The 92323-nt window shown below is 64.4% G+C and carries 94 protein-coding genes, 4 tRNA genes and 2 pseudogenes; 41 read left to right on the top strand and 59 right to left on the bottom strand.

What is annotated here, in order from left to right; translation table 11 throughout:
• The 5 genes from P9A17_RS31755 to P9A17_RS31735 all read left to right on the top strand — a co-directional run.
• Positions 1 to 957: terminase TerL endonuclease subunit (locus P9A17_RS31755; protein ID WP_278042779.1), on the top strand; the 957-nt coding region annotated here is incomplete at its 5' end.
• Positions 958 to 965: 8 nt separating this feature from the next.
• Positions 966 to 2351, top strand: a complete 1386-nt coding sequence (locus P9A17_RS31750; protein ID WP_278042778.1) for a phage portal protein — start codon at positions 966 to 968, stop codon at positions 2349 to 2351.
• 21 nt (positions 2352 to 2372) lie between these two features.
• Positions 2373 to 2843 (top strand): hypothetical protein, encoded by a 471-nt coding sequence (locus tag P9A17_RS31745; RefSeq protein ID WP_278042777.1) that lies wholly within the window; start codon positions 2373 to 2375, stop codon positions 2841 to 2843.
• A 115-nt stretch (positions 2844 to 2958) separates the two neighbouring features.
• Positions 2959 to 3822 (top strand): phage major capsid protein, encoded by an 864-nt coding sequence (locus tag P9A17_RS31740; protein ID WP_278042776.1) that lies wholly within the window; start codon positions 2959 to 2961, stop codon positions 3820 to 3822.
• Positions 3823 to 4184: 362 nt separating this feature from the next.
• Positions 4185 to 4523 (top strand): hypothetical protein, encoded by a 339-nt coding sequence (locus tag P9A17_RS31735; protein ID WP_278042775.1) that lies wholly within the window; start codon positions 4185 to 4187, stop codon positions 4521 to 4523.
• Positions 4524 to 4765: 242 nt separating this feature from the next.
• Here P9A17_RS31735 and P9A17_RS31730 read toward each other — a convergent pair whose 3' ends face one another.
• The 6 genes from P9A17_RS31730 to P9A17_RS31705 all read right to left on the bottom strand — a co-directional run bounded on the left by P9A17_RS31730 (position 4766) and on the right by P9A17_RS31705 (position 6637).
• The gene (locus P9A17_RS31730; RefSeq protein WP_278042774.1) at positions 4766 to 5296 is read right to left on the bottom strand and encodes a hypothetical protein; all 531 of its coding nucleotides are present in this window, start codon (positions 5294 to 5296) and stop codon (positions 4766 to 4768) included.
• A gap of 8 nt (positions 5297 to 5304) precedes the next feature.
• Positions 5305 to 5706, bottom strand: coding sequence for a hypothetical protein (locus P9A17_RS31725; RefSeq protein WP_278042773.1), 402 nt, complete (start codon positions 5704 to 5706; stop codon positions 5305 to 5307).
• Between the two features lie 162 nt (positions 5707 to 5868).
• A tRNA-Val gene (locus tag P9A17_RS31720) sits at positions 5869 to 5943 on the bottom strand.
• Between the two features lie 11 nt (positions 5944 to 5954).
• Positions 5955 to 6028, bottom strand: a tRNA-Cys gene (locus P9A17_RS31715).
• Between the two features lie 27 nt (positions 6029 to 6055).
• A tRNA-Gly gene (locus P9A17_RS31710) sits at positions 6056 to 6128 on the bottom strand.
• A 95-nt stretch (positions 6129 to 6223) separates the two neighbouring features.
• Positions 6224 to 6637, bottom strand: a complete 414-nt coding sequence (locus P9A17_RS31705) for a DUF6636 domain-containing protein (protein WP_278042772.1) — start codon at positions 6635 to 6637, stop codon at positions 6224 to 6226.
• A gap of 128 nt (positions 6638 to 6765) precedes the next feature.
• Between P9A17_RS31705 and P9A17_RS31700 the strand changes: the two genes are divergently transcribed.
• A tRNA-Val gene (locus P9A17_RS31700) sits at positions 6766 to 6840 on the top strand.
• Between the two features lie 117 nt (positions 6841 to 6957).
• On the opposite strand, the gene P9A17_RS31695 is transcribed toward P9A17_RS31700, so the two are convergent.
• From P9A17_RS31695 to P9A17_RS31675, 5 genes and pseudogenes are all read right to left on the bottom strand, one after another.
• Positions 6958 to 7311 carry a VOC family protein gene (locus P9A17_RS31695; protein ID WP_278042771.1) on the bottom strand — a complete coding sequence of 118 codons (354 nt, stop codon included), beginning with the start codon at positions 7309 to 7311 and terminating at the stop codon, positions 6958 to 6960.
• Between the two features lie 165 nt (positions 7312 to 7476).
• Positions 7477 to 7710, bottom strand: coding sequence for a F0F1 ATP synthase subunit C (locus tag P9A17_RS31690; RefSeq protein WP_278042784.1), 234 nt, complete (start codon positions 7708 to 7710; stop codon positions 7477 to 7479).
• A gap of 25 nt (positions 7711 to 7735) precedes the next feature.
• Positions 7736 to 8980: a glycosyltransferase gene (locus P9A17_RS31685; RefSeq protein ID WP_278042770.1), complete on the bottom strand. Its 1245-nt coding sequence runs from the start codon at positions 8978 to 8980 to the stop codon at positions 7736 to 7738.
• Positions 8977 to 9582 (bottom strand): TetR/AcrR family transcriptional regulator, encoded by a 606-nt coding sequence (locus P9A17_RS31680; protein ID WP_278042769.1) that lies wholly within the window; start codon positions 9580 to 9582, stop codon positions 8977 to 8979. Before P9A17_RS31680 ends, P9A17_RS31685 begins: the two co-directional genes overlap by 4 nt.
• Before the next feature lie 396 nt (positions 9583 to 9978).
• Positions 9979 to 10996, bottom strand: a pseudogene (locus P9A17_RS31675) (site-specific integrase).
• A gap of 440 nt (positions 10997 to 11436) precedes the next feature.
• On the opposite strand from P9A17_RS31675, the gene P9A17_RS31670 reads away from it, so the two are divergent.
• Entirely contained in the window at positions 11437 to 12066 is a 630-nt protein-coding gene (locus P9A17_RS31670; protein WP_278042768.1) for a TetR/AcrR family transcriptional regulator, read from the top strand.
• Positions 12067 to 12161: 95 nt separating this feature from the next.
• Here the strand turns inward: P9A17_RS31670 and P9A17_RS31665 are convergent, their stop codons facing one another.
• From P9A17_RS31665 to P9A17_RS31635, 7 genes are all read right to left on the bottom strand, one after another.
• Positions 12162 to 13247: a CoA transferase gene (locus tag P9A17_RS31665; protein WP_278042783.1), complete on the bottom strand. Its 1086-nt coding sequence runs from the start codon at positions 13245 to 13247 to the stop codon at positions 12162 to 12164.
• On the bottom strand, positions 13247 to 14104 hold the full coding sequence (locus P9A17_RS31660; RefSeq protein WP_278042767.1) for a mycofactocin-coupled SDR family oxidoreductase: 858 nt from the start codon (positions 14102 to 14104) through the stop codon (positions 13247 to 13249). The genes P9A17_RS31665 and P9A17_RS31660 overlap by 1 nt, the downstream gene beginning before the upstream one ends.
• A 94-nt stretch (positions 14105 to 14198) precedes the next feature.
• Positions 14199 to 15479 (bottom strand): DUF427 domain-containing protein, encoded by a 1281-nt coding sequence (locus P9A17_RS31655; protein ID WP_278042766.1) that lies wholly within the window; start codon positions 15477 to 15479, stop codon positions 14199 to 14201.
• A gap of 66 nt (positions 15480 to 15545) precedes the next feature.
• Positions 15546 to 17354, bottom strand: a complete 1809-nt coding sequence (locus tag P9A17_RS31650) for a fatty acid--CoA ligase family protein (RefSeq protein ID WP_278042765.1) — start codon at positions 17352 to 17354, stop codon at positions 15546 to 15548.
• Positions 17351 to 18106 carry an SDR family oxidoreductase gene (locus tag P9A17_RS31645; protein WP_278042764.1) on the bottom strand — a complete coding sequence of 252 codons (756 nt, stop codon included), beginning with the start codon at positions 18104 to 18106 and terminating at the stop codon, positions 17351 to 17353. Before P9A17_RS31645 ends, P9A17_RS31650 begins: the two co-directional genes overlap by 4 nt.
• Positions 18103 to 19572, bottom strand: coding sequence for an aldehyde dehydrogenase (locus P9A17_RS31640; protein ID WP_278042763.1), 1470 nt, complete (start codon positions 19570 to 19572; stop codon positions 18103 to 18105). Before P9A17_RS31640 ends, P9A17_RS31645 begins: the two co-directional genes overlap by 4 nt.
• 59 nt (positions 19573 to 19631) lie before the next feature.
• Complete coding sequence (locus tag P9A17_RS31635) at positions 19632 to 20243, bottom strand: TetR/AcrR family transcriptional regulator (protein ID WP_278042762.1); 612 nt, start codon at positions 20241 to 20243, stop codon at positions 19632 to 19634.
• 162 nt (positions 20244 to 20405) lie between these two features.
• Between P9A17_RS31635 and P9A17_RS31630 the strand changes: the two genes are divergently transcribed.
• Positions 20406 to 21215 carry an SDR family oxidoreductase gene (locus P9A17_RS31630; protein WP_278042761.1) on the top strand — a complete coding sequence of 270 codons (810 nt, stop codon included), beginning with the start codon at positions 20406 to 20408 and terminating at the stop codon, positions 21213 to 21215.
• A 3-nt stretch (positions 21216 to 21218) separates the two neighbouring features.
• Here P9A17_RS31630 and P9A17_RS31625 read toward each other — a convergent pair whose 3' ends face one another.
• From P9A17_RS31625 to P9A17_RS31595, 7 genes are all read right to left on the bottom strand, one after another.
• The gene (locus P9A17_RS31625) at positions 21219 to 22346 is read right to left on the bottom strand and encodes an acyl-CoA dehydrogenase family protein (RefSeq protein WP_278042760.1); all 1128 of its coding nucleotides are present in this window, start codon (positions 22344 to 22346) and stop codon (positions 21219 to 21221) included.
• Positions 22343 to 23023 (bottom strand): nuclear transport factor 2 family protein, encoded by a 681-nt coding sequence (locus tag P9A17_RS31620; protein WP_278042759.1) that lies wholly within the window; start codon positions 23021 to 23023, stop codon positions 22343 to 22345. Before P9A17_RS31620 ends, P9A17_RS31625 begins: the two co-directional genes overlap by 4 nt.
• Complete coding sequence (locus tag P9A17_RS31615) at positions 23020 to 24663, bottom strand: class I adenylate-forming enzyme family protein (protein ID WP_278042758.1); 1644 nt, start codon at positions 24661 to 24663, stop codon at positions 23020 to 23022. Before P9A17_RS31615 ends, P9A17_RS31620 begins: the two co-directional genes overlap by 4 nt.
• A complete protein-coding gene (locus P9A17_RS31610; protein ID WP_278042757.1) occupies positions 24660 to 25427 on the bottom strand; it encodes an enoyl-CoA hydratase-related protein in 768 nt (255 codons plus the stop codon). The genes P9A17_RS31615 and P9A17_RS31610 overlap by 4 nt, the downstream gene beginning before the upstream one ends.
• 70 nt (positions 25428 to 25497) lie before the next feature.
• Positions 25498 to 26244, bottom strand: coding sequence for an SDR family oxidoreductase (locus P9A17_RS31605; RefSeq protein ID WP_278042756.1), 747 nt, complete (start codon positions 26242 to 26244; stop codon positions 25498 to 25500).
• On the bottom strand, positions 26234 to 26866 hold the full coding sequence (locus P9A17_RS31600; protein ID WP_278042755.1) for a TetR/AcrR family transcriptional regulator: 633 nt from the start codon (positions 26864 to 26866) through the stop codon (positions 26234 to 26236). Before P9A17_RS31600 ends, P9A17_RS31605 begins: the two co-directional genes overlap by 11 nt.
• A complete protein-coding gene (locus P9A17_RS31595) occupies positions 26863 to 27687 on the bottom strand; it encodes a MaoC/PaaZ C-terminal domain-containing protein (RefSeq protein WP_278042754.1) in 825 nt (274 codons plus the stop codon). Before P9A17_RS31595 ends, P9A17_RS31600 begins: the two co-directional genes overlap by 4 nt.
• Positions 27688 to 27785: 98 nt before the next feature.
• Here P9A17_RS31595 and P9A17_RS31590 point away from each other — a divergent pair, with 98 nt between their 5' ends.
• Genes P9A17_RS31590 through P9A17_RS31535 form a run of 12 tightly spaced genes read left to right on the top strand, consistent with a single transcriptional unit; the run spans position 27786 to position 39280 of the window.
• Positions 27786 to 28859: an LLM class flavin-dependent oxidoreductase gene (locus P9A17_RS31590; RefSeq protein WP_278042782.1), complete on the top strand. Its 1074-nt coding sequence runs from the start codon at positions 27786 to 27788 to the stop codon at positions 28857 to 28859.
• The gene (locus P9A17_RS31585) at positions 28856 to 30352 is read left to right on the top strand and encodes a long-chain fatty acid--CoA ligase (RefSeq protein ID WP_278042753.1); all 1497 of its coding nucleotides are present in this window, start codon (positions 28856 to 28858) and stop codon (positions 30350 to 30352) included. The genes P9A17_RS31590 and P9A17_RS31585 overlap by 4 nt, the downstream gene beginning before the upstream one ends.
• Positions 30349 to 31518 (top strand): acetyl-CoA acetyltransferase, encoded by a 1170-nt coding sequence (locus P9A17_RS31580; protein WP_278042752.1) that lies wholly within the window; start codon positions 30349 to 30351, stop codon positions 31516 to 31518. Before P9A17_RS31585 ends, P9A17_RS31580 begins: the two co-directional genes overlap by 4 nt.
• Positions 31515 to 31919, top strand: a complete 405-nt coding sequence (locus tag P9A17_RS31575) for an OB-fold domain-containing protein (protein ID WP_278042751.1) — start codon at positions 31515 to 31517, stop codon at positions 31917 to 31919. The genes P9A17_RS31580 and P9A17_RS31575 overlap by 4 nt, the downstream gene beginning before the upstream one ends.
• Complete coding sequence (locus P9A17_RS31570; RefSeq protein ID WP_278042750.1) at positions 31916 to 32320, top strand: nuclear transport factor 2 family protein; 405 nt, start codon at positions 31916 to 31918, stop codon at positions 32318 to 32320. Before P9A17_RS31575 ends, P9A17_RS31570 begins: the two co-directional genes overlap by 4 nt.
• Before the next feature lie 51 nt (positions 32321 to 32371).
• Positions 32372 to 34393 (top strand): dehydrogenase E1 component subunit alpha/beta, encoded by a 2022-nt coding sequence (locus P9A17_RS31565; protein WP_278042749.1) that lies wholly within the window; start codon positions 32372 to 32374, stop codon positions 34391 to 34393.
• Entirely contained in the window at positions 34390 to 34617 is a 228-nt protein-coding gene (locus P9A17_RS31560) for a lipoyl domain-containing protein (protein WP_278042748.1), read from the top strand. The genes P9A17_RS31565 and P9A17_RS31560 overlap by 4 nt, the downstream gene beginning before the upstream one ends.
• Complete coding sequence (locus P9A17_RS31555) at positions 34614 to 35453, top strand: enoyl-CoA hydratase/isomerase family protein (RefSeq protein ID WP_278042747.1); 840 nt, start codon at positions 34614 to 34616, stop codon at positions 35451 to 35453. The genes P9A17_RS31560 and P9A17_RS31555 overlap by 4 nt, the downstream gene beginning before the upstream one ends.
• Positions 35454 to 35468: 15 nt before the next feature.
• Positions 35469 to 36476: a nitronate monooxygenase family protein gene (locus tag P9A17_RS31550; protein WP_278042746.1), complete on the top strand. Its 1008-nt coding sequence runs from the start codon at positions 35469 to 35471 to the stop codon at positions 36474 to 36476.
• Between the two features lie 3 nt (positions 36477 to 36479).
• Positions 36480 to 37685 carry a cytochrome P450 gene (locus P9A17_RS31545; RefSeq protein ID WP_278042745.1) on the top strand — a complete coding sequence of 402 codons (1206 nt, stop codon included), beginning with the start codon at positions 36480 to 36482 and terminating at the stop codon, positions 37683 to 37685.
• Positions 37686 to 37724: 39 nt separating this feature from the next.
• A complete protein-coding gene (locus P9A17_RS31540) occupies positions 37725 to 38522 on the top strand; it encodes an enoyl-CoA hydratase/isomerase family protein (protein WP_278042744.1) in 798 nt (265 codons plus the stop codon).
• Positions 38522 to 39280 carry an enoyl-CoA hydratase/isomerase family protein gene (locus P9A17_RS31535; RefSeq protein ID WP_278042743.1) on the top strand — a complete coding sequence of 253 codons (759 nt, stop codon included), beginning with the start codon at positions 38522 to 38524 and terminating at the stop codon, positions 39278 to 39280. Before P9A17_RS31540 ends, P9A17_RS31535 begins: the two co-directional genes overlap by 1 nt.
• Here P9A17_RS31535 and P9A17_RS31530 read toward each other — a convergent pair.
• Positions 39277 to 40479 (bottom strand): acyl-CoA dehydrogenase family protein, encoded by a 1203-nt coding sequence (locus P9A17_RS31530; RefSeq protein WP_278042742.1) that lies wholly within the window; start codon positions 40477 to 40479, stop codon positions 39277 to 39279. The two genes, P9A17_RS31535 and P9A17_RS31530, sit on opposite strands and share 4 nt — an antisense overlap.
• A 2-nt stretch (positions 40480 to 40481) precedes the next feature.
• Positions 40482 to 41294, bottom strand: coding sequence for an enoyl-CoA hydratase-related protein (locus tag P9A17_RS31525; RefSeq protein ID WP_278042741.1), 813 nt, complete (start codon positions 41292 to 41294; stop codon positions 40482 to 40484).
• A 96-nt stretch (positions 41295 to 41390) separates the two neighbouring features.
• On the opposite strand from P9A17_RS31525, the gene P9A17_RS31520 reads away from it, so the two are divergent.
• The 3 genes from P9A17_RS31520 to P9A17_RS31510 are packed head-to-tail and all read left to right on the top strand — an operon-like array spanning position 41391 to position 44707.
• The gene (locus tag P9A17_RS31520) at positions 41391 to 42587 is read left to right on the top strand and encodes a cytochrome P450 (RefSeq protein ID WP_278042740.1); all 1197 of its coding nucleotides are present in this window, start codon (positions 41391 to 41393) and stop codon (positions 42585 to 42587) included.
• Positions 42584 to 43384, top strand: coding sequence for an enoyl-CoA hydratase-related protein (locus tag P9A17_RS31515; protein WP_278042739.1), 801 nt, complete (start codon positions 42584 to 42586; stop codon positions 43382 to 43384). The genes P9A17_RS31520 and P9A17_RS31515 overlap by 4 nt, the downstream gene beginning before the upstream one ends.
• A gap of 24 nt (positions 43385 to 43408) precedes the next feature.
• Positions 43409 to 44707, top strand: a complete 1299-nt coding sequence (locus tag P9A17_RS31510) for a cytochrome P450 (protein WP_278042738.1) — start codon at positions 43409 to 43411, stop codon at positions 44705 to 44707.
• Between the two features lie 241 nt (positions 44708 to 44948).
• Here P9A17_RS31510 and P9A17_RS31505 read toward each other — a convergent pair whose 3' ends face one another.
• A complete protein-coding gene (locus P9A17_RS31505) occupies positions 44949 to 46328 on the bottom strand; it encodes a phosphotransferase (RefSeq protein WP_278042737.1) in 1380 nt (459 codons plus the stop codon).
• Between the two features lie 85 nt (positions 46329 to 46413).
• On the opposite strand from P9A17_RS31505, the gene P9A17_RS31500 reads away from it, so the two are divergent.
• From P9A17_RS31500 to P9A17_RS31485, 4 genes are read left to right on the top strand one after another with little or no spacing between them, the layout of a single operon-like run.
• The gene (locus P9A17_RS31500; RefSeq protein WP_278042736.1) at positions 46414 to 47235 is read left to right on the top strand and encodes an SDR family oxidoreductase; all 822 of its coding nucleotides are present in this window, start codon (positions 46414 to 46416) and stop codon (positions 47233 to 47235) included.
• 5 nt (positions 47236 to 47240) lie between these two features.
• Positions 47241 to 48017, top strand: coding sequence for an SDR family oxidoreductase (locus P9A17_RS31495; RefSeq protein WP_278042735.1), 777 nt, complete (start codon positions 47241 to 47243; stop codon positions 48015 to 48017).
• The gene (locus tag P9A17_RS31490) at positions 48018 to 48548 is read left to right on the top strand and encodes a nuclear transport factor 2 family protein (protein WP_278042734.1); all 531 of its coding nucleotides are present in this window, start codon (positions 48018 to 48020) and stop codon (positions 48546 to 48548) included. It begins immediately after the preceding gene.
• Between the two features lie 14 nt (positions 48549 to 48562).
• Positions 48563 to 49486: an SMP-30/gluconolactonase/LRE family protein gene (locus P9A17_RS31485; RefSeq protein WP_278042733.1), complete on the top strand. Its 924-nt coding sequence runs from the start codon at positions 48563 to 48565 to the stop codon at positions 49484 to 49486.
• Positions 49487 to 49502: 16 nt separating this feature from the next.
• On the opposite strand, the gene P9A17_RS31480 is transcribed toward P9A17_RS31485, so the two are convergent.
• Positions 49503 to 49709, bottom strand: a complete 207-nt coding sequence (locus tag P9A17_RS31480; protein WP_278042732.1) for a hypothetical protein — start codon at positions 49707 to 49709, stop codon at positions 49503 to 49505.
• A 20-nt stretch (positions 49710 to 49729) separates the two neighbouring features.
• Positions 49730 to 51034 carry an amidohydrolase family protein gene (locus P9A17_RS31475; protein WP_278042731.1) on the bottom strand — a complete coding sequence of 435 codons (1305 nt, stop codon included), beginning with the start codon at positions 51032 to 51034 and terminating at the stop codon, positions 49730 to 49732.
• A 102-nt stretch (positions 51035 to 51136) separates the two neighbouring features.
• Here P9A17_RS31475 and P9A17_RS31470 point away from each other — a divergent pair, with 102 nt between their 5' ends.
• Positions 51137 to 51331 carry a hypothetical protein gene (locus P9A17_RS31470; RefSeq protein WP_278042730.1) on the top strand — a complete coding sequence of 65 codons (195 nt, stop codon included), beginning with the start codon at positions 51137 to 51139 and terminating at the stop codon, positions 51329 to 51331.
• A gap of 4 nt (positions 51332 to 51335) precedes the next feature.
• Here the strand turns inward: P9A17_RS31470 and P9A17_RS31465 are convergent, their stop codons facing one another.
• Genes P9A17_RS31465 through P9A17_RS31455 form a run of 3 tightly spaced genes read right to left on the bottom strand, consistent with a single transcriptional unit; the run spans position 51336 to position 53738 of the window.
• On the bottom strand, positions 51336 to 52475 hold the full coding sequence (locus P9A17_RS31465) for an acyl-CoA dehydrogenase family protein (RefSeq protein ID WP_278042729.1): 1140 nt from the start codon (positions 52473 to 52475) through the stop codon (positions 51336 to 51338).
• 7 nt (positions 52476 to 52482) lie between these two features.
• On the bottom strand, positions 52483 to 53529 hold the full coding sequence (locus tag P9A17_RS31460) for an acyl-CoA dehydrogenase family protein (protein WP_278042728.1): 1047 nt from the start codon (positions 53527 to 53529) through the stop codon (positions 52483 to 52485).
• A gap of 11 nt (positions 53530 to 53540) precedes the next feature.
• A complete protein-coding gene (locus P9A17_RS31455; protein WP_278042727.1) occupies positions 53541 to 53738 on the bottom strand; it encodes a ferredoxin in 198 nt (65 codons plus the stop codon).
• 83 nt (positions 53739 to 53821) lie between these two features.
• Here P9A17_RS31455 and P9A17_RS31450 point away from each other — a divergent pair, with 83 nt between their 5' ends.
• A complete protein-coding gene (locus P9A17_RS31450) occupies positions 53822 to 54634 on the top strand; it encodes an SDR family NAD(P)-dependent oxidoreductase (protein ID WP_278042726.1) in 813 nt (270 codons plus the stop codon).
• Here the strand turns inward: P9A17_RS31450 and P9A17_RS31445 are convergent.
• Genes P9A17_RS31445 through P9A17_RS31425 form a run of 5 tightly spaced genes read right to left on the bottom strand, consistent with a single transcriptional unit; the run spans position 54621 to position 59345 of the window.
• Positions 54621 to 55040 (bottom strand): MaoC/PaaZ C-terminal domain-containing protein, encoded by a 420-nt coding sequence (locus P9A17_RS31445; RefSeq protein WP_278042725.1) that lies wholly within the window; start codon positions 55038 to 55040, stop codon positions 54621 to 54623. The two genes, P9A17_RS31450 and P9A17_RS31445, sit on opposite strands and share 14 nt — an antisense overlap.
• Complete coding sequence (locus P9A17_RS31440; RefSeq protein WP_278042724.1) at positions 55037 to 56464, bottom strand: NAD-dependent succinate-semialdehyde dehydrogenase; 1428 nt, start codon at positions 56462 to 56464, stop codon at positions 55037 to 55039. Before P9A17_RS31440 ends, P9A17_RS31445 begins: the two co-directional genes overlap by 4 nt.
• An 18-nt stretch (positions 56465 to 56482) precedes the next feature.
• A complete protein-coding gene (locus P9A17_RS31435; protein WP_278042723.1) occupies positions 56483 to 56974 on the bottom strand; it encodes a MaoC family dehydratase N-terminal domain-containing protein in 492 nt (163 codons plus the stop codon).
• The gene (locus tag P9A17_RS31430; protein ID WP_278042722.1) at positions 56971 to 58203 is read right to left on the bottom strand and encodes an acyl-CoA dehydrogenase family protein; all 1233 of its coding nucleotides are present in this window, start codon (positions 58201 to 58203) and stop codon (positions 56971 to 56973) included. Before P9A17_RS31430 ends, P9A17_RS31435 begins: the two co-directional genes overlap by 4 nt.
• Positions 58200 to 59345, bottom strand: coding sequence for an acyl-CoA dehydrogenase family protein (locus P9A17_RS31425; RefSeq protein ID WP_278042721.1), 1146 nt, complete (start codon positions 59343 to 59345; stop codon positions 58200 to 58202). The genes P9A17_RS31430 and P9A17_RS31425 overlap by 4 nt, the downstream gene beginning before the upstream one ends.
• A 103-nt stretch (positions 59346 to 59448) precedes the next feature.
• On the opposite strand from P9A17_RS31425, the gene P9A17_RS31420 reads away from it, so the two are divergent.
• Both P9A17_RS31420 and P9A17_RS31415 read left to right on the top strand, forming a co-directional pair.
• Positions 59449 to 60342, top strand: a complete 894-nt coding sequence (locus tag P9A17_RS31420; protein WP_278042720.1) for a VOC family protein — start codon at positions 59449 to 59451, stop codon at positions 60340 to 60342.
• Positions 60335 to 60754, top strand: a complete 420-nt coding sequence (locus P9A17_RS31415) for a DUF3237 domain-containing protein (RefSeq protein ID WP_278042719.1) — start codon at positions 60335 to 60337, stop codon at positions 60752 to 60754. Before P9A17_RS31420 ends, P9A17_RS31415 begins: the two co-directional genes overlap by 8 nt.
• 29 nt (positions 60755 to 60783) lie before the next feature.
• Here P9A17_RS31415 and P9A17_RS31410 read toward each other — a convergent pair whose 3' ends face one another.
• From P9A17_RS31410 to P9A17_RS31395, 4 genes are read right to left on the bottom strand one after another with little or no spacing between them, the layout of a single operon-like run.
• Positions 60784 to 61980 carry a cytochrome P450 gene (locus P9A17_RS31410; protein ID WP_278042718.1) on the bottom strand — a complete coding sequence of 399 codons (1197 nt, stop codon included), beginning with the start codon at positions 61978 to 61980 and terminating at the stop codon, positions 60784 to 60786.
• Positions 61981 to 61983: 3 nt separating this feature from the next.
• Entirely contained in the window at positions 61984 to 62439 is a 456-nt protein-coding gene (locus tag P9A17_RS31405; RefSeq protein ID WP_278042717.1) for a VOC family protein, read from the bottom strand.
• On the bottom strand, positions 62436 to 63647 hold the full coding sequence (locus P9A17_RS31400; protein ID WP_278042781.1) for a CoA transferase: 1212 nt from the start codon (positions 63645 to 63647) through the stop codon (positions 62436 to 62438). The genes P9A17_RS31405 and P9A17_RS31400 overlap by 4 nt, the downstream gene beginning before the upstream one ends.
• Before the next feature lie 5 nt (positions 63648 to 63652).
• Entirely contained in the window at positions 63653 to 64876 is a 1224-nt protein-coding gene (locus P9A17_RS31395) for a CoA transferase (RefSeq protein ID WP_278042716.1), read from the bottom strand.
• 115 nt (positions 64877 to 64991) lie between these two features.
• Between P9A17_RS31395 and P9A17_RS31390 the strand changes: the two genes are divergently transcribed.
• Complete coding sequence (locus P9A17_RS31390; RefSeq protein ID WP_278042714.1) at positions 64992 to 66212, top strand: CoA transferase; 1221 nt, start codon at positions 64992 to 64994, stop codon at positions 66210 to 66212.
• Here P9A17_RS31390 and P9A17_RS31385 read toward each other — a convergent pair whose 3' ends face one another.
• From P9A17_RS31385 to P9A17_RS31375, 3 genes are read right to left on the bottom strand one after another with little or no spacing between them, the layout of a single operon-like run.
• Positions 66213 to 67331 (bottom strand): thiolase family protein, encoded by a 1119-nt coding sequence (locus P9A17_RS31385; RefSeq protein ID WP_278042713.1) that lies wholly within the window; start codon positions 67329 to 67331, stop codon positions 66213 to 66215. It abuts the gene before it with no gap.
• Entirely contained in the window at positions 67328 to 67567 is a 240-nt protein-coding gene (locus tag P9A17_RS31380) for a hypothetical protein (RefSeq protein WP_278042712.1), read from the bottom strand. Before P9A17_RS31380 ends, P9A17_RS31385 begins: the two co-directional genes overlap by 4 nt.
• A complete protein-coding gene (locus tag P9A17_RS31375; protein ID WP_278042711.1) occupies positions 67545 to 69635 on the bottom strand; it encodes a CoA transferase in 2091 nt (696 codons plus the stop codon). The genes P9A17_RS31380 and P9A17_RS31375 overlap by 23 nt, the downstream gene beginning before the upstream one ends.
• A gap of 130 nt (positions 69636 to 69765) precedes the next feature.
• Between P9A17_RS31375 and P9A17_RS31370 the strand changes: the two genes are divergently transcribed.
• From P9A17_RS31370 to P9A17_RS31360, 3 genes are read left to right on the top strand one after another with little or no spacing between them, the layout of a single operon-like run.
• Positions 69766 to 70980 (top strand): cytochrome P450, encoded by a 1215-nt coding sequence (locus P9A17_RS31370; RefSeq protein WP_278042710.1) that lies wholly within the window; start codon positions 69766 to 69768, stop codon positions 70978 to 70980.
• 43 nt (positions 70981 to 71023) lie between these two features.
• Positions 71024 to 72244, top strand: a complete 1221-nt coding sequence (locus P9A17_RS31365; RefSeq protein WP_278042709.1) for a cytochrome P450 — start codon at positions 71024 to 71026, stop codon at positions 72242 to 72244.
• Positions 72241 to 72690, top strand: coding sequence for a nuclear transport factor 2 family protein (locus P9A17_RS31360; RefSeq protein ID WP_278042708.1), 450 nt, complete (start codon positions 72241 to 72243; stop codon positions 72688 to 72690). The genes P9A17_RS31365 and P9A17_RS31360 overlap by 4 nt, the downstream gene beginning before the upstream one ends.
• 9 nt (positions 72691 to 72699) lie before the next feature.
• Here the strand turns inward: P9A17_RS31360 and P9A17_RS31355 are convergent, their stop codons facing one another.
• The 3 genes from P9A17_RS31355 to P9A17_RS31345 are packed head-to-tail and all read right to left on the bottom strand — an operon-like array spanning position 72700 to position 75369.
• Positions 72700 to 73755 (bottom strand): acyl-CoA dehydrogenase family protein, encoded by a 1056-nt coding sequence (locus P9A17_RS31355; protein WP_278042707.1) that lies wholly within the window; start codon positions 73753 to 73755, stop codon positions 72700 to 72702.
• The gene (locus P9A17_RS31350) at positions 73745 to 74938 is read right to left on the bottom strand and encodes an acyl-CoA dehydrogenase family protein (protein ID WP_278042706.1); all 1194 of its coding nucleotides are present in this window, start codon (positions 74936 to 74938) and stop codon (positions 73745 to 73747) included. The genes P9A17_RS31355 and P9A17_RS31350 overlap by 11 nt, the downstream gene beginning before the upstream one ends.
• A complete protein-coding gene (locus tag P9A17_RS31345) occupies positions 74935 to 75369 on the bottom strand; it encodes an SRPBCC family protein (protein ID WP_278042705.1) in 435 nt (144 codons plus the stop codon). The genes P9A17_RS31350 and P9A17_RS31345 overlap by 4 nt, the downstream gene beginning before the upstream one ends.
• 84 nt (positions 75370 to 75453) lie before the next feature.
• Between P9A17_RS31345 and P9A17_RS31340 the strand changes: the two genes are divergently transcribed.
• The 5 genes from P9A17_RS31340 to P9A17_RS31320 all read left to right on the top strand — a co-directional run bounded on the left by P9A17_RS31340 (position 75454) and on the right by P9A17_RS31320 (position 80369).
• A complete protein-coding gene (locus P9A17_RS31340; protein ID WP_278042704.1) occupies positions 75454 to 76350 on the top strand; it encodes an enoyl-CoA hydratase/isomerase family protein in 897 nt (298 codons plus the stop codon).
• A 69-nt stretch (positions 76351 to 76419) separates the two neighbouring features.
• Entirely contained in the window at positions 76420 to 77325 is a 906-nt protein-coding gene (locus tag P9A17_RS31335; RefSeq protein WP_278042703.1) for an SDR family NAD(P)-dependent oxidoreductase, read from the top strand.
• 20 nt (positions 77326 to 77345) lie between these two features.
• Complete coding sequence (locus P9A17_RS31330) at positions 77346 to 78773, top strand: aromatic ring-hydroxylating dioxygenase subunit alpha (protein ID WP_278042702.1); 1428 nt, start codon at positions 77346 to 77348, stop codon at positions 78771 to 78773.
• On the top strand, positions 78766 to 79191 hold the full coding sequence (locus P9A17_RS31325) for an OB-fold domain-containing protein (RefSeq protein WP_278042701.1): 426 nt from the start codon (positions 78766 to 78768) through the stop codon (positions 79189 to 79191). Before P9A17_RS31330 ends, P9A17_RS31325 begins: the two co-directional genes overlap by 8 nt.
• A complete protein-coding gene (locus P9A17_RS31320) occupies positions 79191 to 80369 on the top strand; it encodes a thiolase family protein (protein ID WP_278042700.1) in 1179 nt (392 codons plus the stop codon). Before P9A17_RS31325 ends, P9A17_RS31320 begins: the two co-directional genes overlap by 1 nt.
• A gap of 7 nt (positions 80370 to 80376) precedes the next feature.
• On the opposite strand, the gene P9A17_RS31315 is transcribed toward P9A17_RS31320, so the two are convergent.
• The 4 genes from P9A17_RS31315 to P9A17_RS31300 all read right to left on the bottom strand — a co-directional run bounded on the left by P9A17_RS31315 (position 80377) and on the right by P9A17_RS31300 (position 84023).
• Positions 80377 to 81870 carry an aldehyde dehydrogenase family protein gene (locus P9A17_RS31315; protein WP_278042699.1) on the bottom strand — a complete coding sequence of 498 codons (1494 nt, stop codon included), beginning with the start codon at positions 81868 to 81870 and terminating at the stop codon, positions 80377 to 80379.
• A 73-nt stretch (positions 81871 to 81943) separates the two neighbouring features.
• Positions 81944 to 83140 carry an amidohydrolase family protein gene (locus P9A17_RS31310; RefSeq protein ID WP_278042698.1) on the bottom strand — a complete coding sequence of 399 codons (1197 nt, stop codon included), beginning with the start codon at positions 83138 to 83140 and terminating at the stop codon, positions 81944 to 81946.
• A 91-nt stretch (positions 83141 to 83231) separates the two neighbouring features.
• Positions 83232 to 83612, bottom strand: a complete 381-nt coding sequence (locus P9A17_RS31305) for an acyl-CoA synthetase (protein ID WP_278042697.1) — start codon at positions 83610 to 83612, stop codon at positions 83232 to 83234.
• Positions 83613 to 83636: 24 nt separating this feature from the next.
• Positions 83637 to 84023: a hypothetical protein gene (locus P9A17_RS31300; protein ID WP_278042696.1), complete on the bottom strand. Its 387-nt coding sequence runs from the start codon at positions 84021 to 84023 to the stop codon at positions 83637 to 83639.
• 197 nt (positions 84024 to 84220) lie between these two features.
• On the opposite strand from P9A17_RS31300, the gene P9A17_RS31295 reads away from it, so the two are divergent.
• Positions 84221 to 84649 (top strand): hypothetical protein, encoded by a 429-nt coding sequence (locus P9A17_RS31295; RefSeq protein ID WP_278042695.1) that lies wholly within the window; start codon positions 84221 to 84223, stop codon positions 84647 to 84649.
• Positions 84650 to 84657: 8 nt separating this feature from the next.
• Here P9A17_RS31295 and P9A17_RS31290 read toward each other — a convergent pair whose 3' ends face one another.
• From P9A17_RS31290 to P9A17_RS31260, 7 genes and pseudogenes are all read right to left on the bottom strand, one after another.
• Positions 84658 to 86220: an MlaD family protein gene (locus tag P9A17_RS31290; RefSeq protein WP_278042694.1), complete on the bottom strand. Its 1563-nt coding sequence runs from the start codon at positions 86218 to 86220 to the stop codon at positions 84658 to 84660.
• A complete protein-coding gene (locus tag P9A17_RS31285) occupies positions 86220 to 87497 on the bottom strand; it encodes an MCE family protein (protein ID WP_278042693.1) in 1278 nt (425 codons plus the stop codon). The genes P9A17_RS31290 and P9A17_RS31285 overlap by 1 nt, the downstream gene beginning before the upstream one ends.
• On the bottom strand, positions 87494 to 88894 hold the full coding sequence (locus P9A17_RS31280) for an MCE family protein (RefSeq protein WP_278042692.1): 1401 nt from the start codon (positions 88892 to 88894) through the stop codon (positions 87494 to 87496). The genes P9A17_RS31285 and P9A17_RS31280 overlap by 4 nt, the downstream gene beginning before the upstream one ends.
• Positions 88878 to 89981 (bottom strand): MCE family protein, encoded by a 1104-nt coding sequence (locus tag P9A17_RS31275; protein WP_278042780.1) that lies wholly within the window; start codon positions 89979 to 89981, stop codon positions 88878 to 88880. Before P9A17_RS31275 ends, P9A17_RS31280 begins: the two co-directional genes overlap by 17 nt.
• Positions 89981 to 91000 (bottom strand): MCE family protein, encoded by a 1020-nt coding sequence (locus P9A17_RS31270; protein WP_278042691.1) that lies wholly within the window; start codon positions 90998 to 91000, stop codon positions 89981 to 89983. Before P9A17_RS31270 ends, P9A17_RS31275 begins: the two co-directional genes overlap by 1 nt.
• A 3-nt stretch (positions 91001 to 91003) precedes the next feature.
• A complete protein-coding gene (locus P9A17_RS31265; protein WP_278042690.1) occupies positions 91004 to 92197 on the bottom strand; it encodes an MCE family protein in 1194 nt (397 codons plus the stop codon).
• Positions 92198 to 92206: 9 nt separating this feature from the next.
• Positions 92207 to 92323: pseudogene (locus P9A17_RS31260) on the bottom strand (ABC transporter permease); the annotation flags it as partial.

The raw sequence follows: 92323 nt of genomic DNA, 5'->3' as shown, positions 1-92323 counted from the left end.
GTGTATGAGGTCGTCGCGTTGGCGAGCGGTAAGCGTCCTGAGAGCTTGGTGTTGCTGATCGGCACTCCGGGACCGAACCCTGACAACGTGTTGGCGCAGTTCCGGCAGCATGCCAGCGAACATCCTGAGGACACATCGCAGGTGTATCGGGAGTTCTCCGCTTCGGGGTTTGAGGATCACGGCACAGATTGTGAGCATTGCTGGACGTTGGCAAATCCCGCGTTGGACGATTTCTTGCACAGGGATGCGTTGACAGCCTTGCAGCCGCCGAAGATGAGCGAAAGTCACTTCCGCAGAACACGTTTGGTGCAATGGGTAACCGGTAACGCAGACCCGATCCTGCCTGGTGGCTTATGGGCTGACCTATCGACGGGTCAGGGCGTGCCTGATGGTGCCGAGGTTGTTCTGTCTTTCGACGGGAGTTATTCGGGCACTGATGCGACGGTGCTGACAGTCGCGACGGTTTCGACTCAGCCGCATCTTGATGTAGTGCAGGTGTGGGCGCGTCCCAACTACTCGGATACGGAGTGGAAAGTTCCGATTCTGGAAGTGGAGCAGGCGATTAGGGATGCGTGCCGCCGTTGGATCGTGAAAGAGATTGCCGCTGATGATTACCGCTGGCAGCGTTCCCTAGCCGTTCTGGAGTCCGAAGGGTTGCCGGTGGTGAAGTTCCCTCAGACGGTGTCACGGATGAGCGCTGCGACTGCTGAGTTTCTGACGGCGTGCCGTAATGGTCAGGTGTCTCATTCGGGTCATCCGGTGATGGCTGAGCATCTGGGGAACGCGGTGCTGACTGAGGATTCTCGCGGCGGTCGGTTGGTTAAGCAGTCCCGTAGTCGTCATGCGGGTCGTATTGATGCCGCGATCACTGCCGTTATGGGTTACAGCCGTGCGTATTGGTTGGCGACTCACCGTAAGAAGCGTTTCCGCGCTGCTTCGTTCCGATATCAAAGATGAGATGAAATATGACCGATGACCTAATTGAGCTTCTTCAGTTGTTGGACAGCCGCCAGTACCGATACGGCTTGTTGGAGCGCTACTACCAGGGTGCCAGCCCGCTGAGCTTCCTGAGCCCGTCTGCGAAGTTGGCTCTACGTAACTTCGATCAGCTGTCTTCGAACCTGTGCCGTACTGCTGTGGTGTCGCTAGCGGAGAGATTGCGTCCTTCCGGTGTGGACGGCAGTGATGCGTGGGGGCTGTTTGAGTATTCGAACTTGGATCAGCTTGCCGCGCAGGTGCATAAGGATGCTCTGCTGTACGGGGTTGGCTTTGTGCTGTGTTGGACGGACTCGCGGGGTAAGCCTCGCGCCACTGTGGAAAGCCCGCGTGAAGTGTGTGTGTTCCGTGATCCGGTCACCAGGGATGTTACGAAGGCTGTGAAGCGTGTCCGCACCGCGAAGACCACCGAAGCTTGGGTGTATTACCCGGATCGTGTGGAGCATTGGAGCGCGAAGACTCCATCTGCCGGGAATGCGGGCTATGAGCTGGTGGAGACGGTTCCCCACGATTTGGGTCGCGTCCCTGTTCACGCCATCGGGCATGAGGATGAAGCGTCGGTTATTGACGATCTGCTGACCATTCAGGATGCGATCAATAAGTTGCTGTTGGACATGATGGTTGCTTCTGAGTACGCGGGTCGTCCGCGTCGTTTCGCCACGGGGATCGAGTTGGTTCAAACGCCGGTCGTTGATGATCAGGGTGCTGCTGTAACGGATCCGGTGACGGGTGAGCCGGTGACTGTGGCTACGAATCCGTTCCCTGATGAGAACGAGATGATGACAAGCGAGAATCCTGAAAGTCGTTTCGGTGCAATACCTTCAGCGGATTTGAAGCAGTTTGAGTCGGGTATCCGGGTGTTGATTTCGCAGGCAATGATGGTTTCCGGGCTTCCGGCGCATTACGTGGGTTTGCTTCAAGATTCAGTCACGAGCGCAGACGCTCTTAGAGCCGCTGAAGCTGCATTGGTTGCTCGTGCTGAAGCTAGGCAACGCCAGTACGGGGTTGGGTGGGAATCGGTAGCCCAAAGTCTGGTGAGTATCCGTGACGGTGTTGACGCTGATGGGGTGACGGCAAGGATTAAGTGGAGTCCCGCCGATACCCGTTCAGAAGCGCAGTCCGCAGACGCCACGGTTAAGCTGCACGCTGCTGGAATTGTCTCTAGGACAACGGCTTTGAAGCGTTTAGGGTTCGCGGATGATGAGATTGAGCGAGAGCTTGAACTACTGCTGGACGACGAGTTCATATCAGTGAAAGCTCACGACGCTCAGCGCGCGGCTGCGTTGGGGTTCGCCAGTGACAACGGTGTGCGCGTGAAGGATCAGAAACTAAACCCCGCGTTGATCCCTAGCTGATTGCTGTTTTCGTGGCTGTGCGTGGCGTACAGCCTTGCTTTTGACCTATTGGAAGAAATGATGACTGTTGAAGATGCGACTGATGAAGTGACGACCGATGAGCGGGACGCCACGGACGACGACGTAGATGTGACCGAAGATGATGCCGACGACGCAGAAACCTTCCCGGCGCATGTCGTGAAAGAACTTCGTGAGAAGAACGGGAAGTACCGCACCCGCGCCCGTGACGCAGAAGCACGCGTGGATGAACTGAGCCGCGCCCTGTTCACAGCCAGAGTGACCGCTACCGGCAAGCTGGCATCCGCTGATGAGCTGGAATACAACGCTGAGCTGTTGGACGACGACGACGCGCTGAATGCTGCTATTGATGATTTGTTGGTGAAGCGTCCGCATTACGCAGCTCGTAAAGTGACGGGTGATGTGGGGCAGGGTCTTAAAGGTAAGCGCGAAGAGAAGTTTTCGCTTCTAGGGCGTCTGCAACAGTCCGTTTGAGAGTATAATTAATTGTAGAGAGCTTGCCTTTCGTATTCCATTTTGTGGGCTTGTCCCGTTCCCGTAGCCGTGCGCTTTCGGTGTCTCTGTTTCTTTTATCGAAAGTTGTTTTGTTATGGCTATTCAGACTGCGGCTACACAGCCCACATTGACCGCCGCCGAGGTCGCGAACCTGTTGGTTCAGCCCCTTGAGCAGGAATCCACCTTCCTGAGCGCTGGTCCTCAGATTATTGATACTGCTGGCCCGCTTCGTGTGCCGCGTATCGCTTCGGGTGCTTCTGCCGGGTTCGTCGCGGCTGGCGCTCAGATCAGCGACTCTAATGTCAGCTTTGACGAAATTCAGTTGCTACCAAGCTCTTTGAAGGGAATCAAGTCTCTTACCAAGCTCAGCGCTGAGTTGATCCGTCAGGCTACCCACACCGTTGGAGCGTTGGACCAGGTAGTTAGCACCCGTCTGGTGACTGATGTGAGCAACGTGTTGGACGCCGCGCTGTGGGACGGCACTGGAGCTTCGGACACCATTAAAGGCATTCTGCGCGCCACCGGGATTCAGACTGGTGTTCTAGATTTGGCTGAGCCGGATTCTTTGATTGATGGTTTAGCGGTTGCGCAGGGTAATAAGGTTCGTCCTACGCATTGGGTGATGACTCCTGCTGCTTTTGCTGCCATTCGTAAGGTGAAGGTTGGCACTGGTGACCGCAGGTATGTTATTGAGCCGTCAACCATTCAGAACGGTGTGAGTTTTGTTTTGTTCGGTCTGCCGGTGATTATTACCGATAATATTCCGAACGTTTCCGGTAAGGCTCGTGTGGCATTGGTGGACTTCAGCAAGGTTGTCGTTGCGAGGGATGAGAACCCTTCGGTGACGATTCTTGATCAGACGTTCGGTGACTACGACACCGTAGGTATCCGTGTGACGGCTCGTTTTGACGTTGGTTTGTTGCAGCCTAAGGCTGTAACTCTGTTGACGGCGGCGTGATTCGTGGCGGCTCCAACGGTGGCAGAGCTGTCGAATCTGCTTAATCGTCCTGTGCCTGAAGCGCATGGGTTAGCCGCCCTGCACAACGTCACTCTGATGGCACGCTCCTACACTAGGGGCAGAGGATTTGTGAACGGCATCCCGTGTGAAGAGATTTCTGGCGTCATCGTGTCGGCGGCGTGCAGGTTGGTAGCGAACCCTCGCGGTATTGATATGGCGGAGTCTCGCGGTCCTGAATCGGTATCTTTTCGGGGGTCGTTCTCCGGCTGGTCAATCCCAGAACTGTTTGTTCTCAATAACTTTCGTGAGCGTGCGAAGTGATCGTTAACGTCCATAGGGCTACCGAAAAAGGTTTCTACGGCATGAAAGCCGATAGCCGCATCCTCTTGGGGCAGCTTGAAGGTGTCGTGCTCGGCGGCGAATCAGCGCAGCCAATGGGAACAAATTTCCCCGGCGTTGTGTCCACGGAGGGTCAGTTCGGTATCCCACGCCGCCAAGCGTCCAACATCATCGTTCAGCAGGACGACCGTTTAGAGGTTGTGTATGGGTCGGTGATGCCGTCTCAGTTGCCGGTGTCCCTGTCCCAGGTGGACGGCTCGTGGTGGAAAGTGACATCGCTGAGGCAGTGGGACTTCCCGAACACCCTGACTGGAACACTGCCCGAGTATTACTGGGTTGACGTGATCGCTACGTCAGCCTGAAAGAATTTGCGACCGCTGGTTTGTTGCCTTTTCCAGCGCGTTCGAAGTGCGGTCCATTCCTTTCCGCGCGCAGTCCCCCTCGTCCTCTTGCCCACATATCGGAGAGTCCTAAAACCAGCTCTTCGGGCAACGACGGGGGGATTTCTGTTTTCTACAGGTTTCCAGGTGCCGGTTATCCGCCTGGTTGCACCCGACAGAGACGGTGCACAGCCCTCGTGAGTTTCATACGGCTTGCGGGGGCTTCACCATGTCACGGGCGGCGGCGGAATCCTGAAACCGTTCGCGGCCAACCATGTATCCCAGTCGTCAACGGCCTGGGTCGCAACCGTAAGTGCATCGTATTCGATCCCGTCAGCTTCAAGAGTCCACGCGACGGTGCTATACCCCGGCACAGTGCGCTGAGTTCCCCAGGTTTGAGCCATCTTCTTTCGGATTCGCTGCTCTTTTATGTCGGCCCATCCGGACTTCTCCGCCGTGACTGCGCTTGTCTGCGTGTTTCCGTGATGCTTCGCGCCGTTGGCAATGTCCGCACAGATAGCAATCGCGACAGACCAGTCCGCACTCTGGCGATTCTTGAAGACCAACCCGCGAGGGTCAGCGGTACCGGTCGATTTTTGAACCCAGTACATGAGGCTGAGCACTTCAGCACAGAAGTCGGTGAGAACGTCGCGGGGATCAATGTGTGGCGTGCTCGTCTCGTCGGCAGCCTGCTTTAGAAGGTCGAACGCGCGCTGCATCCGCTTGTACTGGTCTTTCCAGTTTGTGTCCAGCACAGGTCCCTCTATGGCTTGTAGCGATCCGGCACACTCTGCTTCAACTGCTCGTTAATCTGGCTGACTAGGGATAGCTCGTGCTCGGTCTTGGCCTGAGCGTGCTGGGCTGCCTTATGCGCTTGCTGGGCTGCGTCCGCTAGTTCGCGGTCCCACCTCTGAATGTTTGACGCCACCGCGTCGATGCTGGAGGTCTTCAATGCCCAGCCGCGTGCATACGGAACGTCCAGCAGCACTTGGTAGCCGTACCTACCCAACAGGACAATTTCAAAGTCGTTTACCGACCGCGAGAATCCCACCCGGATGGGGTACGTGTCGCTCGGCTGCCCTCCGCCGTTGAACCAACGGTTGGAGTAGACGCATTCCGATGGCAGCTCGACGGCGGCGACGTAGAGCGGAGCAGGCTGGCTCATCAGGTACCCCTGTTTCAGTGGCGGAGACTGCCAATATTACAGGGATGTAATTCAAGCCGCTATGAGTTTTCGGTTCACACGATCACTCGACACGCTGTTGCATGTTAGTTGCATGTCATCTGCTTAGGCGGTCTAGATATAAGCTCTGAACTGCGTGAATCTTGGTGCGCGATACTGGGATTGAACCAGTGACCTCTTCCGTGTCAGGGAAGCGCTCTCCCGCTGAGCTAATCGCGCGGGTACATCCTTGGAGGTGGAGACGGGAATCGAACCCGTGTGCACGGCTTTGCAGGCCGTTGCCTCACCACTCGGCCACTCCACCGCTGGGGTTGATGCCACTGCATCCTCGAGCGGATGACGGGATTCGAACCCGCGACCCTCACCTTGGCAAGGTGATGCGCTACCAACTGCGCTACATCCGCGCGCCACGTGCGAGTTCGTCGCCCGTCGCGATGCACGACGATAGTCCACGCAGCTAGGCAGACACAAATCCCTTGCTCGCGCGGCGCGCCGCGGGTCAAAACAGCTGGTAGGCCTCCCTCGAAATGGCGAAGCCGTGGCCCTCGGAGTTCGAGCAGCTGATGCCGGAAGGCTCGCTGTTGCAGCTCATGCCGCCGCCGGCTTGGAACTGCCCGAACTCCAATGCCGGACCGCTGCCGAGGGTGGTGTCTCCGGCGCACACGAACGACGCAGGGCCGGTCGGGCTCAGGGTGATGCCCTGCCCGTAGTCGGTGAAGTCAGGGCAGTCGGCGGGTCGTGGGGGAGGTGTCCAGGCGCGCTCAGCGATGTCACACCGAACCAAGTCGTCGGCCAGGATGCAGCCGATGTTGCCGCTCGGCGACGTGAACCCGACGAGGTCGGCTGATGCGGTCGGGGCGAGTGGCGCCGCGACGGATGCCGCTGCCGCGGCGGCGAATACCCAGCGCCTCATGCGTGCGACGATACTTTGCGGAGTGCACGAAGCGCGGGTCGAATCGGGAGTCTGAGCGACCGCCCGGATTCCTGGGTCAGCACCGGCGCGTGTTAGTCTTCTGCCTCGTTCGATTCGTCGAATGCCCCGGTCTCGTAGCTCAGTGGGAGAGCGTCCGCCTCACACGCGGAAGGTCGCTGGTTCGAACCCAGCCGGGACCACCACAAAAAATCGCAGGTCAGAGACCAATTCCTCGCTCCGGTAGGGCATTTTAGAAGCCGTCGTTGCCCCGCGATGGGGCCAGAATGGGGCCAAAGCTGACGATGGGGCCAGGCGGCCGCTCAGTGGTACCGAACGATGCAGAACTCGTTGCCCTCAGGGTCACCGAGCACGACGACGATGCCTTCCGGGTACTCGTGCCGCTCACCGGTCTCCCGTCCACCGAGTTCAAGCACGCGCTCGATCGCCGCGCTGATGTCGTCAACGGTGACATCGAGATGGATGCGGACCTTTGCGCTCCGCGGTTCTGGAACGGGCTGGAAGTTGATTCGTGGTTCGTAGTCATGCCGCGAAGCCAGATGCTTCCACCCCGGCAGACCGGGCTCGACGTCGCGACTAAGCATCGCTCCCCAGAACGCTGCAAGCCTGGCCGGGTCGACGCAGTCGATGGTGAGCCCGCTCCATCGAGTTCGCATCCTTGGATTCGACCTGATCTGTGTGGCCTCGTCGATCAGTTTCGGGAATGTCAGGCACCGGCCTCCACACTGTTTGTCGCCCAGCAACCAAATAGCCTCGTAATGGGCCGAACGGCAGGCAGAGCGCGCTGTTGAGCTTCCGTGTCAGTCGGGGCCGACGATGCGCTACGTGCCGGGTGTGGCGAAGACGAAAAGAGCCATGAAGGCGATGTTGATGAAGTAGATGGCTTCGACGAGGCCGACCGTGATGAGAAATGGTGTGAAGAGCCGTGATTGGGCTTCGGGTTGGCGGGCCACGCCGGCGATGAACTGAGATCCGGCCATGCCGTCTCCGATGCCTGCGCCGATGGCGCCGCCAGCCAGAATGATGGCTCCCGCCAAGAGTGCATCGCCCACGATGGGATCAGCGGCCACGATGAACCTCCTATGTCGATTGGTGTAGCAGGGACTCGACTGCGGCCACGGCGTGGGCCACGCCGTCTTCAGCGCTGATGTCTGCCCTGAGCCGACGAGCGTTGTCGCGCAGTCGTTGGTCTGTGACCGCGGCGCTCATGGCGGCGGCGAGGCGATCCGCGGTGAGACGGCGCTGGTTGATGGTGGCTGCGGCGACGCCGAGTGCGGTGATGCGGGCAGCCCAGAACGGGCCATCGCCGTAGGCGGGTAGGGCGATGGTCGGAACGCCGGCGCGCAGTCCTGCCGCGGTGGTTCCTGCGCCGCAGTGATGGGCGACGGCCGACACTCGGGGGAACAGCCAGTCATGTGGGGTGTCACCGATGGTCATCACGGTGTCGTCGTCGGAGTGCAGCTTGGTCCAGCCAGCCTGAATGAGGGTGCGAACACCTGCCTTCTTGGCTGCTTGCGCGATGATGCCGGAGAGTTGTTCGGCGCGGGCTGGGGTGGTCATCATGCTGCCGAAGCCCACGAACACCGGGGCCGGGCCTTCGGAGAGAAAGCGGGTCAGTTCGGCGGGCGGGGTCCAGCCGGCCGAGGCTGCGGGCCACCAGTATCCGGTGACGTCCAGGCCGGGGCGCCAGTCTGGCGGCCGGGGAGCGACCAGAGGCGAGTAGCCATGCAGGATGGGCCAATTCGCTGCGGTCCGCTGGCGGCGTAGGGCGCGGGTCGATGTGCGAGGCAGGCCGAGTTCGCGGCGGAAGTCACTCACAACGCGTCCGTACGTACGATCGACCAGCCATGAAACCACCTGTGCTGCAGCACGGTTGGCGACGGCCCCTGCTGACCCTGCGCCGATGATGGCGGGCGGATGCAGTGCCGTGGCTGACAAAGGCTGGAGTCGAACACCGAGGGAGGGAATGGCTTTCGATTCTGCCCACGGATGGCCGGCCATTTCGGCGAACGGAGACAACAGCACGATGTCGGCGGGTTCGTCTGCGACCGCGGCGAGAATGTCCTGCCCGAGCGCCCGCATTCCGGCGGGGGAGGCGAACGCTGCCAACCCCTTCATGGGCTGGACCTCGGCGCCGTCGGCGGCAAGCTGCAACTCGGCTGGTAATTCGCGAAAAGCCAAGCCGCAGCCGGTGATCATGTCGGCGAATGGGGTGTAGGCAGCGAGGCTCACGGTGTGGCCGGCCTGTTGCAACGCGACACCGACACCGGTCAGCGGAGCCACGTCGCCGCGACTGCCGACGGCGATGATGACGACCCGGCTCATCGTTGTACCGCCACGGCGCGGTTGATGATGGTGACGAGGTCTTCGCTGTAGGCGGGGGCATCGAAGTCCGGCTCGCGCAGGATCTTATCCACGACGGCGTTGACGGCACCCCTTAGCGCGACCGACATCGACTCCACGGGAAAGTCTCCGAATTCCTTGTCACGTTGTCCTGCAAGAAGAATCGACGTTGGATCCAAGTCGGCGAGTTGGTCTCTAAGATCGTCGGTCATCCCCAGTTGATCAAAGCGGCGACCGTCGCTGGGTTGAAAGCCCGCGCTCAGTTGCGCCAGTGCCGCCAACTGTGTCCGGTGCTCGTCGAAATAGGCGATGTTAGCTCTGATGTAGGCGGTCAGCTTTCCCGCCGACGTGTCCTCGGCGCGCAATGCCGGCGCGACCGCTGCGAGTGCCGAACGATACATCTGCTCGATGACTGCGTCGACCAGGTTGTCCTTCGTCCCGAAGTGGTAGAGCACGGCGCTCATCGCCACCCCGACCCGGTCTGCGATCTTGCGAATCGAGGTTTGGGCCCAGCCGATTTCTGCGATCACCTCAATCGCCGTCGTCACAATCTGCGCACGTCGCGCCGACTGCGTGAAGGTCACCTTCTTCGGATCAGATCGCACGAACTGATATTAGATCAATTGATCAATAAGCGGTAGGCCCGAGCAGATGCTTGCCAACCACGGGGTTGGAATTCGTCTTTCACGCCGAGCTCAGGCGAAGTACGCGCCCCGGTCGCTGTTCAAAGCGCGGGCTTATCTGTCGGTGGAATCAGACGGGCTCAGCGATCGTCTTCTGGTGTGTCGCGCCGACGCTGTACTTTTTCCGGGAAGAGCAACTCGGACGTGCCATCGGGCCGAACCGCAATCATTCGGGCCTACTCGTCGAGTCCGACCGTGGTAATTCCCCGCGGCCGGAGAATCTCGCCGTAGTTGGTGCGAGCGAGGCTCTCAGCGATAGCTTCGGGTAGATCGTCCTCGCGGGCGTCAGCCATTGGTCTACAGCTGCTTATCCGCAGGCCGGTCGTCGAGAGCATCCAAAGCTGAAGCGACAACGTCGAGTTCGTCGTCATAGAGATCGGCGTAAATGTGGGCCGTCACAGTGATCGACGCGTGACCCATCGTCTTCTGCAACATCCGAAGATCAGCACCGGCACGACGAGCGAGCGAGGCATACGTATGGCGCAGATCGTGCACGCGCATCGCAGGCTTCCCGATGTCGTGGATAACAGAACGCCATTTCGTCGACCGCTTCCAATTCTCCAGACCCAGCAACGACCCGTTTCGCGACATGACGGCAGGCGCGCCGGGGCTGCGGCCGGCGACGCGCTCACGAAGGATCGGAAGAAGCAGCTGAGGTATCGGAATTGATCTGCGACCGGCGGCACTCTTCGGATTGCCCTCGACGAGTTTGCCGCCGACTTGGGTGATCGAAGGACGCACGCGGATCCTGCGCGCTCGGAGGTCGACATCCTCGACTCTCAGACCGACAAGCTCTCCGAAGCGAAGCCCGGTGTAGGCAAGGAGCATGACGACTTCGCCTTGAGAGCCGCACGCCTCGGCAAGAGCGGCGACTTCAGATGTCGTGAGGTAGGTGTGCGTGGTCTGTCGCAGTGGCGGGACTTGGTGCGAGAGGCAGGATTCCGTGACAGCAGTTGACCGCCGTCGATGGCGTAGTCGAGGGTCATCTTCAAGACGGAGTGAATCATCTGACAGTCCGGGGGCTCAGACCGGATGTGCTCATCTCGTCGACCCACGATTGGATCGAGTGATGATCGATGCGGGCGACATACCAGCTGCCGAATTGTGGCTCAGTGCGCGACCGCCAGTTGTCCTGGTAGCCGCGTCGGACTTTGGGGCTCAGATCGACGCGGGCGGCGAGCCAGGATTTGTAGACGTTGGCCACCGATTCCTTGCCGAGATACTTCATAGCGTGAATGTCACCGACGCCGACCACATCGGACCAGGCGATCTGAAACCAGCCGGTCGGTCTCATCGAAAGGGGCGGCTTTGCCATGAACGAAAGCGTAGAGCGATCAATGAAATTTGCATAGTGACCTCAATGAAACTCGAACGGTTGCCGCGCCGGTTCGCACTCCGTGCAGGCATCGAGTCCTGCGCCGCCTCACTCAACGACACAGTGAATAGCGAGGAATGCGTCGGGGTTCGAATCCCCCTTAGCTCCACCCATTTCGAACTGGCAGTTTGCGTTCGACGTGACCCGAACGCTGAGACACGAGTCGACGCGATGGGTGGTCAATGCGACTGTCCCTCAGGACATCTGGTCATAAGCTGGTCAGGTGTGCATGCGAGGGGTCGGCTTTAGTGCCGTGACAACCAACGGGACGGTCCACTGCGATCTTGAGAGGGCCGTCCTCGCGCGGCGTCGAAGTCCCCGCTGGAGCGACCCCCTCGGCCAGACTCTTATCAACGTCGACCGCGAACGGCTGGTGTGGGGTGCGTAGTCGCGGGTGGGCGGGTGCAACCCCCGAATCCGACGAGGCGGCGATCGACCGGATTTTAGACGCAGTAGACGATGTGATTGTCACGCACGGACCGGTACTGCGCCTGGCCGACGTCGCGCGCAGGCTCGGTGTCACCCGCCAGACCGTGTATCACTACTTCCCAAACGCCGACGCTCTGCTCGTGGCCAGCACGATGCGGGCGGTCAACGGCCTCATCGATCAGGTCGTTCATCGCGTTGTCGGTCAGACCGATCCCGTAACTGCTCTCGTCGAGAGCGTGGCCTTTGCGGTAGAAAATCTCATCGGCGATCCGCAGCTGGAAGCGCTCTTATGTGCCCGAAAAGGAGCGAGGGCGGTCATATCGCTCACCTCCGACACGGCGATTACCTTCTGTCTCGCGCTTTTCGATCGCATGGATGTCGACTGGGCGCTTCACGGGTTCGACCCCGCCGAGTTGGCAGAACTCAGTGAGATGGTACTGCGTACAGTGCACTCTTTCCTGGCCGATCCGGGTCAAACACCGCGTCAGGGCCCGGCACTGCGACGATTCATCGCTCACTGGCTGGGTCCGGCGATTCTGCACCCGCAAACCAAGTCGATCATGTCTCTCGGCGGCCAGTGAGGCGGCGATGCGTACCCGGCATTCGCCATCGCGACGTCGAAGACCGCGGCGGATTCTCGGAGCCACGCTGGGCAGCTCAGGGTCAGCCGGACCGCCTATGCGACCGTCCCGGCTCCGAGTAGTGCACTGATCTCGTCATCCGCGACGCCGATGCTGCGCAGCACGTCGGCGGTGTGGTCGCCTAGTGCCGGCGCGGCCACCGCGACGGGGTACGCGCCGTCGATCGCCAGCGGCAGGCCGGGTGCAAGGTATTCGCCAATGCGTGGTTGAACGAGTTGCGCGAACAGCGGGTTTTCAGTCACCTTGGGATCGGTGACAACCTCCGCGAAACTGCGGTAGCGCTCCCACAGGATTGACGTTCTAGCTAGCGCGGTCGCGACCTCGTCTGCGCTGTGGATGGAAAACCAAGTGGTGAAGAGATTGGTGAGCGCGGCCATCATGAACACCGCGCCGTCGGAACTGGCGAACTGCTGGCCGTACTGGCCGAAGATCGCGTTGCCGATCCGCTCACGCGGGGTGCCATTGATCATTACCTCTGTCAGGAAGCTCAGATTGACCGCCGTGGCGAGGGCGACATTCTCCAGCGGGATGTTCAACCGTTGGCCCGCGCCGGTGTGGTCGCGGTGCCGCAGAGCCGCGGTCACGGCGAGTGCTGCGTAGATCCCGCACGAGATATCCCACACGGGCAGTACGTGATTGACGGGTACGTCGAGGTCCGCAGGGCCGGTGATCAAGGGGAAGCCAATTGCCGCGTTGACGGTGTAGTCGACGCCGGTACCGCCGTCCGCGCGGACGGACACTTCGACGTGAATCAGATCAGCGCGCAATGCCGACAAGGTTTCGTACGAATGCCACTCCCGCCGTGACACATTCGTGATCAGCACACCTGCGTCGACGATGAGCCGCTGTATTAGCTGCTGGCCTGCTGCGGAACGCATATCCACGGCAGCTGAGCGCTTTCCGTTGTTGAGCCCAGCCCAGTAGATGGACTCGCCGGCTTCGGTGACCGGCCAGCGGTGATAATCGGCGGCGCCGCCAATAGGATCGACGCGGATCACCTCGGCGCCCAGCTGTGCCAGCGTCATGCCCGCCAGCGGTACCGCCACAAAGCTTGAGATCTCGATGACCCGCACGCCAGCCAACGGACGATGCGAACCGAGTGGCCGGGCACTCGCTTCGATCACATCCCCAGCTTCAAGCCGGCGCCGGCATCGACGAACAGTTGTTGTCCTGTGACGAACCGAGACTCATCGGATGCCAGGTACACCACCGCGTGAGAGATGTCCTCCGGCTCGACCCAGGGTGTCGGCATGGCCTGCAGGATCGGAAACACCAACTCGGCGTCCTCCCTGGTCGGCTCCGGCAGATCCGGCCGAAACACCTTGTACATCGGCTCATTGTGCAGCATGTCGGTGTTGACATTGGTCGGATGTACTGCGTTCACGCGGATGCTGTGCGGCGCCATCGTCAGCGCAAGGGCCTTGGTGTAGTCACGAATCATCTTCTTCGCCATGCCGTAGCCGGCCCCGCCGGGCCCCTGCGGGCCACCGCCGGTTGCGAGATCCTTCTGGTCGATCAGACCGGCGATGGAGCCGGTGGCGATGATCGAGCCGCCGGCGTTCAGATGGTCGAGGCTCACGTGGATGGTATTGACCACCCCCACAAAGTCCACGTCGAAGGCGTCGACGAAACCGCGGAAGGGAATGTGGTTGCCCTGGGGGCAGATTCCGGCATTGGCGACAACCACATGAAGACCACCGAGGTGTGCGACCGCCTCGTCCAGGGTCGCCCTCAGCGAAAATCGGTCGCGAACGTCCACCGCGGCGGAGAACGCACGTTGTCCCGACTTCTCGATGAGGTTGACCGTCTCATCGAGATCCTCGCGCGTGGCCAACGGGTACTCGTTCGACTCGATATCGGCGCAGATGTCGATCGCGATCACATCGGCACCTTCATCGGCCAGGTGCACCGCGTGGCTGCGACCCTGCCCGCGGGCTGCGCCGGTGACGAGCGCGACCTTGCCCTTGAGACGGTTCATCCATACTCCATTCGCAGAAGCGGCCGTGAGGACCGCTGAATAATAGAACAGAAAGTGTTACGTTGTCACACACCACGACTGGTTCGGACGATCTCTACATTGCTGTACTGCTGTCGTGGCCCATCGCCTCCGGTTCCCGGTCGAATTCGCGGATCATGGCCTGCACCGTATAGGACGCCGCGAGACGTCCATCCCGTGTAAAGACTCGGCCTTCACCTTGAGCGAGGCCGCGGCCGGCCCAAAAGGCGCGATTCGCATACAGCAGCCAGTCGGTGACGTCGGCATCATCGTGAAAAGCGATGGTGGACTGCATGATGCCGGTCGACAGCGTGCGGTGCGCACGTGCCTCGCCGAAGCCGCGGTGTGGCAACATCCCCGCTGCAATAGTCCAGTGCGTCGTCGACTGCGCCAGCAGCGCTTGGTGTAGATGGCTCGCCCCGGGGTCGTAACGGAAACGCGTCCAGACGTTGATGACGGGTGGCCCGACGCGGTTCGGGTCTGGGTCGTAGGCACCGTCGACTATGCGCAGTTCGCGGCCGGGCATGGAGAATCCGGCGAACGGCACCGCCGCCTCGGGCCCCGGTACGTCCGGCATCGCTTCGACGTCGCGGATCACATCCGGCGAGCCCGAGTCTGCGAGTAAGAGGGCTACACAGCGCAGGTTGTCGTGCTGGCTGATACGCACCTCGGCCGTCGAGAACGTGCGACCCCTTCGGAGCACCTCGACGGCCAGGTCAACCGGTGCGGTGAACGATGCCGCTTTACTGAAGATCGTCGATACTGACGTAACTCGTTGCCCTGAAAGAGCTTTTGTTGCAGCGACGATCGCCTGCGCGGCGAACTGCCCACCCTCGACGACGTCCCGTCGCGTCGGGCCGTGAGCCGGCCCGACAAAGCCTGTCGCGCTTGACGGTTTGACGTCGATCAAGCGCAACAGTTCTGCCGCGTCTCCCCACAGCGGGAAGCCCGACGGTACTTTCGACCCGTCCTCCCACTGTTCAACGAGAACCACTCGGACCGCGCCGTGGTAGAACGACACGTAGCCGGCAATGCCCGCGACCTCCTTGAGCGGTTCACGGTACGACCAGGCCACGTTATGACCGTTGGATTCGGCTCCCGTCAGGTTCCAATAGGTCGCCACCCCCTTGAACGGGCACACCGCGATGTGGTCGCTCTCTGCGAGATGCTCCCATTTGACTGCAGTTTCGGGGAAGTAAAGGCGATCGACGTGATCGGTTTCGGTCAGGATGATGCACGCATCGCTCTCGGCGAGGAGGACCTCGCCCGCCCACACCTGCCCGGTCAGCGCGCACGGCACCATCTCGATGCGGTAGTCGGGAAACCTCGGCCATGCCGACTCCACATGTTGCGTCATCTCACATGCCCTCTCGTCGACGTCCGTTTCGCTGAGTCAAGGTGACTTGCTTTGGACCAGTGGTTACTAGTCGCTCGCGGGCAGCGGCTTGGCTTCCTTGAGTGTCAACGGGGTCGAGCCCACGCTGATCGTGCCCTTGCCGGCCTTCGTCACCAGAACCTCGGCACCGCCGTCGTCGACGTAGCGCTTGCCCATTAGGCTGCCGCCGGACAGCGTGTCGTCAAGGGTCAGCTCGGGATCGGGAGTGGCGTCGAGGGATATGGCGGGCGCGCCGCCAATCTGCAGGTCGTCAAGCGCGTCGGAGGATCGCACGACGATCACCTGGGTGTCGCAGACCTGGCTCTGCAGTCGGGTGCCGTTCTTGATCATGCGGACTCCTTTGACGACATTCAATTCGGTAACGAGTTCGCGGCGCAGCACCTTGCCGGTCGCGTTGGTCGGCAGTTCGTCGCGGAACATGATCTGGTCGGGGGTACGAGAACCGCGCAACCTAGATCGAACGAACCCTCGCAGTTCCTCGATGTCGGGGTCGGTACCGGGTCGGGGGACGACGACGGCGACGATCTTCTGGCCCCATTCGGGGTCATCGGCGCCGACGACGGCGCAGTCGTGTACGTGGGGATGCTCGACGAGGACGCCCTCGATCTCGGCGGGTGCGATGTTCTCCCCGCCACGGATGATCGTGTCGTCGGAACGGCCGCCGATGAACAGGTAGCCCTCCTCGTCGAGGTGAGCGACGTCCTTGGTGGGGAACCACCCGTTTTCATCGAGCACGGAGCCGATGTCGGTGTACTTCCCGGACACCTGCTCTCCGCGGACGAACAATTCACCGGTCTCGCCGGGGCCCACCACGGTGCCGTCCTCGGCGCGGATCTCGACCTCGATGCCGGGGACCGGCTGGCCGACCGAGCCGAGCCGCCGGATAGCCGACTCGTCGGTGGCGGCCAACGCGGCACGGTGGTCCTCGGGCCCCAACACGGCGATCGTCGAGCTGGTCTCGGTCAGCCCGTACGCGTTGACGAACCCCACCCCGGGCAGTTGTTCGAGTGCTTTACGCACCAGGGGGAGAGGCACTTTGGAACCGCCGTAGGCCAGGGTCCGCAACGTGGGCAGCGTGGTGTCGATGTTCTCCAGGGCGGTGACGATACGGTCGAGCATGGTAGGCACCACGGTGGCAGAGGTGACCGCCTCGGCGTCGATGAGGCGGACCCACTCGGCGGCGGAGAAGGCGGTGAGGTAGACCAACCTGCGGCCGGCGTAGAGATTCGACAGGGCCGCCGACACACCGGCGATGTGATACGGCGGCACGCAAACGAGGGCGGTGTCGCCTGTTGCGGCAGAGTCGAATTCAACGGTGCCCATGATGTAACTGGTCAAGTTGCTGTGAGTGATCTCAACGGCTTTCGGTGCCGAAGTTGTGCCAGAGGTGAACAGCACGACTGCGACCGTGTCCGGGTCGGCCAACTCAGTGACGGGATCGGCCGTCGCAGCGGCGTCGAGAAATTCAGCGGAACCAATCCTGGCGAAGCCGGCCTGACCGACCGCATCGCGGTAGTCCTCGTCGACGATCACCAGCGGGTCGGGAAGCCGACCGATCAGCGTCTGTAACCCGTCGGCGGCCAGGCGGTAGTTCAGCGGCGCGACCGGAATTGCGGCCCGGGCTGAGGCGAACAGCAGCAATGACAGCATCACGCCACCCGTGCCGACGTAGACGACGTGCCGAGCGCCGGAGGCGGCTATGACGCCGGCGCCACCGTCGGAAAGGACGTTCAGCTCATCGAGCTTCCAGCGTGTTTCACCCGAGACCAACGCGGCTTCACCGCTGATCGCCAGCGTCGAACCCTGCGCCATCTCCAACAGCAGCGAGATGCTCATAGCGTCATGGGAGCGGCCGGGGACTTCAGGGTCACGTGGTCAAGGCCCACGTTGGGGTTGTCGAGCGCGCCGGCGAAGATGCCGGCCATGGTGTCGGCCACGGTCTCGGGCGTCATGTGTGTCGCCGGAACCAGACCACGAGAAATCCATTCCCCGGCAACAACACCGAGAAGATCGGGATCAAAATCCGAGATGAAATCCGTAGGCACCGTCGCCCCTACTTCGATGCAACTGAACCGGTATCCCGGGTGCTCCAGCCGCCACGACACCAGGCTGCGCTCCATCGCAGCTTTGCTGGCTGAATAGGCGCCGAGCGCGCGGTGCGGATGGCGCACGGAGTCGGAAGACAGTACAGCCACGATGGCCGAGGGTGCGAGGACCGGAAGATGCGCCTGGATGACCTGATGGACGCCGATGACATTGGTCTCCAGCACTTTCAGCCAGTCGTCGGCGTCCACGTCCGAAAGGGGCTTCAACGGCGCGTAGCCGGCGCTGATCACCAGCAGGTCGACCTCACCGAGCGCGCCGGCGGCCGTTTCACCGATGCGGATGCAGTCGGCCGGCATGCGGATGTCGGCAGAGATCGATGCTGCCGCCGCCGCGCCGGCAAGCACCTCGGGTGGCAACTCCCGGCGTGCCACGACGACCATGTGTGCACCCTCGGCGATAGCCCTGACGGCGAATGCCCTTCCGATGCCGGCCGAGCCGCCAACGACCACCACACGCTTGTCCTTGAGGGACCGGTCGGTCACCGCGCCCCCTCGGCGATCGACTTCATCTCTAAATACTCCTCGAATCCGGCGACACCCATCTCCCGCCCGATACCGCTCTGCTTATAGCCGCCGAACGGCACGTCGACGCCATAAAACACGCCGCCGTTGACGTTGACGGTACCGGTGCGCATGCGGTTTGCGACGGCACGCGCTCGCTCGTCCGATGCGCTCACCACACCGCCCGACAACCCGTATCGCGAATTGTTGGCGATCTCGACGGCGTGGTCGTCGCCGTCGTGCGGTATCGCCACCAGAACGGGTCCAAAGATCTCGTCCTGGGCCACAGTGGAATCCGGATCCACATCCGCCAGAACAGTCGGCTCCACGAAGTAGCCGGTCGGTAGGTGCGCCGGAATGCCGCCGCCCACCGCAATTGTGGCGCCCTCGTCGACACCTTCTCGGATGTAACCGAGAACGCGCTGACGCTGCTCTTCGCGGATGAGCGGACCCATGAGTACCGACGAGTCGGTCGGATCGCCATACGGCCAGCTTCTCAGCGTGTCCGCCAGCGCCTCGACGCCTTCGCGATACTTCGCGCGGGGCAAGAGGAGTCGCGTGGTGTTGGCACATCCCTGGCCTGCGTGTGTCGTGGCGGCGAACGCCGCAGAGGTGACCACAGATCCGATGTCGGCGTCATCGAGAGCGACGAGTGCGGACTTGCCGCCGAGTTCCAGGAAAACCTTCTTGACGGTGGGTGCAGCAGCGATCATGATGCGTGTGCCGGTGGCGGTCGATCCGGTGAACGAGACCATGTCGACGCGCGGATCTTCGCAGAGTTGCTGTCCCACAGAGTGTCCGGCGGATGTCACGATGTTCATAACGCCGGCCGGGATGTCGGTGTGCTCCGCGATCAGCTGGCCCAGCAGCGTCGCGCTATACGGTGTGTCGGGCGCGGGTTTGAGCACCACGGTATTGCCGGCCGCCAATGCAGGCACCATCTTGGCGAGGTTGATCTGGACGGGGTAGTTCCAGGGTGTAATCGCTGCGACGACTCCTACCGGCTCGCGGCGCACCGTGCGAAGCGTCTTCATGCCGAACGGCTCGGCAAGTCCGAGGCTGGTTTCCCACTGATATGTTTCGGCGAGGTCGGCCACCCAGGGCACGCCGGCCACGGGTGCGTCGAATTGGGGTCCGAGGGTGAGGGCCACCGGACACCCGACTTCGGCGACCGTTGTCGCCCGAAAATCGTCCGCGTGCTTGGTGAGGGCCTCGTGCAACTGCCGAATGCAGCGCACACGGAACTTCGGGGACTGCGCCCAATCGGTGTGGTCGAACGCCCGCCGGGCCGCCGCGATGGCGGCGTCCGTGTCTGCAGCCGTTGCGTTCGCGGCCACCCCGATGACGCGCTCAGTCGCGGGATTGACGTTGTCGTACGTCTCGCCACTGGACGACGCGACCAGTCGTCCGTCGATCAACATGCGCTCTTCGCGCCAGACCTCGGTCATAACGAAGAACAGTAGTACAGAAGTTGTTCAGTTGAACAGAAAGAAGTCGGGGTGCCGAGTCAGCGCAGGCCGTTGACCGCGAACTTTTCGACGTACTTGCGGACGGTTTCAGGTTTGGACATGTTGAATGTTTGAGCCTCGTTGACCGTCGAGAACGAGTAGATGATGCGGGCAAGCCACTCGCTGGCGGCCTTCACGTCAATTCCGGAGCCGACCTCGCCGCGCTTCTGCGCCTCGCGCACATACGGCACCAAGAACTCGGTGGAGCGCCGAACCGCGGAGTCGCCATCGGAGATCATGTGGCGCATGAGTTCGGCGTCATCAGCCATCAGGCGGTTACGTGTCCGATGATCAATCAGGATCGTCGCATGTGTCTCAGCCATCGCGCCGAGCTTTTCGGCCAGCGTCGGCCTGTCGGCCATGGCCTCCGCGACCATGCGGTAGAACTTCTGTGCTCCGAACTCGATCGCCGCGTCGATGAGAACGGTGCGATCCTCGAAGTAGCGGTAGACCGTGCCACGCGACACGCTTGCCATACGTGCGACATCCTGCACGCTCGTACGCTGGATGCCCAGTTGTGTGAAGCACTGATTCGCGGCCTCGAGGATCTGATCCCGCCGGTCCAGTTCGTCCTGCTCGTCGACCTCTGCCGCAACACGTGAGGTTGCCATGACGCTCCTTGCCTGTTGGGAGGCCGATGGGAAGTGTTCCCAGGGGCGCCCGCCAAGTTCATCATGCTACGCGACATGACCTGCCCGGGCGTGTCGCGGACACGAATGACCTGAACAGTTATACATATTGCGGCCAGTTGTTTTATATGACAGCTTGGGGCCGTGGAATTAGGAGTCGGCGATCGGAATTTCGTTTTGGTCGGTGGCACCACCGGGATGGGATTCGGCGCAGCTCATCAACTGGCTGCCGATGGAGCGAACGTCGCACTGCTGGCGCGCGACGAGCAGCGAGCCGTCGAGCGGGCGAAGCTACTGAGTGATACCTATGGGGTACGCGCGGCGGGTATCGGTGTGGACGCAGCGGCGCCCGGTGACGGAGTCGATCGGGCGATCGACCGAGCGGCCGAGGAACTGGGACCGCTTCGCGGTCTGGCGGTGACAGCGGGTCCGATGAAACAGCAGGGGTTGTTCGTCGAACATGGCGACGAATCGTGGGACTGGTACTACCAGATCATCCTGATGGCCACGGTCCGGTCGTGCCGAGCGATCATTCCGCATCTGCAGCGCAATGGCGGAGGGACGATCGTCAATACCGCCGCGTACTCGGTGCGCGCCCCGAAGGTACTGATTCCCCCCTACAATGCGCTGAAGGCCGCGGTCCTGACGCTGTCGAAGATCCTGGCCAAGACTCATGGCCCCGACGGGATCCGGGTGAACGTTATGTGCCCGGGGCTCTTCGACACCGAGACCAACGATCACATCCGCGAGAAGCGGGCAGAACAGTACGGCGTGCCCCTGGAGGATGCGATCTACAAACACCTGTCGAGCAACCCGGATTGGAACATGCGGGTTGCGCTCGGACGTGGCGGATTCCCCCATGAGGCAGGCGAATTGGTGGCATTCCTGCTCAGTGACCGCGCGGCCTACATGACCGGCGCGGTCATCAACATCGACGGTGGAACCGACTTCTGAAACTTAAATGCCGACCCGGTCGGCGAGCAGTCGACGGTGGTGATCGGCGTCGCCAAGGAGCAACCCCGAAGACTTGGCTCGCTTGAAGTACATGTGTGCGGGATGCTCCCATGTGAAGCCGATGCCCCCGTGCAGCTGGATATTGGCCGCCGCCGCGCGGGCGTAAACGTCCGAACACCGCGCCTTGGCCAGCGCTGCGGCCGCCGGGAACTCCGCCGGAAACGTGTCGGCGGCGTAGGCGGCGTACTGCGCTGCGCCGCGGGCGCATTCGATGTCGAGCATCAGGTCCGCGCACCTGTGTCGGATCGCCTGGAACGATCCGATCGGCTTGCCGAACTGATGACGTACTTTGGCATAGCCGACGGCCTGGTCGAGGCAGCGCTGGGCGCCGCCCACCTGCTCGTTGGCCAACGCGGCGGCAGCCCGTGAGAGAGCGTGCTCCAATCCGGCCGCGGTGATATCCAAGCGCGATGCGGGAGTCGAGGAGAGTTCGATGACGGCCTGACGACGGGTGGGGTCCAATGACTTCTGCGGCCGACGTTCGAGTTCCGTCACATCGTCAACTATGAATACGCCGACATCGGAGTCCGTGCGCGCGACGACGAGGAGCAGATCGGCGACAACACCGTCGAGCACAAAGTGTTTGGTACCGCTAAGGGTCCAACCGCCCGCGCCGCCGTGCGCTCGCGTCGCGATGGCATCTGGTGCGTCGACAATCCACGTGCCATTGCGTTCGGTGATGGCCAGCGTGGCAATCGTGTCAGCGCTGGCGATTCCCGGTAGGTGCTGCCGCTTGGCGGGTTCGTCGTCGGAAGCCGCCAAGACGCCGGCGGCCAGCACTGCTGAGGCAAAGAACGGCCCCGGCAGAAGGGCCGCCCCCATCTCCTCGAGTACAAGTGCCAGCTCGCGGTAGCTGAAGCCCTCCCCGCCGTACTCCTCGGGAATGGCGAGTCCCTGCAGATTGAGTTGGTCAGCCATCGCTCGCCACACGGCGGGGTCGTATCCGTCGGGCGATTCCATGACCCGTCGGACCTCGTCCTCAGGACAGTGGTGCGCGAAGAAGGCGCGGACTGCGGAACGGAACTCCCGCTGCTCGTCGCTGTCGGTGAACGCATCGGATTGAAAGGTCATCTCGAAAGGTTCCTCGGGTCGTCGTCGGCGCGCCCGGTGGAGTTGCCCCTCAGCGGAGCACCGCCGCGGCGGAGGGTGCGAATCCAGTCACCGATGTCAGCGGGTGGGGGGACGGGAGCATCGAGTCGGCCGGGGTCGGCGCTCTGGAACGCATCCCAGCTGGGAAAGGCGTCGTGAAAGCCGCCATCGTGCGACGTCGTGCCAGGCCATCGCATCTTTTGAGGACCGACGGGTGGATCGCAGATATCGCTTTCGTACCAGAACAACGGCCTGCGCTGGACGAAGAACCACCGGCCATCGCGGCGCTCGTAGGAATCGAGGTAGGCGAGCATCTCGATGACCCACACCGACTCGGTCTCCAGTTCGTTGCGGGAGTATACAAGTCCCGTTGCGTGACCGGTGTCCTGAACGTCGATGACATGGCCGAGCACTCCGTGTGCACTCCCGAGCAGGTCGTGGCGCAGTTCGACGTCGTACCAGCGGCGCAGAGCTGCGCGCCCGCTCAGCCGACCCGGAACCCGTACGTCGTCGACGAAGAGGTTCACCAGCGAATCGAGATCGCGCATGTCGAGGGCGACTGCGTATTTCGCTGCTAACTGGCGGATCTCGTCGAGCGCCTCGAGTCGATCGAGACGCGCCGCGAGCGCGGTCAAGTCGCCGGAGTCGGAGAGGGTCACCCCAGCGCGCCCTCAGCCATGAGGACCGCCAACCTGCGCTTGTCGATCTTGTCGGTGGTGGTGTAAGGCAGCCGTTCCGCATGGGTGAGGATGGCCCACCTCTTCGGTACCTTGTAGGCGGCGAGCCGGGTACGGCACGCGGCCACGAGCGAGTCTGTGGTGGCGTGGTGGCCGTCATTGAGCACCACCGCGGCACTGACGATGGCACCGCGCTCGGTGTCGGGGACGCCGACGACGTACGCGACCCGAACCTCGGGCAGATGCCGTAGCGCGGCTTCCACCTCCATCGGGGCGACGTTCGTGCCCGACGTCTTGATCATCTCGTCGGTACGGCCCGCGAAGTACAGGTGGCCGTCGTCGTCTCGGTAACCGGCGTCCTTGGTGTGAAGCCACCCGTCCCGGTCGACGATCTCGTGCCATTGCTTGCCGATCATGCCGCGCAGCAACGCTGTTCCGCGGACACAGATCTCGCCCGTCACGCCGTTGGGTACCTCGACGCCTTCGTCGTCCACGACCTTGTGCTCGTAGCCGGGCGCGGATACGCCGAGCGACCCGCGCTTGGCTTCGGGCACCTCTTCGTGGGGTGGCCACCAGGTGTGGCTGCTGCAGGTCTCCGTCATCCCGAGTTGGGCGACGCGCAACGACGGATCTGGCGTGCGTCGTTCCGGGCTGAGCAGCACCTGCTGATAGCCCTCACGGAGGCGAGACAGATCCGTCGTCGCGAAGTCCGGATGGTTGAGAAGCGCGGGTCCCACATGCGGAAAACCTGTTGTGTAAGTCGCCTTCTCACGCTCAAGCAAACGAAGGGTATGGCCGGCGTCGAACTTGTGCTCGGTCAAAACCGTTGCGCCGTGTTGCAGGGGGCCGAGGAAGCCGAACACCAGGCCCGCCACCCAGAAGAACACCATGGGTACGTAGATTCTGTCGTCGGCGTTCCAGCCGTGTTCTCCGGCGATGAAGCGGGAGTGGGTGATGGCGGTGCCGTGGGTGTGCACGATGCCCTTGGGGTGCGACGTGCTGCCCGAGGTGTAGATGACGAGCAGGTCGTCGGTGGGGCGCACGGTCTGCTCGCATGCGGCGAGAAATTCTGGGGTGGCCGGTTCGGGCCACTCGACGGGCCATGGCGCCGTGACGGATCCGAGTGGCAGTACGTTGCGCAGCTGGGGGAGCGCAGCGGACCGCAGTGGCGTGTTCAGGCTGTCGGCGGCGGCCGTGATACGGGTCAGCATGTTCTTGCCGAGGATCGACTGCACTGACAGGATTGTGTGCACATCGGCGTCGCGGAGCACCCACGCCAGTTCAGCGGGTTGCAGAAAGGTGTTGAGCGGCAACGCGACTGCGCCGATTCTGGTGACGGCGAGGAACGCGACGACGAATTCGGGACTGTTCGGAGCGAGGATGCCGACCCTGACCCCCTTCGTGACGCCGGCGTTGATCAAGCGCGCCGCCATTGCCGCGGAGTCGGCATCGGCCTGGGCGTAGCTGATCCGCTCGACGGTGCCGTCGTCGAGACATGTGACGACGAGATCCGAAGTACCGTGCTCGGCAACCACCTCCGCGAGCACGGCGGGCATTGTCGGCTCGTAGGGGAGCGGCTCGTAGTCGAACGTCCGTGCAGCGGAGCCCACCGACGACGTCATTCGACGACCCACTGCGGTTCGCGCTTTTCGGCGAACGCGAGCATTCCCTCCCGGTAGTCGGGTTGAGTCATCTGGTGCTGCAGCACGTAGCGATAGGCGACATCATTGGCTGCGCGAAGGCCGACGTCCAGGCTCGTCCACATGGCCTTGATCGATGCCTGCGCCGTCGCCGGCGACAGCGTCGCGATCGTGAGCGCGATCTCCCGGGCGCGGGCCTGCAGCCGATCGCCCGGCACGACCTCGTTGATGAGCCCGATCTCGTATCCGCGTTGGGCACTGATCCTGCCCTCCTTGGTCATCAGCGCCAACTGCATCACCATCGAAATCGGCATGCGGCGCAGCAGGACCGCCGGCTCCAAGGCAAAGACGTTGCCCACCTTGAGGTGTGTGTCGATCAACTCCGCGTGCTCGGCCGCGATGATCAGGTCGGAATCGGCAACCTGGTGCAGGCCGCCGCCGACCACCATGCCGTTGAGTGCGCAGATGACGGGCTTCCAGACGTTGTGATGTAGTCGCGAGCCCGGCACCTTGTTGCGGATTCCGCTCGCCGCGGTGGCCCGGATATCCTGTCCGGCGCTGAACGCGCGGTCCCCGGCCCCGGTGATGATCGCCACGCGAATCTCGGGGTCGTCGCGGACACGACCCCATGCCCAGCCCAGCTCGCTTCGGGTGAGGTCGTCGGTGGCGTTGAGTCGCTCGGGCCGGTTGATGGTGATCGTCGCGACATGGTCGCTGACGTCGAACAGAATCCGTTCTAGTTTCACTCCGAACCCCTTCCGCCACCGTGCATTGAACACATTATCAGGAAGTGTCTCATCGTACCGTGGGGTACGGTCATGGCATCCATTGCCCGCCCGATACCGAGATCAGCTGCCCGGTGACGTGTTTGGCGGCACTCGAGCACAGGAACGCGACGGTCTTGGCGATGTCCTCGGGATCGCCTATCGTCCCGGTGAGTGTGGACTCGCGCATGGTGTCGAGTTCGGCGTCGGACTTTTTCGATAGCAGCCACGGTGTCGCGGTAGTCCCGACCACGACGGTGTTCACCCGCACGCCGAGTGGTCCGAGCTGAACGGCCATCAAGCGGCTGAGGCCTTCGAGACCCGCTTTCGCCGCGGCGTATGCGGGCGGCCCGGTCCGCACCCCGTGTGCGGACACCGAGCTGATGTTCACGATCGCACCACTGCCAGCCTCAACCATCTGGCGCGCCGCGACCTGGGCCATGATGAACGTGCCTGTCAGGTTGACCGCTACGATGCGGTCCCAATCGTCATCCTTCTGGTCGAGAAACGTTGCGGGAAGAGTCATTCCGGCGTTGTTGACCAGTGCGCTGATCGGTCCGAAGTCGCTGGACAGTCGCGCGAGCTCGGTCTCCACCGCGGCGCGGTCGGTGATCGACAACTCAACCGGCACTATAAGGCCTGCACGCGCGAAGTCGGTGTCGTGCGTGCGCGCGATGGCCTTGGCGTTCACGTCGACGACCGCGACGCGGTAGTTCGCCGCGACAAGTTCGGCGACGATGGCTTCACCGATGCCCCGCGCGCCGCCGGTCACGACGGCGAGTTTCCGTTCATCCGACACGGCGGTCCCTTTCGGCGCGAATGAGACGCTCGATCCTGGTGATCGACGGGCGGAGGAGGTCGATCGCCTGCGCCATCGACGCGACAAGATCACCGCTCCCGTTGGTTGCCACCCAGGTGTCGATCGCGGCGCGGTTGGCGCCGTTGACGACGCTGACCGCGAGTCGCGGCCGAAGGTCGGTATCCGGGTCGGCCCCGAGCCGGAGGGCCACCTCGTTCGTCATCTGGTCGATCCAGTCGTCGTTGATGCGAAGGCGGGTGGCGCGCAGCGCGGAATGGCGGGAGTACAACTGTGCCCGCACCAGGAACATCTCGGGCTGTGCGCTGATAGCTTCCGCGACCGCGGCTGAGGCATCAGCCAACGCACGCCAGAGGGAGTTCGATGTCGAAGCGCGAAATCGGCGAGTGGCCTCGTCGAGGCGGTCGGCGTATCCGTCGAAAAGTAGGTCTTCCTTCGCCGCGAAGTGATGGAAGAACGTCCGCGGCGCGACCCCGGCGAGCGCGGAGATCTGCTCCACGGTGGTGGACTCGTAACCGTTACTGTCGAACAGCTCGATAGCCGCGGCTATCAGGGCCTGCCGGTTTCGTTGGCCTCGTGCTCTGCGCTGGTCCACGATAGTCATCCTCGCAGCGTCGCGGTACCCGCTGACAGGGCGACGACGGAGCCCTGGGTGGTACGGAAACGCACTCGGTCACCGTCTCGCCACATCTGGGTGCGCAGTGGTTGCGCCAGCATGACGGGTTTGGCGAAGCGGCAGCTGATCGAGCCCAGCACGTCGGGATCGCCGCCACCGAAGCCGTTCACCAGCGCGCGGGCGGCGAAGCCGAACGTGCACAGGCCGTGGAGGAATACGTCGTCGAAGCCGGCCTTCCGCGCCGCGGCCGGGTCGATGTGCAGTGGGTTGCGATCACCGCTGATGCGGTAGATCGCCGCCTGCTCGGGTCGCACCTCGTCGTCGATGACGACGTCCGCGGGCCCGTCGGGGTCCTCGGGCGTCGCGGGTCCGCGGCCCCCGCCGAAGCCGCCTCCGCCCAGCACCATTGTCTGCCCGACGGCGACGAACACCTCACCGTCGTCGTCGGAACCCCGCGTCGTCACCTCGATCGAGGCGTGCTTGCCTTTATCCCACACCGCGGTCACCTCCCCGGTGACCGCGACCTCGCCGCGCGGCCGAAGCGGGCGGGACACGGTGACCGACTGCCCCCCGTGCACGATCGGATACGACCCGAGGCTCAGCAGCGCACGCAGGTCCTTCACCGCCCACCAGTTCGCGAGAAGTGCGAACGTGGGAAGTACCCCTGGGCCGCGCGTCTCATCGAGCAGTCCGAGTTCAGCAGGCGGCCGGGCACCCACACCGAGGGCGTAGAGGATGACGTCGGTCTCCGTCCACGCGAACGTCGTCGGATCGAGCGTGGTACCCACGGCCTCCGCGGTCAGAGTCAACAGAACCTCCAATTTCCGATACTGAACGGATTGACGATATATGTTCGATCGTGCAATATAGTCGCAGTAACTGCAACTAGTTTCCAGGAGTGACAGACATGAAGTTCGGCGTGTTCATCCTCGGCGACAAGCCCAACCACCTGAGCGACCAGGAGGTGTTCGCCAACGTGCTCGAGGAGGCGCGCTGGGCTGAGGAGTTGGGCTACGACGAGGTGTGGCTCGCCGAGCACCACTTCTCGCCGTACGGCATGCTCGCGGACCTGCCGCTGGTGGCCGCCGCGATTGCGGCGCAGACCGAGCGCATCCGGATCGGGACCGCGTGCATGGTCACCCCCTTCCACAACCCGATCCAGCTCGCCGAGCGCATCGCGATGGTCGACGTACTGTCCGGCGGCCGCTTCGACGCGGGCTTCGGCCGCGGCTACCAGGCGCACGAATTCAAGGGTTTCGGCATCCCGATGGACGAGGCCACCGCCCGCTACACGGAGTGCATGGAGATTGTGAACCTCCTACTCACCAGCGAGAACGTGAGCTACCAGGGCAAGTACCACACGCTCGAGGACGTGACGATCTACCCGCGACCCGTCCAACAGCCCATCCCCACGTGGGGCACCGTGATGAAGACCCCGTCAAGCTTCGAGTGGTTGGCGGACAAGGGATTCGGTGCCATCATCGGCAACCCGTACACAGTCGATCCCGACCTGCAGGGCGCCCTCGACATCTACCTGGAGACCCAGGCCAAGAAGGGTCTCGACGCCGCGACCGAGAACGTGTGGGCCCTGCTGAACGCGTTCTGCCACACCGACGACGCGTTCGCCCGCAGCTATCCCAGGGACAGTGTCGAACTGTCCATCGAGCGGCATCGCGCCTACTCGAACCCGTTCGAGCGCGGGGGTGAGATCCCGGCCGACTACAAGGCGTACGCCGACTGGTTCGACAAGCACGACAAGCAGAGCTACGAGCAGGTACTCAACTCGCATCTGACGCTCATGGGCGATCCCGACCGCATCGTCGAGAAGATGCGCACGGTCGTCGACATGGGCTGGCGCAACATCATGCTGCGCATGTCCCGCGGCGGCGCGATGGACCGAGCCGAGGTGTACAGCTCGATGAAGCTGTTCGCCGAAGAGGTGATTCCGGCGACGGCCGGTCTCGTGGCAGCACCGGCTTGAGCCACCATCTGGCCACGCGGCTGCGGACAGTGCTGTCGCTAGAGCCGGCCGCACCCGCAATTGAATCCGGCGGCGTGTGGACCGACTGGGCTGCGCTGGGTGCGATCGCGACCGGCGTCGAGCAACAGCTCGCCGAGGCGGGCCTTGGCGCCGGTGCGCCGGTCGGACTGGTGTTGCGCAACCAACCGGCGATGGTCGGCGCGCTCATCGGGGTTCTGCTCACAGGCGGTACCGTGGTGACGGTGAACGCCGCGCACGGCGACACCGGGCTGGCCGCCGACATTGCCGAGCTGAAGCTCGCCGCGGTCATCGCCCTCGAAGTGGACTGGGCTCGACCGGGATTCACCGACGCCGCGGCGGGCGCACTGGGTCTCACCGTGGGGCACGCACCGCCCGCGGTAACGGCTCGTGCCGGCTTGAAGGCGCCTGGCCCGGGGCCCTTCCGCGTCGAACCCGACGGTATTGCGGTGGAGATGTTGACCAGCGGCACCACGGGACCGCCTAAACGGATTCCGCTGTCCTACCGTGCTTTCGGCGCCACTGTCGCGGCAGCCGGCGCGCACTACTCGGCCGCAGGCGACAATACGCCCCGGCTGCGGTCCGGTGTGGCCATAGTGAGCGCTCCGCTCGTGCACATGTCCGGGTTGTTCCGAACGCTGCTGAACATCTGCGAGGGTCGCAAGATTGCCCTGCTCGAGCGATTCCGAGTGGCCGACTTCGTCGACCTGGTCCAGCGACACGAGCCGCGCGCGGTGAGCCTCGTTCCCTCCGCGCTTGCGATGGTCCTCGACGCGGACGTCGATCCGGGCGTTTTCGCGTGCGTCCAGGTGGTGACGTCGGGTACCGCGCATCTGCCGGTGGCCGTCCAGGAGGCGTTCGAGGAGCGCTTCGGCGTCGCGGTGCTTCCGTCATACGGCGCCACCGAGTTCGCGGGTGGCGTCGCCGGCTGGAACCTGGAACTCCATCGGCAGTGGGCGACATCGAAGCGTGGCAGCGTCGGCAGGCCTCAGCGCGGACGTGAAGTCCGCATCGCGTCACTCGATGACGACCGCGTACTCGGCGCCGACGAGCAGGGCCGCATCGAGGTCCGCACCGGCGGCGGCGAGTGGGTGCGCACCACTGACCTTGGTCGTATCGACGCCGACGGATTCCTTTACGTCGAGGGACGCACTGACGACGTCATCATCCGCGGTGGATTCAAGGTGACGCCCGCAGACATCGTCGACGCCCTGCGCAGCCATCCCGCGGTACGCGACGCCGGCGTCACAGGTGTGCCCGATGACCGCCTGGGTGCCATCCCGGTGGCGGCCGTGGAACTCAGTACGGGTGCCACGGCCGGCGCCGAGGAGCTGCTGGAGTTCCTGCGCGAGAGGGTGACTCGGTACCAGGTGCCCACGCGGTTGATCGTCGTCGACGAGCTACCGCGAACGGCGTCGCTGAAAGTCAGCCAACCGGCGCTGCGCGAGTTGTTCGACAAGGAGGTCAGTGCGTGACGGGCGTAAGAGGGGCCGCGGCGGTCGTTGGCGTAGCCGACGAGGTGTCACCCGACGGAATTATCGACGTGCCGCTGCGCGAGCTGGAGGCACGTGTCATCCGGGCGGCGCTCGCCGATGCCGGGCTGACGCTGCGCGACGTCGACGGACTGTGCACCTGCACCGGCGGCACACTCATGCACTCGGTCGAGCTGGCCGAGTACCTCGGAATCACAACGCGTTTCACCGACGCCACCCAGACGGGAGGTGCGAGCTACGGCCTCTATGTCGAACACGCCGCCGCGGCGATCGCGGCCGGGCAGGCCGAGACGGTGGTGATCGTGTACGCGTCCACGCCGCGCGCTGCGCGCAAGCGGGGTGAGAAGGGGCTGGGCGTGTTCGCCACCCCGGAACGCCTCGAGTGGGAAACGCCGTTCGGAGTGATGCTGCCGATCAGCGCCTACGCGCTGGCGGCCAACCGTCACATGGCCGAATTCGGCACCACCGCAGAACAACTCGCGCAGATCGCCGTCGATACCAGAATGTGGGCCAGCCGCAATCCGCGCGCCCACCTGCGCGACGCGATCACTGTCGAGGATGTCCTGAGCTCCGGCTTTCTGGCCGAGCCGATGCACAAACTCGAATGCTGTCTCGTCACCGACGGGGCCGGGGCGATCGTCGTGACCAGCGCTGAGAAAGCGAAATCGCTGGCGAAACCGCCCGTTTACGTGCTCGGGGCCGCCTCGGCCGCATCGCACGCGATGATCTCCCAGATGCCGGACCTGACGGTCACACCGGGCGCGGTCTCAGGTCCCGCGGCGTTCGCCACCGCCGGCGTGACGCCCGACGACGTCGACGTGGTGCAGCTCTACGACTCGTTCACCATCACAGTGTTGTTGGCCTTGGAAGACCTCGGGTTCTGCAAGAAGGGTGAGGGTGGTCCCTTCGCCGGAAGCGGCGCACTCGCGCCGGGTGGTGCGCTGCCCGGCCAGACGACCGGTGGTGGCCTCGCGTACACCCACCCCGGCGCATTCGGTGCCTTTTTGCTGGTGGAGGCTACCCGGCAGTTGCGCGGCGAAGGGGAGGACCGCCAAGTGGCGGACGCGGACGTGGCGCTTGCCCATGGCACGGGCGGCGTACTGTCGGCGACCTCGACCGTGATCCTCGGAACGGAGGCGACCCTGTGACCGCGACCGACTCCGGCGTCCCGGTACCCGAGCCTTCTGCGGTGTCCGCACCCTTCTGGGCGGCAACGCGCGAACGTGAACTGCACATGCAGCGCTGCGCCGAGTGCGCGCGCCTGGTGTGGTATCCGCGGTTCGCGTGCCCCCACTGCGGGCACGACGAGTTGCGTTGGGAGCGGTTGTCGGGGCGGGGTGTGTTGTATGCGGTCAGCGTGCATCACCGGCCGGCGCTGCCCGCGCTCGCCGACAAGGTGCCCTACTCCGTGGTCCTCGTGGACCTCGACGAAGGAGCCAGGATCATGTCTAACGTCTTCGGGCCGCCGCCTGCCGTCGGCGCCGCCGTCCGCCTGGCGTGGACCCCGCTGCCGGATGGCCGCAATCTACCGGCGTTTGAGTCCGCGTGAGCGCGACGGCGCACCTGCACCGTCGTCGCGAGGCGCTGGTGCTTCGGCATGTCGCCGGTGAAAACGATCGCGACCTCGATGCGATCATGGCCACGTTCGCCCATCCGCGGTACGAGATCGTGCCCACCGCTGCGGTTTTCGACGGCGACGCGGCGGTGCGACAGATGATCCTGACGCAGTGGGAGGAGCTGCCGAGGATGCACTACACCGCCGAAGAGATCTTTCACTCGGTCGACGGGTTGATCGTCGAGACCAGAACCACCTGTCCCGGCACACCCGTCAACATGTTGAGCATCAATCTGTTCGGGTTCAACGGTGACGGTCTGATTCTGGAGCGGTGCTACTTCGATCGCATGTTGTTCGCGGCGGAGTTGGCGAAAGTCGGCAAGCAGCACGACTGAACAGAATTCGTTCTATTGTAGACTGATGCGCCTGACCGTCGAGGAGTGTTGATGTCAACCCAGTTGGACACCGAACCGTCATCGCCGACGGCGGAACGCGCACTGGCGCTGTACCGATTGATGAGCAAGGTCCACCACGGCGATAAACGCGTCCGCAAGGCGCTGTCCTCGGGCGAGGCGGCCATGAGTTACTGGCCGGTCGACGGTCAGGAGGCGATGTCGGCGGGCGCCATGCTCGCGCTGGCGGACGGCGATCAACTCGTCACGACCTACCGCGGACTGGGCGATGTCATCGCCAAGGGCATCGACCTGCGCGGGTACTTCGCCGAGATCCTCGGCCGCGAGGCCGGATTGTCGCGAGGCAAGGCCGGCGCGATGGGAATCTACGATCCCGGACACGGGGTCTCGTGGACAACCGGCATCGTGGGTGCGGGCCCCTTGATCGCCAACGGCATCGCTTTGGCTGCAACGCGGCGACACACCGGTCAGGTGGTCCTGGTGAGCTTTGGTGACGGTGCCACCAGCATCGGGTACGTCCACGAGGCCATGAACATGGCAGCGGTCTGGGGGCTCCCCGTAATCTTTCTCTGTCAGAACAACTCCTGGGCCGAGGGAACGGCCTATGGCCGCTACACCCGCTCCGAACGGCTATCGGATCGTGCCGCCGGTTATGGCATGCCGGGTGTCACGGTCGACGGCACCGACCCGCACGCGGTGTACGAGGCTGTGACGGTGGCCGCCGAGCGTGCCAGGGCCGGCGACGGACCGACGTTCGTCGAGGCTGTCGCGTACCGGCTGCAGGGTCACTACTTCGGTGACGCGATGGGTTACGCAGATCAGGACGAACTGGCGGCCAAGCGGGCGGACCCGCCGTTCGACCGCTACCGGCGTCGGCTGATCGACCAGGGTGTGGTCAGCGCTGCCGATCTTGATGCCGTCGACGCAGAGGTGTCCGCTGAATTGGATGAGGCGTTCACCGCCGCGGTGGCGTCGGCGCCACCGGGTGTCGATGAACTCATGCGGGACGTGTTCTCCGACAACGGGTCCGAGGTCTCGTCAGGCGGTGATTCGCGGGCCGAGATGCCCGGCGGCGAGACGGAGGAACTCGGTCTGGTGCAGGCGGTGAACCGCACGCTGGACCGGGCGATGGCGGCGGACGACACGATCGTGCTGCTGGGCGAGGATATCGGCGACCCCTCCGGTGGCGGCATGTTCAAGGTCACCGCCGGGCTGTCCGCGAAGTACGGGGAGGATCGTGTTCTCGATACGCCTATCGCGGAGTCTTCGATCATCGGCGCTGCGATCGGCGCGTCGCTCGGCGGATTGCGGCCGGTGGCCGAACTGATGTTCATGGACTTCCTTGGGGTGGCGATGGATCAGATCGCCAACCACGCCGCGAAGGTGCGGTACATGTCCGGTGGGCGCACGAGTGCGCCGTTGGTGATCCGCACGATGGTGGGAATGGCTGCGGGAGCTCAACACTCGCAGGCGTTCGAGGCGTGGGCCATGCACACTCCGGGATTGAAGGTGGTGTGGCCCAGTACTGCCGCTGATGCCGTGGGGCTGCTCAACACGTGCCTAGCCGACGACGACCCGTGTCTGTTCATCGAGTCCATGAAGCTGTACTACGGCGGCGGCAAGGGCCCTGTTCCCGTGGTGGACTACGCGATTCCGCTTGGACAGGCAGATGTCAAGCGAGAGGGATCCGACGTTTCGGTGGTCACCTACGGCGTGATGGTCCACGCCGCGCTGGAGGCAGCCGAAGAGCTGGCGGCCGAAGGGATCTCGGTCGAAGTCGTGGATCTCCGAACGCTGGTGCCACTGGATCTGGCGACGGTGTTCGCCTCGGTGCGCAAGACCACGCGTTTGGTCGTCGCGCATGAGTCGGTCGGCTTCTGTGGGCCGGGTGCCGAGATCGCGGCGGCGGTCGGGACCGAACTGTTCGGTGCGCTCAGCGCGCCGATCCAGCGCGTAGCCGGGACCTACACCCCGGTTCCCAGGGCGGCCACCCTGGAGGCTGCGTGCCGGCCAGGGGCCGCCGCGCTCGTCGAAGCGATCAGGAGGTTCAAGTGACAGAGGTCCGGATTCCCAAACCCGGCGACGCGATCACCGAAGCTGAGATCACCGAGTTCTTTGTCGAGGACGGTGCAACGGTCAACGAGGGTGATCCGCTCTACTCGATCGCCACCGACAAGGTCGAGATGGACATCGAGGCGCCCGCATCGGGCACGGTGTCCTGGAAGGTCTCGGAGGGCGAGACCTATGACATCGGCGCCCTCGTCGCCGTGATTTCGTGACGGGTCTACCCGCGCACGTCGATCTGGCGGCCGAGGAACTGACCGCCGCCATCGACGGTGACACGCTCACGGTGACCATCGACAGACCCGAGAAGCGAAACGCGTTGACCGCGGACGGTTATCACGGGATCAAACGCGCGGCGATGATCGTGGCCGACGAACCCGCACTGAACTTCCTGGTGATCACCGGCGCGGGTGACGTGTTCTGCGCGGGCGGTGACATGAATGCCATCGGTAACCCCGATCGACGCTGGGATTCGTTCACCGAGGCCTACGACGCGACACCGTTCGAGACGCTCGGCAAGATCCCTAAGATCGTCGTGTGCGCCGTGAACGGCCTGGCACTCGGCGGCGGTCTGGTCATGACGCTCTACGCCGACCTGGTCATCGCGTCGGACCGGTCTCGGCTGCGCGTGCCGGACCTCACCCGAGGGGTGTACGAGGCGTTCATCGCTGCGCGCATCCCACAGCGCATCGGCACACTGCGGGCGAATCACATGATCTACGGCAATGATTGGATCGACGCAGTCGAGGCCGAACGCCTCGGACTCGTGGGCAAGGTGGTTCCGCACGACGACCTCCGGGCAGAGACGGCCGCACTGCTGGACCGGGTGCGCAACACCGGGCCCGCTGCACGCGCTGCGATGAAACGCGAGATGGCCCGTGCCCTGCCACCCGTCGATGTTTCGGGGTACTGGGCCTCCATGGGGACCGCCGAGCAGATCGAGGCGTTCACGGCCTTCCTGCAGAAGCGCTCGCCCGACTGGCCCACCGCGTCCGATCGCGATGCGTTCGTTTCCACCCGCCGGCCCGCCTGGGCACCGCAGGACTCCTGAAAGGACCGAATCTTCTTGATTACCACCAAATTCACCGAATCCTTCGGCATCGAGGCGCCCATCGTCCAGGGTGGCATGCAGTGGGTGGGTCGGGCCGAGTTGGCCGCAGCGGTGTCGGATGCGGGCGGTCTCGGGTTGATCACAGCGCTGACGCAGCCGACCCCCGCGGATCTCGCCAACGAGATAGCCAGGGCGAGGGACCTCACCGACAAGCCGTTCGGCGTGAACCTCACCATCCTGCCGACGATCAACCCGCCGCCGTACGAGGAGTACCGCCAGGTGATCGTCGACGCGGGTATCAAGATCGTCGAGACGGCGGGCTCCAACCCCGCACCCCACCTGCCGATCTTTCACGACAACGGGATCAAGGTGCTGCACAAGTGCACGTCGGTGCGGCACGCGGTGAAGGCGCAGAGCCTCGGCGTCGACGGCATCAGCATCGACGGCTTCGAGTGCGCAGGCCATCCCGGCGAGGACGACATCCCCGGACTCGTGCTGATCCCCGCCGCTGCCAAGGAGATCGAGATCCCGATGATCGCCTCCGGCGGATTCGCCGACGGGCGCGGTCTGGTCGCCGCACTGGCGCTCGGTGCGGACGGCATCAACATGGGGTCGCGGTTCATGTGCACCGTCGAGTCGCCGATCCACCAAAAGGTCAAGGAGGCGATCGTCGCCGGCAACGAACTGGGCACCGAATTGATCTTCCGGACGCTGCGTAATACGGGCCGGGTGGCGAGCAACACGATCTCGCGCGAAGTCGTCGAGATTCTTAACAAGGGCGGGCAATTCGCGGACATCGCGCATCTGGTCGCGGGCAAGCGCGGCGTGAAGGTGTACGAGACGGGCGACCTGGAGGCCGGCGTCTGGTGGATCGGTACCGCGATGGGCCTGATCGACGACATCCCCTCTGCGGGTGAGGTCGTATCGCGGATCGTCGCGGAGGCCGAGGAGATCATCCGGGCCAGCCTCGGTGGCATGGTTACCGCCGCCGAATCCAGCGCCACCCGAGAGCTCGCCCGCTGAAACATGGCGAGCGTACGGGGCGGTGGAGAGCTCCACTACAACCCTTACGACGGTGAATTGAACGCCGATCCTTATCCGCTGTTTCGGCTGCTGCGGGACGAGGCCCCGCTCTCGTACAACGCGGAGCACGACTTCTTCGCGCTGAGTCGATACGCGGATTGTCATGCCGCCCTTCATGATCACCACACGTTCAGCTCTTCTCGGGGTAACATCCTCGAACTGATCAAGGCCGACATGCCCGTGCCACCGGGTATGTTCCTGATGCAGGATCCGCCGACGCACGACACGTACCGCAGGGCGTTGGGGCGGATGTTCACTCCGCGGAAGATGCGTGAACTCGAGTCCACGACGCGAGAGTTCTGCGCGCGGAGCCTCGATCCCCTCGTTGGAACCGGAGGATTCGACTTCATCGCGCATCTCGGTGCCGATATGCCGATGCGCGTGATCTGCTCGCTGCTGGGCATTCCCGACGAGATGCAGGAGGCTGTCCGCGACCACGCCGACGGTCATGTCCGCACCGAGGAGGGTGGCACCATGCAATCGGCCTCGTCGGGCTACGACACGGGTGAACTCTTCACCGAGTACGTCGACTGGCGGGAGCGGAACCCATCCGATGACGTCGTGACGGAAATGTTGAACGCCGAGTTCGTGGACGTGGAGGGGCATGTTCGACGGCTGACGAGGGACGAGTTACTCGTCTGCATCCTGCAGGTGGCCGCGGCGGGAAGTGAGACGACGACCAGGCTTATTGGTTGGGCTGGCAAGGTTCTCGCCGAACACCCAGAGCAACGGCGACAACTCGTCGCTGATCGGAGTCTGCTGGGCAACGCGGTCGAGGAGTTGATGCGCTTCGAGCCTCCGGCACCGCACATCGGGCGCTTCGTGCAGCGCGACGTCGAATACTACGGGCGCACCGTGCCCGCAGGCAGTGTGATGATGCTGATCGTTGGCGCAGCCAACCGCGATGATCGTCAATTCCCGCCCGACGGCGATGTCTTCAACATCAACCGTAAAGCAGCTTCCCACTTGGGTTTCGGTATCGGGGTGCACTACTGCCTCGGTGCTTCGTTGGCGCGCATGGAGGGCAGAATCGCCATCGACGAGGTGTTGAACCGATTCCCCGAGTGGGAGATAGACGCGCCTCGAGCACGGATGGTGACGACCTCGACGGTTCGTGGCTGGGACGCCATGCCGGCGCTGGTGCGGTAGCTATACAAATAAACAGCATCTGTTCTATCATCCGATGCGATGACCGAACTTCCGCAGGGCACCTCCGGCGTCACGGGGTGCGACGAGATTCTGGTGGCCGAGGACGGTCCGGTCAGGATCGTCACGCTGAACAACCCCGGCAACGCCAACGCGGTCAACAACCGCATGCACGGCGCCTTCGCCCGGCTCTGGACGACGCTGGGGGAGGACGCCAACGCCCGCGCGGTGCTGTTGACGGGGACCGGTGACTTCTTCTCCGCCGGTGGGGATCTCGTCGAGTGGCTGCACACTCACGTCGAGAATCCGGTGACCCGCCGCGAGGGGATGCGCGACGCACGCCGCATCGTGCGCGACATGATCGACTTCCCGCTGCCGATCGTGGCGGCGGTGAACGGCCCCGCCGTGGGATTCGGCTGCAGCATCGCGGTGCTCTGCGACATTGTGTTGATGTCCGACCGGTCGTTCTTCGCCGACACCCACGTCGCCAGCGGTTTGGTCGCCGGCGACGGGGGATCGGTGCTGTGGCCGCTTCTCATGAGCCTGCTCAAGGCCAAGGAGTACCTGCTGCTGGGGGAGAGGATCAAGGCGGACAAGGCCGTCGAACTCGGGCTGGCCAACCGTGTGGTGCCACACGCCGACATCAAGGCCGAGGGTCTCGCGCTCGCGCATCGGCTCGCGGCGCTGCCGGCCCGTGCGGTGCAGGACACCAAGCGCACACTCAACCTCCACGCGGAGCGGGCGGTGACCGCCATTCTGGAGTTCGGCATCTCGGCGGAGACCGAGTGCTTCACCACGCCCGAACACCGCGCCGCGATCGACCGGTTCCTCAACCGCTAGTGGCCACCGAGTCCGACGACCCGCTGGTCCTGATCGAGGATCGGGACGGCATCGCGCTGGTCCTGTTGAACCGTCCCGCGCAACGGAACTCGCTGCGGTACGAGTCGTGGACGGAGTTGTCCGCCGCACTGGCGGGGGTCGGCGGCGCACGCGGTGTCGTCATCGCGGGAAACGGCGGATTCTTCAGCGCCGGAGGCGACCTGAAGACCGGCCCCGCGCACGGTGACGGACCGATGGGGCCGGCCGGACGCGTCGAGCACGCCCAACGCGTCATGGCTCAGCTGCGCGAACTCCCGATGCCCACCATCGCCGCCGTGGAGGGAGCGGCGGTCGGTCTAGGGTGGAGTCTCGCGCTGTCGTGCGACCTGGTCGTCGCGGCTCGCGCGTCGTTCTTCTCAGCGCCCTTCGTGGCCCGCGCGGTCGTGCCGGACGGCGGCCTCGCCTGGCGTTTGACGCAGCAATTGGGCAGGCACAGAGCGTCATCGCTGCTGTTACGCGGCACGAGACTGCCGGCTGAGGACGCCCATCGACTCGGCTTGGTCACCGACCTCGCGGAATCAGGAGAGTCGATCGAGGACGCCGTCGCCATCGCGCGCGAACTCGCCGACGCGGACCCCGGAGCCTGCGAGCTGACCAAGCGGCTCATCGCGTCCGCGGAAGCGGTCCAGCTGGCGGCCTTCCACCCGCTGGAGCTGGCAGTCGCGACGGTCGCGCAGCAGCGCTCGGGCGCGGCGGCGGGCCGAGCGCAGTTCGGCTAACGCGGAAGTCCCAGGCCCGCAGTCGATATCAGGTCGCGTTGGATCTCGCTGGTTCCGCCACCGATCGTGTGCAGCAGCGACAGCAGGAGGCCCTCGGAGAAGTGGCCGTGGAGTAGCGCGTCGGGGTCCTCGGGGAGCAGAGCGCCCGCCGGGCCGAGAATCGCCGCGCCGAGCTGACGCAGTTCGGCGGTGAGCTCGGAGTGGTACAGCTTCGACAGCGACGGCAACGCGGGGTCCAGCTGATCTGCGGCCTGCTGATGGGCCACACGGTACGACAGCGCCCGGCCGACCTCGACGCGCTCAACGGCACGCGCCAACGCGAGCCGGGTGACGGGGTCGGCGAGTGGATCGTGTGAGGTTCCGCGCTGATCTCGGCACCAGTCGACCAGTTCGTCGAGGTAGCGCTGTGCCTGCGCGGCCCTGGTGACGTTGGACCGCTCCGCGACGAGCAGGGCCTTGGCGACCTTCCAGCCTTCGCCCTCGGCGCCCACCAGGTTCGCCGCGGGAACCCGGACGCCGTCGAAGAACTCCTCGGCGAACGTCGGGTAGCCAGTCATGGAGCGGATCGGCCGGCGGGTGATTCCGGGTGTGTCGAGATCGACGAGGAAGAACGAGATCCCGCTCTGGCGTTTCTCTCCGAGCGGTGACGTGCGCGCCAGCACGAAGATCCAGTCGGCGAGAACACCGTTGCTGGTCCACGTCTTCTGCCCGTCGAGGATGTAGTCCGCACCGTCCCTGCGCGCCGTCATTCGCAGGGCGGCGAGATCGGAACCCGCTTCCGGCTCCGAGTACCCCTGCGCCCACATGCGTTCGGAACGCGCGATTTTCGGGAGGTGCTCGTCTTGTTGCTCGCGGGTGCCGAACCGGAACAGGACGGGGGCAAGCATGTTGACGCCGTTGGTGTTCACCATCGGAGCGCCGGCGTAGGCGAGCTCCTCGCGGATGACCACCTGCTCGACCACACCGAGTCCACCCCCGCCGAACTCCACCGGCCACTGGGGCACGAACCACCCCCGCTCGTGTAGGGCGCGGCAGAACTCGACCGCGCGGTCGTGGCTCTCGCGCGGCAGGTAGTCGGGATTGGCTGCGGTGCGCCGGAACTCGTCGGGCAGATGCTCGTCGAGCCATGAGCGCAGTTCGGTCCGCAGGCTCTCGACCTCGGGTCCGCCGCCGAACCGCACGATGGGACGGAGCGGCACGGTCAGACTCGGTCCGACGGCTTGGCCGCCTTCTTCATCAACTCGACCATGTAGTCCTGAAACTCCTTGGAACCCGTGACGACTGCCTGCAGGTCGTTGCTGGCCTGCTGGTGGGTGCGGAAACCCATGTTCTCCCACGCGCGCAGGATGCCCGCCTTGGTCGCCTGCAGCGTGATCAGCGGGGCCTTCGCGATCTTCGCGGCGAGTTCCTCGACCTCGGCCTCGAGATGATCACGCGGAACGACTCTGTTCACCAGACCGAACTCGAGCGCCTGTTCGGCGGTGATCTTCTGTGCGGTGTAGAGGTACTCGGCGGCGCGCTTGTAGTTCATGAACACCCACGGCTCGAACATCGTCTCCGAACCCGGCAACCCGAAGCCGGGGACGAGCGGCATCTGGAACCACGTGTCGTCACTGCATACCGTGATCTCGGGGATCAGCGCCCAAGTGGTGCCGCCGCCGATCGCGTATCCATGCACCTGAGCGATGACCGGCTTGGGGAACTCCCACAGTTTGAGCACCGGCCACAGGAACAGCTGGGCCGCCGACCGCCACACCTTGCCCGACGCGTCGAGCTCGGCTTTGAATTCGGGGTAGCTGCCGTCGGGGACGTGACCCGAGCAGAAGCCCTTCCCGTTGGCCTTGATGATGACGACCTTGATGTCGTAGTCGTACTGCGCGTCGTCGAGCGCGGTGTTCACGCTGTGCACCATCTCCGAGGTCTGGGCGTTGGCGCGCTCCGGATTGTTCAGGATGATGCGTGCGATCGCCCCGTCTTTCTCGTATACGACGTGGTCCAATTCGCGTGTCTCCACCTGAACGTCCTCCTCGAATTCGCCTGCCCCGCGATGGGAATGGTAGTGCAATTAAACAGATACTGTAATAGTGTTCCACATGGAAGGACGGTGCCGATGACGACCACGGATCTTCGCTGGGATCCCTTCGACCGCTCCCTGCACGCCGAACCGTACTCGGTGTGGAAGCGGATGCGGGACGAAGCGCCGGTGTACTACAACCCGGAGTACGACTTCTACGCGTTGAGCCGGTTCGACGACGTCATGGCGGCCTCGCTGGACACAGAATCGTTGTCGTCGGAGCACGGCATCACGCTCGACATGATCACCGATGATCCCTGGGGGGCGCCGAAGGCGATGATCATGATGGACCCCCCCGATCACACGTACCTGCGGAAGATGGTCAACCGCACGTTCTTCCGCAGCCGGATCGCCAAGCTCGAAGACCACGTCCGTGAGCTGTGCCGGGGCTACCTCGACCGGTACGTGGGTGGCGACGGATTCGACTACGTCCGCGACTTCTCGGCCAAGCTGCCGGTGATGGTCATCAGCTCGCTGCTGGGCTTCCCGGAGGAGGACCACGACAACCTGCGGGAGTGGTCGGACGCGCAGGTGCACCGCGACGAGGGCAATCCCGAGCGCGGCGCCGCGGGCGACGAGGCCTCGGCGAACCTCTTCGACTACTACCGGCGGCAGATCGAATTGCGCCGACAGCACCGCACAGCAGACATCGTCAGCGATCTCATGGACTCCGATCTGGTCATGCCCGACGTCGATCCGCGCCGACTGGACGACGGCGAGTTGCTGGTCTTCATCGCGATGGTCAACGTCGCGGGTAACGAGACCGTCGCGCGACTGCTGGGCTGGGCCGCACTGACGCTGGCCCGAAACCCGGACCAGCGGGAGAAGCTGCTCGCGGATCCGGACCTCATCGGCGGCGCGGTCGAGGAACTGCTCCGCTACGACGCGCCGTCTCCCATCCAGGGGCGGTTCGCGCTGCGGGACACCACCTACCACGACACCGTGATCCCGGCGGGGTCGAAGGTGGCGCTTCTCACCGGCTCCGCGGGCCGGGATGAACGTCAGTACGAGCGCGCCGACGCCTTCGACGTGACGCGAACGGGCATCCGGCACATCAGCTTCGGACACGGATCGCACTTCTGTCTCGGCGCGGCACTGGCCCGGCTGGAGGCCAGGGTGGCGCTGGAGGAGACCCTCAAGCGGTTCCCCGACTGGACGGTCGACGAGGCAAGCGTGACGTACGTCCACACCAACTCCGTCCGCGGACCGGCCAGCGTGCCCATCGCGCTGTGAGCACCGGACTGGCGGCGCGCACCGAGGGCGGCGTGCGGTGGCTCGTGCTCGACCGACCCGAGGTCGGGAACTCGGTCACGCGCGCGATGCAGCGCGACCTCATCGACAACCTCGCCGTCGCCTCGAGCGATCCTGAGATCCGCGCCGTGGTGTTCACGGCCAGCGGTGATCGGCACTTCTGCACCGGGCCCAACCTGCGCGACCCGAACATGCGTCCGAGCCAGGACCGCATTGCGGGTGATGCGGCTCGGATCCTGCGCACGGGGTCCCAGGCCGTGGTGTCGGCTCTGCTCGACTGCGACAAACCGGTGATCTGCGCGCTCAACGGAGTCGCCGCGGGTGTGGGGGCGAGCATGGTGCTGGCGTGCGACCTCGTCATCGCGGTCGAGAGCGCTCGTCTGATCGAACTCTTCGTGCGACGCGGCCTCGCTCCCGACGGCGGCGCGGCCTACTTGCTCACGCGAAAGGTCCCTTTCAACGTCGCCAAGCGACTCGTCCTGTTCGGTGAGGAACTGTCCGCCACCGAGGCGCATCGCATCGGCCTGGTGAACGAGCTCGTCGCCGACCGCGGGGAACTGGAGGCACTGGCCTCCGAGTGGGCGCAGCGCTTGGCGACCGGGCCCACGCGGGCGATCGCCGCGGCGAAGGCCATGCTCAACCAAGCCCTCGACGTCGACCGCGCGGCCGCTTTTCACACCGAGGCGCTGCTCGTCGAGCAGGTCGCGGGTACCGATGACGTCGCCGAGGGCGTCGCGGCATTCGCCGAGAAGCGCGAGCCGCGGTTCTCGGGCCGCTGACGACACTGACGGGGAGTCCGGGGCATGAGCGTCGTAGGCAAGGTGAGAGAGCGCAGTGCGATCGTCACCCCCTTCGCATCCGCTGTTCGACTGAATGCCGCCGCCGCGCTGCGTACTTGGCGGCGCGGCCACCGAGCGTGGGCCGGCGCGGTCAATACCGATTACGACCCGCTCGACCGCGCCACGGCGGCTGAGCCGTTCGACGCTTTCCGGCTGCTCCATCAACGGGGGCGGGTGCACTACAACCCGAAGCGCGCCACGTGGATCCTCTGCAGGCACGAGGACGTGCGCGCCGCGCTCCGTGACACCGACGCGGTCACCAGCACCGAGGGCGTCACCCGGATGCGCATTGCGGCACCGGTACTGGTGCTGTCGGACGGCGCGGAACACTCGCGCCTGCGGAAGCAGGTGCAACCGGGTTTCAGTAGGGGTGCGATGGCCAGCTGGCAGGAGATGACCGACGAACTCGCGTCGACACTGGTGTCCAGAGTGCTGAACGAACCGGGTTGCGACGTCGTGCAACATCTCACGATCCCCATGCCGATACGGATGATCGCCTACATTCTGGGTGTTCCTGACGGAGACCTGGACAAGTTCCGTGCGTGGTCCGAGGCCGGTATGCACATCGTGGACTTCGAGGCCAGCCGTCGCGGGATCATCCGCTTCGGGAAGGCCGTGGTCTCCATGGCCGCCCTACAGCGTTACTTCACGCGACAGTTCGCGGCGGGCGGTTTGAAGGACTCGAACACGGTTCTCGGTCGGTTGCTGACCCACACCGACGACGGATCGCTCACCGACGATCAGCTCTTCCTCATCGCGATGCTGTTGCTGATCGCGGGTAACGAGACCACGACCAATCTGCTCGGCGGCATGTTCGATACGTTGGCGCACAACCCCGAGCAGTTCGAGATGATCAGAGCCAAACCGGATTTGATACCGATGGCCGTTGAAGAACAGCTGCGCATATCAAGTCCCATTCAGAACCTCTACAGGTACACGCGGGCGGACTTCCCGGTCGGTGAGGTGACCATCCCCTCCGGGTCGCGGGTGATGCTCAACTTCGCGGCCGCGAATCGCGACCCGCTGGTGTTCGAGGATCCCGATCAGTACCGCGCGGATCGAAATCCGCGCAACCACATCGCCTTCGGTTATGGCGCACACATGTGCGTTGGGGCGCCGTTGGCCCGTATGGAAGCACAGGCGGTACTTCGCGAGCTGGTGAAGCAGACCTCGGCTATCACGCCTGCCGGGCCGGCGACGTGGTCGACCAACACCTCACTGCGGGGGCCGACCCGTCTGCCGATTACGTTGACACGCGCTTAGGGCATTCGCGGCGAGGTACAGCGCGTACGCGGCGCCCAGCGAGATGGAAAACGGACGGGCCCTCCGACTGCCGGACAACAGTCCGATCGACGTCTCGATCGCGCCGTTCACGTATACGTGTCTCCGAGTGTTCCGAGGGAAACCCATCCGCCGGTTGAGCGGCTCGAACGCCGCGGGGAACATGAAGTGCAGAAGGCCGATCGCGACGACTGCGGTTGATCCTACGAACTTCCCATCGGGGTCAGCGCCGACCACTATGATCTTTCCCCTGCGGTCCCGTGCCGCAACCCAGCAGCTCGTTCAGCGGTGTCACGTGCCCGATCCGACCTCCGGTCAGCAGAGGCTCGAGGACTAGGAGTTGGCGCATCACCCGGCGGTGAAGCAACGGGATCAGCGCGGCGTCGTGTCGGGGCCCAGCCGTGAGGACGAACTCCTCGAGGGCCCGGTCGCCCGCCGATCGGTCGGCGGGCCGAGCGCCGATCAGTCGCTCGATGTCATCGAGGTCGGCGGAGTCGACGGCGGGGCCGTACTCACTGAGACGGTGGCACAGTCGGGCGACGTCCGCCACCGAGGATCTCTGGTACTGGGCCATGCCGGCAGGCACGTCGAGTGATTCGACCATTGACGCCAGGCCGGCGACCGCACCGGGGTAGGCCGGAGGCGTGGGCTCGGGTAGCGAGACGGCCGGCAGCGGGATATCGGCCTGTCGGGCAATCGATTCGATCGCGTGCAGCGACAGGAGCTGAAACCACTCGACGTACTGGACGATGTCCGTCAGCGGAAGGTCTAGGTGCAGAACGATGGCGACACCGAGCGGCGTGCACAGGGCGAACTTGGCGGTGTGGAACTCGATGGCGGCGCGGTCGAGCGGCGTCCCGGAGACCTGCTCGTACCGCCTCAGCAACCGGCCCAGGTCGCCCATGGGCTCCGTCACGTTGCGCAGCCGCAGGCCCGCGAGGTCGTGGGAGGCGTCACCGATGTGGGCGAGTTCGACGTCGATGAGGCCGGTGATCCGACCGTCGGCGAACATGTACTGCCCGGTGTCGCCGAGAACGAACCGCGGGGTGGACACGTGGTTCGGTACGTTGCGGTGCAGCCATCCGATTGCGAACTCCAGCAGTGGTTCCGGGCGCTGTTTGAACTCCCGATAGCGAGTCACGAATGTCTCGAAGTAGTCGAGGGCGATCGCGCGCGGATCGGCGGGGACGCGCAGGCCCGCAGCGGCGAACGCCGCCGGATCGATCGCGTGCGCCCGTACAAGGGCGTCGACGTAGTCGTCCATGACCGCATCGCGGTCGCGGGGATCGGCGACGTCGCAAGGGTTCGGCGCACCCGGCAGGAGGTCCATCACGACCGCCGAGGCCTCGACGATTTCACCGTGGACGTGCGGGACCAGGATGTCGTGCGTTTCCATCACCCGCAGGATCTCCGCCTCTGCGGCGACGGTGGCGAAGCCGAATCCTTCGCGTTCACCACGGACGTAGAGACCGATGTTCCGGCCCCCGCGTTCAGCGGTGACGAACCAGGCTGGCCGCCAACGTTGCTGGCGTTCGAAGGTGCGTACCGGCCCGATGTGCTCGGAGATCCACGTCTCGACGACGGTATCGATCTCTGCGGTCATTACTGGACAATAATACATCTGGTGTGCTCTTGTTATAGCCTCGGAATCGGCCGCCGGAAGTGGTGGCGAGTGAGCTGGAGGCACCATGAGCCTGTTCGACGCGTTCTCCTATCGGGGTAAGCGCGTCCTCGTCGTCGGCGGTGCAACGGGAATGGGCAACGCCACAGCGAGACTCGCTCAGGACGCGGGCGCCGACGTCGTCGTCATGGACTACGCCGCGTGCGACCTCCCGGGCGTCACGACGATCCGCGTCAATCTCGCCGACAGGGGCAGCATCGACGCGGCGGCAGCGGAGTGTGGGGGTGCCGTGCACGCCCTCTTCGCGTGTGCGGGCGTGGCGGACGGCCCCGGCATCGAGCGGATCAACTTCATCGGCCACCGACACCTCATCGAGCGCTTGCGCGGTGACGGTGTGCTCGGCCGCGGGTCGGCGATCGGCTTCATCTCCTCGGCGGCCGGCCTGGCGTGGCGGTCGAATCTCGCACAGCTCAACGAGTTCCTCGACATCGTGGACTTCGACACCGCGACGGCGTGGGCGGTCGACCACGGGTGCGCGCACTACATGTTCACCAAACAGGCGGTGTGCGCGTACGTGGCTCGCGAGGCCATGGCTCTGATCTCCGACGGCATCCGGATCAACGCCATCTGTCCCGGCCCTACCGACACGCCGCTGGCGCAGGCGAACGCGGAACTCTGGCTGGACTTCGGCGCCGATTACCGCGCCAAGGTCGGCGTCGAGGCGGCCACGCCGATGGAGCAGGCGTATCCGCTGCTGTTCCTGTGCAGTGACGCGGCGAGTGTGGTCAACGGCATCACTATGGTGACGGACTCCGGTTACCTCAGCGCGGGTATCACCGAGGTGTTCCCTGCGGGCACGCCGATGGCGAAGATGCTGCTGGACGGGTAGCGACCGTGACTGCCGACTTCACCGACAGGGTCGTCGTCGTGACGGGCGCGAGCGGTGGTATCGGTCGTGTGATCGCGCGGCGGTACGCGCGCCGTGGCGCGACGGTCGCGTTGGTCGCCCGGCGGCCGGACGAACTCGCGGTCACCGCTGACGTGATCGGCGAGGAGGGCGGTGCCGCCTCCATCCACGTCGCCGACATCCGCGACGAGGACCAGTGCGGGGACGTCGTCTCCGTCATCGTGTCACGATGGGGGCGTCTCGACGTGCTCATCAACAACGCGGCCGTGCCGGGGGTGGACCAGACCGTCAGCACCGCGACCGTCGCCAACTGGCAGGACGTGTTCGCCACCAACCTGCTGGCGCCGATGGTGCTGACGCGGGAAGCCCTGTCCAAAGCCATGATTCCGGCCGGCCGGGGCAACGTCCAGTTCATGTCGTCGGCGGCCGCGCGCAACGTTCAGCCGCGCAAAGCGCACTATGCGGCGGCGAAGCTGGGGCTCTCGGCCCTTGCGCAGACGCTGGCGCTGGAGGTCGGCACGATCGGCATCCGGGTCAACACGGTAGTGGTCGGGAGCGTTGCCGGCGAACTGTTCGACACCTACGTGGCGCGCCGCGCCCGCGAGGACGGCGTCGATCCCGGGGATCTGCGCCGGCGTCTGGCCGCACTCAACAAGATCGGTCGGTTGGTGCAACCGGACGAGGTCGCGGAGGTGTCGATGTGGCTGGCGTCGGATGCCGCGTCGTCGATCACCGGCCAGGACATCAACGTGACAGGGGGATGAGTGTCCGGCACCATCGATGAACATCGGCTCGGCGATCTGCTGGCGCGAGACGAGATCCGCGCGCTTCCGCTCCGATACGCCGCGGCGGTAGAGTCGCGGGACGTGGATGCGATGACCGAGTTGTTTTCTCCCCGAGCGCAATTCGGCGACTTCGGCGAAGGCGCCGACGGACTGCGTGCCCTCATGGCGGACAGCCTCGGCGACAGCCTCTTCGCCGTCATCTTGGTCGCGAACCATCTCATCGACGTGCACGACGACATGCATGCGACCGGTCAGGTGTGGGCGCACTGCTACGCGCAGACACGATCGGATGGATTCCTCGACCAGCTCATCCGGTACGACGACACGTACGCCAAAGTCGACGGTCGGTGGCTGTTTGCTCATCGCAGGCATCGGCTGTGGTACGGGGTGGTGCACGATCGATCGCCGCTGACCCAACCGCCCGCCAACTGGCCGCGCAGTCAAATCGGTGTCGGTGACATCCCCCTGGCCGACCCCGAGTTCAACGCCTGGTGGAGTTCGCAGCAGTGAGTGATATCCGTTGTATGACAGATGGTCTCGCGTTCCCCGAGAGCCCCGTGGTGCACGCGGACGGTTCCGTCGTGGTGTCCGAGATGGCGGCTGGGCGGATCACCCGCGTGCGTCGCGACGGCACTACCGAGACCGTGGCCGACGTCGGCGGCGGGCCGAACGGCGTCGGGCTGCTACCCGACGGCCGGCTGGTGGTCTGCCAGAACGGGGGCTCGACGTTCGGCACGGGGTTCTGGCCCTACGACTTCGAGGGCTGCGCGCAGCTGTTCCGTCCGGTGGGGGCTGCGGCGCATCCGGTCACGCCGCAACTGCAAATAGTTGATGTCGACGGGTCGGTGCATACCCTGGCCATCGAATTCCGTTCCCGCGGCGGCCGCACTATGCCGCTGGTGCGGCCCAGTGACATTTGCGTCGATGCCGACGGTGGCTTCTACATGACCGATGGCGGCACCACCCACGATCGCCAGCGCACCATGACCGGGCTGCTCTACGGCACACCGGACGGTCAGCTCGAGGAGGTCGTCTACCCCCTCGAGATGCCCAACGGTGTCGCGCTGTCGCCGGAAGGGGACCGCGTCTACGTCGCCGAGACGCGCACCCGCCGGGTGTGGGAGTTCACGCTGTCGGCACCGGGTTGTGTTGCCAGTGCGCGGGGTCTCGCCACAGTCCCCAGCGGTGGTCCGCTCAACATCGGTGGCGCGGATGGCCTGTGCGTTGCCGCCGATGGAACCGTTCTCGTCGCGACGCTTGGCGCGGGTGGCGTCACCGCATTCACATCCTCGGGGGAGATGCTCGGGGCGCTGCCTCTCGACGACCCGATGACGACGAATCTGGCGCTGAGTGCCGACGAACGCACGCTTTACCTCACACTCGCATCCTCGGGCCGCCTGGTCGCCGTCGACGGTTGGCGGTCGGCGCTCGCGACGCCGACGTCGTGAGCGGCGTGCGCGGTCGCTAGCGCTCGGCACGCTCGTACCCAGCATGTGCGGCGCCGCGGTGCTGTGTGGTCTGGTGGTGACCGGGTTCACCGCAGCCACAACCGCCGACCCGATAGGCGAGGTGCGCGACGGGATGGCGCGGATCGGCGACGGCGACTACGAAGCGGGGTCGACGGGTTTGACCGCCGGGCATCGGAGTGTCCGCGGGGATCGCGTTGGACATCGCAACGCCCCTGCCTCACCTCAGTTCTTGATCTCCTTGTTCGCCATCTGGTTGGCGAGGTTCTCGATGAAGGCCCCGTAGCCGACGCCCCCGTGATCGGACATCACCGCGTCGTAGTCGTACTCCGGCGACTCGCCGTTGTTCGGCCGCCACCCGCTGTCGGCGGTGGACGCCTTGAAACCCTCCTCGGGGAAGGCGTACCACTTGCGGGCGTTCAGCTCGACGATCTTGTGGGCCTCTTCGTCGGGGACGGAGGCCAACATCTCCTCCGCGCGAGCTCGGCTCTTGGGCCAGAACGAATCAGAGTGCGGGTAGTCGCACTCCCAGGTGATGTTCTCGACGCCGATTTGGTGGCGCATCGCGACGCCGACCTCGTCCTCGATGAAGCACCCGGTGATGTTGCGGCGGAACAACTCCGACGGTGCGATGGTCGGGTGAATGTTCTGGTAGTACTTGTGCTTGCGCCACACGTAATCCGCCCGCTCGACGAGGTAGGGCATCCAGCCGATGCCGCCCTCGGAGAACGCCACCTTGAGGTTCGGGTGCTTGTGGAACACAGGGGAGAAGACCAGTTCGATGGCGGCCGCCATCGACGTCGTGCCCATCAGGGTGACCATCACCGCGAACGGCGCCTCGGGCGCGGTCGACGGCGGCATGCCGCCGGAGCCGAAGTGCATGACGGCGGTCATGTTGGTCTCCTCCAGCGCCGACCAGACCGGATCCCAGTGTGCGGTGTGGAAGCTGGGCAACCCCAGGTTCATCGGGTTGTCCGGAAGACCAACAGCCCGGCATCCTTTGGCCGCATTGCGTTCGATCTCGGCGACCATCAATCCGACGTCCCACAGCGGACTGATCATCATGGGAATGAAGCGAGCGGAGTCCGTCGAGCACCACTCGTCGAGCGAGAAGTCGTTCCACGCCTGGACGCTCAGAAGTGCGAGGTCCTTGTCGTCGCCCTCCAAGAACACCGTGCCGCAGAACCGTGGGAAGGAGGGAAAGCACAGCATCGCGTGCACCCCGTCGATGTCCATGTCGGCCAGGCGCGCCTTGGGGTCATAGCAGCCGGGGATCATGTCGTCGTAGCGAACCGGGTCGACGCCGAACTCTTCCGGCGACTTGCCGGCGACGGCATTCAAGCCAATGTTCGGGTAGCTGCGCCCCTCGTACACCCATTGGTGCATTGGAGGTTTACCGTCTCGTGGGAACTCAACGATCCGCGGCCCGTCCTCGATGTACTTCTTCGGCAGCCGATCCGTCCACACATGGGGAGGCTCGATCAGATGATCGTCGACGGACAGGAGCTTCATGGACGGTTGCAGCGGCATCGTCGATCCTTCTCGGTGGCAACTGTTAGGCTTGAAGTCAGCGGAACAAATGAACAGAATTTGCTTATTTGACTATAGCGTGGCCGGACGAGGAGGGCGAGTATGGACCCCAGCGAACGCATCCCGCACGACGACTGGGTGGACCAAGACCTACTCACGCGCGACGAGGCGGCCGCACGCCTCATCGACGAGATCGCCGAGGTGACCCGCGTAATCGAGGCAGGCAATGGCGACGAGGTCATGCACCGCCGGCTGTCAGGCATGAAAGAAGCGCTGAAGCACTACCAGCAGGGCTGACCCGTCACGTTCGCGGCAGGCCCAGCACCCTCTGCGCGACGATGTTGCGCTGAATCTGCGCGGTGCCACCGTAGATCCCTGCTGCTCGTGACCATACGTAGACGTCCCACTCCAAACCTTCGGCAAGCACCGGTGCGCTCCCGCGCACGTCCATGATGGTATGCCCGAACGCCTGGTCAGCCCTGGCCATCAGCAGCTTGTCGACCGAACCCTCGGCACCGGGTAGCGCGCCGTTGACTCGCTCGGTGAGTGAGCGCTGCACCTTCACCTGCAGCGCTCGCAGTTCGGTGTAGGCCTCACCGAGCCTGGCTCTCGACGCCGGAGTATCCGGGAGCCGGCCGGAACGGACGTCGTCCTCGAGTGCCCGCAACTGGACGGCGAGCCGACTGATCCAGTTGATATCGCTGGGACCGCGTTCGTACGCCAGCAGTTGGTTCGCGATCGACCAGCCCTCGCCCCGCTCGCCGAGGAGGTTCTCGGCGGGCACCTCGACGTCGGTGAACGTCACCTCCGCGAACTCCCGGTTGCGGGCGGCGTTGACGATGGGCGCCACCTCGATGCCCGGCGTCGACATCGGTACCAGCAGAACCGATATGCCGGCGTGCTTGGCGGCGTCGGGTTCGGTGCGGCACAACAGGAAACACCAGTCCGCGACCGCCGCGAAACTGGTCCAGATCTTCCTGCCGTTGATTCGGAACATCGGCCTGTCGTCGACCTCGACGCTCTCGGCCCTCGTCTTGAGGCTCGCGAGATCCGATCCGGCTTCGGGTTCGCTGAACCCCTGGCACCACCGCACCGCACCCGACAGCAGACCCTGCAGTAGTTCCGCCCGCTGCCACTCGGAACCGAAGAGGCGCAGCGCGTTCGACAGGTGGCCCACGCCCTCGATGGGCGGTGCACCCGCTCGGCCGAGTTCATCGTTGAGGATCGCCTCGTAGATCGGCGACAACCCGTGGCCGCCGTACTCGGTCGGAAACGACAACCCGATGTATCCCGCTTCGTACAGCGTGTGGTGCCAGGCGTTGGCGGCATCGGCCCGTTGGCCGGGATCGTCAGGAACAACGGCTTCCACGGCGTGTTCGGTCAGCCAGGCGCGCAGCCGGGCACGGAACTCGGCTTCCTCTGGTGTATCGGTGAAGTCCATGTCGTCGTCAGCTCAACTCTCGATCGGCCAGTCGCATGTCGGCGATGGCCGCGTATTGTGCAGTCTCGTCACCGAAGAGCCGGCGGTTCAACAACATTCGGCGCAACCTCAGATGCGCTGAGTGCTCCCACGTGATCGAGATGCCGCCGAACACTTGCATCGCGCTCTCGACGACGTCGCGGCCTGCCGCCGACGCGTAGGCCTTCGCGGCACGGGCGGCAAGTAGCGCCTGGTCCGCGGGCAGGTGGTCAACCGCCCACGCCGCGTGCCACAAACAGCTGCGTGCACCCTCTAGCCGGACGAGCGAATCGGCGAGCAGGTGCTGAATCGCCTGGAAAGCACCGATCTTGACGCCGAACTGAACCCGCTCTCCCGCGTAGCGGACGGCGTCGTCGAGAGCGCCGGCCATGACACCGACCAGATCGGCGGCGACGGCGGTCAGTGCCATCGCCTGGACCGAATTCCATCGGTCGGCCGTGATCGGATCACCGACTGGAACCGGCGACTCCAGTTCCGCAGCGGTCACCTCGCGCATCGCGCGGGTGAGGTCCAGTCCAGTGTCGGTGTCGGCCGCCGCGACAGCGGCGGAGACCAGCCGTCGAGCGCCGGCCTCAGGAACGGCGAACAGCACGTGAGTTGCTCCCGCCGCATCGACAGCGACGCCGCTTTGCGCCGTCTGGGCGAAGTCCATCAGATCCCCCGACAGAACCGGCGCGATACGCAGGGCGCCTTCCGCGACGAGTTCAACTTCCTTGTCAGCGCCCGCAGCATGCAAGAGCTCGGTGGCCAGTGCAGCTTGGCCGAGCGCTGGTACCGCCGTCAGCCGGCGTGCCAGCTCCTCGAGCGCGACGACAGTCTCGACGCCGCTTGCGTCCAGACCCCAGTTCGACGGTGCGCGTAACGCGGGAAGGCCGAGCTCCACGATGCGCTGCCACTGGCGATCAAGGTCATCGCCGGATGCGATGTGGTCGGCGTTGGTCGTCGCGATCGTGTCCGCGAGTCTGGCCGTGGTCTCGCGCAACATATCCTGTTCGTCGGTGAGTCCGATGTACACGTCGGCTGCGCCTAGTCGTCTTCGCGCAATGTCAGGGCGATCTTGGGGCACAACGACACGGCCTCGCGTACCTCCCCTTCGCGGTCGGCGGGAACTTCATCGCCGATAGCCACTGCCAGGTCTTCATCGTCGAGGTCGAAGACGTCCGGGGCGATTCCCACGCACACCGCGTTCGACTCGCAGAGATCCCGGTCCACCTCTACCCGCATCCGATACCCCTTCCACGTGCCGAGTGTCGGCGATCTGCCATGATACTGAATGATAGGACGATATTTGTTCAACTGTTACATCCATGGAGGATCGTATGGGCCGGCTCGACGACCGCAGCGCTTTGGTGACCGGTGGAGCCCAGGGGCTCGGCAGGGCGATCTCCCGGCGGTTGGCGGCTGAAGGCGCCGCCGTAACCATCGTCGATCTCAATGAGGACAAGGCCGCAGAGTGTATCGGCCTCATCGAACAGGCCGGCGGTGTCGCGCGGTTCGTGAAGGCGAACGTCGCCAAGCGTGACGACATCGCCGCGGCGGTCGAAGCCTCCGCTTCCGATGGCGCACTGCACGTTCTGGTGAACGCAGCGCAGTACTTCGCGATGCCCAAAGCTCTAGAACTGGTCTCGGACAAGGACTGGGAGCTGTCGGAGGCGACAGGGCCCAAAGCGACCTTCCGATTCATGCAACTTGCACACCCGTATCTCAAGGCGGCGAGCACCGCGTCCGTAATCAACTTTGTCTCGGGCTCTGCGCTGGGTGGAATCGCTTACACGGGACCCTATTCCGCGGCCAAGGGGGCAATCGGCGCACTGACGAAAGTCGCGGCCAACGAGTGGGCCCCTCACGGTATCCGAGTGAACGCGGTGTGCCCCTTCGCTTTGACCGATGTGCAGCGCGACATGATCGGCACGGAGTGGGACAACTACACCAGAACTGCGGACGCCTCGCCGATGAAGAGGGGTGCTGACCCCGACGCCGAGATCGCGCCCGCCGTGGCGTTCCTCGCCAGTGACGACGCGGCCTTTGTCACTGGGACAGTGCTGCATATCGACGGTGGGATGACCGAGCTGTCGACCGTCGACTACTCGAAGTCGCCGGGCGTCTTCACGCAAGCATGACCGTAGCGGTGCCGGGCGTCGTGCTCGTTCCGTTCTGATCGACGACGTCGACGATGAGGTGCACCAGGGCGGCTCCGTCGACGATCTCCTTGCCGACCACCTCGCCGACAGCCCGCAGGACGTCACCCTTTTGGTTCATGCTCCTGTATTTGGCGTTCAGAGAACAGATCTGTCCGTTGTCACCGATCCAAGCGCGAAGCATGTTGGTCAAGTACGCCAGCCGCAAGTTGCCCATGCCGAAGGCGCCGCCCTCGTTGCCCGCGGCCCGGCCCGCGTCGTCGTCCATGTGGATCGGGATAAATTCGTCGTTGACGGCGGCGTAACGGTTCCACTCCGCGAAACCGGTTGTCCTGACGTACTCGGGGAGCTCGTCGCCTACGGCTACTGCGTTGAAATCAATTGTCACAGTGCAATTCCCAAAACCTTGGTGTCGAGATATTCTGCGATCCCGGCTCGGGCGCCTTCGCGACCGAGACCGCTCTCCTTGATCCCGCCGAACGGAACGGCTGCCGACGTCGGATTGATGTCGTTGATGCCGATCATCCCGAAGTCCAGCGCTTCGGCAACCCGGATGGCGCGGCTGATGTCACGGGTATATATGTAGCCGGCCAGACCGTAACTCGTCGCGTTGGCCACGCTGATGGCCTCGTCCTCATCGTCGAACACCATGACCGGTGCGATGGGACCGAACGTCTCCTCCGAGCAGATCAACATGTCCGGCGTTACCTCTGACAAGATCGTCGGCGCGAAGAAGTGGCCGTCGTCGAAGCCGGGGCCGCTCAGGCGGTTTCCGCCGGTGACGACCTCGGCGCCCTTGGCGGTGGCATCGGCGACCTGACGTTCCATCTTCTTGATGGCGAGATCGTCGATCAGCGGTCCCACCGTCGTCCCTTTCACCAGACCGTCACCGGGCGTGAGCTTCTCCACTCTGGCGCGCAGCGTCGCGAGGAACGGCACGGCGATCGACCGGTGAACGATGAATCGGTTCGGGCAGATGCACGCCTGTCCGGTGTTGAGGAACTTCACCAGCGCCGCACCCTTGGCCGCGTGCTCCGGGTCCGCGTCGGCGAACACCAGGAACGGCGCGTGGCCGCCGAGTTCCATCGACACCCGCTTCATGGTGCCGCCCGCCCGCGAGGCAATCATCTTGCCGATCTCGGTGGACCCGGTGAAGCTGACCTTGCGCACGCGCGCGTCGGCGAGGATCTCGTCGGCCACGGGCTCGGGGTCCGCGCAGGTGACGAGGTTGACCACGCCGGGGGGTACACCGGCGTCGGCGAACACGCGAAACGTCTCGATCGCGCACAGCGGGGTCTGTTCGGCAGGCTTGAGTACCGACGTACATCCCGCGGCGAGCGCGGGTGCCACCTTGCGGGTGATCATCGAGATCGGGTAGTTCCATGGCGTAATCGCCGCGCACACGCCGACGGGCTGCTGCAGCACCAGGAAGCGCTGGTCGGCGCGTGCCGACGGAATGACCTCCCCATAGACGCGTTTCGCCTCCTCGGCGAACCACAGCAGGAAATCCGCGGCGTAGCCGACTTCGGTGCGGGCCATGCGCAACGGCTTGCCCTGCTCCCTGGTCATCAGCGTGGCCAACTCGTCCTGGCGTTCGATCATCAGCCGGTGCGCCGCGGCCAGGATCTCCGCACGCGCGTACGCGGTCGTCGCGCGCCACGCGGGGAGCGCGGCGACCGCAGCGTCGATCGCCTCCTTGGCATCGGCGCGGCCACCGTCGGGCGCAGTGCCCAACACGTCGCCGGTGGCGGGGTTGGTGCTCTCGAAACTGTTGCCCGACAATGCCGATCGCCATTCGCCGTTGATGTACACCCTGGTCCTCCTCCGAGGTCAGTACCGAATGACGGTGTCGATGCGAGTGCGGACCACGTCGCCATGCTGGTTGCGCAGCTCGCGTTCCAACTTCAGATAGAGCATCCGGCCCAGCTTGCCGTCGCGCTCGGTCGCCTCCCTGATGCGCCAGCGGCTGCGGATCACGTCGCCCGGGCGCATCGGCTGGCCGAAGGTGAACTCGACTCCGCCGTTGAGCATTCGCTGTCCTGGCTCTCCCGGCCGGGGGAGTGCGTAGGCGGCCGGACCCGCGTCCAGCGGTTCGATCGGCCAGGCGAAGGGATTGAAGTCGTCGGGAGCGATGATGTCGCCCCAGCGGGTGGTGCGCGCGTAGTCCTCGTCCCAGAAAAGCCGCGGCGGTTGCTCAGGCCAGTGGGTCGCGATCGCCCACCGCCGAATGTCGGACCGATCGATGGGAAAGGACGCCCCGTCCTGGTCGTGCCACACGCCGATGACGGCGGCGAGTCGTTCGGTGATCAGGGTTCCGGTCACGCGCCACTCCTTTTGCGGCGAACGTCTTTGAACGGGACGCCGCGGTCGGCGGCGTGCTCGCGGGGGAACTCCAGCACCCGTTCGGCGATGATGTTCCTGGCGATTTCGGTGGTGCCTCCACCGATATTGACAGCTTGACGAGAAAGGAACCTCTCACCGATCGAGATGAACGGCGAATCATCTTCGCCGACAACGCTTGCGGACCCGAGCAACGCGACGGCGGTATCGAGCACCAGATTCTCGCACTCGGCATAGTAGAGCCTCGTCATGGACCCGGAGGCAGGCGGCATACGTCCGCTCGAAACGCCGTGGAATACGTGCTCGCCCAACGCCTTCTCGACCATGCGGTGTGTCAAGGCGCGTCCGGCGAGTCGGCGGGCCCATCGGTCACCCGATTGTCCGGTGGTTGTGACCAGTTTGACGAGGTCGATCGGCCCACTACGGCCGGATTCAGCGGCTCCGCAGTTGGCGTACTCCGAACCCTTGGCCACCGCACGGCGTTCGTGGAAAAGCTGTCGCGATGCCACGGCCCACCCACCTCCGACCTCACCGACGACGTGCTCGTCGCCTAGTTCGACGTCGTCGAGGAACTCCTCGCAGAATTCCGCGGAGCGATTCACCTGCCGAATCCTGCGCAGCGCCAGGCCAGGGGCGTCCAGCGGCACCAGGAACATCGTCAGGCCCTCGTGCTTCGGCACGCTCCAGTCCGTGCGGGCCAGGCAGAGCCCGAAGTCTGCTGCGAAGGCGCTGCTGCTCCACGTTTTGGCGCCGTTGAGCACCCACGTGTCGGCACGGCGTTCGGCGCGGGTGATGACGCCGGCGAGATCAGACCCACCGCTGGGTTCGGACAGCAGTTGGCACAACACCTCGTCACCGCGAAGGGCGGCGGCGACGTGTGTGCGCTTTTGGTCTTCGCTTCCGGCGTCCAGAAGTGTGGGGCCGCATATGGTCAAGCTCGGGATGTTGAGTACAAGCGGCATTTCGTAGGGCTCGGCGACTTCGTTGAACGCGACCTGATACGCGTAGTCGAGTCCCAACCCGCCATACTCGCTGGGGTAGCAGATTCCCGCGAAACCGCCGTCAAAGAGTCGGCGTTGCAGTTCCCTGGCGCGTCTCCACGTGGCTTCCTCCGCGCGGTCGGCGAACGGTGTGTCGGTCCCGAGCATCGGCATGTTGGCTGCAAGCCACGACTGGGCCCGGGTGCGGAAGGCGGCGACGGTTTCGGTCATTGACATTCCTCCCGAGCCTGTACAAGCGCGAACAGTCGTTCCCAGTGCTCCTCAGTGCTACCGAACAGGGCGCGATCGACTTCGACACGCCGTAGGAACACATGTAAGTCGTGCTCCCACGTCACGCCGATGCCACCGTGCAGTTGGACGCAGTCCTGAATGATTTTGACCGAGTACTCGCCGACGTAAGCCTTTGCCGCACTGACCGACAGTGCGGCAGCGTCCGCTCGTGCCGCTACATCGCCTGTCGCCTGCGCCACTATGGCGCGGCACGCCTCGAATTGTGTCTTCATGTCGGCGAAGCGATGCTTGAGCGCCTGGTACGACGCCAGCGGCCGACCGAAGCTATGCCGATCCACAGCCCACGCGACAGTCATATTGAAGACGGTGTCCAGGGCGCCGACCATCTCCGCGCACTGCAGCAGCTGCACGATCAATGTCTGACGGGCCACCAGTTCCGCTGTCTCAGAGGAGGTTCCGACAGCAGCGTGAGAGTTGACCTCGACGCCGTCGAACTCGACCGCGGCGTAGTCGCGAACAAGGTCGACTCCCGCCAGCGGACGAACCGAGACGCCCGGCGAATCCGACGGCACCAGAAACTGCCGAAAACCGTCGTCCGCACGCGCCATCACCAGGAACACATCGGCGGTGTTACCCGCCTCCACGCGGTCTTTGATCCCGTCGATCCGAAACCCTTCCCGCGTCGTCGTGGCCCGGGTGGTCGGGGCGTCTCCGAATCGAGCTCCTGGTTCGTCGACGGCCCACGCTGCGACGCGGGTGCCGTCCACCAGCGCATCGAGAGTGTCGGCGTGCGCAGCGGCGATGCTCGACTCGGCCAACGCCGCGGCGACTGCGCTGACCGGAAGTAGCGGGCCCGGAGCAGCACTCCGGCCGAAGAGCTCGGCGATCATCGCCAACTCGGACACTCCGTCGCCGGACACGGACCCGCCGCCGAGTTGCTCGGGTACGAGCAGAGCGGCCCAGCCGAGTGCGGCTCCTCGCCGCCACCAATCGCGTTCGAACGGGATGCCGAGCTCGTGCAACTCGCGGACTCGCGTCAAGGGCGCCTCGCGATCGAGGAAAGCTCTCGTGGTGGACACGAACAACTCGACCTCGGCGTCGCTGGCCACAGCTGTGGACACTCCCCGTCCCTCCCGTCAGGCCGACAACCGGCCCGCGGCCGGGTATCACAACAACTAGACAGTATCTGTCATAGTGTGTCGAGCATAGTGTGATGGGAGAGTCGTGATCCAGATCGGCCGTCAGTGGCATGTCAACCACGTTGTCGACGACTATCGCATCGTCACGGATTGGTACCGCGAAGTTTTCGGGGCGGTCGATGTTTTCACCGACGACTGGCTCGAACCGGAGAAGCGGTGGGCGTCGATGGTGACGATCGCCGACCTAGCCGTCGACGTCATGGCACCGACCACCGAGGGCGCCGATCTTCCGTTGGGTAGGTTCCTCAAGCGCTTCGGGCCTCACCTGCACGCGGCCGCGTACTTTGTGAACAGCCCGCCCGCTGACGTCTACGACGCGCTGACCGCGGCCGGGGTCCGGTGCTTCGGACTCGCGGGCTCCGGCCGAGACGCGTTGGCGGCAAAGCCGATGAGCCCCGTATTTACGCACCCCAAGGACACAGCGGGCCAGCTTGAATTCATGCCGTTCGTCGAATCCAAGCCCGGACCACTGGGAGTGCCGGGTAAGTGGGAAGATCCGAGATTCCTTCCCGGCTGGTCGAATGGGCCGTGGCGGGCCCATCCGCTCGCCCTGACCGGATGGCGGTTGGGCGTGGTGGTCCACGAGCTGGAGCGCGCGACGGAGGTGTACGCGGCGCTCGGTGCACATGTGGTGCGGGACGAGCGGTCCACCGCCGCGCACCGCCGCCTGCTCACGTTCGGGACGAACACGCTGGTGGAGCTGATCGCGCCGCACTCTGAGGACACCGTTGCTGCGCGGGACCTCGCGGCGAATGGCGAAATCATGCACGCGTGCGTCTTCGAGACGGCCGACCTCGCCGCAGCGGAGTCGCATCTTGTGGAACACGGGGTCGGGATCGCCGAGCGAGACGGTCAGCGACTGACCGCCGATCCGAAGACCTGTCACGGTGCCGTCATCGAATTCGTCGGCTGTGCCTGAATTTTCCGCCGAGTTGAGGCCGCTGTGTCGGGTGGTCTACGAGATCGGCGAGCCCATCTCGGTATCCTCCGGTCCCACGGGCAACCGCATTGTCGGCGAGATCACCAGCGCTCGATTCGAGGGTGAGCGTCTGCGCGCATCGCTGAAGGGCGTTGCTGCGGCCGATTGGGCGTTCGTCGAGCCGAGCGGGCGCGTCCTTGTCGACGCCCGTCTGACGATCCAAACCGATGACGGCGCCATCATTCTCGTCAACTACACCGGGAGGATGGATGCACGTACCGGAGTCGTCTATTCGTCGATGTACTTCGAGACCGGTGATGACCGCTACGCGTGGCTGACTCGCGTTCTGGGCGTCGCCAAGGGAAGTGCTGGGGCTAGCGCGGTGGAGTACGACGTTTTCGAGGTGGCGTGAGCACAGTCATCCTCGTGCGAAGCGGCATGTCAGCGAAGCGTCATCTCCACACTGGTGTACCCCCGCACCGTAGCGGTGAGCACACGTTCGTGCGCGCCGATCGCATAGTCGGGGAACTTCCTTGCCACGTATTCGAAAACCATCTGCGCTTCACGGCGTGCCAGCCATTGGCCCAGACAGATGTGGATTCCCCACCCGAAGTAGACGTCGGTGCCCCGCGGTCTCTCAAGGATGAAGCGATCGGGGTCGTCGTAGCGACGCTCGTCCCGGTTGGCGCTGCCCAGCAGTAGCAGTACCCAATCGCCGGCCTCCATCGTCACACCGTGCAGTTGCACCGGCCTGATGAGAGTGCGCGCCACCCAATGACTGGGGGTGTCGTAGCGCAGAGCCTCGTTCACCGCGGCCGGAACGAGACTGTGATCGTCGACGATGCGCCGCCACTGATCGGGGTGGTCATGCATGGCTACGAGGCCGTTCGAAATCAGCTTCTGCGTGGTCTCGGAACCGGCTGCCGACAGCAGGTTGCAGAACATGAGCACCTCGTGCGGCGTGAGCGCGCGATCCGCGGAGATCTCGGGATCGTGGAACGTCGCCTGCAGCACGATGCTGATCAGATCGTCGCCAGGATCGGTGCGTCGGGCCTCGATGAGATCGCCGATGTAGGAGCTGATCTTGCGGTTGGCCTCGATCGCGCTGCGCGGCATCACGACCTCGCCCTCATGGCGGGTGAGGAACTCCTCCCACCACACTCGCAGTTGCTCGCGGTCCGCGTGAGGGACGCCGAGCAGGTCGCCGATGACGTCCGTGGGCACCGAGAAGGCGAACGCCTCCATAGCGTCGACGGTGCTCCCCGGTGTCAACCGATCCAAGTGGTGGTTCACCACCGACTGCAGCGAGTTCTCCAGTGCCGCAACGGCGCGTGGCGTAAAAAATCCCTTTAGAACCCCGCGGATACGGTCGTGTCGGGGTGGGTCCATCGAGATCACCGAATACTTGCGGCCGTCGTCATCCGGATTCTCCGGCGCAGGGCCGAGTTTGGACGAGTAGGTCTCCCAATCGCGCAGCGCGGTGGCGACATCGTCGAAACGGGACAGGACCCACCATCGGTCCTCGGGATCCCGGTACACCGGTGCCTCTGAACGCAATCGGCGGTACACCGGATAGGGATCGTCGAAGATCGCCTTCGAGAAGGGTGAGTACATCAATTCGTCGGTTGAGGACACCATGGATCAGTCGCCTGTCATTCGTTGGACGCGTTCGATGAGTTCCAAAAGATTGCCGTCCGGATCGGTCAACATCAGACCCCGGTTGCCACCCTCGAAGGCGACGGAACGATGGGCGAGCAGGCGTCCGCCGTACCGTATGACGGCCTCGGTGAGCGCGTCGGGGTCGTCCACCCGGAACGACAGGTGCGTGAAACCGAGTTGGTTCATTGCACGAGGTTCGGTGTCACCGGTCGTGCCGGGCGCGGTGTATCCGAGCAGTTCCAGACGAAAGCCGTCGCGCTGCAGATACACGAGCTCCAGCACGAGGCCGTCGACGTCGAGCAGACGAGCCGATGCGTTGTCATCGACGTGCATACCACCGACTCTCTCGAAACCGAGTGCTGCACAGTAGAAAGTGGTCGCGACATCGATATCGCGTACGCACAGGCCCACGTGGGTGAGGCGCAATCCTGCGGTCATTGTGCGATGTCGTCGAGTATCGAGTTGTGATCGCCGAGCAGTGGCGCCCGGGTGGTGGGCGCTACCGGACTGGCGCTGAACAGATACGGCGCCCCTGGATACACGACGGTGCGATCGAGTTCGGGATGTTCCACCGGCACGTGCATGCCGCGCGCGACGGTGTGCTCGTCGTCAAAGGCCTCGTGTGGTAGCAGAATTGCGCCTGCAGCGAAGCCTCGTCGCTGGCTCTCGATGAAGAACTGCTTGGCGGGTAGCCGTGAGGCGATCAAGTTGATGGCTTCGCGCGCTGCGCCGAGAATCGCAGTTGTCTCGTCGTCCTCACCTATGGCGGCAAGATCTACCGGGCGGTCACGCGACGCCGCCAGCTCCAGGAAGAACGTTTCAGGGAGCTCTTCCGTCAGCGCAAGGTCGTTGAGCCAGTTGACGAGGCCCGCGAAATCCTCAGGCTTGCGTGGCAGGACGCCGGTTGTTGCGTAGGACCCGTCGGCGCAACGGACTTGCACAGGGGCGCTGGGCGTGGGGAAGGCGTGCCGCCCGGTCTGCCGAACGCACACCGCTTGATTGACCAGCCAGTGGTAGGTGGTCTGCTCGCACGTCACATTGCAGGCGGCCGTGACATTGACGTCTATGAACTGACCGACGCCGGTGTGATCGCGGTGCGACAGCGCGATCAGGGCACCGATGGCGCCGTACATGCCGCCGATGTTCGCGGACTGGTCGCCGGAACCGCGCATCGGAGGAATCGAGTGGTCGTCGTACCCACAGTTCCACATCGGCCCACCACCGGCCAGGACGGTCAGGTCGGTCACCGGGTCTTCGGCACGCGCACTGCCGACGCCGAACGGGGTGATCGACACCCAGATCAATTGCGGTTGTCGGGCAGCGATATCGGGGTAGGCGAGCGCTCCGCCCGCTACCAGATCACCTGCCGCGAAGACGATGTCGGCACTCGCGATCAGGCGATTCAGCGATTCCGTTCCGGATTCCGTATCGAGATCTACTGTAACGCTGCGCTTTCCGGCGTTACCTCCCCACCAGCGCAGGCTACGGTCGGCACCGGGTTCGTCGTCGACGAACGGTGGACGTCGCCGGTGCGGCGAACCGGTGGGGGGTTCGACGACGATCACTTCGGCGCCGAGCTCAGCCAGCGTGCGGCCCGCGATCGGGGTGTATTGATCGCTGATCTCGATGACACGAAGATCAGCCAGCGCGCTCAGATCACACCTCTTTCGGCCCAGTCATCGAGGGTCTGATCGCTGTGGCCGAGGAGCCCTCCAAAGATCTCGCGGTTGTGCTGACCAAGTTTGGGCGCGCTCCTGTCGATGCTCCACGGTGTCGCCGAGAACGTCATGGGGATCCCTTCCACCCGGACTGTGCCGATGTCGGGGTGAGACACTGTGGGAAACAAGCCATCTCGTGCGAGATCCAGATCACCGTCGATTCTCTCCGGTGGGCTCTTGACCACACTCGCCGGGATACCGATGTCGATGAGGTCGTCGGCGAGGCTACCGGCCACCCTCGTCGAAGTGGCGGCGCCGATGATCGCGTCGAGTTCAGCGGCCGCAGCTAGTCGCTGCGCGAGGGTGGCGAACCTGTCGGCGGTCAACGCCGGCTCGTCGAGCACCTTCGCCAGCAGGGCGACCTCTCGATCGTCACGGCAGGCCATCGCGATCCACCGATCGTCGCCGAGACACGGATAGACGCCGTGGGGCGCGCACTCGCCGAAGTCGGCGCGGTTTCCGCCCGGCCCCGTGGCGCGCCCATTTACGGTCCATTCCAGAATTTCGGTCGGTAGCATCGCAATTCCGGCGGGCACCGTGGCCAAGTCGACGTGCTGACCCTCGCCCGCGCGTTCGCGATGGTGCAGTGCGGCCAGGATTGCCACTGTCATGTAGAACGCGGACCCATGGTCCATATACGAGAAGCCCCAGCCCGCCGGCTCGGTGTTGGGTAGTCCAGACGTCGCCGTCAGTCCACTGACCGCCTGCACGATGGGGCCCCACGTCTTGAAGTCGCGATACGGTCCGGTGTGGCCGAATCCGCAGTTCGACACATAGACGATATCGGGCTTGATGGCCTTGAGGTCCTCGTATCCGAAACCGCGTTTGTCCATCACGCCCGCGGCGAAGTTCTCGCACACGACATCGCTGACGGCGACGAGTTCACGGAGCAACCGCGCGCCCTCGTCGGTGCGCAGGTTGATCGTGACGCCCTGTTTGCCGACGTTGTGGTTGTTGAATCCGGCGCCCAGATCCACCCCGCGGCGGTCGTCGACGTACGGCCCCACCCCGCGCAGTGCGTCCCACATGCCGCGGGTCGCCGGATCCTCGACGCGGATGACCTGGGCGCCGAACGCGGCGAGTATCTTGGTCGCGCCTGCGCCCGCCAATTGTCCACTGAGATCGCACACCCGAAGGTGTGACAACGCACTTGCCACGGCCGCTACCATATCGCAAATAAACACTTTGTGTTCTTTTGTACAGTTATGATGGCGGTCCCGTGTGGCGCGGTCTGACCCCAGGGACGTGTGGAGCGAACGGAGTGGATGATCGATGAGCGGACCGATGTCCGGAGTGCGTGTCCTCGAAGTGGCCCAGTGGACCTTTGTGCCTGCAGCAGGCGCGGTTATGGCGGACTGGGGGGCAGACGTCATCAAGATTGAGCACCCCCAGACGGGTGACTCGCAGCGCGGTCTGCGGCAACTCGGGCACATCACCGTCGAGGGCGACCGAAACCCGGTGATGGAGCATGCAAATCGCGGCAAACGGTCGGTGGCCCTGGATATGTCGACACCCGACGGGCATGAACTACTCATGGAAATCGCGCGCTCCAGCGACGTGTTCCTGACCAACTTTCTGCCGGATGCGCGGAAGAAGCTGCGGATCGACGTCGACGATGTGCGGGCGGAGAACCCCGACATCATCTATGCCCGCGGGAGTGCCTACGGGCCATTGGGTCCGGACGCGGGCAAAGGTGGCTATGACATGACCGGTTTCTGGAGCCGCGCCGCCGGAGCACTCGGGTCGACGCCGTGCGATCTGGACGGTGTGGTGCCCCAGCCGGGTCCGGCATACGGCGATTCGATCGGCGGTATGACCATCGCCGGTGGAATCGCGGCGGCGCTGTTCGAACGCGAGCGCACCGGAACGGCTCGGGTGGTGGACATCTCGCTGTTGGGCGTGGGCGTGTGGGCGTCAGGGGTCGCGATCAACGCGGCACTGGCGAGCGGAACCCCGTGGCAGACCAATCCGAGCGGGGCAAACGTCACGCCGAACAATCCGCTGGTCGGGTTCTACCGGACATCGGACGGCAGGTTCCTCGGAGTGTCGATGTTGCAGGGGTTCCGCTACTTCGCCGAGTTCTGTCGTCGGATCGGCGTGCCCGAACTCGCCACCGACGAACGATTTGCAAGTCACGCCTTGCTCGCCGCCAACGCACCTGCCGCGATCGAGGTGCTGCGCGTGACTCTTGGCGCCCGCCCATTGGAGCACTGGCGGACAGTCCTCGATGGCTTCGATGGGCAGTGGGCGCCGGTGCAGAATACCGCCGAGGTGGCGATCGACCCGCAGGTCCGCGCCAACGGCAATGTCGTCGCGGTGGAACAGGGCGGGCAGACCTTCGATCTGGTGGCGAGCCCGGTGCTCTATGACGAGACGCCGTTGTCGCTGAACCCGATGCCCGAATTTGCTTCCCACACCGAGGAACTCATTCTTGAACTGGGCGGCGACTGGGACCGGATCTTAGCGCTCAAGGAGAGTGGCGCGATCGCGTGATCACGCTCTGAGGACGGCGGCGGCACACGAGCCACCGCCTCCCACGGCCTGAACCAACCCGATGCGCGGACTGCGCACCTGTCGGTGCTCCGCCTCGCCGCGAAGTTGGACGACCACCTCCGCGGTTTGCGCGAGGCCAGTGGCGCCGATCGGGTGGCCACGTGCGATGCAGCCGCCGTCGGTGTTCACCGGGAGTGCACCGTCGTAGGCGAGGGCGCCGGCCTCGGCCAGCTTCACGATGTCGGATGAGTCGGCCAGTCCCATCGCCACGAGAGCCGTGATCTCCTCACTGGCGCACATGTCGTGCAGGGATACCACGTCGATGTCGGGAGGCGTCACGCCGGCCGCCGCGTACGCCCGTTGAGCGGTAAGAGTCAACTGCGACGGCGGCCCCACGACGGGCCCGACGAGCGGCCAGGCCGGATCTGCTGGCCAGCTGGTCTGTTCGATAGACAGCACCGATACCGACCGGGGGCGTGGTTGGGCAGTGACGACCACTGCCGCGCCTCCGTCGACGGAGGCGTGGCACATCATCTTGGTCAGGGGGTCGGCCACCATGCGCGCGCCGAGGACGTCGGCGACGGTCACCGGGTCGACGCTTCGCCTGGCCGCCAGCGGGTTCAGCCGGGCGTGGTTGTGCGACTTGGCCGCCACCGCTGCGATGACATCGGGCCCGCAGCCTGAGTCGTACAGCCACCGTGCCGCTTCGATCGCATAGTGGGTTTGCGGGGGGAAGCGATCCCAGAAGCCGACCGCAGCGGGAACGACACCGCCCGGTTCCAGCGCGGTTGTCTTCTCGTAGCCGATCGCCAAGGCTGTTCGACAGCGTCCGGACGCGACCGCCCACACAGCGTGGCGAAGCGCGACAAGACCGCCTGCCGAGGCGCTTTCAGTCGCGGTGACGGGAATCCCTGTGCGCCCCAACGCAAGGGCGACCTTCAAGCCTGTCTGGGGCGGTGCCAGCGCCGACGCGGTGAACACCTCGCCGACCTCGGCATAGTCGATATCGGCGTCCGCCAAGGCTTTTCGAGCCGCAGCGACACCGAGGTCCGACAGCGGGATCTCGCCATGTCTGCCGAACTCAGTGACCCCGACTCCGGTGAGATATGTCGTGTTCATGCGGCACCCGCGGAGAAGACGTTGACCGCCTGCTCGTCGAGGGTCCTCACAACCACCGCACCGATGGTGCCCGGAGCCGGTCGGTCGCCTTCGACCAGCACCTGGATGCGTCCCTCGGTGGTGTCGACCCACGCGACGCTGTAGCCGTCGGTACCGAAATCAGAAAACGGCGACCTCGACGGAATGAACGTCGATGACCACACGGTGGCGCGATCAGATGGTGGTGGTGTCGGCATGCGATGTCCTCGTGTAGTCGGCAGTCGAACTCCCGAGTGCGGGCGGCGGTGCGAGTGGCACCGGGCCCTCGCCGGAGAACCGCCACGGCAACCCGACCAGCTGGCCGGTGCCGAGATCGGGGTCGGGATGTGCGATCTCGGGGAAGAATCCGCGAGCTGCCAGGTGCGGGTCGGTGACCAGTTCGTCGGCGCGGCGGATGACCGCGGCTTCGATGCCTGCACCCTGCAGTTTGAAGGCTGCGTCGTCGGCCCGGTTCGTGGCGATGAGCATCGCCACGAACTCGGCCTGTTCTGGTTGCCGCTGTTCATCGCGCAGTTCGACTGCGACCCAACGATTGTCGGTGGCGCGGTGGACACCGCGGGCTACGGAATCGCACGGCGACTGGTGTTCGGTCATCGCGGCCGCCACGAACTCGGACACGGTCGATGCCACCACCTCGGCCATCGAGAGATCGACGACCGCTCCGGCGCCTCGACACGGCCCAATCGCCCACGCGGCGATCACCACGGCGCCGACCACCGACGACAGGGGGTCTGCGAGCACGGTCGCCAAGCGCGCGGGAGTCCCGTCAACTGCCGTGGTCAGGCCTGCGAGCCCGCCATAGGACTGAACATTGTTGGCGTACACGCGGTATCCCGCCAGCGGGCCATCTGAGCCGAAGCCTGAGACACGCAGCGTCAACCGCCCCGATTCGGCGAGCTGGCCCGGGTCAACCGCGAGCCGCAGCAGCCGAGAGGAGCCCACGTTCTCGATCAGCACGTCCGAATCGGCGAGGATGGCAGCCACGTCTTCGCGGGCGCGCGCCGGATCGAGCAACACGCTGCGCTTGGAATGATTGGCCACGGCGTAGTAGGCGCCCCGCTCCGGGCCTGCGACACCATCAGCGAACGGCCCACTGCGGCGGTATATGTCGAGTCGTTCGGGGTCCTCGATTCGGGCCACGGTGGCGCCCATGGCACCAAGCAGCGCACCTACGATCGGGCCCGCCAGAACATGGGTCAGTTCGGCGATGCGCAGGCCGGCGAGCCCCTGCCGCCGCGCCTGCGCGGTCGGGGACCCCCGGTTGATGGACCATGGCGGACCGAGGACCACGGTGTCGGTTCCGTCGAGTTGAACGGAATGCAGCGACCCGCGGTACGCGATTTGTGGCGATGCGAGGAGCTCGGAGGGGTGATTGACCGGAGTGGAGGGCACGCCGTGGGCCTGCAGCAGGTCTGCACAGTCAGCCTTGCGCCTTTCGGAGGTCCACTCGGTCACGCGGGCGTTGATGGTGTCGGCGTTCTCGATGCGGGCGGGCCGCTCGTCCAGCCCGACTGCCCACTCCGGGTCGCCGAGGGCGGCCCGAAGTCCCTTCCACTGATGGTTCTCCACGGCGGTGATACGGACCAGGCCGTCGCGACAGGGGAATACCCCCGACGGCGCGAGATAGCGTCCGCTTCCCGCCCGGCCGGGGCATCGGTACAGGACGTGCGCACACTCCGGCAAAGCCGCCGTGAAGATGACCGCCTCTTGCGCTGACACGTCGACCACGACGGCGCCTCCGCCGCGGTTGCGGCGATCCAACCCGTGCAGGGCCGCCAGTGCCGTCACCGCGCCCGCAGCCTTTGATGCGACGTAACCCGGCGCCGGCACCGGAACGCCGTCGGCGTCCTCGATGGTGGCCAGCAGGCCGCCGCTGGCCTGCATGGTGATCTCGCCCCCGGGCCTGTGGCGCAGCGGGCCGGTCGCACCAAAAGGCGACACCGTGACGAGCACAAGCCCGTCACGGGGGACCACGGGTGAGGCGGCGCCGTCGGTGATGACGATGTCGTAGTCGGCCGGGTCCGCGTCGGTCCCCCCGGCCAACACGTTCTTCCCGCGGTCCAGTACGAGGTCTACGGCCGCCGCCGTCCCGTTGGACGTGGCAATGAGCGGCCCAGCTCGGCCGCTGCGCGTCGGTGCTGTTCGGGTGACATCAGCGCCTAGCAATGTGAGCAACGCAGCGGCCGCAGATCCGGTCACGCCGTTGCCGTCTTGCAGCACCCGGATACCCGAGAGAAACCCCGAGGACGGCACAGCGTCGGTCAACTCGCGTCAGCTCCTGCCATCGTGGGTCGTCATAACGCAACAATTGAACAGTATCCGTCCGATTGTTGTCCAACCCCACCGCACGGAGACGTGCTTCACACATTCACACACAATGTTCTATTGTTCAGGAATGGTGACGACCACAGCCCTGTCCGAAGCCCGTTTTGACGACGCTTCGTTCTACCTCGGTGACCCCAACGCGACGTTCCGACAGCTGCGTGAGACCGACCCGGTGCACTGGTATGAGCAGGGCAAGTTCTGGGTCGTCACCAAATACGACGACATCAAGACGATCTCCGCACGGCCCGAGAAGTTCAAGTCCGAACGTATCGCGATCATGATGGACCTGATCGCGCATCGCGAGGGTCGTGACCCACAGGGGTACGGCGGCCGCGGGATCCTCTTCATGGACCCACCGGAGCATCGTGCGCACCGCAAGGCGATCGGCGTGCGCTTCACCCCGGCGGCCGTGGCCAAGATAGAGACACGTGTTCGCGAGGTGATCGCCTCGATCTTCGACGACCTGCCCGATGGCGAGTTCGACTGGATCGAGCGGGTCGCTGAACCGTTCCCCGTGTACGTCTTCGCCCACCTCCTCGGCGTGCCGGAGGAGGACTGGGCCAAGGTGGCGGGCTGGGCCACCACGATCGCCAAGGTCGGCAGCGGTGTGGCCGACGACAGTGACATGGAGACCATCTTCGGAGAGGTGGCGCCCTATCTGATGGCGCTCGTCGCCGAGCGCGCGAGCGCGCCCACCGACGATCTGCTGTCGATGCTGTCCCAAGTGCGTATCGACGGTGAGCCGTTCAACGAGATCCAGGTGATGACGTACGCGCTCACCCTGCTCGCTGCCGGCAGCGAAACCACCCAGAGTCTGATCGCCGGCATCGCAGCGTGTTTCGACATGCATCCCGACCAAGCCCAGCAAGCGCTCGCCGATCCCGAGGTGGGCAACAACGCGGTGGAGGAGGTGCTGCGTTGGTGGACGCCCGTGATGAGCATGGCGCGTCAAGCCGCGCAGGACATCGACGTGCGCGGTGGAACGATTCGCGAAGGCGACGGTCTCCTGCTGGCGTACGCCTCTGCCAACCGCGACGTCGACCACTGGGGCCCGACCGCCGAACAATTCGATGTCCACCGCGCCGACGCCGCGGGACACCTCGGTTTCGGAGTGGGAGAGCACTTCTGCATGGGCGCCGCACTGGCCCGGCGTGAAGCCCGCGTCGTTCTCGATGAATTGATCAAGCGGACGAAGGGACTTCGCGTTACGGGCGAGGGTGTACTTCGGCCATCGTCTCTCGTGCACACCTACGATCGACTGCCGGTCACTCTGGACTACCGCTGATCTTCGGCGACGCACACGTTCAGGCTGGAAGGTACCCGCGACGATGACGGTACGCAGCGAGCGTGGCACCATCGACTTCTTCGACGACGCCAACATCCAGGATCCCTACCCGTTGTACGACCGGCTGCGGGCGACGGGGCCAGTGCACCGCATCGGAGATTCGTCCTTCCACGTCGTATGCGGTTGGGACGAAGTCAACGAGGCCATCGCGCGGCCCGAGATCTTTTCGTCGAATCTGACTGCCGCCATGACGTACTCGCCAGAGGATGGGGTCGGCGCGGTGGAAATGGAGGGGCTGGGCGGGGCGTCGCACGTCTTGGCGACAGCCGATGACCCGGCGCACGCGCTGCACCGCAAGATGCTCGTTCCGCAGCTCGCCGCCAAGCGCATCAACTCAGCCCAGCAGTTCGTCGGTGAGACGGCTAATGGGCTGCTGACCAACGGTATTGAGGCCGGTCGCATCGAATGGATGAGCTCGGTCGCGAATCGGTTCCCGATGATGGTGGTGGCGCGGATCATCGGCTTGCCTGCCGAGGATGTCGACATGCTCATCGCGTCCGGATACGCCACCACGCAACTGCTCGACGGACTGGTCTCCGCAGAACAGCTGAACGCAGCAGCCATGGCCGCGGTCGAACTCAGCGGCTACATCAGCGAGCACTTCGAGCGCGCTGCAGCCGATCCCGGCGACAATCTGCTGGGCGACCTCGCGACGGCATGCGGGTCAGGTCGGCTTGATGACACGTCGGCGCGGGTGATCATGCTGACCCTATTCAGTGCGGGCGGCGAATCGACTGCCTCGCTCCTAGGCACAGCGATGTGGCTGCTGGCCACCCGTCGCGATGTGCAGCGCAGGCTGAGGGACGAGCCCGAACTGCTGCCCGCCTTCATCGAGGAGACTCTGAGATTCGAACCTCCATTCCGTGGGCATTACCGGCACGTCGTCTCCGACACCACGCTCGGGGGAGTACCGCTGTCTGCCGGGTCGCGGCTACTGCTGCTGTGGGGCGCCGTCAACCGCGATCCGAGTCAGTTCGATGACCCGGACCAGTTCCGGCTGGACCGCCCACGGGGCAAGAGCCACATGACTTTTGGCAAGGGTGCGCACTTCTGCGTCGGTGCCGCGCTCGCTCGGCTGGAGGCGATGACAGTGTTGCGCACAACGTTGGAGCGCACCGGCTGGATCAGGGCCGTGGAAGTGGGCCGTTGGCTGCCCAGCATCTTGGTGCGACGGCTTGACCACCTCGAACTCGAGCTGACGTGACCGATTCGGGAGGTGACCTCGAAGCGCTGATCGTGTATTCGCAACTGGAACAGGCGAAGGCGCAGTACTGCCGATTGATGGACACCAAGGCGTGGTCAGCTCTCGGTGACCTGCTCACCGAGGACGTCGCCTTCGATCTCGCCGGAGACGATCCGTCATCGGTGGCGATCGTGGGCCGCGGCGATGTGCTCACCGCGGTCAGATCTGCGGTCGCCGAGGCGATGACCGCCCATCAGGTGCACTCACCGGAATTCGAAGTCGTCTCCGCCGATGAGGTGCGGGCGATCTGGGCGGTGCAAGAGAGAGTGGTCTGGGAGAACGGGACGTCGTTGACGGCGTTCGGCCACTACCACGATCGGTGGGTGCGCGCCGAAGGGTCCTGGCGTATCGCTGAGCTGCGTCTGACGCACCTCATCATGGAATTCGGCAGGCCCGATCCCGCCTGACGGGATTCGTCAACGCATGCCAGTCCACTCCGTCACCACGGCGCGGTGCTGGGCCCGAGAGCCGAGCGTCGCCACTCTGGTCGCCGCGCGCCGCAGATGTACATGTGCATCGTGCTCCCAGGTGTAGGCGATCCCCCCGAACACCTGCGTAGCCCCTTCAGGTACGCGACGCAACGAGTCGATCGCCCAGAACACGGCGAGAGACACCAGAGCATCGCGGTCGGGATGGCCCAGATCGCACGCGTCGGCGGCTCGGTTCACCAAAGCGCGAGCGACCTCGATCGCACAGCGCTGATCGACGAGGCGGTGCTTGATCGCCTGCCGAGCTCCGATCGGTCGTCCGAATGTCACGCGCATCTTGGCGTACTCGACCGCAGCATCGTTTGCGGCGGAGGCGATCCCGATCAACTCCGCCACGGTCGCAAGCCGCGCTCTGCTTGTCGCCTCGCGATGGCGGCGCACGGCATCCTCACCGGACGTCAACGGGCGGAACGGCGCTCCATCGAGCGTCACGGTCGCCGCGGGGCTGTGATCGAGTGGCTGCTCGAGTTCTCTACGCACACCCCGGGCGTCGGCCTCGACGATCCCGAGCACGGTTTCACCATCGCGTCGGGCGATCACCAGCATTCTGTCCGCTACACCTGCGAAGGGGACGAGTGGCCAGCGGCCGGATACTTCGTCTCCGCTGAGTACTGCGTCGGCAGGGCCCATAATCACAGTGACGCCCTTCGCACACCGCCCCTCGCACCAGTTCGCCGCCGCGGAAGCCGCAAGTGACACGGGGAGCGCAGCCGCTCCGGAGGCCTCGGCGAGTACGCACAGTTCGCGCATGCCGCCCCCGCCGCCACCCCGCGATTCGTCGACGAGGACGTCCGCCCAGCCCAGTTCGATGACCGCCTTCCACAGGTCATCGTCGTAGGCGGGGCCCGACGAGTCGAGCAGTGCGCGCGTGCGGCCGACCGACCACATCCGGGCGAGGATGTCATCGGCAGTCGTACGCAGTTCGGCGAGTTCTACTGCGATATCGGCGATGTCGTGCAGGGACGGTTCGAGTTCATGGGTCACGAGGCAGCCCCAACAGTCTCTCGGCGACGACATTGCGCTGTATCTCAGAGGTTCCGGCCCCGAACGTCGCGGCGCGCATCAGCAGGTAACTCTTGGCTACGTTTCCCTTCTTCGCAGCCGACGGCGAACCGCGTTCGAGAACACCGGCGGCCCCGGCCAGGTCGAGGCCAAAGGTGGCCATTGCCTGATCGACCTCCGAGGTGAGCAGCTTGGCCATCGACGCCTCGGGTCCGGGGCTGACTCCGCGAACGCCTGCGGCTGTCGCCTGAGCCGCGATCTGCCGCAGCGCCTCCACCTGGGCGGTGAAGCGCACCAGGTGATCGGCGATGTAGTCGTCATCGAATCCGTTGGCGCTGAGGTGGTCACCTTCGCGCGCCATGTCGATGAGGATGCGCAGGCGGCGCTCTATGCGGTGCGTGCGGCTCTGGCCGACGCGCTCGTAGCCGAGCGTCGACTTGGCGACCCTCCAGCCGTCGTGCAGCGGGCCCAGCACGTTGCGGATCGGAACCCGGGCGGCATCGAAGAACACCTCGCTGAACTCGGCGTCGCCGGATATCTGACGAATCGGGCGCACGTCGATCCCTGTGGTGTCGAGATCGGCGAGCACGTAACTGATGCCCTTGCGCGGTTCGGCTTCGGGGTCCGTGCGTGCGAGCAGATAGATGCGATTGGCGTAGTGCGCCTTCGAGGTCCACACTTTCTGGCCGGTGATGACGAGTTCCTCGCCGTCGATGACGGCCTGCGTCGAGAGTGAGGCCAGGTCGCTGCCCGCACCGGGTTCGCTGAACCCCTGACACCACACGTCCTCGGCCGACAGAATGCGCGGTAAATAGTACGCGCGCTGATCGTCTGTGCCCCACTGGATGATCGTCGGACCGAGCTGGTTGATGGCGCTGCGGTTGATGGGCTCGGGGGTGCGGGCTGCCGCCATCTCCGCGTTGAATATCAGCTGCTGCACGGGCGTTGCACTACGGCCACCGAACTCTGTCGGCCAGGAGATGGCGGCGAGCCCGGCCTCGTGAAGCCGTTTCTGCCACAACCGCATTCGATCCAGACGAGCGGTCTCGCTACCGGCGACGGCGCGGACGTCCTGCGCTAGCGCGGCCGTGAGGAAGGCCCTGACCTCATCGCGAAAGTCGCGGTCCGCCGCGGACAGCCCCACGCCGTAATCGCGCTCGGTCACGGTCGTTCTCGCACGGTGGCGGCGTCTGCGAGCCAACCCGCGATCATCCCGTAGACGGCTTCGACCGCCTCTGCGGCCGCATCGGCGTCGACCTCGTTCGGGCCGAGGGGGTCGTAATCCACGTCGAACGTGATCGCGGCACTCGACTCCACGGGTGCAACGCTGACGAGTGCCTCGAACCGAGAGACCGGTAGGGGAACGTCGGCGATCGAGTAGCCGAGTCGCATTTGGTGGTGGTCGAGCAACGTCAGTGTCTCGACCGCGGGAATGTCGCCGCCGCCGTAGATCGACCTGCTCATCCCGATGCCCTCGCCGGCAATCTCGACACGCTTTGCGACCGGTATCCAACTGACGTCGGCGAAGTCGGCGAGAAGCGCCCAGACGGCGGCGGCTGGTGCGTCGACCTCTTTGACGATCGCGATGCGAGGCATGGCCAGACATTAGCAGTCGAGTGAACACTTAATCGGATAGTGTTCCGATGTACAGCGCCGCACGTATGACGGAGGGCGAGCATCATGGATGGAACGCCGCAGGAAGGCGACGACTTCGAGGTCGACGATGACTGGGTGCGTTACGCGGTCGTGGAGCCGCACATCGCGGTGATCACGATCAACCGGCCCGATCGCCGGAACGCGATCCTCTCCCCGGATATGCACGACCTGTTCAAGGAGCGACTGGATCGTGCCGAAGTCGATGACGACGTGAAGGTCGTGATCCTTGCCGCCGAGGGCGAAAACTTCTCCAGCGGCGACGACGTGCGCAGGCTGCCCGTCGAACAGGCAGGGTTGACCAAGGGTAAGAAACTCCCGCAAACCGCGCGGCTGGGCAATGCGCGGCGTCTCCACCGGCATCTGACGAACTGGCTGGAATTCCCCAAGACGGTCATTGCGGCCTGTCAGGGTGCCACCCTCGGAGCGGGGATGAATCTGGCCCTGGCGGCCGACATCCTCGTCGTGTCGGAGGATATGTACCTGGCTCGGCCGCAGGCGCGGATCGGGTTCGCCGGTTTCTCCACGGCGATGCCGCTGGCCTTGCTCAAGCTGGGTCCCAATCGAGGTTACGAGGCCATGATCACCGGCCGGAAGGTACGCGCAGCTGAACTCAAGGAGTGGGGTGTCGCCGCGTCGATCGTGCCCGCTGACGGGCTGCGTGACGAAGCGCTTCGGTACGCGCGCGCGATCGCGCACCACTCGGCCGACGGTCTGATGGTTGGTAAGCACGCACTGATCACGTTCTGGAACGCGGTGGGGATGGCGCAGTTCGCGGATTGGGTCCCGATGGGGCACAGCGTGTTCAGCAACCTGTCCTGGCGAGAGGATGAGTTCAACTTCATGAAGGAGCGGACATCGCGCGGGGGTCGCGAGGCGATGGCCGAGCTCGAGCGGCGCTACGCCGAATGGGGTTTCGAGTAGTAGTCAGGTATACAAAATATGTCCAGGTGTTCTGTATGCTGAGGCGAAGCCACCGGTAGAGGAGTGATGATGGGTGTACTCGACGGGCGAAAGGCCCTTGTTACGGGTGCGGGTCGGGGTATCGGTGCTGCGGTCGCCGAGGGTCTCGCGGCAGAGGGTGCGGCGGTCATGGTGTCCGACGCCGGCGTCGCCGTCGACGGCAGCGGGCGCGACGCAGGCCCCGCCGAGACGGTCGCCGCCGCCATCAACGAGCGCGGCGGCAAGGCGTTCTCCGATGCGACCGACATCACCGACTTCACCGCGTGCGAGGACCTGATCACCCGCACGGCCGCGACTCTGGGCGGCTTCGACATCATGGTGAACGCCGCGGGCATCCTGCGCGACGGCATGATTTTCAAGTTGAGCGAGCAGGACTTCGACTCGGTGGTGGCCGTTCACCTCAAGGGAACGTTCAACCTGACGCGGCACGCTGCCGCCTGGTGGCGCGAGAATCGGGGTGGTCAGTACCGCCTGATCAACTTCACGTCGATGTCGGGCCTGCAAGGCGCGCCGAGTCAGCCCAACTACGCGGCCGCCAAGATGGGAATCGTCGGGTTGACGTTCTCCTGTGCCAATGCACTGAAGGGCTACGGCGTGCGCTCCAACGCCATCGCCCCCATCGCCGGCACGCGAATGACGCAGGGCATCAAAGGCGGTGGCAGCATGGACTACTCGCCGGAAAACAAACGGCTCGCACCCGAAAACGTCGTGCCGCCGGTGGTTTACCTGGCCAGTGAGCAGTCGGAGTGGCTCAATCGCCGGGTGATCTTCGCGGGCAACGGACGAATCAGCCTCATGTCCAACCCCGTCGTCGAACGCGAGATCGTTGCGTCGTCGGGAACCTGGGACATCCCGACCGCCTTCACCGAGATCGAGACGTCGTTCAAGGAAGCGGTGCTCTACCCCAACATCTTCGACAAGCCACCCGCCAGCTGAAGCACCGGAAGGGGTGCGCGATGACCGCCATGGAGGAGAAAGCCGAACCGATTGAATCGGCGGTAACCGGAAGGGTGCCGTCCCGCTACGCGTGCGGCGAGACCTTTGTGCCCAAGAGTCGCTACATCGATCCCGAGTTCCTGAAGCTCGAACTCGATCGCCTGTTCACCCAGGTGTGGCAGCCGGCCTGCCGGGAGGAGGAGGTCCCCGAGCCGGGAAGCTACTACGAGTACGTCATCGGCAGGCAGTCCATCATGGTGGTCCGCCAGAAGGACGGCACGATCAAGGCCTTCTACAACGCGTGCACCCACCGTGGAATGAAGGTGGTGCGCGGCGCGGGCTGCGCGGTGGACGGTGATCTCCGTTGCGAATTCCACGGATGGCGATTCGCCTTCGACGGCCGGTCGTCGTTCGTCCCGTCTCGCGACGAGTTTCTGAACCGTCCGCGGGATCAGTGGTCGCTGCGCGAGGTCGCGGTGGGCACATGGGGCGGTTGGGTCTTCATCAGTATGGCCGAGAATCCGCCGGAGCTGCTGAAGTGGTTGGATCCCCTGCCTACGGCGCTGGAGCCGTTCCGGTTGCAGGACATGCGGTTCCGGTGGCGCAAGCGCACCCGGTTGGCCGCCAACTACAAGACAGTCATCGACGCGTTCATCGAGGGTTACCACACACCCGGAACGCACCCGCAGACGCTGCGAGCGGCGCAGGGTCCGCGGCCATCGGCCGAGCCCGCCCCGCCGCAGGAGTTCGTCTACGCGCCATACACGCCGACAATCCCGTACCGCAACCATTCGCGCTTCGTGTACACCGCCCGGCCGGACAGCGGTGACCGCGACAACGCCAGGAAGGAACAGGCCGCCCGGCCCGAGGTGTTCGCGAACTCGATGCAGTACAACTACCTCGAGGTCGGTTCGCTGGTCACCGAAAGGGACTACCGGGCGGCGCAGAAGCTGGCCACGCTGGAACCCGGTGACATCCCGCCGTTCGTCCTCTACCACCAGATGTGCGAGGAACTGGCGCTCGCCGAGGGCGTCGACTTCCCGAAAATGTCGATGGAGCAGTATTTCGCGGGTAACGGTGATTGGCACGTCTTCCCGACCCTCGTAATCCTGGTGGAAAAGTCGTGTGTGTTGGGATACCGCATGCTGCCCGACGACGAAGACCCCAATCGCTGCGTGTTCGAAATGTTCTCGCTGGAGCACTTTGCGCCAGGCGAAGTGCCGCAGACCAACTGGCTGGAAGTGGAGCGCTGGGAGGACCACGACGGTTGGGGCGAATTGCCCACCCAGGACCTCAAGAACATCGACGCCATTCACGCCGGAATGCACTCCCGAGGATTCGAGGGTCTCTGGTTGAACACCGCGCAGGAGATGTCGATCCGCAACGAGCACGCGATCGCCGATCGATTCATCTTCGGCGTCGACGTTGAGAATCAGGGCGATGGCTGATGGAGCGGGCGGCCGCCCGCTGCCGGCGCTGACCGCAAACAATCGGCCGTACTGGACGTCGGGGGCCGACGGCGTATGGTGGTTGCAGCGTTGCCCCGACTGCCGACGTCTCATCCATCCGCCGACGCTCCGTTGCCAATTCGACCACGCGGTTCCGGAGTGGGAGGCGCTGTCGGGTCGTGGAGTCGTGGAGTCGTGGACCGTGAACCACCACCCCTTCTATCCCGGCATACCGACCCCGTACGTCATCGCCTTCGTGAACCCCGTCGAGGATCCACGAGTCCGAGTGCTCACGAATATCGTTGATGTGGACCCCGACCGGATCCACGTCGGTATGTTCGTGCGAGTCACATTCGCGCCGGGCTCCGACGACATCGACGACGACGTGTACCTTCCGCTTTTCACCGCGGAGATTTGATGGCCGGTCGCCTCACCGACGACGTGATCATCAGCGGTATCGGCCAGTCGGACATCGGACGGCGGCTTGGCCGCGACCCGATGCAACTCACCGTCGACGCCTGTGTCGCCGCGGTCGAGGACGCCGGTCTCACGCTCGCTGACGTCGACGGGCTGACAACCTATCCGGGCGCATCCATGGCCGGCAGGGGGTTCTCCGGTGCCGGATTGCGGGAACTTCACGACGCCCTGGGCATCCGGCCCAACTGGGTGGCTGGGGGTGTGGAGTATCCGGGTCAGCTGGGTGCGGTCGTCGACGCCATGCTCGCCGTCGCCGGCGGCATGGCCAACCATGTGCTGTGCTGGCGCAGCATCTGGGAAGGCACCGCGCAGGGCAGCGACCGGCGTCGAGGCTACGGCGTGCCGACAGGTTCGCGTGCGACCGGACAGCTGGGCTGGCAACTCCCGTACGGAGCGTCGGCGGCGAATCTTGCTGCGCTGCAGATCCGCTCGCGCATGAACCGGTTCGGTCTGACCAGGGAGCAGCTCGGTCAGATCGCCATCGTGCAGCGTTTGCACGCCGCGTTGAATCCGAAGGCGGTGTACACCGATCCGATCGATCTGGCGGAGTACATGAACGCACGTATGGTGTCAGATCCGCTGTGTATGTACGACTGCGACATCGCCTGCGACGGCGCGACGGCGTTCGTCGTGTCACGTGCCGAGCACGCGGCCTCACTGGATCACCCAGGCGTCGTGGTGGAGTCGCTCGACTGCGCACACCACGACCGGTTCCTCTGGGAGGGTGGGCAGGACATCGCGCGGTTGAACTCGCGGTGGTCGACGATCTGGGAGCGAACGGACTTTACCGCAGACGACGTCGACTACGCGTCCCTGTATGACGGTTTCAGCATCTTCGTGCTGTGCTTCCTCGAAGACTTCGGCTTCTGCGAGTTCGGTGAATCGGGGGAGTGGGTGTCTGACCCCACGAGATTCTCGCTGGGTGGTGATCTACCGATCAACACTGGCGGCGGGCAACTGTCAGGTGGCAGGCTGCACGGCTTCGGTCACCTGCACGAGGCCTGTGTACAGGTGCGGGGTGACGGAGGTGCGCGCCAGGTTTCCGATGCCGCGCTCGCGGCTTGTGGCGTCGGCGGCGCGAACAGCGGTACGACAATGATGTTGCTGCGCCGCAGCTGATTTCAGCTCACGCGATGAATGTCGTCTTCGTGTCGAGGTACTCCATGATGCCGGCCAGCCCGTTCTCGGTGCCGAGCCCGGACTGCTTGACACCACCGAACGGGGCGTGGGGCTGCAGTGTCCACGTATTGATGCCCACGTTGCCGGCCCGAAGTGCCGCGCCGACGCGCATCGCGCGGCTGACGTCTTTGGTGTAAACGGCTGCGCCGAGTCCGTACTCGCTGTCGTTCGCGATGCGGATGGCGTCCTCTTCGGAATCGAAGGGGATAACGCACAGCACCGGGCCGAAGATCTCCTCCCGCGCGACGGGCATCGAATTGTCGACGTCGACGAGGACGGTGGGGGCCACGAAGTTGCCCGTGGCCGGCGCTGCGGCAGGGGGTTCGAGGCCACCGGCGGCGATGGTCGCGCCGTCGGCGACCGCGCGACTGATGTGCTGCCGCACCCGATCCCGGTGCGCGCCGCTGATCATGGGAGCGGCGTTCACCGTGGGATCGAACGGGTCGCCGTAACCCGCTGCTGCGGCGAACCCTGCCAGCTGAGCGACGACGTCGTCATATACGGGGCGCTCAACGAGAATCCGCGACTGACACACGCACACTTGGCCCGACATTCCGAGGAACGCGTTGCCTGCGGCCATCGCGACGCCGAGTCCGATGTCGCCGTCGCCAAAGATCAGCGCGGGACTTTTCCCGCCGAGTTCCAGCGATACGCGGCCGATTCGGCTACCCATTGACGACGCTATTGCCGCACCGACCGCACGGCTGCCGGTGAACGACACCTTGTCGACTCGGTGATCAGAGACGAGGGCCGAACCCACCTCGGATCCCCCGCCCGTCACCATGTTGAAGACGCCGGGTGGCAGACCGATTTCGGCGATCAACTCACCCAGTCGGAGGCTGGTCAGAGGCGCCATCTCGGATGGCTTGGCCACCACGGTGCACCCCGCCGCAAGTGCCGGTGCCACCTTTTGACTCATGAGTCCAAGGGGGGCGTTCCAAGGGGTGATGAGCCCGACGACACCGACCGGCTCATGCGTGCTGAAGGCAAAGGGTTGGCCGGCTTCCCACCGCGGATAAGTGTCGCCCGTCACCTTGTCGATCCACCCGGCGTAGATGTCGAACAGGTCGGCCGGGTATTGAGCGCCCATCTGGTAGAAGCCGGCGAACGACACCGGAGTCGCGTTGTCCAACGACAGCAGCGTCGCCAGGTTGTCGGCGTCGGCGCGAACGGCGTCCGCGATGCGATGTAGGTAACGGGCGCGTTCGCGGCCCGGCATGCGAACCCACGGTCCGTCATCGAATGCGGCCCTGGCGGCGCGGACGGCAGAGTCCACCGCGCCGATACCCCCGTCCGGGACCTCGAACACCACCTCGCCGGTCGTGGGATGACGGTGGCGTATCGGAGTGGCTGTGCCGTCGACCCAATTGTTGTTGATCAACATCTTCGGGGGCGGCAGCATCGCGGCGTTGAGGCGGTCGGAGATAGAGATGGCGGTCATTGTAGACAGTATGACACTTACTGTTCAGTCATACAGTGCAGCTTCGAACGCTCCGACTCACCTTGACGTCGCGCTAATCAGGCACCGTTCGAGGAAAGTTGAGCAATCGTCGCGCGTTCGTCTCCACGATCATCGAGCATTCGTGGTCGGGCACATCGGCGAGGACATCGGCGGCGCGCTTCCGCGAATTAGGCCACGTCGAATCGGAGTGCGGGAAGTCGGTCTCGATCATGATGCGGTCTACCCCGATCGTGTGTCGATTCGCCAATCCGTGTTCGTCGTCGATGAAGCAGCCGTAGAAGTGCCTGCGAAACAGTTCCGACGGCCGAGCGTCGAAATCGATCGGCTGGTAGTAGCGGTGGCGCTCCCAGACGTAGTCCGCGCGCTCGAGGATGTAGGGCACCCAGCCGATTCCGCCCTCAGCGAGTGAGAATTGCAGATCGGGGAACTTCTGCAACTTGCCCGAGAACAGTAGATCGACGGTGGACCACATCAGGTTGGTCGCGAAGAGTGTGATCGCCACGGCGAATGGCGAGTCGGGCATCGGCCGCTCGCCGTTGACCGCCTCAAGCGTCGAGTACTTTGCCATTGGCGAGAAAGAGAAGCCGGGGACGTATCCCCCGGATCCGAAGTGCATCGAGACCGGGATCCTGCTCTCCGAGCACACCTTCCATAGGTGATCCCAGTGATCGGAGTGAAACGACGGGAGGCCTAGGGGCACTGGGCTATCGGGGAACGACACCGTCCGAGCACCCATTGCGGCCGTCCGTTCGACCTCGGCGACACACGCGTCGATGTCCCAGACGGGTAGTAGTGCCAACGGAATATAGCGATCGGGGGCAGTTGCGCACCATTCGTCGATGTAGAAATCGTTCCACGCCTGCACGCACAGCAAGGCGAGTTCCTTGTCGTGGGCGCGTTGGAAGGTTCCCCCTGCGAAGCCGGGAAAAGAGGGGAAGCACAGTGCTGCCTGGGTGCCGTCGAGGTCCATATCGGCGATTCGGGCGGCAGGGTCATAACAGCCGGGGATCATGTCCTCGTACCGAACCGGATCCATCCCCCAGTCTTGCATCGGTTTACCCGCGACGGCATTCAATCCGATGGTCGGGTAGACGACGTCCTCGTAGGACCAGAGGTGGTTGCCATCGCGCTCGATGATGCGCGGGCCGGACTCGCGGTACTTGGCGGGAAGCCTGTCCTGCCAGACTCTGGGGTGCTCTACAAGGTGATCGTCGACCGAGACGATCTGGTGCTCGTCCTGCAGTGGCATGTCGGTTCCTCGCCTCTGGAATCGTCCGTGAGCCGCAGACGAAAATCAGCCTAGCAAGAAGAAGACAGAAAAACACATGATGACTATGTGTTTATTCTGTCGAGTCCGGGCTGGGTAGGTTTCGATGGGCCTCGCCGGGATGGCCGAAGAAATCCTGAAAGTTCGCGTCGTTGATGGGCTGTGCCGCGTTGCGCCGAGCCGCGGCACGTAAATCGCGAAGGCGAACCTCTGCGCGCACGAGCTCTTTCGGCGAGCCTGTATTGGCCAGTTGGGCAACCTTAAGCGCTGCGGCGGCGATTTCCAGGCGTAGGCGTTCACCGACCTCGCGAAAGGTGAGAAGATCATGATCGTCTTGGTCCAGCCTTTCCCGATTGGCTGTCGTCCGACTGTACGGCGGTTCGGTTCCAGACATTGGCTCTCCTGTCATCGCTTCGCACACCCCGTCCGCGAACAGCTGGAAGTCCAGTGTCATGCAATTTCACCAAAAGTGGCTCGCTCAGTCGGACTTGGCGCGCCACAGCGGCTGACCGTCAAGTGCCTGACAGAACAGGTAGCGGCCGTCGAGGCCCTGAGCGACAGTGTTCTCCAGCCCCTGACACAGAGAGTTCTCCGCTTTGACGCCCTTCATGGGCAGGGACCGGAAGTATCGCGGTTCGTAGCGCCGCGGGGAGCCGCAGAACACCAATCGGCCCCAAGAGGTTGTGCCGAAGACGTAGTACTGGGTGTCGTTGCACGACGCACCCAGGGTGACGCCCCCCTTGATCCCCGGGGTGCAGAATGCGTCGTTGCAGTCCTGCGCTTGCGCCTCTCCCGCGGGTCCGACCACTATGGCTGCGCTGATCATCGTGACGACGACCGAAACTCTCGTGGCCGGCCGCTGCATGCATACCACTCTATCGGATGCGCGCATCGGCGTGACAAATATGCACTTTCTGTTCTACCGTTACAGCCATGGCTATAGGGCCTGCTCGAGGGCTCCATGTTCGTCTCCGACCTATCTCCGCAAGCAGGGGCTTCCGGACATTGACGACAATCAGCGTGTGCCTGCTGGCACAGTGGAATGTCCCGCTCGCTCACGGCGTGAACCCCGAGTTGGCGCTGAACGGTACTTATGCCGCTGTGTCCATTGGTAATTGGGCTAAGACCAATGAGGTCTACATCGACGAGCAGGTCGTCCGCAGCATTTGGACCATCGTGTCGTCCTGCTCTGACCCTGACAATTGCGTCGGCCACGTGCACAGCGATCAAGGCTGGGACGCCGAAATCGGTATGCAGGCGAACATGTGGAGTGTGCGCCGCGACGTCCCCAACTGGATTCCATGCCCAGACGGCACTGCATATCCGGGTCGACAACTATTTCGCTTCGCACCGGCCGGCCCAGGCGGGCGTCGAGTGGTCGGTTCGTCCGTCCTCGCCGGGGAAGACGTGACGGCTGGACCCGCGGGTGCGTGCGGAGTCGGTCAACCGCTCGTCATCCGAATGCCGTTCAGGCTGGACAAGATCAGCTGACAGTCAAGCTAGTTCGGCATCAGATCTCGCCACGTTTTCGGAGTCCCGACAGTCACCAAGTCGGATTGCACGTGAGTTTGGCCATCGGGCGTGACGTAACGACCGGATGCCGGATCGTATTGCGCAAAGGCCACCGGGCCTGACGCTGCAGATTGCGGTATCGCGTTCGTCGCTGGAGGTGCGGGCTGCGCCGACGGCATCGGCGGCCCCGGTGGGGGAGGAGCCGCCACCTGACCAGGCGGGGAGGTCCCTGTCCCAGGCGGCAGGGGGGTGCCCTCGACCGGTCCGTAGAGGCCCTGACCCGGCAAGATGCGATCGTCCGGCGGGATACCCTGCGCAATGGTGTTGGGGTCGATCGGATTGGGCCCCAGGGCATGCTGCCGCAGGGCCAACGGGTGATAAGACTGGTCACTTCGGCAAATTTCGACCGTCGGCGCCCGCTTTCCCGGGTTTTCGACACAGGGGGTGTTGCGGGCACCGCGCACGGCGATCGGTGAGTCCTGCGGAAGCTTGCAGAACAGATCGTCGGGTGTGTCGATGTCGGTGAGGTCCGCCGGGGAACGCCACTGCGACGTCGGCAGAAAGCCGACGGTGCAGGCGGGCGGATCGCCGCTGGTTGCGGTGAAGTCGCCGAGCGGCCATCCGGTGGGATTGTTCCATGGAATCGCAAAGCCCTGCAGCGCAGCGATATACGGAGGGAAAAGGACCAGCAGTTGCTCGACGCCCGGCCGGTAGGTCACGGCAATTTGACCGACGGTGGTCAAATTGGCCAGGAGTAGCGGGAGTGTGGGTCGGACATCGCTGAGCAAACGCGCCGCCTCGTCAGCGGCTCCGGGGCCGACTTCCAAGATGTTCCGTACGGCGGCGTCGTTCTCATCGATCTGGCGGGTGATCCCGGCGAGATTGCTTGCCCACTGACGCAGGGAATCCGTTGTCTGCTGTTGGGCATCGAGAAGCGGGACGCTGTCGTCGGTGAGCGCGCTCGCCGCCTCGCCGTTGGCCCTCAGTGCCTCGCTGAGCGTAGAGGACGAATCGACGAGTGATCCGAGGTCGAAATCGGCTCCGTCGAGAGCCTGGGAGGTCTCGTCGAGCAGATCGGCAATCCGGTCCTTGGGAATGCTGCTCAGCAGCGCACTCATCTGGTCGAGCATCGGCCCCACCTTCTGCGGAACTGTGACGTCAACGGCTCGTATGACCGATCCCTCGCCGAGATACGGCCCCGTGGCGGTATGCGGACGAAGGTCGACGTATTGCTCTCCCACCGCCGACACACTGCGTATCTCGGCGGTGAGGTCGGCGGGGACCCTGGGGGAGGTCTGCAGACTGAGCGTCGCTCGCGGGCCCCGCGGGGTCAGCTCCAGTTCGGTGACCTTGCCGACCTGCACGCCACGCACCGTCACATTGCTGAAGCGGTAGAGCCCCCCACCCTCGGGAAGTTCCATCGTCACCGTGTACCGGCCGATACCCAAAAGCGTGGGTGCCTGAATGTAGCCGACCACCATTGCGGTGATGCCCAGAACCGATGCGATGGAGAACAGGATCAGCTGGACTCGGACCAGACGGCTGAGCATCAGTGGGCGCCCGGGTAGGGACCCGCAAAGATCTGATCCTGCGGCGGTGCATCGTTGCCCGAATGCCATTGAGCCGGTGGCGCGATCGGGAGTACCGGGCCGGATAACGCCGGCGGAGTTTCCGTACCTGGATTGGGTTGCGCGGAGGGCGCTGGCGAGGTCGCCGGGGCCGGCGGGTTCACAGTGCTGCCGAGTGGATCGTATGTGTAATTTGCGAACCACGGGTCGCCCGGTGCGGGCACCAGCGGCGCATGCGGTTCAGCGAATCTGGTACCGAGTGCCAACGTACGTTTGATACGGGGATACGTCAGATCCAACGTCACAAACAAATTCATGAAGTCGCCCTTCATTCCACGGTCGATGACGTTCTGGGTGAAAGGGAACGTCGTCAGGTAGGCGAGCACCGTGTCGAGGTCCGGCCCAAGATCGGCCACTGAACGCAGGACTGGTTCCAGATTCTGCAGATTCCGGATGAGGTCATCCTGCGTGTCGTTGATCACTCCGGTGGCGGTGTCACTGAAGGTTCGAAGCCGGTCCAAAGCTGCAGTGATACGCGGCCTTTCGCGCACCAGGACATCGAGGGCAGCGGGGATCTTTCGAATCGCCGCGTCGATGACGTCCGAACTCTGGGCCAGAGTGCTGCTGAGATCGTTGAGTTCTTCCAGGGTGACAATCACGTCCCCACGCTGGTCTGCCAGCACCCCGGCGACCTCGTCCAGGCGGGTGAGCAGGTTGCGGACCTGCTCCTCACGCCCGGAAAGGGCAGTACTCGATTCATGGATGATGTCGCTGATCTGGCCGAGGCCGCCACCGTTGACAATGGTGGACAGCGAGGACAGGGTGCGCTCAGTCGACGGAAAGGTCGACGACTTGTTCAGCGGTAGGGTCGCGTTTGGGGCTAGGCGGCCGCGGGGCTGTTCGCCCGGCGGCGGATTCAGCGCCAGATGCATCGATCCCAGCAGGCTGGTCTGACCGATGGTGGCCACCGCGTTCTCGGGCACTACGACGTCGGGCTGGACCGACACTTCCACTGTGGCGTGCCAGTTGTCGACGTCGAGTTTGTCGACACTGCCGACAGTCACATCGGAGATGAGTACGGGTGAATTGGGTTCCAGTGTACCGACATTGGCGATCTCTACGACATAGGTCACGGCACCGGCGTCGCGACCTACCGTGCCGGGAAGAGGCAGGGAGTTGAGTCCCTGGAAACCGCAGCCGCCGGAGATGCTGACGACGATGGCGCAGAGCACGGTCCGACGAAGGAGCAGAGAACTCATGGGGACGGTACCCCCGGCGTTGTCGACGGGGACGGAGGGAGTACGGCTTCGGCGGCGCCCTGTGGTTCAGAATGCGGCAATATGAGGGTGTCGACTGTAGCAGGCGCGGCAGGGGGAGGACCGGGCGGTGGACCATAGCCAGGAGGAGGTGGCACGTCCCCGTCGCTGCCGGTGTACGCCGACACGGCGGGGGGAACCTCGGCAGGCCCTGGTGGGGTGCCTAGACCTCCAGGCGCCAAGCGGGGATCCGAGTACACCAGGTTCTGTGGTTGGGCGACGGCGCTGAGTAGGGGATTGAAGGGTATTGGCAGATAGTTGAAGTTCGCCAGGCGCAACGCCGGGCCGAGGTACTCGGCACACAAGCGTGCGGTCTCAGGCGCCGTAGCATTCTCCACGGCACCGATTCCAGAGCAGAGGAACTGGACAGGATTCGAGAAGTTCTGGAAGACAAAGGAGCCGACGAAGGTTCCGCTGTCGGGGTTGTACATATTGTAGGTGTTGGCCAGCGCCGTCGGCGCGGCGTGCAGGATGTTCTCGACTGATTTCCGTTGCTCGACTAGAACCTTGGTGAGGTCGGCGAGGCGCTCGACCTGTTCGCTCGTCTGAGCTCGGCTACCTTCAATGAACCTTCTCGCGTCATCGATGGCACTGGAGAGCGTGGTCAAAGCGGAATCGAGGTCGCTTCTGCTGTCGTTGACCACATCCGAAAGCGCCGCGAACCGGTCTTGGAACTGAACGATCTGAACATTGCTGTCGCGCAACGCCGAAACGAAGCGCTGCAGATTGGTCACCACATCGACCAGATCACCGCTTCCCTCGGCGAAGATTCGACCCGCCGCGGATAGCTGAGCGAGTGTCTCGCGAAGTTTGGCACCGTTGCCGTCCAGGGCATTTGCGGCGCTGTCGATGAAGCGCGCCACCGAGGTCTGCTCGTCGGGCGACGTCGGGCCTAGGTCTTCAGCGATCCTTGCCAACTGTTCTTTGACCTCATCCCACTCCACCGGGATCGCCGTGCGGTCCAGGGGAATGACACCACCGTCGGGCATCGTCGGCCCGTCGGAGTCGTAGGCCGGTGCTAGCTGAATGTAGCGAGCCGCAACGAGATTGGGGGCAACGATGATAGCCCGGGCATCGGCAGGTATCGGCACGCCGCGGTCGACGCGCATGGCAATTTTGGATTGCGTTCCCTCTGACTCAATCGAGGAGATCGTCCCCACCTCGACGCCTAGGACGCGAACTTGATCGCCGGGATAGATGGCTGTGGTGGAGGAGAAGTATGCATAGATCGTTGATGGTGCGAAGAACGTTTGTCGCACCAGAAAGGCTGAGGACGCAACCATCAGCACGACGAAGATGGCTGCAACACCGGCCATCAAGCGTCTACGGGTTGCCGTCATCGGGGAGATCTCCTGGTTGTGGAATGCCGTTGACTGGGAAGGGAAGCTCCGCTCGGGGACCGGCGTTGTCCGGTGGCTGGCCGGCGTTGACTCCCCTTCGGAACCCGAAGGCGTAGTCGAGGAAAGGTTGGAGGAACTGCGAGGGGATCAGGTTGGCGACGAATGCGTTGTAATACGCGCCGGAGGCGATCGTTTCGCCCTGCGTACGCTGAAACTTCTCGAGTCCGGGGAGCGCTGCCGCTATGTTGTCGCGATTCTTCTGCAGCATGGCGTTGACTGAGTTCAGCTTGGCAAGCATCGGCGCCAGCTCAGCTTCGTTGTCGTCAACCAATCCCGAAATTTGTTGCGACACTGCCGATGTATTCGCCAGAAGGTTGGCAATAGCAACCCGTCGATCCACGAGCACCGCCATGAGGTCGTTGGCATTGAGGATCAAGGAGTTCACCTGCGCGCTACGGTCCGAAAGCACCTGTGTGACCTCGGCCGAATTCGCCAGCAGCTGGCCGATGTCATCGTTTCGCTCGTTGAGCATTCGCGACACCCGCGTCAGACCCTCGAATGTGGGTCCCAGCTGCGGGGCGATCTGATCGAGCGTTTGGGCTAGTACGTCGAGGGACTGGTTGACGCCGGTGGTGTCAGTTCCGGCGATCTGTGTCGACAGGTCACCGACTGCGTCATTGAGGGAGTAGGGCGATGAGGTGCGTGTCAGGGGAATCTCTGTCGATGGGTCCAACACACCCGGTCCGACCGATTCCACTGTCAGTGTCCGCTCACCGAGCAACGACCCCGTGCGGATGTGAGCGGTGGAGTCGCGGCCGAAGGTCACCCGGGCATCGGCGGTGAAGCCCACTCTGACCCGATCCCTGTCGAGGGCGACGCTCGTGACGTGACCGACTTTGATACCGGAGACGACGACGTCGTTCCCGGTCTGTAAACCGCCAGCTTCGGCAAAGAGCGCCTGATAGCGGACATCGGTGGCCAGGGACACCAACCGTTCCGGCTGCAGGCCGACCACAATGACGAGAACGACGACGACGATGCCGATGATACCGGCTCGGATCAGTTGCCTACCTTTGTATTTGAGCATCAGGAATCTGCACACCTTCCTGCACCCTGGTTCTTGACCCACGGGAATACTGCGGTTTGTCCCTGCAGATCGCTTACGCGCAGGGTGATGCCACACAGGTAGTAATTGATCCAACTGCCGTACGCGCCGAGTCTGACCAGCTTCTTGAAGTTGCCCGGCGCCTTTTGCAGTGCGATGTCGATCTTGTCTTTGTCAGCGTCGAGAGGTACCGAGAGGCGACTCAGTTGGTCGACTGTAGCGGCCAATGGCGGCCGTCCATGGGTGAGCAGATCGGTCAGCGACGCCGTGCCTTTCTCCAGCGATTCAATCGACGCCCCGATCGGATCGCGGTCGGCGGCAAGGCCGGCGACGAGAGAGTCGAGACGTTCGATCGTTTCTGAGAATTGGCGACCGTCTTTGGCAAGGACAGCCGTGAGGGCGCGCAGGTTGTCGATGACCTGTTGAATCACGTTGCTGTGATCGGCGAGCGTCGAGGTGAACGTGGAAGTTCTGGACAGCAGCGATTCCATCACGCCGCCCTGTCCTTGAAGTGCCTGCAGTAGAGAAGAAGTGAGTACGTTGATGTCTTCGGCATCGAGTCCCTGGGTGAGTGGTCGCAGCCCCCCCAGGAGCAGGTCGAGGTCGAGGGCGGGCGCCGTGCGCTCGGCGGGTATCTGGGTACCGACCGGCAGGCGCTGCGTCGAGCCCGGTGAATCGACCAATTCGAGGTAGCGATCGCCAACGAGATTCAGGTACCGGACCTCGGCCCGTGTGCCATCCGTCAACACGACCTTGCGATCCGCGTCGAAGGACACCAGGACCGACTTGTCCTGGCGTAGCCGGACGTCTGCGACGGTGCCGACGCGGACCCCGGCGACGCGGACCGAGTCGCCTGGACTGAGACGCGCGACGTCGTGGAACACGGCTGAGTAGTCGTTGGTGTCGCCGCCGCGGTAATCGGCGAACATCAACACCAAAAACGCGGTGAGCAGGCCCATCACAGAAGCGAACGCCATGAACTTGACACCAGGTCGACGCATGCCCTACCCCGGCATTCCGATTTGGGAAGAGTTGCGCGGGGGCCCGTCGATAGGGCCGAACAGCAACTGCTTGAGCCCGTCTGAGTTCAACACGATGCCGTCGTTGCCGTACTCCCAACGATTGCCGCCGATGTCGGTGACCAGGAACGGGGAGATCTCCTGCGGCTCCAGGACCGGCATCCCGACCTTTTCGCAGTTGGATCCGCCGCTCGCCGCAACTTTGGGAAGGTCTCCCGGATAGCGATAACGCTCGATGCCCCAGGTGAATCCGATCGACACCATGATTCCGGGCTCCGGCAGCGGCATCCCCTGAGTGAACGGAACCAGGCCCTTCAGCGTGCAATCGACATTCTGGCGGTACTCGTAGAGGAGATCTGTTGTCGGCGCGAGGGTGTGCAGCAAATTGTCAAGTGCACCACGATTTTCGGCGAGAACCGCACTCCCGACCTCGCCGAAGCCGATGGTGCTGACCAAGAGTGCATCGAGATTTGTCTGCTGATCGACGAGTGTTTCGCTGATCCTGGTCGAGCGCTCCAGGACTTCCACGAAATCAGGTGCGGCGTCGGCGTACGCGGATACCACGGGCGGCAGTGCCGACAGATCGCGGCGCAGGTTGGGCACGCTGGGCCCGAAGCGCGTGAGAAACGCATCGAGGTCAGCAAGCATCTGATTGATCTTTTGTCCCCTCCCATCCAAGGCGCGGGACAATTGACCGAGTGTCTCGTTGAGCGTGACGGGATCGATCGTGTCGAGCAGATTAGTTAATCGTTCGAAAACAGTGTTGATCTCGACGGTGACGCGATCACCGTCGAGCACCTGACCGGCAGAGAGCGCCGACGGCGCCGGTTGCGATGGTGGAATCAGATCGACGAACTTCGCGCCGAAGACCGTCGACGAGGTGATGTCGACTCCGACGTTGGAAGGGATCATTGCCATCTGGTCCGGGTTCAACTCGAGATGCAGCGCCGAACGTCCGTTCGGCAGAAGTTCTATGGACCCGACCTTTCCGACGGTGATGCCCTGCATTTTGACCTTGGCGTCGGGGTTCATCACGAGACCAGCACGCTGGGAAAGGACGGTGACTGCGGCCGTACTGGTGAGGTCTCCGCGGAACAGCGTCACGGCCAGCCCAGCCGCAAGCACTACCACGGTGATAAGAGCCATCCCAGCCAGGACCCGGATGTGATTGCTACTCAAGGTTTTTCCCTAGCCCGACAGGTTGAAGTTGCCGTTGGAACCGTAGATCGACAGTGACACCAACAGCGTCACCGACACCACCACGACAAGGGACGTGCGCACGGCGTTGCCCACCGCGGCGCCGAC

It is taken from the genome of Mycobacterium sp. 236(2023), from assembly GCF_029623955.1.
Taxonomy (GTDB): Bacteria; Actinomycetota; Actinomycetes; order Mycobacteriales; family Mycobacteriaceae; genus Mycobacterium.
The sequence above is the reverse complement of the archived record's forward strand: the minus strand, read 5'-3'. Positions and strand labels throughout refer to the sequence as shown.

Coding starts and splice junctions, on each gene's coding strand:
- P9A17_RS31750 (WP_278042778.1), top strand. CDS start 966: ATGACCGATGACCTAATTGAGCTTCTTCAGTTGTTGGACAGCCGCCAG.
- P9A17_RS31740 (WP_278042776.1), top strand. CDS start 2,959: ATGGCTATTCAGACTGCGGCTACACAGCCCACATTGACCGCCGCCGAG.
- P9A17_RS31735 (WP_278042775.1), top strand. CDS start 4,185: ATGAAAGCCGATAGCCGCATCCTCTTGGGGCAGCTTGAAGGTGTCGTG.
- P9A17_RS31725 (WP_278042773.1), bottom strand. CDS start 5,706: ATGAGCCAGCCTGCTCCGCTCTACGTCGCCGCCGTCGAGCTGCCATCG.
- P9A17_RS31705 (WP_278042772.1), bottom strand. CDS start 6,637: ATGAGGCGCTGGGTATTCGCCGCCGCGGCAGCGGCATCCGTCGCGGCG.
- P9A17_RS31695 (WP_278042771.1), bottom strand. CDS start 7,311: ATGCGAACTCGATGGAGCGGGCTCACCATCGACTGCGTCGACCCGGCC.
- P9A17_RS31685 (WP_278042770.1), bottom strand. CDS start 8,980: ATGAGCCGGGTCGTCATCATCGCCGTCGGCAGTCGCGGCGACGTGGCT.
- P9A17_RS31660 (WP_278042767.1), bottom strand. CDS start 14,104: ATGAACCGTCTCAAGGGCAAGGTCGCGCTCGTCACCGGCGCAGCCCGC.
- P9A17_RS31655 (WP_278042766.1), bottom strand. CDS start 15,479: ATGACGCAACATGTGGAGTCGGCATGGCCGAGGTTTCCCGACTACCGC.
- P9A17_RS31650 (WP_278042765.1), bottom strand. CDS start 17,354: ATGAGCATCTCGCTGCTGTTGGAGATGGCGCAGGGTTCGACGCTGGCG.
- P9A17_RS31640 (WP_278042763.1), bottom strand. CDS start 19,572: ATGACCGAGGTCTGGCGCGAAGAGCGCATGTTGATCGACGGACGACTG.
- P9A17_RS31635 (WP_278042762.1), bottom strand. CDS start 20,243: ATGGCAACCTCACGTGTTGCGGCAGAGGTCGACGAGCAGGACGAACTG.
- P9A17_RS31625 (WP_278042760.1), bottom strand. CDS start 22,346: ATGACCTTTCAATCCGATGCGTTCACCGACAGCGACGAGCAGCGGGAG.
- P9A17_RS31615 (WP_278042758.1), bottom strand. CDS start 24,663: ATGACGTCGTCGGTGGGCTCCGCTGCACGGACGTTCGACTACGAGCCG.
- P9A17_RS31600 (WP_278042755.1), bottom strand. CDS start 26,866: ATGACTATCGTGGACCAGCGCAGAGCACGAGGCCAACGAAACCGGCAG.
- P9A17_RS31590 (WP_278042782.1), top strand. CDS start 27,786: ATGAAGTTCGGCGTGTTCATCCTCGGCGACAAGCCCAACCACCTGAGC.
- P9A17_RS31565 (WP_278042749.1), top strand. CDS start 32,372: ATGTCAACCCAGTTGGACACCGAACCGTCATCGCCGACGGCGGAACGC.
- P9A17_RS31545 (WP_278042745.1), top strand. CDS start 36,480: ATGGCGAGCGTACGGGGCGGTGGAGAGCTCCACTACAACCCTTACGAC.
- P9A17_RS31540 (WP_278042744.1), top strand. CDS start 37,725: ATGACCGAACTTCCGCAGGGCACCTCCGGCGTCACGGGGTGCGACGAG.
- P9A17_RS31520 (WP_278042740.1), top strand. CDS start 41,391: ATGACGACCACGGATCTTCGCTGGGATCCCTTCGACCGCTCCCTGCAC.
- P9A17_RS31510 (WP_278042738.1), top strand. CDS start 43,409: ATGAGCGTCGTAGGCAAGGTGAGAGAGCGCAGTGCGATCGTCACCCCC.
- P9A17_RS31505 (WP_278042737.1), bottom strand. CDS start 46,328: ATGACCGCAGAGATCGATACCGTCGTCGAGACGTGGATCTCCGAGCAC.
- P9A17_RS31500 (WP_278042736.1), top strand. CDS start 46,414: ATGAGCCTGTTCGACGCGTTCTCCTATCGGGGTAAGCGCGTCCTCGTC.
- P9A17_RS31485 (WP_278042733.1), top strand. CDS start 48,563: ATGACAGATGGTCTCGCGTTCCCCGAGAGCCCCGTGGTGCACGCGGAC.
- P9A17_RS31480 (WP_278042732.1), bottom strand. CDS start 49,709: ATGTCCAACGCGATCCCCGCGGACACTCCGATGCCCGGCGGTCAAACC.
- P9A17_RS31475 (WP_278042731.1), bottom strand. CDS start 51,034: ATGCCGCTGCAACCGTCCATGAAGCTCCTGTCCGTCGACGATCATCTG.
- P9A17_RS31470 (WP_278042730.1), top strand. CDS start 51,137: ATGGACCCCAGCGAACGCATCCCGCACGACGACTGGGTGGACCAAGAC.
- P9A17_RS31465 (WP_278042729.1), bottom strand. CDS start 52,475: ATGGACTTCACCGATACACCAGAGGAAGCCGAGTTCCGTGCCCGGCTG.
- P9A17_RS31455 (WP_278042727.1), bottom strand. CDS start 53,738: ATGCGGGTAGAGGTGGACCGGGATCTCTGCGAGTCGAACGCGGTGTGC.
- P9A17_RS31450 (WP_278042726.1), top strand. CDS start 53,822: ATGGAGGATCGTATGGGCCGGCTCGACGACCGCAGCGCTTTGGTGACC.
- P9A17_RS31430 (WP_278042722.1), bottom strand. CDS start 58,203: ATGACCGAAACCGTCGCCGCCTTCCGCACCCGGGCCCAGTCGTGGCTT.
- P9A17_RS31410 (WP_278042718.1), bottom strand. CDS start 61,980: ATGGTGTCCTCAACCGACGAATTGATGTACTCACCCTTCTCGAAGGCG.
- P9A17_RS31405 (WP_278042717.1), bottom strand. CDS start 62,439: ATGACCGCAGGATTGCGCCTCACCCACGTGGGCCTGTGCGTACGCGAT.
- P9A17_RS31390 (WP_278042714.1), top strand. CDS start 64,992: ATGAGCGGACCGATGTCCGGAGTGCGTGTCCTCGAAGTGGCCCAGTGG.
- P9A17_RS31385 (WP_278042713.1), bottom strand. CDS start 67,331: ATGAACACGACATATCTCACCGGAGTCGGGGTCACTGAGTTCGGCAGA.
- P9A17_RS31380 (WP_278042712.1), bottom strand. CDS start 67,567: ATGCCGACACCACCACCATCTGATCGCGCCACCGTGTGGTCATCGACG.
- P9A17_RS31370 (WP_278042710.1), top strand. CDS start 69,766: ATGGTGACGACCACAGCCCTGTCCGAAGCCCGTTTTGACGACGCTTCG.
- P9A17_RS31365 (WP_278042709.1), top strand. CDS start 71,024: ATGACGGTACGCAGCGAGCGTGGCACCATCGACTTCTTCGACGACGCC.
- P9A17_RS31345 (WP_278042705.1), bottom strand. CDS start 75,369: ATGCCTCGCATCGCGATCGTCAAAGAGGTCGACGCACCAGCCGCCGCC.
- P9A17_RS31340 (WP_278042704.1), top strand. CDS start 75,454: ATGGATGGAACGCCGCAGGAAGGCGACGACTTCGAGGTCGACGATGAC.
- P9A17_RS31335 (WP_278042703.1), top strand. CDS start 76,420: ATGGGTGTACTCGACGGGCGAAAGGCCCTTGTTACGGGTGCGGGTCGG.
- P9A17_RS31330 (WP_278042702.1), top strand. CDS start 77,346: ATGACCGCCATGGAGGAGAAAGCCGAACCGATTGAATCGGCGGTAACC.
- P9A17_RS31325 (WP_278042701.1), top strand. CDS start 78,766: ATGGCTGATGGAGCGGGCGGCCGCCCGCTGCCGGCGCTGACCGCAAAC.
- P9A17_RS31320 (WP_278042700.1), top strand. CDS start 79,191: ATGGCCGGTCGCCTCACCGACGACGTGATCATCAGCGGTATCGGCCAG.
- P9A17_RS31315 (WP_278042699.1), bottom strand. CDS start 81,870: ATGACCGCCATCTCTATCTCCGACCGCCTCAACGCCGCGATGCTGCCG.
- P9A17_RS31310 (WP_278042698.1), bottom strand. CDS start 83,140: ATGCCACTGCAGGACGAGCACCAGATCGTCTCGGTCGACGATCACCTT.
- P9A17_RS31305 (WP_278042697.1), bottom strand. CDS start 83,612: ATGACACTGGACTTCCAGCTGTTCGCGGACGGGGTGTGCGAAGCGATG.
- P9A17_RS31300 (WP_278042696.1), bottom strand. CDS start 84,023: ATGCAGCGGCCGGCCACGAGAGTTTCGGTCGTCGTCACGATGATCAGC.
- P9A17_RS31290 (WP_278042694.1), bottom strand. CDS start 86,220: ATGCTCAGCCGTCTGGTCCGAGTCCAGCTGATCCTGTTCTCCATCGCA.
- P9A17_RS31285 (WP_278042693.1), bottom strand. CDS start 87,497: ATGAGTTCTCTGCTCCTTCGTCGGACCGTGCTCTGCGCCATCGTCGTC.
- P9A17_RS31280 (WP_278042692.1), bottom strand. CDS start 88,894: ATGACGGCAACCCGTAGACGCTTGATGGCCGGTGTTGCAGCCATCTTC.
- P9A17_RS31275 (WP_278042780.1), bottom strand. CDS start 89,981: ATGCTCAAATACAAAGGTAGGCAACTGATCCGAGCCGGTATCATCGGC.
- P9A17_RS31270 (WP_278042691.1), bottom strand. CDS start 91,000: ATGCGTCGACCTGGTGTCAAGTTCATGGCGTTCGCTTCTGTGATGGGC.